This is a genomic window from Amycolatopsis jejuensis, assembly GCF_000717335.1.
Lineage (GTDB): Bacteria > Actinomycetota > Actinomycetes > Mycobacteriales > Pseudonocardiaceae > Amycolatopsis > Amycolatopsis jejuensis.
Genome location: NZ_JNYZ01000029.1, coordinates 1 through 113,950 on the forward strand (window position 1 = coordinate 1; position 113,950 = coordinate 113,950).

The window sequence follows — 113,950 nt, forward strand, 5'->3', positions numbered from 1 at the left end:
CGAGACCACCGGATGCCCGTATCCGCATCCGCCGGTGATGCCCCAAGACGGCACCCCGTTCCAGCCCTCGCCGGAGTTCGCGAAGTGGCGGACAGAGGCGCCCGCGACGCGGCTCGCCGCTGAGAACGGCACCATCGGCTGGTTCATCACCGGGTACGAACTGGCGCGGCAAGTACTGCAGGACACCCGGTTCAGCATGGCCGACCGGCGGACTCCGCTGGGCCCGTCGCCGTACGAGATGGGCAGGCCGATCGACGAGGAGAAGGGCCGGGCCCTGGTCGAGGGGAACGTGCTCGGGCTCGACCCGCCGCAGCACACGAAGGTCCGCCGGGCTGCGGTCGGCCGGTTTTCGGTGCGTGCGGTCCGCGGGCAGCGGCAGGCGATCGGCGAATACATCGAAGGGCGGCTCGGGGACCTCCTCGCTGCCGGGCCGACCGCCGACCTGTTCGAGGATTTCGCCCTTCCCGTCTCGGTTTTCGCGCATTGCCGGGTGCTGGGCATCCCGGACCCGAAGGTTGCCGAGTTCACCGCCATCTTCGCCACCGAGGACCTGAAATTCGGGGACATGGTGCACTTCGCGGCCGAGGTGCTCGAGCTCAAGAAGGACGACCTCGGCGACGACACGGTGAGTGACCTCCTGCGTTCGGAGCTCACCGGGTCCGAGCGGCTGGGCATCGCCACGGTGCTGATGGGTTCGGGGCGGGACGCGGTCGCGTACATGATCGGGACGATCATGGTGTCGCTGCTGTCCGACCCCGCCCAGCTGGACCTCCTGCGACGCGAACCCGAGCGGATTCCCACAGTGGCCGCCAACCGCGACGCCACCCGCTTCCCCGACCCCGACACCTTCGACGTCACCCGCGAAGCAACCGGACACCTCGCCTTCGGCAACGGCATCCACGCCTGCATCGGGCAGCAGCTCGCCCGCGTCGTCATCGGCGAAGCCATCACCCAGCTGCTCCAGCGCGTGCCGAAGCTGCGGCTGGTCGAGGCGCAGCAACAGGAGCCCATGGCCTTTGCCGGGGACCTGCCGACCTACGCGCCCGGAACCGTCCGGGTCGCCTGGGACGGGGACTGAGCGCCACCGGCGGGACAGCGCCGTGACTCGCCGGAGCTGGTAAAATTCCGGCCATCACGGAAGGAAGCGGATGTCGGTCGCCTACGAGCATCTCGAGCCGCTGTACCCGCTCGGCTGGCGGCATTTCCGGCTCACGCTGCCCTGGATGCCGCTGCGCCGGCACCGGCATCCGGAGTTCGAGCTCACCTGCGTCCTGCACGGGGCGGGCACCCGGTTCGTCGGCGATTCGGTCGAGCCGTACGACGCCGGCGACCTCGTGCTGATCGGCCCGCATCTCGCCCACGCACACGCCTCGCCGCCCGATGCCGGGCCGATCGAAATCGTCGTCGTGCAGTTCACCCGGGACATTTTCGGCGACGCGTTCTTCGACCTCCCGGCCTTCGCCGGGGTCGCCGCGCTGCTGGACGCCTCGGCCGCGGGGCTCAGCTTCCCCGAGGTGCCCGCCGCCCTGCTGACGCTCGACGACCTCGGCTCCGCGGAGAAGTCCGTCGCACTCCTGGACGTGCTCCTCGCGCTGAGCCGCCAGCCGTACGTCCGGCTCGGCAGCGGCCAGCCCCCGTCCGGCACCGGTGCCGAAGACCGGATCGAGACGATCGTCGCGTACGTCCACGAGCATTACCGTGCGCAGATCAGCCTGCAGGACATCGCCGATGCCGTGCACATGAACGCGAGCGCCACGAGCCGCCTCTTCTCCCGGTCGACCGGCTTCACCCTCACCCGGTTCATCGCGCTGGTGCGGCTGAACGCCGCGTGCCACCTGCTGAGCGACACGGACCTGCCGGTCGCGGCGATCGCCACGGAATGCGGGTTCGCGAACCTGCCGAACTTCAACCGCCGGTTCCGGGAGATGAAGCAGACCACGCCCACGGCGTACCGCGCGCTGCGTGGCGAAGGCGCGACGACCCGGGAATACCTGCCCAACCGGAAGCTCGCGGACCTCTTCCTGGGCGAGTGACGACGGCACTTGCCGCCGGGCAAGCCGAGCAGATCCTGGTGCCGGGCACCCCGCGCCGCCGGATCCTTCCTCCTTGACAACGTGACGTTGAATGCATCTACTATCTGTTTAGAACAGGTAGGAGGTCCTGGTGGCAGGCAGCAACATCAGCCGCGGCGAAGCACGGGAGAGGGCGGCTCTCCTTGCGGTCTCGGATTACGAGGTCCACTTCGACCTGACCGGAGCCGCCTCCGGGGCGGCCACCTTCCGATCGGCGTCGGTCATCCGTTTCACGAGCCGGAAGCCGGGCGCGGGCACGCACGTCGATCTCACCGCGGACCGGCTCGTGCGCGCCACGCTCAACGGCGAGCCACTCGATCCGGCCGAGCTGTACGACGGGCATCGGCTGCGGCTGCCGTCCCTGGCGGCCGAAAACGAACTGGAAGTGGTCGCCGACTGCGGGTACATGCGCACCGGCGAGGGCCTGCACCGCTTCGTCGACCCGGAGGACCAGGAACCGTATCTCTACACCCAGTTCGAGGCGTTCGACGCGAACCGCGCGTTCGCCTGTTTCGACCAGCCGGACCTCAAGGCGCGCTTCACCTTCGCCGTGACCGGGCCCGACCACTGGCAGGTCGTCTCCAACACCCCGGCCGTGGTGCGCCCCGAAGCGGACGCCACGGCTAGGTGGCAGTTCGAGCAGACCGTGGTGATGCCGACGTACATCACCGCGCTCGTGGCCGGCCCCTACCACCACGTCCACGACGAGCACGACGGAATCCCGCTCGGGCTCTACTGCCGCCCGTCTCTCGCGGACCACCTCGATGCCGACGAGCTCTTCGAGATCACGAAGCAGGGTTTCGATTTCCTGCACGAAAGTCTCGGGTACCGCTACCCGTTCGGCAAATACGACCAGCTCGTGGTTCCCGAAATGTACGGCGGAATGGAAAACGCGGGGTGCGTGACCCTCGGCGAAATCGTGCTCTACCGCTCGAAGGTTCCGGAGTCCACGCGACAGCGCCGGGCGCACGTCATCCTGCACGAGCTCACCCACATGTGGTTCGGCGACCTCGTCACGATGCAGTGGTGGGACGACGTCTGGCTCAACGAGTCGTTCGCGACCTGCTATTCGGCCGTCGCACTCGCCGAAAACACCCGGTTCCGCTCGGCCTGGACCGCCTTCGTCACCGGGACCAAGACGAACGCCGCCCGCCAGGACCAGCTGCCCTCCACCCACCCCGTCACCGCGGACATGCCGGACACCGATTCGATCGGGGTCAACCTCGACGCGATCACGTACGACAAGGGTGCCGCCGTGCTCAAGCAGCTTGCCGCGTGGGTCGGCCGGGAGGCTTTCGACGCGGGGCTGCGGACGTATTTCCGCAAGCACGAATACGCCAACACCACCTTGCCGGATTTGCTCGATGCACTGGAAGAATCGTCGGGGCGCAGCCTCACCTCGTGGTCGGCGGAATGGCTCGAAACCCCCGGAATCAACACCCTCCGGCCGGTTTTCGAAATCGGCGGGCACGGCGAGTTCGCGCGTTTCGCGATCGCCCAGGAGGCGAGTGCGGACCAGCCGCGGCTGCGGTCGCACCGGGTGGCGGTCGGCCTCTACGACCTCCGCGACGGGGTCCTGGTCCGGCGCGACCGGATCGAGCTCGACGTGGCCGGCGCACGGACCGAGGTGCCCGCACTGACCGGGGTCACCGCGCCGGACGTCGTGCTCGTGAACGACGACGACCTCACCTACGCCAAGCTGCGCTTCGACCCGGGCTCGCTCGCCATGGTCACCGAGCACCTCGGCGCGTTCCCGGACTCGCTGCCCCGTGCGCTCTGCTGGGGTGCGCTCTGGGACATGACCCGCGACGGCGAGCTGACGGCTCGCGACTACCTGCAGCTGGTGCTGCGGTGGATCGGCACCGAGACCGAGGTCAGCATCGTCGAGCCGGTGCTCGCCCAGGCGTTCACCGCCGTGCACAGCTACCTCGCGCCGGACTGGCAGCCGACCGGCCTGGCACTGTACGCCGACGCGATGCATGCCCGGCTGCGGGAACTCGAACCGGGCAGTGACCTTCAGCTGGTGTTCGCGCGGGCGTTCATCCGCAGTGCGCACAGCGAGGACCACGTCGCGCTGGTGCGTGCTCTGCTGTCCGGTGCGGAGGAGATCGACGGGCTGGCGATCGAAACGGAACTTCGCTGGATGCTGCTCGAACGGCTGGCGACCCTCGGCGCCGCGACCGAGGACGAGATAGCGCAGGAGTACGCGGAGCGCGACGCGACGGCGGCCGGGGAGTCCCAGGCGGATCTGTGCCGGGCGGCGCGTCCCACCGAAGCGGCGAAAGCCGAAGCGTGGCATCGGGTGATGGATGACGCCGAGGTGCCGCGGGCCACCGTCGTCTCGCTCGTGCAGGGGTTCCAGCGGCCTGGTCAGCTCGCGGTCACCGAGCCGTACGTCACGCGGTATTTCGACGAGCTCGGCACGATCTGGGCCGAGCGCAGCGAAAGTGTGGCGAGCTCGATCGTGCGGATGCTGTACCCGAGTTTCGCGGTGGACCAGCGGACCGTCGACCAGACCGCCGCGTACCTGGAAAAGGAGCAGCCACCGGCACCGCTCGCCCGGCTGCTCCGGGAAGCTCAGGCGGAAATCGAACGTGCCTTGAACGCCCGGGCGGTGGACGCCGCTGCTGCAGGCTGAATCCCTGCCCGCCAACCCGTGGTGAACGACGTCAACGACGAGAGTGTCGCACCAACCGGGCGGCTTGCCGGAGTGACTGGCGGAGCGTGATCCCGAGTGCCACACAGGCCAGCAGGGTGAGCGCGGGCGGCAGGTAGGTCAGCAGGAACGGGAACACCGCGTAGTGCGTGAGGTAGATGGCGAGCGACGCGTCGGCGATCAGCCCGGCCGGGCGGACCAGCGCGCGGGGGACCGGCAGCCGAACCGTGGCGAGCAGAAGGAACAGGCCCGCGATGACGATCGTTTCCCGGCCGGGGTCGGCGAAAAAGCCCGGGACGAGGGTGAGAATCGCCGCGGCCACGAGGAGTTTGCGAGCCGGGGTCGTGGCGCGGTACACGAGCCAGCCGAGCGCGAAGAACCAGGCGCTGCCGGGCAGGCTGAACCACCCCGGCCACGCCATCGCGGCGATGAGGGCGACGGCGAGCATCGCGGCCGCGGTGGAAAACCCGTGGCGGCGTTCGAACCGGCGGACGGCCGGGATCGCGAAGACGGCGGCGAGGATCAGCAACAGCAGCACGAGAACTTCGACGTACCAGTAGCCGGTGGCCGGTGCCGTGTGGACCAGGTTGTTGACCAGCAGGATGTTCGCCGTTCCGACGGTGTCGCTGACCGTGGCGCGCCAGGTGATCCAGGCCATTGCGGGCAGTGCGATGGCGGCGGCGCTGCGCAGGAGCCGTCCGCTGGGGCCGTTCGCCGGGGCGAGGGTGAAGCGGGCGAAGGCCCACCCGGACACGGCCAGCAGCAGGTGCGCGCCGCCGAGGAGGTGGTACGCGCCGAGATGGGTGCCCACCACGAGAAGGATGGCGACGGCCCGGAGGGCGATTCCGGTGTCGAGATGGGCGAGGCGGGTGGCCGGGGTACGCCGGGATTCCAGTTCCTGCACGGTCATCGTGGGCCACGAGGGCGGCAGATGACCGAGGACGGCCTCCAGTTCGATGGACATCCGCACGTAGCTGAGCGAGTCGCCGCCGAGGCCGGTGAAGGTGTCGTCGCCGGTGATGTCGTGCTGGGGCAGGACTTTCCGGAACGCGCTCCGGACCGAGGTGGCCGGCCGGGGGTCGGTGGCCGAGCCGTGGAGGGCTGGGTAGTCGATCTTTCCGTTGGGGTGGCGGGGGATCCGGTCGATCAGGTGCGGCCGGATACTCGGCGAGGGCAGACCGGTTTTCGCGCGGACGATCTCGTGTGCTTGCTCCGCATCGGCGGTGACGAACACGTTGAGCACCTCGTCGTCACCGGTGCAGGCGGCTGTGAAACCGTGATGGGACAACAGGTGTTCGATCTCGTCGAGGTCGATCCGGTGCCCGAACGGCTTGCCGAACCGGCTTTTCCGGCCGACGATTTCGTAGAGCCCGGCGGGAGTGCGGCGGGCCAGGTCACCGGTGGCGAGGGCGTCGATCGTCCGGCCGCGCGCGAGATCGTGCGGGTGCCGGGCGTAGCCCAGCATGGTGTTCGGGCCGCGGTAGACGAGTTCGCCCGTGCCGGAGGCGTCCGGGCCGGCGATGGTGAAGCTGCCGCCGTCGATGGGGGTGCCGATCGCGCCGGGGTGTGTTTCGGCCAGTTCCGGTGGCAGGTAAGCCATTCGCGCGGTTGCTTCGGTCTGGCCGTACATCACGAAGAACTGCCAGCCGCCGCGCCGGGCCATCCGCGCGTACCGGCGGACGGTTTCCGGGGCGAGCCGTCCGCCTGCTTGGGTGACGTAGCGGAGATGCGGTGCGGTGTGTTCGTCGAAGCCGATTTGGTCCAGCAGCGCAAAGGTGTGCGGGACGCCGTGGAGGCTCGTGGCGCGATGCTCGCGGAGGGTGGTCCAGAATCCGGGGTCGACCACGGATCGCTCGGTGAGGACGACGGCTGCCCCGGCGGCGAGGTTGCTGGCGAGGACGGAAAGCCCGTAGCAGTAGTGCAGGGGCAGGGACAGGGCCGCGCGGTCGCCCGGCCGGATGCCGAGGTACCGGGCGATGGCCTCCGCGTTGGCCTGCACCCCCGTGGCGCCGAGCCGGACCAGCTTGGGCGACCCGGTGGAGCCCGACGTGGACAGCAGCAGCGCGAGTTCGGGATGCAGCGTATGCCGCGTGCCCCGGCGCCGGACGTCGATGTCGCCGTTGCGGAGGATGACGTCCGGATCGTAGTGCGCGGTAAGGGATTCGGCGGCGGTCAGCAGGACCGGATGCCCGCCGCGCAGGGCGGCGAGGTAGCCGATCACGGTCGCGAGGTCGTTGCGGGCTTCGAGCTGCACCAGGCGACGGGTGGTGCCGAGCTTCGCGGCGAGCTCGCTGACGTGGTGGTCGAGTTCGAGGTAGCTGACCGTCGTGCCGTCGGCGATGATCGCGGGACGGTTGCCGGGCAAGGCAAGTTCCTGCGCGAACCGGACGCGAGTGTCCGCAGTGGACAGTCTGACGCGGAGAGGTGCCTTGGCAGGCAACGGGATCAGGGCGTCCTGGGTCATCGTCTCTCGTCCTCGCTCGCGACGGCCGGGCGGCAATGCGCGGCCGGAGCGAAGCATAGGCTAACCAAACCGAAAGGTGAAGTTGCCTGCGCCACAAGGAAAGTTAGCGGACGGTAAAGCCGAAATACATTCAGGCCGCGGCCGGATTTTCCGTGGGAAAGCAACGCACTGTGCGCCGGGAAGGATCATCGGTTCGGCGTAACGGGCGTCACGCTGCTTGCTGCCCGGATTGCCCTTATGGTGTCCTGACCAAGCTAAGGCTAACTTTCGGAGGCGGGTCCCCATGCGGTTCACCAGGCGTGCGGCGCTGGCGGTTGCCGGTGCCGTCGTGGTGCTCACGGCGAGCGCGTGCGGCGCCGGCTCCGGCGAGGCCGCCGGCGGGCTGACGCTGTACAACGCGCAGCACGAGGACCTGGTGAAGGCGCTGGTGGCGGGGTTCACCCAGGAGACCGGCATCAAGGTCGACCTCCGCTCCGGCAAGGACTTCGAGCTCGCGAACCAGCTGGTGCAGGAGGACGCGGCGAGCCCGGCGGACGTCTTCGTCACGGAGAACTCGCCCGCGATGAGCCTGGTCGACGGCAAGGGCCTGTTCGCCAAGGTCGACGACAAGACGCTCAGCCAGGTCCCGGCCGGGTTCGTCCCGTCGAGCAAGAACTGGACCGGATTCGCCGCGCGGTCGACAGTGCTGGCGTACAACGCGAAGAAGCTCCCCGCCGCCGACGTGCCCGCGTCGCTGATGGACCTCGCGCAGCCGCGCTGGCAGGGCAAGATCGGGGTGGCCGCCGCGGGTGCGGACTTCCAGGCGATCGTCAGCGCTGTCCTGGAGGTCAAGGGCGAGGACGCGACCCGGCAGTGGCTGGCCGGGCTCAAGGCGAACGCGAAGGTGTACCCGGGCAACATTGCGGTGCTGAAGGCGGTGAACTCCGGCGAGCTCGAGGCCGGGGTGATCTACCACTACTACTGGTACAAGGATCGTGCGGAGGCGGGGGCGAACAGTGCCGCCACCGAGCTGAAGTTCTTCGGTGGCAAGGATCCCGGCGGTTTCCTCAGCATTTCCGGCGCGGGCGTGCTCAAGAATGCGAAGCACGCCGCCGACGCACAGCGGTTCGTCGCGTACCTGACCGGTCCGGCGGGGCAGAAGATTCTCGCCGACAGCAAGGCTCTCGAGTACCCGATCGCGCATGGCGCCCAGCCGAACCCCAAGCTCAAGCCGCTGGCCGAGCTGGACCCGCCCGCGGTCGACCCGGCGAAACTGAACGGTCCGAAGGTCGTCGAGATGATGCAGCAGGCGGGCCTGATCTGAGTGACCGAGGCCCGCGCAAGGATTCCCTTGTGGACGGTCGGGGCCGCGGCGGCGGTCGCGGCGGTCGCCGTGGTCCCGCTCGGCTTCGTTTTATGGTCCACAGTGGACGCCGGATGGGGTGAGGTACGCCGCCTGGTGCTGCGGGCGCGGACCGCGGAGCTGCTGTGGAACACCGTCCGCCTCACCGGGGGAGCGGTGGTACTGAGCGGAATTCTCGGGACCGGCGCGGCCTGGCTGGTCGAACGGTCGACGGTACCCGGCCGTCGCTGGTGGACAGTGCTGATGGCCGCACCGCTGGCGGTTCCGGCGTTCGTGAACAGCTACGGCTGGGTGTCGCTGGTCCCGGCGGCGAGCGGGTACACCGGTGCGCTGCTCATCGTTACCCTGTCCTATTTCCCGTTCGTGTACCTGCCGGTCGCCGCTGCCCTGCGCGGGCTCGACCCGGCGCTGGAGGAAACCGCGCGCAGCCTCGGCGACAGTCCATTCCGGACGTTCCGGCGGGTGGTCCTGCCGCAGCTCCGACCGGCGCTCGCGGGCGGCTGCCTGCTGGTCGCCCTGCACCTGCTGGCCGAGTTCGGCGCCCTGCAGCTGCTCCGGTTCCCGACGTTCACCACGGCGATTTACGACCAGTACCAGTCATCCTTCAGCGGTCCGGCGGCGAACATGCTGGCCGCCGTGCTCGTCCTGTGCTGCCTGCTGCTCCTGCTCGGTGAGCTGCGGGCGCGGGGGAAGGCGCGGTACTCGCGGGTCGGCGCCGGGGTCGCGCGACCGCCGTCGCGGGTGCGGCTCGGCGCGTGGACGGGGCCGGTGCTGGCGGCCCTCGGCGTGCTGTCGGTGCTGGCCCTCGGGGTTCCGCTGGGCAGTCTCGCGTACTGGCTGGTGGCCGGGACCTCGTCGGACGTTTCGGTGAGCCTGCTGCTGGAAACCACCGGAACGTCACTGGGTCTCGGGGCGCTCGCGGCGTTCTGCGCGGTGGTCGCGGCGATTCCCGTGTCGTGGCTGGCCGAGCGTTACCGGAGCCGGACATCGACGGTGCTGGAACGGAGTACGTACTTCGGCAACGCGCTGCCCGGCATCGTTGTGGCGCTCGCTTTGGTCACGGTGGGAATCCGGGTCGTGCCGATCTGGTACCAGACCATCGTGCTGCTGGTCGCCGCGTACGTGATCCTCTACCTGCCGAGGGCGGTCGTGAACGTGCGGACCGCGTTCGCGCAGGCGCCACCGATTCTCGAGGACGTCGCGCACAGCCAGGGGCTCGGCCGGGTACCGACGCTGCTGCGGGTCACGCTGCCCCTCGCGGCACCCGGGCTCGGCGCGGCCGCGGCGCTGGTGTTCATCGCGGTGGTCACCGAGCTGACCGCGACCCTGCTGCTGTCCCCGATCGGAACCCGCACTCTGGCAACGCAATTCTGGACCGACAGCGACAGCGCCGCTTATGCCGCGGCCGCCCCGTACGCGGCGGTGATGGTGCTGCTGTCCGCTCCCGCCACGTATCTGCTGACCCGCGACACCCGGAGGAGTTCTGCGCTATGACCTCGCTGACCGTGTCCGGGCTGACGAAAGCCTTCGGGACCACCCGCGTGCTCGACGGCATCGACCTGCACGTTCCCGCGCACGGCCTCACCGCGGTGCTGGGACCTTCGGGATGCGGGAAGACGACGCTGCTGCGGATCGTCGCCGGGTTCGCCGACCCGGACAGCGGCACCATCGCCTTCGGCCCGGACACCGTGGCGGGCCCCGGACGACCGGTCCCGCCGCAGCGGCGGCGCGTCGGGTTCGTGCCGCAGGAGGGCGCGCTGTTCCCGCATCTGACCGTCGCCGCCAACGTCACGTTCGGCTTGCCGCGAGCCGCCCGGGCCGACCGGCTGCCGGAACTGCTCGAACTCGTCGACCTCGATCTCGGGGTGGCTCAGCGCTATCCGCACCAGTTGTCCGGCGGGCAGCAACAGCGGGTCGCCTTGGCCCGCGCGCTCGCGCCGTCGCCCGCGGTGGTGCTGCTTGACGAACCGTTCTCGTCTCTTGACGCGGGCCTGCGCGAGGGAACCGGCCGCGCGGTCGCCGCGGCCCTGCGAGCGACCGGCGCGACTGCCGTGCTGGTCACCCACGACCAGTCCGAAGCCCTCTCACTCGCGGACCAGGTCGCCGTGATGCGGGCCGGGCAGCTCGTGCAGCTCGACACGCCGTCCGCGGTTTACCGGACCCCTCGCGACCCGGGGGTGGCCAGCTTCGTCGGGGACGCGGTCCTCCTGCCCGCGGAAGTCCACAATGGACTGGCCACGTGCGCGCTCGGCGCGGTGGCGGTGCGGGATGCGCCGCCGGGGAAGGTACAGGTGCTGGTGCGGCCCGAGCAGATCCGGCTGGCGGACGCTTCTTCGCCGGACGGGGTCGCGGTCGAGGTCGAAGACCTCAGCTACTACGGGCACGACGCTTCGGTCCGGCTGCTGGTCGCGCCCGACGGGCCGCGGGTGACCGCCCGGGTGACCGGGGATGTGCTGCCGGAGCCGGGGACGCGGCGGAAGGCAGTCGTGTCGGGGGTCTGCCGTACGTTCCCGGTGGGCTGAGCTGTCGATTCCGGGGGTCGTCGTTCGTCTTACTGCGACCGGCCCGGCCGGGACGAGGAGGATGCGATGAAGTACGTGATGCTGGTCTACCAAGGCGGTGCGCAGGAGCGGCAGGCCGCGCTGTCCGAGGAAGAGCAGAAGCAGGTGTACGCCGACTACCAGGGCATCAACGAGATGCCTGGCGTCACGTCGGTGCCGCCGATGGGGCTGCCGGAGAACGCGACCACGGTGCGCGTCGAGGGCGGGCGGACGCTGACCACGGACGGCCCGTTCGCCGGGATGAAGGAGGCCGTGGGCAGCCTGTTCATCCTGGAGGCCGACGACCTGGACGCGGCGATCGAGGTGGCGGCGCGGGTCCCGGCGGCGCGTTATGGTGGCGCCGTCGAAATCCGGCCGTCGGAGGTGTATTGGTAGTCCCGCTCGACCAGGTCTTCCGTGAGGAATGGGGCCGGGTACTGGCCACCCTGATCGGCTTCCTCGGTGATTTCGACCTCGCCGAGGAAGCCGCGCAGGAGGCGTTCGCGCTGGCCGCCGACCGGTGGCCGCGCGACGGCGTACCCGGCAACCCGCGCGCCTGGCTGATCACCACCGCCCGCAACCGCGCGACGGACCGCCTCCGCCGCGACCGGGTGCTGGCCGCGAAAATCGGGCTGCTCACCCCGCCCCCGGAGGTGCCGGTGCCGACGTTCCCCGACGAGCGCCTGGAGCTGATCTTCACCTGCTGCCATCCGGCGCTCGCGCTCGACGCCCAGGTCGCGCTCACCCTGCGCACCCTCGGCGGGTTGACCACCGACGAGATCGCCCGCGCTTTCCTGGTGCCCCGGCGCACGATGGCGCAGCGGCTGGTCCGTGCGAAACGCAAGATCAAAGCCGCGGGAATCCCGTTCCGCGTGCCGCCGGACCACCTGCTGCGCGAACGCCTGGACGCCGTGCTGGCCGTGGTGTACCTGATCTTCAACGAGGGTTACGGCGGCCGCGACGAGCTGTCCGGCGAGGCCCGGTGGCTGGGTCGCGCACTCGCCGAACTGCTGCCGGACGACCCGGAGGTACACGGCCTGCTCGCGATGATGCTCCTGCACGACTCCCGCCGCGAAGCCCGCTTTTCCGACGGCGAACTCGTCCTGCTCGCCGACCAGGACCGGTCGCTGTGGAACACCGAGCAGATCGCCGCGGGCCGCGCCGAGCTGGACCGCGCATTGGCCCTGCACGGCCGCGGACCGTATGTCCTGCAGGCCGCCATCGCGTCGCTGCACGCCGAGGTCCCGTGCGACTGGGCCGAGCTCGCGGTGTTGTACGGCCGCCTCGGCGAGCTGACCGGGTCACCTGTGGTGGAACTGAACCGCGCCATCGCGGTGGCCGAGGCCTCCGGCGCCGAAGCCGGCCTGCGCCTCGTGGACGGCCTGGCACTGGACGACTTCCGCTACTTCCACTCGACCCGAGGTGAGCTTTTGCGCCGTCTCGGCCGTACTGGGGAGGCGCGGGCCGCGTATCTGCGTGCGCGAGAGTTGACCGACGATGGCGCGGAACGACGCTTCGTCGAACGTCGCTTGACGGAGCTGGCGTAACCCGCGGTTCAGCCGCGCTCGAGCAGCCCGGGCCGAAGACCTCGTACCCGATCCGGTCGGCGGGCAGTCCCTTGCGGAGCAGTCCGCCGCGGACGCCGTGCGGGAATGGCAGCGGCCCGCAGCGAGTCGTTTGGCGACGCGCCACCGTCGGCAGAGATCGGCCGGGTCGAGGCAGGTGACGCCCAGCGATCGGGTACTGCTCGGCCCGGATCCCGAGAGAAACGTGCTTGTGCGCAATCCGCCCGGCGATCTGCTCGAACGACCCCGCGCCGCCGCCGAGGAGATGCCCGACAACGGCCGACGCCAGCGCGAGCTGCTGCCTGCCGTCGGCCTGATCGCCCTGGTTGAAGAGATCGACCAGGTCCGGATGCGCGGCGAACATCGAGGAGTAAAACACCCGGTGATGTCGGCGGCGTGCGCACGGCAGGCAAGGTGGTCCGGACCAACCACGGCGGATGCCGGGGGTAGCAAGGAGTTCCCCTTCGTGGTGAGGAGGCGGACGCGCCGGTGTGCCGGTGAGTGTCCACAGTGGAGTGTGCGGCACCACGGATGGTAGCCGAGTGCCTCCGCCCGGTGCACCCGCCCGGGTGCCGGATCCCGGCGTTCATCCGAGCTTCGCCCGGTGTTCGGCTGCACGGCGGGGGCACTTCGGGGTCCCGCGCCGATAATTTCCCGCGTGACGAACCTCAACCGCAGACGATTCCTGCAGCTGGCGGGTGGCACGGCGGCGACCTCGCTGATGTCGGCCAGTATTGCGCGGGCGGCCGAGATCTCGCCTGCCCGGCGGACCGGCACGATCGACGACATCGAGCACGTCGTGGTGCTGATGCAGGAGAATCGCTCGTTCGACCACTACTTCGGCACGCTTCGCGGCGTGCGGGGCTACGGCGACCCGCGGCCGGTCACCTTGCCCGGCGGCAAGCCGGTCTGGTACCAGTCCGACGGCAAGCGCGACATCCTGCCGTTCCGGCCCGACGCGGACAATCTGGGCCTCAAGTTCATCCAGGACCTCCCGCACGGCTGGAACGACACGCATGCCGCGTGGAACGGCGGCAACTACGACAAATGGGTGCCCGCCAAAGGCAGCACCACGATGGCGTACCTGACCCGCGACGACATCCCGTTCCACTACGCGCTCGCCGACGCCTTCACCGTGTGCGACGCCTACCACTGCTCGTTCATGGGCTCGACCGACCCGAACCGCTACTACCTGTGGACCGGCTACACCGGCAACGACGGCCAGGGCGGCGGCCCGGTGCTCGGCAACGACGAGCTCGGCTACTCGTGGACGACGTATCCCGAGCGGCTCGAAAAGGCCGGCGTCTCGTGGAAGATCTACCAGGACATCGGTGACGGCCTCAACGCCGAGGGCAGCTGGGGCTGGATCGAGGACGCCTACCGCGGCAATTACGGCGACAACTCGCTGCTGTACTTCAACCAGTACCGCACCGCGAAGCCCGGCAACCCGCTGTACGAAAAGGCGGTCACCGGCACCAATGCCAAGCAGGGGCAGGGCTTCTTCGACCTCCTCGCCGCCGACGTCAAGACCGGCAAGCTGCCGCAGGTGTCCTGGGTCGTCGCGCCCGAGGCGTTCACCGAGCACCCGAACTGGCCGGTCAACTACGGCGCCTGGTACCTCTCGCAGGTCCTCGACGCGCTCACCGCCGACCCGGCTGTGTGGAGCAAGACCGCGCTGTTCATCACCTACGACGAGAACGACGGCTTCTTCGACCACGTCGTGCCGCCGTACCCGGTCGCCGGTCAGTCCACTGTGGACACCACGGGCGAGATCCACGTGGGGTCCGCCTCGCATCCGGCCGGGGTCTACGGGCTCGGGCAGCGCGTGCCGATGCTGGTCGTCTCGCCGTGGAGCAGGGGTGGCTGGGTGTGCTCGGAAACCTTCGACCACACCTCGATCGTCCGGTTCCTGGAGAAGCGGTTCCGGGTCCAGGAGCCGAACATCTCACCGTGGCGCCGCGCCGTGTGCGGTGACCTCACGTCGGCGTTCGACTTCCGCCGCACCGACCGTGGTGTCCCGGAGCTGCCGGACACCGCCTGTTACGTTCCGCCGGACAACAAGCGGCACCCCGATTACGTCCCCGCCGTCCCCGCGAAACAGGCGTTGCCGCCGCAGGAACGCGGCCTGCGTCCCGCGCGGGCGCTGGCCTACGACCTCGGCGCGGACGCCGTCGTGACCGGGTCCGCGCTGCAGGTCACGTTCGCCAGCCGCGGCGGCATCGGGGCCGGATTCCACGTGACCACACCGGGTGCCACCCCGCAGACGTTCACGGTTTCGGCCGGGCGGACCCTGACCGGTTCGCTGCCCGCGCCGCCCACCGGGTACGACTACACCGTGCACGGCCCGAACGGCTTCTACCGCCACTTCGCGGGCGCAGCCGCCGGGGTCGAGGTGACCGCGCACCACGACCGCGCCGGGAACGTCCGGGTCGAGCTGCTCAACCGGACCACCCGGCCGGTCCGCCTGACCCTGGAGAACGCCTACGACAACGGCCGCCGCTCGACCCGGTTCCTCTGGCCGGGAGCCCGCCAGACGGCCACGTTCGGCAGCTGGTCCAGCCACAACTGGTACGACGTCACCATCACGTCCGACCACGACCCGAAGTTCGTCCGCCGCCTGGCCGGACACGTCGAAACAGGCCGCCCGAGCACGAGCGACCCGGCGACGATCACTGCCTGAGCCCCGCACCGGAATAGCCCGCCGGCGGAAAACCGCCGGCGGGCTTTCGCGTCACGTCGACCCGGCGCGGCCGAGCAGCGAGAAACACTCCTCCACCACCTGGCTCACGGTGGCCACCACCGGATCGTTCGCCGCCGCCGCGGAGTACGCCAGCAGCACCGACCTCGCCGGTTCGCCCGGGAGCCGTTCCACGCTGACCCGGTCGTCCCCGGTCAGGTCGCCGATCGCCAGTGACGGCAGGAAACTGTGTGCCAGCCCGGCGAGCACCATGGCCTTGTGCAGCATCAGATCGTGGGACTCGAACTGCACGTCCGGTTCGAAGCCTGCCGTGCGGCAGGTCGCCGCGGCCCAGCGGCGGGCCGCGGTGCCGTCCGGTTCCAGTGCCCACCGGGCGTCCGGGTCGAGTTCTGCCCGGGATCCCGCGGGGGCGGCGAGGTACAGCGGGTCCTGCAGTACCACGCGGGCGATCACCGAGCGAGGCTTCGGCAGGGGAGAACCGGGATATTCCTCCAGTACGGCGATGTCGACGGCGTGCCGGGAGAGGTTGTCCAGTGCCACCCGCGGCTCCAGGTGCACCACATCGAGCCGGATGCCGCCGAAGTCCCGCGCCAGTTTCCCGTGGACGGCGGGCAGCACCGCGAGCGCGGCCGACTGGAAGGTGGCCAGCCGGACCCGGCCGACCGGAGTGGCGCCGAGGTGCCGGACCTCACGCTCGGCCGCGTCGAGCGAGTCGAGGATCTTCCGGGCGCGGGCGGCCAGCACCGTGCCCGCGGGGGTGAGCCGGACGCTCCGTCCGGACGTCACGAACAACGTGCTCCCCACGTCGCGTTCGAGCTGCGCCAGCTGCTGGGAGATCGACGCCGGCGAGTAGCTCATCGCGTGCGCGGCGGCGGCCATGGTTCCGTGCGCGTCGAGCTGGCACAGCATGCGCAGCCGGCGGACATCCAGCGTCACCGCGTGTCCTTCCCCCGGCCGCCGCGTCGATTCCCGGCCCTGGACCTCTTGCGGTTCACCAACTCCGGCACCGAAGCCAACCTGATGGCCCTCGCCGCGGCCACCGCGCACACCGGTCGCTCCACCATTCTGGTGTTCCAGGGTGGCTACCACGGCGGGGTGCTGTCCTTCGGCCAAGGCAACGCGCCGCTGAATGTGCCGCACCGGTTCGTGATCGGCGCGTACAACGACATCGACGGCACCAAGGCCGTCATCGCCGAGCATGCCACCGACCTGGCGGCGGTGCTGGTGGAACCGATGCTCGGCAGCGGTGGCACGATCCCCGGCGAGCCGGCGTTCCTGCAGATGCTGCGCGACGAGACCACCCGCGCCGGGGCGCTGTTGATTTTCGACGAAGTGATGACGTCCCGGCTCGCCCCGGGTGGGCTGCAGCGGGAACTCGGGATCACCCCGGATCTCTGCACACTGGGCAAATACCTCGGCGGCGGCATGTCGTTCGGTGCTTTCGGCGGCCGTGGAGAAGTCATGGCCGGGTTCGACCCGGCGGGTGAGGGGCCGCGCTGGGCGCACGCCGGGACCTTCAACAACAACACCCTCACCATGGCCGCCGGTCTCGCCGGACTGGAGCAGGTACTCACCGACTCGGCGTTGACCGACCTCAACGCCCGCGGCGACCGGCTCCGCGGACGGCTGCAGGCGGTGTTCGCCGAGGCCGGCGTCCCGGTCACGGTGACCGGACGCGGATCGCTCTTCACCTTCCACCCGGTACCCGGCCCGGTCCGTTCGCCTGCCGATCTGACCGCAGCCGACCCGGCCGCCAGGGAGCTGCTTTTCTTCCACCTCCTCGAACGCGGCTACTGGATGGCCCGGCGTGCGATGGTCGCGCTGAGTCTCGCGATCAGTGACGGCCACGGCGCCGGATTGGTCACCGCGGTCCGGGAATTCGCCGACACATACGGTCCCGCCCTGCGGGCCGGCACCAGGTAAGGGAGCACGGAAAATGGGACTGCGCACAGTCCGGGGCGACATCAGCGGCCACGAGGCCGGGCACATCCAGCCACACGAGCACGTGCTGTCCCACATCGGCGGCACGACCCGCCAGCAAGGCACCGCGCTGGCGTCGGAGGAGCCGATCACCCTCGAGAACTACAACGAGGTACGCCGTCACCACAGCGCCTTCGACATGCGGGTGGACGACATCGAGGACGCCGTCCGGGAACTGGAAAGCTACCGCGCGGCAGGCGGGTCGACGATCGTGGACGCCACGAGTATCGGGCTCGGCCGCAACCCGGCCGGCCTGGCCGAGGTCGCCGAGCGCACCGGTCTGCACGTGATCATGGGCAGCGGGTGGTACCACCGCGATTATCACCCCGCCGGCCTGCGCGACCGCTCCCGCGACGACCTCGCCGCCCAGATCTCCCTCGAAGTCACCCAAGGCGTCGGCGACACGGGAATCCGCGCCGGGCTGATCGGTGAGATCGGCCTGAACTGGCCGGTGGACCCGGTGGAGGACACCGTGCTGCGTGCCGCCGTCGACGCCCACCACGAAACCGGCGCCGCCCTGATGATCCACCCCGGCCGGGCCGAGCAAGCCCCCGCCGACGCGATGGCACGGGTGCGGCAGGAAACGTCGTCGACCAAGATCGTGATGAGCCACATCGACCGCACACTGTTCACGCTCGACGCGATGCTCGAACTCGCCGACACCGGCTGTTACCTCGAATTCGACCTGTTCGGCCAGGAATCGAGCTACTACCCGTACGCCGACATCGACCTGCCCAACGACGCCACGCGCCTCGGCCACATCCGCGCGCTGTGCGAACGCGGGCATCGGGACCGGATCCTGCTCTCGCAGGACATCTGCTTCCGTTCCCACCTGCAGCGCTACGGCGGCGAGGGCTACGCGCACCTGCTCCGCAACGTCGTCCCCCTGATGCTGCGCCGGGGCTTCGACCAGGACGACGTCACCGCACTGACCGCCGACAACCCGCGCCGGATGCTGGAGATCGCCCCATGACTGACCGCACATCCGCAGGCCGCCCGCTCGCCGGCGCCGCGATCGGCACCCTCATCGAGTTCTACGACTTCGCGATCTACGCCTTGGCGGTGCCGGTGATCGCCTCGGCGTTCTTCCCCAAGGGTGATTCGGGCGCCGCGTTGCTGGCCACGCTGGCGACCTACGGCGTCGCATTCGTGGTCCGGCCCCTTGGCGGGATCGTGTTCGGCCGCCTCGGCGACCGCATCGGACGGCGCCGCGTGCTGGCGCTCGTGCTCACCCTCATCGGCGTGAGTACCGCCGCGATCGGGGTACTGCCGACGTATGGCCAGGCCGGCCTGCTCGCGCCGCTGCTGCTCGTCCTTCTCCGGCTGCTGCAAGGACTTTCCGCCGGGGGAGAGGTCACCAGCGCGACGTCGTTCGCCCTCGAACACGCACCTCGCGGCCGTCGTGCCTCCTGGATCACGATCGTGATCGCCATGTCCGCGGTGTCGTCGATCATCGGCCTGCTGGTGGTTCTGGGCGTGGCCGCGGCGACGACGAACGCGCAGTTCGAGGGGTGGGGCTGGCGGGTTCCGTTCCTGCTGGCGCTTCCGCTGAGCCTGGTGGGTTTGTACCTCCGGATGCGCACCGAGGAAAGCCCGGAATTCACCGAGGCGGCACGCACGGACAACCTCAGCCGCACGCCGTTGCGCGACGCCGTGCGCCAGAACCCCGCCGCCATCTGGTACGCGTTCGCGCTTTCGGCCACGAGCGCGCTCGCGTTCTATTACCTGGCAGGCTATTTCCCCACGTTCCTCCAAGTAACGGCCGGGCTGAGCCGGGTGCAGGCACTCACCGCGAACGGCGTTGCGCTGGTGGTGTTCATCGTCGCGATCTGTTTGGCCGGGATCGCCGGTGATCGCTTCGGCCGCCGCCGCATGATCCGGATCGGCGCGGCTCTGCTCGCGGTGTCCGCCGTCCCGGCGTTCCTGCTCGCCGCGTCCGGCTCGATCGGCGGCGCCATCGCCGGACAGGTCCTGGTGGCCCTCTCACTGGGCACCTTCGGCGGCGGCAGCTACACGGCACTGCTCGAAGTGTTCCCGACCCGCCTCCGGGTCAGTGGCGCCTCGCTGGGCTACAACATCGGGTACGCCCTCCTCGGCGGAACCGCCCCGCTCCTCGCCGCGGCTCTCATCCGGGCGACCGGTCTGGTCACCGCGCCCGGTATCTACCTGGCGATCATCGCGGTGCTCGGCCTGGCCGGGGTGTGGCGGATTCCGGAGACCCGGGAACCTCGGGACGCGCAGGTCACCGCGGTGGAACCGGCCCGGCGTGCAGGGTGAGCAGGTCAGATCCGCCGCAGCAAGGCAGCCAGTGCCTGCCCACCCCCGATGCACATGGTCACCACTCCCAGGTCTCCGTCCCGGCGGAGGAGTTCCTTCACCACCCGCAGAGTCAGGATCGCGCCGGTTGCGCCGACCGGATGGCCCAGTGCGATCGCGCCGCCGTACGGGTTCGTGCGGTCCTCCGGCAGGCGGGCGTCCCGGATGACTGCGGCGGCTTGGGCGGCAAACGCTTCGTTCACCTCGAACACGTCGATGTCCGCCGGGACGGTTCCCGTTCGGCGGAACAGGGACTCGAGGGCCGGGACCGGGGCGTAGCCCATCAGGCTCGGGTCCATCGCCGCGGTGGTCACCGCTTCGATGGCGACCAGCTGACCGCTGAAGCCGCGTTCGCGGGCGACGGGTTCGCGGGCCAGTACCAGCGCGGCCGCACCATCGTTGATGCCCGACGAGTTTCCTGCGGTCACCGTGCCGGACGGGGTGAAGGCGGGGCGCAGGCCGGCCAGTGCGGCGAGGGTCACGCCGGGGCGGGGATGTTCGTCGACGCTCACGCCGATCGGGACCGGCGTGATTTCCTCCTCGAACGCAGCCTGTGCGGAATCCGTACCGGCCCGCCGTTGCGATTCGACGGCGAACTCGTCCTGCACCCGCCGCGAAATCCCGTACTTCGCCGCGACATTCTCCGCCGTCACTCCCATGTGGACGTTGTCGAACGGATCGGTGAGCATCAGCATCGTGCCGTCGGCCAGAGTCCGGTCGCCGAGTGTGCGTCCGTGGCGTGAGCCGAAGTCGTAGAACGGCATGCGGGACATGGATTCGTTCCCACCGGCGAGTGCGAAGTCCAATCCACTCCAGCGCATCTGCATGGCTGCGGACCACACGGCCTGGAGACCGCTGCCGCACAACCGGTTCACCGTGTATGCCGCGACACTGTCGGGGAGACCGGCGGCGAGCGCGACCCGGCGCGCGTTGAAGGCGTCCTTGCCCACCTGGCCGATACAGCCCATCACCACCTCGCCGATCTCCGCGGGCGCGACCCCGGCCCGGGCCAGCGCGGCCCGGGCGGCCGTCGCCCCGAGCTCGTGTGCCGGGATGTCCTTCAGGGAGCCGCCGAACCGGCCGACGGGAGTGCGGGCGCCGTCGAGCACCACGATCCGGTCCGCCATCAGAAGATCGCCAGCGGGTTGACCGGCGAGCCGACCGCGCCGGTGATCGGCAGCGGCGGTGCCACGAACAGGAACTCGTACCGGCCTTCGCTGCGGCAGGTTTCGGCGAGTGCTTCGAGATCGAAAATCTCCCCAAGATGGATTCCGGCGTTGACCAGCAGGATCAGATGCAGCGGCTGGAACACGTTCTCGGTGTCGTTCGGCTGGACCTCGGCACCCCACGTGTCGGCGCAGACCGCGGCGATCTCGTTGCCGAAGATCCAATGGGCACTGTCCACGCCGAGCCCGGGCGCGTCCCCGGCCTCGTAGGTGCCCCAGCTGCCCTCGGCGCGGACCTGCGCGAGCTGCCCGGTCCGGACGAGGACCACGTCGCCGCTGCGGATTTCCACGTTCTGCGCGCTCGCCGCACCGGCCAGGTCGGCGCTGGAGATCGCCTGGCCGGGCGACATCCAGCCGACCCCGAAGTACCGCGGCATGTCGAGCAGTACCCCGCGGCCCGCGATCCCGTCGGCCACCTTCTCGATGCCGTTGCGCGCAGCGCCCTTGCTCGTGACGTACTCGACGCCGTGCCCGCCGTACATCCGTCCGTTGTGGAAGATGTGCGCCAGCGCGTCCCACTGGGTGCCGCACTGCAGCGGCATCGTCACGGTGTCGTCGGTGAACCGCAGCTCGGAAAGGTGATCCTGCGCGCCGATCGCGATATCGCCGCCGTCCTGGAGCATCGTGTGCACCGGGTTGTGCCGTCCGCCGAACCGGCCCGACTGCGGCCCGTTCTCGTCGAACGGCAGCGCGCACGACACGATCCTGCCCGTCCGCACCAGGCCCGCCGCCCGGACGAGCGCCTCCGGCGTGATGAAGTTCAACGCGCCGTGCTCGTCGTCCAGCCCCCAGTTTCCCCACCGGCGGTAGCGCCGGCACAGGTCGTCGACGTATTCGCGACCCGGTTTGCCTGTCGTGGTCATGCTTTCCCCTCGGTTGCGGTGAATTCGGCGCGCCGGGCGACGAACTCGTCGATGGCCCCGGCGTTCTGCAGCGCGCTGCGGCTGACGGCGGTTTCCGGCGACGCACCCAGCAGAATCCGCTTCACCGGAACCTCGCATTTCTTCCCGTTCAAGGTGCGCGGTACCTCGGCGATGCGCACGAACCGGTCCGGCACGTGCCGCGGCGACAGCTCCCGCCGAAGTGCGGCGCGCACCTGGGCCACCGTCGTTTCCTCGTCCGCATCCGGGGCCAGCACGAGGAAACACAGCAGCGGCGCGTCGTCATTCCCGGACGAGATGTCGACGACCAGTGAATCCTCGACCTCCGCCGAACTCTCGATCACCGAGTAGAACTCCGCGGTGCCCATCCTGACCCCGCCCCGGTTCAGCGTCGAATCGCTGCGCCCGTACACGACGTACGAACCGCGCGGCGTTTTGCGGACCCAGTCCCCGTGCCGCCACACTCCGGGGAAGTCCTCGAAATACGCCGCGCGCAGGCGAGTTCCGTCCTCGTCGTTCCAGAACCCGACGGGCATCGACGGCATCGGCGTGGTGACCACGAGTTCCCCCAGCTCGTCGAGCACCGCCCGCCCGGCCGGATCGAACGCCTCGACCGCGACGCCCAGCGCGGCACAGGAAATCTCCCCGGACCACACCGGGACGTTCGGCGCGGACATGATGAACGGGGTGCACACGTCGGTCCCGCCCGAGTTCGAATAGATCTGCACCTGCGGGCCCACGTGCTCGGCAACCCAGGCGAACCCGTCGGGGGAGAGCGGCGACCCGGTGGACCCGAGCATCCGCATCGCGCCCAGATCGTGCTTGCGGCCGGGGGAGCGCCCGGCGCGCAGGGCCGCGTGCAGGAACGACGCCGACACCCCGAAGAACCCGATGCGGTACTCCTCGGCCATCGCCCACAGCCGGTCGTCGTCCGGGAAGGACGGGCTGCCGTCGTAGCACACGATCGTCGCGCCGGCCAGCAGCGCGCCGAGGACGTAGTTCCACATCATCCAGCCGGTGGTGGTGAACCAGAAGAACCGGTCGCCAGGGCGCAGGTCGCTCATCACCGCAAGGACCTTGAGGTGCTCGACCACGATTCCGCCGTGCCCGTGCACAATTCCCTTGGGCAGCCCCGTGGTTCCGGACGAATACAGCACCCACAGCGGATGATCGAACGGCACCGCGGCGAACTCGAGCGGGGCAGTGCGCGCGGTCAGCTGCGCCCACGACATCGTGCCGGGCACGCGGGCACCGGGGTCGAGATAGGGCACGAGCACGGTCGCCCGAAGTGACGGGAGCGCGGTCCGCAACCGCTCCACCCGCTCGCTCAGCGAGTAGGCCCGGCCGTTGTACTGGTACCCGTCGACGGCGATGAGCACCGTGGGCGCCAGCTGTTCGAACCGGTCTTCCACTGCCCGTGCACCGAAATCGGGGGAACAGCACGCCCAGATCGCGCCCAGGCTCGCGGCGGCCAGGAACGCCACGACGGTCTCGACGCAGTTCGGCGCGAGCGCCACCACCCGATCGCCCCGCCCGACGCCGAGGTCGACCAGCCCGGCCCGCGCCGCGGCGACCCGTTCCCGCAGCTGACCGTAGGTGACCTGCTCCCGCAGGCCGTCCTCGCGTTCGAACAGGATCGCCAGGTCGTGCTCGCCCCGGCCGGTCAGCGCTTGTCCGGCGTAGTTGAGCGTGGACCCCGGAAACCAGCGGGTCTGCGTGATGTCGTCGAGGTTTTCGACCACTGCGCGTGGCGGGCGGTGGAAGCGGACGTCGCCGAACCGGGCGATCGCGTCCCAGAACTGCGCCGGTTCCGCCACCGACCACGTATGCAGGCCCGCGTAGTCGAGCTCGCCGAAATCCACGCCGTATTCCCGCCGGAGGAAGCGCAGGAAGTCCGCGAACCTGGTTTCCGAGACGCCGTCCGGCCGCCACAGCGGCACCGGATCGTTCATTTTCTTCCCCCTAGGAGATTTCGGCGGTGTAGCGCTGCGATTCCGCCCGCGCCGCAGCCTGGAACTCGTGCCCGGTCGCGCACGCGGCACAGATTGCTTCGTGCCGGTGGGTCGGATCACGGTCCATTTCGACGGCCACATACGATTTCCGGCACTTGTGACATTCGACGTGCACATTCCACTCGTCGGCCACTTCCTGCGCCGGGTCGAACGGCCGCGCCATCGTGAACCACCCGGCTTTCGCGAAGGCCAGCGCAGCGCCGTACCCCGCCGTCGCCACCGCGTAGGTGATGATCAGCGCGTAGGTGAGGGAGAACGCCGACCCGGTCGCCAGCAGTACGACACCTGCGATGGACCCGGCCGCCCATCCGGCGAGTCCACCCGGGTTGACTCGCGGCACCCGACCCGGACGCGTCTCGAACTCCCGGTCCGTCCTCGTCTTCCGTGAAGCGAGGTGCACGATTGCCACCGCGACCCACGCGATCGCCAGCACTCCTTGGTAGGAAAGCAACTGCGTGACGAACCCGAAGATGTCGGCCGACATGATGCCGAAAAGAATTACGCCCACCGCCACTGTCCACACGGAACGGGAGAGCGTCAGCTTCACCGTGCGAGAGAAGAAGATCTGCAGATTCAGCGACGAGAGATACATGTTCGCCGTCTGGATTTTCGCTTGCGTGGCGAAGATGTAGACCACCCCCCAGAGCCCCATCATCTGCACGATGCCGGTGACCACGCCGACCTCGGTGACCCCCTGCACCGGCACGGCTTTCGACAGGTAGATGCCGATGCCGCCGATCACGGGGATCGCCAGCAGGTAGTACACCCAGCCGAACGTGACGTGCCCGTTGTACTTCACATTGCGGACCTTCCCCATCCGCGCGAAGTCGACGGTGTAGATCACGTTCACCATGCCGGTGAGGTACAGCGCGAACGCGTGCAGCCAGCCGGGTCCGCTGAAGGCCGACGGGTCCGGGGCGGCGGCGGTGAGCCAGTCGCTCTGGTAGCCGTACTGCACGATCGCCCAGATCAACGCCCCGAAGAGTCCGGCCAGGAACACCGGCAGCAGCCAGGCGTTGAGCTTCTCCAGCCACACCCGCACCCCGCCCAGCGTGATCAGCGTGCAGAACACCGCGACCACGCCGTACCAAAGGTGGATGCTGCCGCCGAAATGCGTGTGGAACGCCACCGACAGCACCGAGCCTTCGAAGATGGCGAGACACGACGCCGACACCACGACGATCAGCGCGGCAATCGGCGTGCCGATCAAGCCGAACAGGCTCCGCGAGAAGTTCGCGAGTGTGACACCGGTGCGCGAAGCCACCTTTTGCAGCGGGTAGGACACGGCGAAGTACACGATCACCGCGAGCGCCATTCCGATCAGCGCCTGCTGCGTGCCCACGATCGAGGCGGCGATCGCCGCGAGCACGACCCAGAACAGCGCGGCGAGCGTGGACGACCAGGCAATCGCCATCTTCGTCCGGCCCAGCCGCCAGATGGGCGGGACGACGTGCAGGGCGTAGTCGTCCACCGCGGCGTCGGCGAGCACGGCCGGATCGTCGTCGGGCCGGGTGACCAGCGGCGGGGCGACCCCGTGGCCGCTGGCCGATTCGATTTCCGAAGTCATGAGACAGTCCTTTCCCGGACGTCGTCCCCCGGGCGTGGTTCAGCAGGGGCCGCCGCCCCCGTGGAACGCACGGCGGCCCCTCGTGAAGATCGGCCTCAGAGCACCGCGAGCGCGTGGATCTCGTGGACGTAGCCCTCCTTGAAAAGCCCGGTCACGCCGACCGGTGTCCACGCCGGCTTGTGGTCGCCGAAGAACGCCAGCCCTTCCTTCTGCACGATCTCCCACGCCCGCGGATCCTTGTGGTACGAAGTGAGTTCGACGATGTTCTCCTTGGATCCGCCGAGCATTTCCAGCGATTCCACCAGCCGCGCGAAGGCGTAGCGGGCCTGCGCGGCCGTGTCGCCGGGAGTGGTGATGTTCCCGTCGCCATCGGAGGCGACCTCACCGGCCAGTCCCACGAAAGTGCTGCCTTCTTTTGTGGTGGCCCCGGAGATGTTGACGATCTTCCACCACAGGCTCGCGGGCGTCTTGCCGATCCGCTTGCCCGGCGACAGGTCGATGATCGTGCGCCACGCGGTCAGCGCGCCGAACTTGTGCAGGCCGGGCACCGCAATCGCGGTGATCGCCACGGTTTCGTCGCTCGCCAGGTTCTTGCCGTAGTCCTCCCACCACGCGTCCACCATCCCGGACATCCCGCGGGCGTCCTGGTGGAAGGTCGTGATCTCGACGACGTCATCGGCCGAACCGCCGGCCCATTCGGCGATTTCCTTCACGCGGTTCCAGCAAAACCGGGCCTGCGCCTCGTGATCGCCGGGGTTGATCACGTTCCCGTCGGCGTCGGTGGGCGTGATGCCGCCGACGAACAGGAGATCGCCCTTCCGGCAGCCTGCCGACGCAGGCAGGTCGCGGTACCACTTCAGCGTGTCCGGCGTGAACGTCTCCTTCGGACCGTCGCCGAGATGCGCGATCGCCCGGATCGACACCAGCGCTTCCGGATGCGGCAAGCCGGTGGACCCGACCGCGGTCCACGCCGGGTAGCCACCGGTCAGGAACTCGCGGGCGACGTCGAACACCGGGTCCATGCGCCGCAGATCGGTGTGGAAACTCTGGATTTCGACGATGTCGTCGAGCGTGCCGCCGGCCTGTTCGACCACGTCGCGCAGGGATTCGAAGCAGTTCCGCGCCTGGGCGGTGACGTCACCGGGGTCGCGGACCTCGCCCTCCTTGTCGACGCTGAGCTGGCCCGAAATGAACACCAGGTCGCCGACGCGGAAGGCGGACGAGGCAGGCAACGTGTCGTACCAGCGCTGGCTGTCCACGGTCACGGCCGCCCGCGCGGATTTGGTCGAGGTCATGGATTTTCCTTCCGTCACCCTGTTGTCCGCGAAAGTCTGCGTGGCCGGACCCGGCAGTGTCCATGTGTACGACCACAGCAACCGCGGCGATGTGATGTGGCCTGCCACGTCATTCCGCGTGGCTTTCCGGGGAATTGCGGGTTACCGTGACAGCCCAGGTCGAGGACCGGGAGGCATTGCCATGACCATGATCGTCCCGGTATTGCGCACCTGGATGCGCGCCGTATCCGAAATCTCACGGGCGGTGAATGTCGCCGAACCGCTCGAAGACATCCTGATGCGCGTCGCGGAACTGGCGCGGGACCTGATCGGCTTCGATTTCTGCGCGGTGATGCTGGCCGATCCGGCCGCCGACCGGCTCGACATCACCGGCTGGGCCGGGCTCAGCAAGGACTACCTCACGCGCCTGCGCAACGACAGTTCGCTCTGCATCCACCCGGACTCCGCCGACGCCGATTCGCCTGCGGCACAGGCATTCCGCGAGGCACACACGATCGCGATCCCCGACGTGCGGCGCGACACCGAGGTGTACGGGCGGCTCAGCCTTTCGTCCCTGCAGGGCTATCACAGCCTGGTCGCCACTCCGTTGAAGGGAGCCGGAAAACCGATCGGTGTCCTCGTCGGGTATTCGGCCGCGCCCCGGCGGTACGGCAATGCCGATCTCGAGCTCACCGAATTGCTGGCCGAACAGACGGTCACCGCAATTCACGCTGCGCAATTCCGGGCCCGCCGCGAATGGGCCGAGGAACAGCATCACCGGCTGATGCAGCTCGTACTCGACGAGGCGGGGCTCGCCGGTCTCGTCGATGCGCTGGCCGACGTGCTCACCGCCTCGGTCGCGGTGATCGACACCGAGGACCGTCTGCTGGCCGCAGCGGGGGAGAGGGCAGCCGGATGGCAAGCGCTGCCGAGGCTTCCGGCCGCGCCCGGCCTGGGGTACGCCACCCGGCACATCGAGGACGAGGGCCACGATGCCTGGGTCACGCCGGTCGTGATCTGCGGCGAGGTGGCCGCGAGCCTGTGGGTCCTCGGCGACCAGGCGGTACCGGACACCACCCGCCGCCGTCTGGTGGAGCAGTTCGCGCTCGTCGTCGGCATCGAAATGCTCACCGTGCGGCACGCGCTCGAAATCGAGGAACGGCTGTCCGGCGACCTGCTTTCCGATGTGCTGCGCGGGGAAAGCCTCACCCGGCCCCGCGTGCTCCGGCAACGCGGCACCGCACTCGGCTTCGATCTCGACCACGCCCGGAACGTGGTGTTGTTTGCCGGGGAAGGAATTCAGGACCACGTCGCCGCCATCGCCCGGTACACCCGGAATGCCGTGCGCGCCAAAGTCCTTGCGACTTCGTACGGCGACGACGTCGTGCTGCTCGTGCCCGAGGTGCGGGGTCTCCCTGGCGCGCTCGATCGGGTCCGGCAGCAGCTGCCCGGGCCGCTGGTCACCGTGATCAGCCCGCCCGTCGAGCGCCTCGGCGACATCCACTCCGCGTACCGAGCCGCGAGCGGCGCCGCCCGGCTGCGCACGGGCGGGCTCGTCGACCTGCGGGACCTGTCCGTCCTCGGGCTGCTGCTGATGGCCGACACGCCGTCGGTGTACCTGCAGCGGCTCGCCGGCCAGCTCATCGCTCCCATCGCGGAGCAGGACGAGCGGCGAGACGCGCAGCTGCTCGCCACCCTGCGCGCGTGGCTGCACTCCGGTTTCTCGGTCGCGCAGACGGCCACGGCTCTCACGGTCCACGTGAACACCGTCGGCCAGCGCCTGACCCGCATCGAAAAACTCACCGCGCAGGACCTGAAACTGGCCGATACCCGGCTTGACCTGCAGCTGGCGCTGCACGTGTGGGACATCCTGCACAGCTGACCGACGCCTTCCTCGTCGTAGCGGACTTTACTAGACGTCTATGTACGTATATGGTCCTTTTGCCATTCGACGAGGACTGGAGCCCGCCATGTCAGAAGCAGCAAGAGGTCCCGCCCTCACGTGTGTCGGCAGCTCGATGGTCGACCTGATCTCCTACCTGGAACGCATGCCCGCGCAGGGGGAGACCGTGTTCGGCCGGGATTTCGCGCAGGGGTTCGGGGGCAAGGGGGCGAACCAGGCCGTGATGGCCGCGCTGCTGGGCGGCCGGGTCGCGATGGTCAACACGGTGGCCACCGATTCGTTCGGGCGCGACACGATCGAGAACTTCCGCTCGTTCGGCATCGACGTCGGATTCATGCGGCAGGTCGAGGGCACGTACAGCGGGGTCGCGAATGTACTGGTCGATCCGGACGGCGGCAACCGGATCATCCTCGGCGCGGGCGCGAACGAGTTCATGACCGAGGACCAGGTCGACAGCGCGTTCGCCGGGCTTCCGGAGCCGGCCCTCGTGCTGAGCCAGCTGGAGATCCCGCAACCGGTGATCCTCCGCGGTTTCCGGCACGCCAAGGCTTCCGGCGCGATCACCGTGCTGAACCCCGGTCCGGCGGCCCCGGTCCGTCCGGAAATCCTCGAGCTGACCGACTGGCTGGTGCCCAACGAAACCGAGTTCGCCTTGCTGTTCGAAGCCGAATTCGGGCAGGCACCGGGGGACCTGGCCGCCGGCGCGGGCAAGTTCGCCGAACGGATCGGCAGCGGGCTCGTGATCACGCTCGGCGAGCAGGGTGCGGTACTCGTCGAGGACGGTGGCAGCCTGCGCTGGTTCGACGCGCCGAGCGTGCGGGCGATCGACACCACCGGAGCCGGGGACGCGTTCTGCGGCGCCTTCGCGTACTCGCTCGCCTCGGGGAGTGATGCCGCGGAAGCGATCGAGCTCGCGATCGCCGTCGCGTCGGATTCGGTGACCCGGCGGGGAACGCAGACGTCCTACGCGCGCGGTGCCGCGCTGGCCGCACTCGTGCGCCGATGAACGGCCGCAGCTGCGCCGGCGAGGTGCTGGGCACGTTCGCGATCGTGCTGCTGGGGACGTCTGGGGTGGCCGTGGCGGTCTTGTTCAAGCAGGTCACCGACCTGGTCACGATGGGCATCATCTGGGGCGGTGCGGTGGCGGTGGCGGTGTGGCTGTCGGCCACGTTTTCCGGCGCCCACCTCAACCCGGCGGTGACGCTCGCGTTCGCGGTCGCCGGCCGTCATCCGTGGAGCCAGGTACCGGCGTATTGGGCGTCGCAGCTCTTCGGCGCTTTTCTGGGGGCAGGGACGACCTTCCTGTGGTTCGGCGGCGAGATCCGGAAATGGATCGCGGCGAACCACATCACAGTCGATGCTCCCGGCGGCGAGCGCGCGGGCCTGATTTTCGCGCCGTACTCACCCCATCCGGCCATCATCGGGACCGATGCCGCGGCGTACCAAGCGGTTCCGATCTGGCGGGGTTTCCTCGTCGAGTTCATCGCGACGGCGATCCTGATCGTCTTCGTGGTCATCGCCACGCATCGGCGCAGTGCCAACGCACCCGCGGTGGGCGCGTTCCCGATCGCGATCGGCGTGCTGGTGCTGATGCTCACCGTGGCCACCGGATCGCTCACCATGACCAGCCTGAACCCGGCCCGCGATCTGGGGCCGAGGCTGTTGCTGCTGCTCGACGGCTACGGCGTGACGGCCTTCCCCGGGCCGCGGGGAGGGCTGTCGATGCTCGTGACAGTCGGCGCCCCGCTGGCCGCCGCGCTCGTCATCGGGGTGTTCCTGCGCCGCGGGCTGGACCGCGCGCTCGACCGGATCCCGGTATCCCTTTCGCCTCAGGAGAGTTAGGAGAACCCGAACCCCATGCACCTGACCACGACCGTCGAGGCCGGCCATGCCCGCCGCATGGCCCGGCTGTTCGCGGCGGACCGGAAAAGCCTGATCATCGGGTACGACCACGCGGTGTCCGCCGGTACCGCGGGCGGCGCGCTGGCCGCGTTGCCCGCGCTGGCGGAACTCAGCGGGAAAGGCGGGGCCGACGGGCTCCAGATGGGCCTGCACGCCGCCCGCCAGCTCGATCCGGACGGCGCCGGCCCGCAGCTCGGCCTGGTGCTGCGGATCGACCGGTCGGCCGTCGGGGACGACCCGCACCAGCTCGTCGGTCCCCCCGCGCGCTGGGCGTCGGCCGCGCAAGTGCTGCACGCTGACGGCGACGCGGCGGTCGTCTACTACATCCACGACACGCGGCGCATCGACGAGAACAACGCGTACGCCGTCATGATCGGGGAGACCGCGCAGGAATGCGGTGCGCTGGGACTGCCGCTGATGGTCGAGGTGATGGTGAAGACCGAGCGCGGCGCATCGCCGGTGGCCACGTCGCAGGCGATGGCCGACGCGGCGCGGATCGCCTTCGAGCTGGGCGCGGACCTGGTCAAGATCGACCGTACCCCGCATCCGGAGGCGATGCCGGACCTCGTCGCGGCGGTCCCGGTGCCGGTGCTGCTGCGGGGCGGCCCGCCACAGGACACCGTCACCGGCACCCTTGCCGACCTCGAACGGAGTCTCGGCGCGGGTGTGGCCGGAGCGGTCTACGGCCGCACCGTCTGGCACCATGGTGATCCGGAAGGAATGACCCGCACCTTGAGCGCGGTCGTTCACGGAACACCGGCCGGGGCGTTCCGGTGAGCAGGATCGGAGCAGTCGGTGAGTACCGGAGCGTCGCACGACCTCGCGTTCTCCCTCGTGCGTGACTCCGCCCTCCCGCTCCACGACCAGATCAGCGACGAGATCCGGCGGAAGGTCCGCGACGGCGAATGGCCGCAGCACTACAAGCTGCACGCCGAGGCCGATCTCGCGTTGTCGCTGAGCGTGAGCCGCGGGACGGTCCGCCGCGCGTTGCGCACGTTGATCGGCGAAGGGCTCCTGCAGCAGGTCCAGGGCCGCGGCACGTTCGTCACCGGGCAGCGGGCCGAGCCGGATTTCGTCGATCCGCTTCGTTCGATGGCCGAGGAGCTGAAGGCACAGGGCGTCGCGTACACCACCGAGGTGCTCGCCTTCGGCTCCACCGTGCCGCAGCAGTCGGTGGCCGGGCTGCTGGACCTGTCGCGCGGCGAGGAGGTCTGGCTGATCGAACGGGTGCGCCGGGGACCCGACGGGCGGCCGTTGATGTTCCTGCGCAACTGGGTGTCCAAGGCCGCGGTCCCCGGCCTCACTGCCGGGGACGTCGAAGGCACCAGCCTCTTCGACGTCCTCGAGCACCGGCACGGCGTCCGCATCACCCTTGGCCGCCGCACGCTCACCGCGGACCTGGCCGAGGGGCAGGTCGCGCAGATCCTCGACGTGCCGGCCGGTGCCCCGCTGCTGTGCATCGAGCAGATCACCTACACCGACGGCGATCGGCCGCTCGAACACTCCGACGTGTGGATCCCGTCGTCGCGGATTGCGATGACGTCGATAGTCCGAAGGCTCCGAGGGCGCTGACCGTACGAACATGACAGATCACAGACCTTCCCGGCGCGCCTGGACGTACCTGGCCCTTGCCGCGGTGACGCTCATCAACGTCATCTCCCACGCCGACGTCCAGAAGGAAGCGCACACCCGCCGGTTCGGGGACGCGCTCAGCTACTACCAGATGTCGGTGCAGACCGGGGCTCCGGTCGAGAATCCCTTTGCCCTGCGGATGCTCAGCCCGTGGCTCGTGCACCGCGCCCAGCTGCTCACCGGGTTGTCGTTCGACACCCTCTGGCTCGCCCTGACCGTGATCGCGACCTTCGCGGCGATCCTGGTGTTCTTCGAGTTCCTGTGGAACCACTTGCGGCTGCAGCTCTTCACAGCCGCGCTGATGGCCGTCGCGTTGTCGTGCACTTTCTGGTACGCGCCTTACGCTTTCTCCAACGCCGCCCTCGTCGACCCGCTCAACAACCTGGTCTACGTCGTCGCGCTGTGGCTGGCGTTCCGCGGCCGTCTCGTCGCGTTCACGATCGTCGTGGTCGTCGGCGCGCTCAACAAGGAGACGGCGCTGCTGCTCGCCCCGCTGTACCCGGTGCTCGCCTGGACCCGGCGGCGGTCCCTGCGAGACCGCCAGGTCCTCCTCGGCCTTGCCGCGACCGTCGTGGCCATCGGCGCGTACATCGGGTACCGCATGTGGGCCCAGCAGGTGATCGGTGCCAGCTACGGTTTCGGCGCCGGACAGGCCAACGGCGGTCTCCTGGAGAACTTCCGGTTCGCCCTCGCGGGCGGGAAGGACACCACACAGCTCAGCATTTTCGCCACGTTCCACTTCTTCTGGCTGATCTTCGCCTACGGCCTCTACCACCTGTGGCGCCGCCAGGGTCTGCGCAGCGAACTGCTCGTCGCGAGCGTCTGGCTTTTCGGCTGCTGCCTCGTCGGCCGGTTGCTGGCCACCGACACCGGCCGCGTGTTCGTGATGATGGCGCCGATCGTCCTGGCCGTCACCGCCGTCGTGCTCGACCAGCACCGCGGCGAGAAGGCCCGGCTCTGGATCGGGCTGCTCATCGCCGGGTACGTCGCGGTCAGCCTGCGCTGGGTACCGGTGCCCGCCGGCCTCGTCGTCGACCTGGTCGCCGGAATCGGGTTCGGCCTGCTGGTCCACACCGGACTCCTCCGGCCGCCGCGCCGCCCGCCGGCGGATTTCCCAGAGCCTGTCGGTGAACCTGGCTAGGTGGTCCTGGTCAGCACAGTGATCATGGAGAGGGTTGAAGGTGCGTTCGACCACCCAGCGCCTGGGCAGGACCACAAAAGTGCTCTGTCCGACGATTTCTTCACGATGTCGAGGGTGATCCGGAACGTGTTTTTGGCCCATGCGGCCAGAGGCGATGTGGCATTTGCGGCCGTCGATCTTCTTCCCGCCGTCATATCCCCGGTCAGCGCGGGCGAAGAACCCGTGCACTGTCTTCCACGGCGGGAAATCCACCGGCAGCGCCCGCCATGTGATGCCGTTGCCCACGACATACCGCAACGCGTCCACGATCGCGCGGTGGTGATGTTTCTCCGGACGGCCCCGGGCCGCGGTCTCGCAGGCCGCGGCAGCAGCGGTTCGAGCACTGCCCACTCGGCGTCGGTGGTGTCGGTCGGGTATCGAGGCGGACGGCAGCCCGCTCACGTGGCCTTATCGGCGGCAGAGCACAAAGATGACCGGGCCTCTGCGGGTTGTGATCGTGATGTGGTGTCAAGATCACCAGCAGACGCCCGACCCGTACCTCACGTCGCCACCCAAGACAAGTGCCGACCCCCCATTGCTCCGCCCTATCGAATTACGATAGATTCCCATCGCAACTCGATAGGAGGGTCATGGGAAAGCTGACAGTGCACGCGCTACGGGCCGTGCTGGTGCTGGTGCTCGGCGGCACCTTGTTCGTGCAGGTGCTGATGATCTGGATGGTGATCAGCGGAAACGACCCGGAGGACGGCTCGCTCCCGCTGACGCCGATGCGGCTGATCGCGGTCGCCGGCCTCGTCACGGTCCAGGTCGCCGGGGTCTGCGTGTGGCGGCTGGTCACGATGGTGCGTCGCGGAACGGTGTTCTCCCCGGCTGCCTTCCGGTACGTGGACGTGATCATCGGCGCCATCGTGGCGGCGGCGCTGGTGTGGTTCACGGTGACCGCCGTGAACGCGCCGGGCCAGCGCGACGACCCGGGTGTCACCCTGATCATGGCCGGTGTCGGCGTCGCCATCCTTGGGGTCGCGCTGATCGTGCTGGTGCTGCGGATGCTGCTGGCCCAAGCTGTCGCCCGCGACGTCGAAGCAACGCACCTGCGGGCCGAGCTGGACGAGGTGATCTGATGCCGATCGCCGTCGACATCGACGTGATGCTGGCCAAGCGGAAAATGTCCGTGGGCGAGCTGGCCGACCGGGTGGGGATCACGCCGGCCAACCTGGCGGTGCTGAAGAACGGCCGCGCGAAAGCGGTGCGGTTCGCGACGCTGGCGGCGCTGTGCGAAGTACTCGAATGCCAGCCGGGGGACCTGCTCCGCTGGGAGTCGGAGGGAACTCCAGCGGCAGCGGCGAACTGATCGCCCGCCCCCGCCGCGTTCCCCGGCAGGTCCGGATTTCTAGAGGACTTCGTTGTCGAACAACAGGATTTCGACATTTCCCGGCAGGGCGAAGTTCGGCAGATCCGCCAGTGCGGCCTGTCCTGCGGGGCCGTCCAGCGCGGCTTGTGCGGCGGTAAGGCTCTCGAAATGCAGGACTGCCACGAGATGGAGGTCCGACGGTCCGTCCGCGCCGGCGATTGCGCCGCGGCTGACCTCGTATTTCTGCAGCCCGGGGAATTGTTTCGCCAGCGGGACGTGGTGGGCGAAGTAATACCGGTCATAAGCCTCGGGATCGGGCGGGGTCTTATGGAGGGCGATGAGCTGCGCCACGAGTTTCTCCTCAGTCGGTGAAGATCGATTCCGGGACCAGCATGGTCACCTGGGCGTGCGGGACGTTCACGATCGAGCTGATCCGCAGGTCTCCGGCCACGCTTGCGGCCAGATAGGCCTGTTCGCGGGTCAAACCGTGGTCGAATGCCACAGCGTCGACCATGGCCGACACCGCATTGCGGGCCGCGAGCGCCGCGTCGAGCGGGTGGATGACTCCGTCCGGGGTCACGGAAATTCCGGTGGTCGCGTAATACCGTTCCAGCGGTTGCGTGATCGGGAAGGAAAATGTGGGGGAGGATTGGCCGCGTTCACGGGCGAGGCCCTTGTGCAGCACTATCCGCGCCGAGATTTCCGCCGCCATTTCGATCGCGGTACCACACGTTTCCCCGTCACCTTGGGCGAAATGGGCGTCCCCGGCAGACAACAGGGCTCCGGGGACGTCGACGGGGAAGTACGCCACCGCACCAGCACCCAGCTGCCGGATGTCCATGTTCCCGCCGACCTCGTGCGCGGCCGCGGTGCGCAGGCCTTCCCGGGCCACCACGGGGTCGTCCGGAATTGCGCCCGCGGCTCGCGGGCCCATCACCAGAGCCCCGTTTCCGGCGGCGATCCGCTCGCGTTCATGGATGTGCGCGAGCCGTTCCGGAGACGGGGCCACGCCGATGGTCCCGACGAATGGGGCCGCCGGGATCCGTACGTGCGGAACCTGTGCGCTGGTGGCAAATCCGCCGGAGAATTCCCAATGGGCCAGCAGCGGTCCCGGGAACAGGTCGGGCATCAGGCCGCGGCCCGGGAAAGTCGCGGTGAATCCGTGTGCCGACGCCGGTTTGACCCATTCGATATGTACGGCCACGACATCGCCGGGCTCGGCGTCGTTCACGTGGATGGGTCCGGTGAGGGGATGGACGCGGCCCAGTTCGAGGCCGCCGAGGTCGCTGATCGACGTTGACGGGGTGATCTGGGCATCGAGTGCGTCGTGGGTGGTCAGCCGCACCGTGTCGCCGGAATCGAGGACGAGCTGCGGGGGAATTGCCGGATGCCAGCGATTGTGCAGCCCGCTGCGGCGGTCGGGCGCCGGGGCCAGCAGATGTTCGGTCACGGCCGTTCCTTCCGTCAGGCGATCACGATCTCGACGTCGATGTTGTCTCGCACGGCATTGGAATACGGGCATACCAGGTGTGCCTCTTGCGCCAGCACCGTCGCCTCGTGGTGGGCTACCTCGGGCAGCGAAATCGAAAGCTTCACCGACAGGCCGAACGCGCCGCCTTCGGTGCGTCCCATGCTGACTTGCGCACCCACTGTCGATCCGGTGGTGTCCGCGCCAGCTGTTTTGGCGACGATCCGCAATGCGGAATGGAAACAGGCGGCGTACCCGGCAGCGAACAATTGCTCGGGGTTGGTGCCATTGCCGCTGCCGCCCATTTCCTTCGGCACAGCCAGCGCCACGTCCAGTTTGCCGTCGGAGCTGAGCCCGCGGCCGTTGCGGCCGTCGCCGGAAGCGAGTGCTTCGGCGGTGTACAGAATGTTCACAATGGACCCTCAAGGCGTGAGGACGATTTTGCCGAACACGCTGCCGGACTCCAGGCGAGTGTGTGCTGCGGCGGCTTCGTCGAGCTTCATGGTGTCGTGGATCAGCGGCCGGATGGTTCCCTGCGCCGCCTTGCCGAGCAACGTCTCGAAGACCGCGGCCCGGCCGTCGCCGGGGTGGCTGTTGAGGCTGAGCGTCGAAATCGTTAGTGACCGCTGGAATGCGGCGAGCAGGCTCATGCCGAACTCCGCCGGGGGTAGCCCACCGGCGATTCCGCACACGACGTAGCGGCCGTTTTCCCGGAGCATGCCGACGAAATCGGGGACACCGGCCCCGGCGACGATGTCGACCACCGCGTCGTATCCGAACGTACGGCCGTCGCGGGCGACGCCCTGCGCGTCGACGATGTGGGTGGCACCGAGTTCGGTCAGCCGGGTGTCGTCGTCGGCCGTGGTGGTCCCGGCGACGACGGTTGCGCCGCGGGCCGCGGCAAGCTGCACCGCCATCACGCCGATGCCGCCGCTCGCACCGCGGACCAGCACCTGGTCACCTGCGGACACCGCCGCTCTGTCCAAAGTGTACTCGGCGACGAGTGAACTGATGCCGATGCCGATCGCATCGACCGGGGTGACCGAGTCCGGTACCGCGGCAAGCGCCGAGACCTCCGTGACCACCTGCTCGGCGTACCCGCCGAGATGCTCGTCCATGGCGAACACCCGCCGCCCGACCCAGGCGCTGTCCTGGTCGGCGCTCACGGCGGTGACCGTGCCGACGACCTCGATGCCGGGTACGGCCCCGGGTGCTACTCCGGCAACTCCCTTACGGGTCAGCACATCGGCGAGACCGACGCCGATCGCCTCCACCGCGACGAGCGCCTGTCCGGGCGACGGCACCGGCGTGGGCCGTTTCACCGTCTTGAGGTTTTCCGGGCCTCCGAAGGCCGCGATTTCCACTGCTTTCACGTCAGGAGCTCATTTCGCTTCGGCGTTTTCGTCGATCAGTACTTCGGTGTAGCCGCCGGATTCGTCCGGCACGTACAACGTGGTGTCCGGGCGGCCGGGAAGGGTGAATTCGATGCCCTCGAAATCGCCGGACATCCGCACGTCGCGGTGCCGGTTGCGGGCGGGCTGGTAGAAACAGTCGCCCGCCTCGGCGCGCAGCAGGCCGGCCCCTTCGAACTCCAGCTCGATCCAGCCGCGGATGACGTAGGCGACCTGCACACCGAGGTGGTGGTAATGCCACGGGACGGTGCCGGTTTCCTCGCCGGTGCCGCGCAGCACGGTCATCCCCACCATGCCGCCGCTGGCCTCGTGGACGCCGACGTCCCGCAGTTCCACGTGGACGTCGCCGATGGACACCTGCCGGAAGCTGTCCGGCTGCAGGCTCAGCAGGACCCCCGGGGTCGCCAGCGTCATGAAGTCCTCGCGCGGCGGCAGCGGGGGTTCGGTCACCTGGACGGAATCGGTCGCGGACATGTCGGTACACCTTCCGGTAGAAGGGAGAAGCTGCGCCTTTCCAGCGCGGGCACTCTTCGAAGTTAACCCCGCATCTGACAGCTGTCAAGCCTTAACTTGACAGCTGTCAGAGTGCATTTTCCGGACATCCTGCTCCGCGGTCCGGAGGATTCCGGTAGGCTCGGCCGGGTGGAGACCACCGTTCAGTCGCTGTCCTACCCCGACGTGCTGCACCGGGGGCTGGAAGCGTTCGCCGAGCTGGGGTACGAGCAGACCTCGGTACGCGAGCTCGCCCGCCGGATCGGCGTCAGCCACAATTTCATCAACGACCGCCACGGTTCCAAAATCGCATTCTGGCGGGCCGTGGTGGACTACGCCTGTGCCGAATTGGACCCGCTGCAGCTCCCCGAAGACGAAAACTGCACGGACGACGAGAAACTGGCGCTGATCGTCCTGCGGTATTACGTGAACGTCGCGCGGAACCCGGCGGTGCACCGGCTGCTCGTCGACGAATTCTCCCGCGAATCCGAGCGGCTGAACTACCTCTACGAGAACTATCTGCTGCCGAACGCGGAACTGCTCGGCCCGATCATCGACCGGCTGGTCGCCGCGGGCCGGATGGCGCCGGTGCCGTTGTACCAGCTGGCGTTCGCGATCGTGGGCCCGTCGTCGGCGATGGTGCAGGGCCCGTTCGCGCGCCGCCTTGGCAGGCCGGAGCCGGTCACCACCGCGAATCTGGAGCAGTGGGCGGAAGGGCTGGCTCGCCTGGTGCTCGGCGGGGTGCTGCCGTCCTTTCAGGGGTGGGACACCCTGAACCGGCCGGGCGCGGCGGCGCCGGAATGACCACCGGTCACGCGTAGCCGCGTTTGAGCATCATTCCCGCGGCCTTGTCGAATTCCGCCTCGGTGGGAATCGCGAAGTCCAAGGCGTTGGCGTAGCGGGTGATGATGTTGAACACGGCCGCGACCGCTGCGGCGTCCTCGAGTTGTTGCCGGGTGGCCCCGGCGGCCATCGCGGCCGCGGCTTTTTCCGACGGCAATCCGGCCGGGTTCCGGGTCACCGTTTCCAGGAACGAGAGCGTGGCACGCAGCGGCGCCGAAATGGGGGCCGTGTGGTAGTCGGCGAGACAGGCGTCGGCCACCGCGGGGTCCATTCCGCGGACGGCAATGGCCCGGTGTGCTCCGATGCAGAACGGGCACGTATTCCAGTTCGCGACCATCGCCGCCATCAATTCCCGCTCGGACACGGACCATTCGCTCGGCCCGCGCATCACCTCGTGCGTCCACGCGCCGAGCGCCGGGCCGACGAAACCCTTGTGGTAGAAGGCAACCCGGGCGGCGTCCGGAAGGCGAGCCCCCAGTGCCGCCGAGATGACGCGGATCAGCGCCCTGGTGCGGAAGCTGTCGCCGCGCTCGACCTCAGGCAGACGCATCGCTCGCCTCCTCGATCGCGCGGAGAGCGGTGTCCCAGCGGGCCAAACCGGCCCCGACGCACGCGGACATGACGATCTCGAACGCCGCTTTCTCGCTACCCGTTTCCCGCCGGACGGCGTCTACCTCGGCATCGGTGACGCGGTAGGAAGCTTCCCCGATGTGCTGCGCGAGCGTGTCGTACGGTTCGCTCGCCGACGGCCCGCCTGCGGCGCGAGCCGCTACGGCGGTGCGGAGCGACGCATCGGTCACTCCGCCCTCGCCGGTCATCGCGGCACGCAGGTCGGCGGCGCGATTGTTGTTGATGCTCATCGGAATTCCGCGGTCAGGCTCGTGCCGTCGCGGCACGGAACCGTTCGAGGTACAGCGGCCAGCCGGAGCCGGTGCCCAGGCCGAGGAAGCCTTCCCAGCCGTCGCCGTGCCGGTCGAGGTGGCGGTGTTCGAGCACGACGCGGGTGCGCTCGGGGGCCTCGGCGGTGAACCGGATTTCGACCTCGCTGGTGCGCTCCGGGTCGGTCTCGATCTGCCACTGCGGGCTGATGTCCCAGCTGAGCAGGAGCCGGTGCGGCGGCTCGCAGGCGAGCACCCGCGCCCACGTGCACCGGCTCCCGTCGGTGCCGATGTCGTATGCGGTGCCACCGGCCCGCGGTTCGAGCACGGTGCGCTCGATCGGCACCGCGAGCAGGTTGTGCTCGCGCGGCTTGATCTCGTCGAACCGTTCGGTGAACACGCGGAACGCATGCTCGACCGGAACGTCGACGACGAGGTCGACCTGGACGGCGGTCTGGTCCTGGGAAGTGGTGCTCATCGAGACGGCGTCCCTTCTGCCGCGGCGGGCTGGTACGTCCGCTCGGCGACGTTCTTGAACCTGGTCAGAGTGGTGTTCCAGAAGGAGTCGAGCTCTCGGCGCAGCTCGTCGAGGCCGCCCGCCCGCATTTCGTACACGCGCAGCCGGCCCTGCTGCTGCACCTCGACGAGCCGGGCGTCCAGCAGCACCCGCAGATGCTGCGACACCGCAGGCCGGCTGACCGGCAGCTCCCGCGCGATTTCGGTGACCGAACACGGCCCCCCGGCCACGCGGGCGAACACGCGCCGCCGCGTGGGGTCGGCAAGCGCCTGCCAAGGATCGGCGGTCGTGGTCACCATGACGCGTAAGTTACTACTTACGCATCGCCCTGACAAGCGCTGACAAGCGCTGATCCGCAAGATCGTCCGCGAACAAGATCTCTTAACTTTGAGATACTTGACTTTAAGCAGTACCTGAGTGAGCATGACTCCCGTCACAGACGACAGCGGACGGAGTCGGTGCGAATGACCTCGGCAGAACTGCGGTACGCGACCGGGCCCGCCGGACCGATCGCCTACCGCGACGTCCGGCCACACTGCGCGGACACCATGGTTTTCGTCCATGGCCTCAACATGGCTTCCGGGGTCTGGGACGAGATGGCCGCCCGGCTGCCGGAGTTCCGCTGCGTTTCGTTCGACCTCCGCGGGCACGGCGCATCGGTACGCCGTGGCCCGTACGCCGTCGAGAACTACCTCGAAGACCTGTCCGCCGTTCTGGATGCGGCTGATGTTTCGGTCGCGCAACTGGTCGGTGTCTCCGTCGGCGGGCTGATCGGGTGCGCGTTCGCGGAGCGGCACCCGGACCGGGTCCGGTCGGTGGTCGCGTTGGGCAGCGGTTTCACCGCGCAGCACAACGATCTCGAAGCCGGGATGGCGCGGATGCGCGAGATCGGCGTGCGCGAGTACTTCCGGGTTTCGCTGCCCAGCGGCAGCCTGCCCGCGGACGCGCCGGACGCGCTCGGGGCCCGGCTCGTCGAGCTGGCGGTGACCGGCCGGGAGGATGTGGCGATGGTGGAGGAACTGATCCGTGAGGTCTTCGAGAAAGACCTGACGCACGTCCTGGCGGGGCCGGTCGGCCGTCCGGTGCTCGTGGTCAACGGCGAATTCGACCGTACCTGCCCGCCGGAGGGGGGCCGCGCGCTCGCCGCGGCGGCGGGCGGCCGCTGGCAAGCGGTGCCCGGCGCGGGGCACCTGCTGCCGCTGGAACAGCCGGAGCACTGCGCCCGGCTGGCGGCCGGTCTGTACCGGGAAACCCACGCGGGAACGAGGAGGGTCGCGCGATGAGTTCCGATTTCGTCGATGCACTGATCGGCCAATGGGAGACCGAGCTCCCGGAGGAGCACTTCGAGTCCTTCAGCGTGGTCTCGCGGATCGCGCGGTACCTGCGCCTGGTCAACCGGCAGACCAACGCCAACCTGGAGCGGTTCGGGTTCCAGGAAACACAGTTCAACCTGCTGTGCGCGCTGCGCCGGGCCGGTGCGCCGCATCAGCTCAGCCCGAAGGAGCTGGCCACGTCGATGCTCGTCACCTCCGGGGCCATCACGTACGTGATCGACCAGATGGAGTCGGCGGGGTGCGTCGAGCGCATCCCCGATCCGCGGGACCGCCGTGCCCTGCTCGTCCGGCTCACCGGCGAGGGCACGAAACGGGTCGAGGAAGCGATGCGGGCACACCTGCAGCTGTGCGACGAGCTGCTCGCACCGCTCGACGCGACCGGCCGCCGGGATCTCACCGATGCCTTGCGGGCCTTGCTGATCGGCATCGACGACACGGCACCGCCGTCGTTCAGCGCGGGGGAGGGGAAGTGACCGGGATTCGTCGCTGTATTGCTTACGGGGGCGAGATTCCTCTCGTGGACACCCTTGCCACGGTCGAAACCGCCGAGCGCGCCGGGCTGGACGGGGTCTGGTCGGCCGAGCACGTCGGCCTTCAGGACGCGATGGTGCCGAGTGTCGCGTATGCCTTGCGTACCAAGCGGATGGAGATCGGGCTGGTCGGGCTGAACGCCGACACCCGCAGCCCCGGCGTGCTCGCCATGGAACTGGCCACCCTTGCTGCGCTGGCACCGGGTCGTGTCCGGGTGCAGGTCGGGACCGGCAGCCTGCAGCGGGCGCGGTGGATCGGGGTCACCGGGGCACGGACCGTGCGCGGGGTGGAGGTGTTCGTCGCCGCGCTGCGGGACCTGCTGGCGGGCCGGGAGGTGACGGCGTCGAGCGAGGCGTTCACCCTCGACGGGCTCCGGCTCGCGACGCCGGTGCCGCCGCCGATTCCGATCGACGTGATGGCGATCCGGCCCAGAATGCTCGACCTCGCGGCGCGGGTGGGCGACGGGGTGTCGCTGTCGGCCGGGGCGAGCCGCGAATACCTGCGCACGACGATCCGGACGGTGCGGGAATCGTTGGTGCAGCACGGCCGGAGCGCGGAAGACTTCCGGATCTCGGCCGTCGTCCCGACGGTGGTCGCCGATGATCTCGCGACTGCCCGCCGTCAGCTCGCGATCTCGGGGCCGCTGCGGTTCCGTTTCCCCGAGCTGCAGGTGGGGGTCGACCTGCCCGACGCGACGCTGGTGAACGAGACGCTGGAGCGCGACGGCACGGACGCGGCCGCCGATCTCTTCGAGGACCGCACTACCGATCAGCTCGGCATCGCTGCCACACCGGACACGCTCGCGGTCCGGCTCAAGGAATACGAGGAGCTCGGGCTCGACGAAATCGTCGTGATGCTGAGCGGCGACCCGGCCGCGCATCCGCGTACCGCCGAGCTGCTCGCGCATTGAAAAACGAAAAGGAGACGGCATGTCCACTGCAGTACTGCCCACGAGCCAGCCGAACTTCAGCGGTCCGGCCGGCGACGTCGAAGCCGTCCGGGAGGCCCACCGCGACTGGTGGGCCGCGAACTTCACGCGCGAAATGGGGCGGCGCAAGCGGAGCTTCGCGCCGGACACCCTGATGTTCAACCTGAACGGCCACACCTACTACGGCCTCGACGAGATGGTTCAGGTGTGGAGCTACTACACCGACAACATCGACAACGGCGTCCCGGAGCTGTGGGACTACCGGATCTTCGTCTCCGGCGACCTCGCGTACCTGACATGTGAAGGCGTTTTCCTCTCCCGCGCCAAGACGGAGCAGGGCTGGGGGACGAGCAACGCCACGCTGAACGACCAGGCGTCGGACTTCACCCGGATCCGTTTCCGGGAGACCTCCGTGCTGCGCCGCGACGACGGCGAAGGCAATCCGGTGTGGAAGATCTGGCATTTCCACTGCTCCCCGGCCGCGCCCGCGGACGAGGAGCGGCCCGGCTTCGGCGACACGTGGACCTCCCGCGGCGGCGACCTGGACGGGGCCATCCCGCAGACTCCCGAACTTCCCGCTCCCGCCGAGTGACCGGCTGCCTCGCCCGACAAGGAGGACCAGGCTCATGTCGATCCTTCCCATCGCTCCGCGGCCCACCGTCGGCACTTCCGCGCCCCGGGCCGAAGACGTCCGCCTCCTCCTTGGCGAGGGGCAGTTCATCGGCAATGTGGCACTCGGGTACCGGCTGGAGATCGCCTTCCTCCGCGCGACCGAAGCCAGCGCCCGCATCACGCACCTCGACACGTCGGCGGCGGCCGCGGCCGAAGGTGTCACGGCTGTCCTCACTGCCGAGGATCTCGGTACGGCGAATGGTCCGGTTCCCGTGGTGTGGCAGCAACCCGGGTTACGCATTCCGCACTACCCGGCCTTGGCGAGCGGCGAAGTCCACTACGCCGGGCAGCCCGTCGCCGCCGTGGTCGCCCGGAGCCGGGCACTCGCGGAGGACGCGGTGGGACTGATCGACATCGACTACGAGCCGCGGCCACCCGTCGTGGACCCCGTCGCGGCCCTCGACCCCGGTGCTCCGGTGGTGCATGCGGAGCTCGGCAGCAACGAGGGGTACCAGGATGTCGCGCGCACCGGCGACATCGACGCGGCGTTCGCGGCCGCGGCAGTCGTGGTGGAGGAGACGCTGCGCATCCAGCGGCAGACCGCCCTGCCGATGGAATGCCGGTCGGTGGTGGCGCGGCCGGAGGCGGACGGGCGGCTCACCGTGTGGGCCACCGTGCAGCAGCCGCATTTGTTCCGGGACCACCTGGCCGAGGTGCTCGGCCTGCCGCCGGAGCGGCTGCACGTGATCGTGCCCGACCTCGGCGGCGCGTTCGGCGCGTACTACGAGGTGTACCCCGAGGACATCGTCGCCGCGTTCGCCGCCCGGCATCTCGGCGAGGCGGTCCGCTACCTCGAAGACCGGCAGGAATCGTTCCTCAGCACCGTGCACGCGCGGCAGCAAGTCCACCGGGCCGCACTGGCGTTGAGCTCCGACGGCCTGCTGCTGGGGTTCCGCGACCGGATCGTCGCCGACCTCGGTGCCTTCGCCGATTACTCGGGGGCCGGGACCGCGCTCGTGACGAAGACGTTCGCCACCGGCGCCTATCACCTCCCGGCCACCGAAATCGGGCTGCGGTGCGCGTACACCAACACGGTGCGGGTGGGTGCGTACCGGGGATTCGGCCAGCCCGAGGCGACGTTCGTGATCGAGCGGATGATGGACGTCGCCGCTGCCCGGCTCGGGATGGACCCGCTCGAGCTGCGGAAGCGGAACGCGGTCGGCCCGGACCGCATGCCGTACGCCATGCCCAGTGGCGCGGTGATCGACAGCGGCGACTTCCCGTCGTTGCTCGACACCGCCAAGGAAGCCATCAAGTACGACGCACCTCGTGCTTCGACAACCGGTCGGCGAGTGGGGGTGGGGTTCGCGCTGTATGTCGAGTACACCGGCTCCGGTCCCTCCGGCCAGCTGGGCGCGCGGGGGTACCGCAGCCCCGGGTGGGAAGGCGCGACGGCCGAGCTGCGGCGCGACGGTACCGTGCAGGTGTACAGCGGAGTTTCCCATCTTGGGCAAGGGATCCGCACCGGTTTGGCGCAGGTGATCGCCGACCGGCTCGCCGTCGATCCGTCCCGGGTGGTGGTGACGACCGGCGACACCGATCTCGTCCGATACGGCAACCGCGGCTCGATCGGGAGCCGGAGTGCGGTGGTCGCCGGGAATGCCGTTCACGAGGCGGCGAGTTCGCTGGCCCGCAAGATCACCGAGCTGGCCGGGCAGCTGCTGGAGGCGAGCCCGGACGACATCGTCCTGCACGACAGCCGGGTATCCGTGCGCGGAACGGCCGGGAGTGTCTCGTACGCCGAACTCGCCGACGAGGCTTACCTGCGGCACCGGACCACTGCCACCGGCCTGCCGGTCCTTGAGGCGACGTCGTTCTACCACCCGACCGGCAGCCCGACCGCGAGTGGCGTGCACGCGGCGCGGGTCGAGGTGGACGTGGAAACGGGCGAGGTGGAGATCGTGGAGGGCCAGGTGCTGGGCGGGACGGCGCAGGGGATCGGCGGCGCGCTGTTCGAGGAGGTCGTGTACGACGCGGACGGCCAGATCAAGACCGCGTCCATGATGGACTATCTCGTACCGACCGCGATGGAGATTCCGGACGTCACGATCATCCATCAGGAGACGCCGTCGCCGCTGAATCCGTTGGGGGTCAAGGGCGCGGGGGAGGCCGGGACTATCGCGCCGCCTGCCGCGCTGGCGAATGCGGTGTCGGATGCGTTGGGAGTGCAGGCCACTTCGCTGCCGTTGTCCCCTTCTGTGGTCTGGGGTCTGATCCGGGGGCGAGCGCGATGAAGCCCAGCCCGTTCGACTACCTGCGGGTCTCGGATCTTGGCCACGCGCTTGAGGCGCTCGCCGACCCGGACTGCAAAATCCTGGCAGGCGGGCAAAGTCTCGTCGCGATGCTCCGGTTGCGGCTTGCCGCGCCGACACTTCTCGTGGACATCAGCAGGCTGCCGGAGCTGCGGACGGTGTCGGCGGACGGCTTGACGATCGGCGCCTGCGTGACCCATCGGGAACTGGAGTCGGGCAAACTGGGCGCGCCCGCGCGGGCGGCGTTGCCGGTGCTGGCGCAGACCGCGCCACTCATCGGACACGCGCCGATCCGGACCCGCGGAACGTTCGGGGGCAGCATCGCGCACGCCGACCCGTCCGCGGAATGGTGCCTGCTGGCCCGTCTGCTCGACGCCCGGATCACCGCCCGGAGCCGGGTCGGGGAACGGGAACTGAGCGCGGGGGAGTTCTTCGAGGGATTCCTCACGACCGCATTGCGCAGCGACGAAATCCTTACCTCCGTGCGGTTCCCCAGCGTGCCGGACGTGGCCCTGGTCCGGGAAATGAGCAGGCGGCACGGCGATTTCGCGCTCGTCACCGTGGGCGTCGCGGTGTGGTCTCGGGGGACGCACATCGCGCTCGGCGGGGTCGGTGGCACCGTGGTCCGGGCGCAGGCTGCGGAACAGCGGCTCGCCGACGGCCCGCTCACCGAGGACGCCATTGCCGAGGCCGCGGAACTCGCCGTGGGTGCATGCACGCCTGCCGCCGACATCCACGGTCCGGCGGACTACCGACGGCACCTCGTACAGGTGCTGACCCGCCGCACCCTCACCGAGGCGGCCCACCGGCTGGAGGAACGCCGATGACCGACGACCACCTGATCCGGCTCACCGTGAACGGCAGCGAACACGTGCTCGCGGTCGAACCCCGGGCCTCCCTCGCCGACGTGCTCCGCGACGACCTCGGCCACACCGGGACGAACGTGACGTGCGAGCAGGGCATCTGCGGGGCGTGCACGGTCCTCGTCGACGGACAGGCGACACGGGCCTGTCTCGTGTTCGCCGTCCAGGCCGACGATTCGCACGTCGAGACGGTCGAATCACTCGGGACCGCGGATCGGCTTTCCGCGCTGCAGCAAGCATTCCGGGAGGAACGGGCTGTGCAGTGCGGGTTCTGCACCCCTGGCTTCCTCATGCTCGCGACCTGGCTGCTGCGGGAACAACCGGACGTCGACGACCAGGGGTTGCGCGAGGTCCTCGGGTCCAACATCTGCCGCTGCACCGGGTATCGCGGCATCCTGCGTGCGGTGGCGCGGGTCCGGGACTCCGGGGAGCCGGTGTCATGATCATCCGGCGGAGCTTCGACCTGGCCTGCCCGGCAGCCGACACCTACGCCGCGCTGGGCGACCTAGAACGGCTGGCGCGGTCTTTTCCGGAGGTCTCGGGTTTCGTGGTCTCCGCGCGGGTTTTGGCCGTCGACGAAGCCTCTCGTTCGGTTGTCGTCCGGCTCAGCGGGCAAGGCGCACACCAGGCGGGAGACGCCCACGTCGAGGCACGGGTTTCCGCCGCTCCTGACGGGTCCACTGTGGACTTGACGGCCGATCTGCGCCTGCGCGGAATGGTGGCGCAGATCCGTGTGGACGACCTTGCCGATCGCTTCGCCGCCTGCCTCGCACAGGCGATCGTCCGGCCCGTCGAAAAGGCGATTCCGGCCGCGGTGCCGGAATCGCCCCCTGCTTCCCGGTTTTCCTTGTCGATTATCCCCGGTGCATTCGCTGCGGGTGCACTGTCCGGCTACTGCTGGGCTCGCTTCGGCGCTCGCCGCCGCTGATACCTCTCGTCCGAAGGGATGGCTCCCCATGACTCGAACCGCGCAGGAAAAGATGGCCAGGAAAGCAACGCTGGCCAGCATGTTCGGCACCACCATCGAATGGTACGACTATTTCATCTACGGCCTTTCCGCCGGCCTGGTGTTCAAGAACGTGTTCTTCCCGCAGATCTCGGCGGCCGCCGGCACGCTGGCGGCGTTCGCGACCTTCGCCGCCGGATTCCTCGCCCGCCCGCTGGGCGGCATCGTCTTCGGGCACATCGGCGACCGGCTGGGCCGCAAGCCCGCGCTGATCGCGACGCTGCTGGTGATGGGGGTGTCCACCACGCTGATCGGGGTCCTGCCGACGTACTCCGCGATCGGGATCTGGGCGCCCATCCTGCTCGTGGTGATGCGGCTCGCGCAGGGCCTCGGCGCGGGTGGCGAATGGGGCGGGGCGGTGATCCTGACGGTCGAGCACGCACCCGCGGGCAAACGCGGGCTGTTCGGGAGCACCATCCAGTCGAGCATCGCGCTGGGCTCGCTGCTCGCGTCGGGGGTGATCGCCGCGGTCACCAGCCTGACGTCGGCGGCCGCGTTCGCCGCGTGGGGGTGGCGGATCCCGTTCCTGCTGAGCGCGGTGCTGGTGGCGCTCACCGCGATCATCCGGCTGAGCATCGACGAGCCCGCGCAGTTCGCGAAGCTCAAGCGGGACCGGGCCCGCGACCGGTTCCCGGTGCTCACCGCGATCCGGCGGCAGCCGAGGAACATCCTGGTCGTCGTGGTGGCGGCAGGGGCGAGCCAGCTCGTGTTCTACGTCGTCGCCGTGTTCGCGGTCTCGTATGCGGCGTCGCAGAAACTGATCGGCACGTCGACGATGCTCGGCTACCTGGCGATCGCCAACGCGGTCCAGATCGGCGCGATGATCGCCTTCGGCGCCCTGTCGGACCGGGTGGGCAGGCGGCGCGTGATCATGGTCAGCACGATTCTCATGGGGATCTTCGCGTTCCCGTTCTTCTGGGCACTGCAGTCCGGCGCCGGGTGGTGGATCCTGCTGGCGATGGTGGGGTACGTCGGTATCATCGAGTCCGCCGCGTTCGGCCCGCAAGCCGCGTTCATCCCGGAGCTGTTCGACACCCGGGTGCGGTACAGCGGCACTGCCATCGGGTACAACCTGGCCGCCCTGATCGGCGGGACCGCTCCGGCAGTGGCGACGTCGCTCATCGGCGCCGCGCAGAGCACGTGGCCGGTCGCGGTGTACATCATGGTGGTGTGTGCGCTGGGTGCGGTCGGGGTGCAGTTCGCTCGCACTGCCGGTCAGCTGGACGAGGCGCCGACCGTCGCGTCTCGCGAGGCCGTGAGCTGACGTGACCTATTCCCTCGTCGCCAAGGACCCGGAGAGTGGAGCCTTGGGTGTGGCCGTCCAGTCGCATTTCCTTGCCGTAGGGGCGAACGTACCGTGGGGCCGGGCCGGGGTGGGCGTCGTCGCCACCCAGGCGACGGTGGACCGGCGCTACGGCGCGCGGGGCCTCTCGCTGATGTCCGCCGGGTCGTCGGCCGCCGAAGCACTCCAGGCGTGCCTGGCCGCCGACGACGCGCCGGAGACTCGTCAGGTCGGCATGCTGGACGCGACCGGCCGGACAGCCGCGCACACCGGCACCCGCTGCTGGCAGTGGAACGCCCACGCAACCCGCGACGGGGCGGCGGCACAGGCGAACATGGTCACGGATGCCGCAATCCCGACGGCAATGCTGGCCGCGTTCACTGCTGCGCCCGGCGATTTCGGCTCCCGGTTGCTGGCCGCCCTGAACGCCGCGGAAGCACTGGGCGGTGATCTGCGCGGTCGCCAGTCCGCTGCCCTGCTGGTCGTCTCGGGTGCGCGCTCGGATGACGGAGTCTTGGTGGACCTGCGGGTCGACGACCATCCTGAGCCGCTGGTCGAGCTGCGGCGTGTTTATGGTGTACACCAAGCTTTCACGCAGATGCTGCCCGCCATGCGGGGGCGCTCCTGCCGGGGCCCGGTCCCGGCAGACCCGGCTGAAGTCGATGCAGCTGTCGCGGCTTTCGCCGCTGCGCAGAAGGAGTACGGACCGTCCAATGTGGAGCCGACGTTTTGGCAGGCGGTCGCGCTTCACCGGGGCGGCCGGGTTGCGGAGGCTTCGCGGTTGGTCGCCGAGTTGCGGGCCGAGCATCCGGGGTGGGGGACGTTGTTCGGTCACGTTACTGCTGTCCAGTCCTCTTGCTGATGGACGCGCCGACCGCGATGGCGGTCCTGGAGGGAGACCCTCAGATCGCATAGCGCCAGCCGACGAGGGAGTAGGCGCCGAACCACGCGCCGAAGGCGACGTATCCGGCGGTCGCGGCGATGGCTGTCGCGGGGCGGCGCGCGGCGAGGCCTGCGGCGACCGGGAGCAGGAGCGTGAAGCCGGGGAGCAGGAAGCGGGCTTTCGCGAACGGGATGCCTGCCGTGCCCGCCACCAGGACGACGACCCCGATCCCGTAGAGCGCGAGCGGCCAGCGGCGCGGATCGGCCCGCGCGCTGCGGGCCAGCAGGACCGCGGCCACGGCGGCGAGCACCAGGATGAACACGTTGAGCAGTTCCATCACCGAGGTCCCGCGGAGCAGCTGCTTGCCGACGAACTCCAGGGTCTCCGCGCCGAAGTCGAACCGGGTACGCCAGCCGCGCCATTCGAGGTCGAACCAGCCGGACGGGCTCCCGGTCTGCACGGCGACCCACAGCCAGTAGCCGACCAGCCCGACCGGGGCCGCGACAGCCGCCACCAGCGGCTGCGGACGGCGCGGACCCTTGAAGAACGCGACGAGCGCAGCGATCACGACCACGCCGACCAGCACGGACGCGGTCGGCCGGGTCAGCCCGGCGGCAATGCTGCACAGGGCGGCCAGCAGCCACCGCCGTTCGAGCACGCCGACCAGCGCCCACGCGGCCAGCGCGGTGAAGAGCGCCTCGGTGTAGACCATCGACAAGGTGATCGCCATGGGTGCCCCGGCCCAGAGCGCGACCAGCAGCACGCCGGTGCGGTGGCTGCCGGTCACGGTGCGGCCGATGCGGTAGATCGCCGCCGCCGCAAGGATTCCGGCGGCCACGCTCAGCAGCAGGCCCGCCGGAAGCGACCCGCCGACCCACGGGCTGAGCAGCCGCATGAGGGTCGGGTAGGCCGGGAAGAAGGCGAGCGGGGTGTGCGGGGCGAAATGGCCTTCGGCGTCGTACAGGCCGTGGGTGATGCCGTCGTAGCCGTGGTCGGCGATCGCGAGGTACCACAGCCCGTCCCACGCGGTGAGCCGGTCGGACAGCGGCTGCCCGCTGATCGCGCTGCACACGGCCAGCACGACGACCCCGAAGAGGCGGATGCCGAGGTAGACGGCGGCAGCCTGCAGGTAGGGCCTGCGTTCGGTGGCGACGGCGGGGTCTGTGCTCTGGGTGATCGTCATCGGTTCTTCCGGGCCTCAGCGCGAATGCGGGACGGAGCCGGTCGTGGTGCCGGTCGTGGTGCCTGGTGACCTGCCGGTGGTCCCCTTGGTCCCGGTGGTCCGGGGGGAGCCGGTGGTGGTGGGCGGGTGCGGGGTCTGCCAGGTCGGCGGGGGGCTCGTGGTCGCCACGGGGGTGGGCGGCGTGGCGGGGGGGACCGGCGCGGGGGCTCGCGTGCCTGGTGCGTGCCTCGTCGTCGTTCATGCGCTCGGTCCTCCTCCGGTGCTGGATGCGAACCCGGTGAGCGCGAGCGCCTGCTGCAGCGCCACGAGCCCCCGGGCCGTCTGGCTCTTGACCGTCCCCGCGGAACAGCCCATGGCCGCGGCGGTCTCCTGGACGCTGAGGTCGTTCCAAAACCGCAGTACGAGAACCGCCCGCTGCTTCGGCGGCACCTCGGCGAGCGCCGCCCGTACCGCCAGCCGCTGGACGTGGTCGGCTTCCGGCGCGGCAGGCGGGTCCGGCACCCCGGCGACGACCTCTTCCCGCTGCCGCCACTTGCGCCGGTTCTCGCTGAGGAAGGCGCGCATCAGCATCCGCCGCACGTAGCCGTCCAGCTCACCGCGGCGGACCAGCCGGGGCCACACCACGTACAGCTTGGTCAAGGTGACCTGGACGAGGTCTTCGGCACGATGCCAGTCGCCGCAGAGCACGTACGCGGTCGAGCGCAGCAGCCCCGCGCGGGCCTGCACGAACGCCGTGTACTCACCTTCCCAGCGGGCGCCCGCACGATCTTCTTCCACGTCCACCCTCGTCCTGGCCGGCAGGCCCGGTGAGGCCCTTACCGGGAGAACAGGTCCGAGCCGCCCGATCCGGTTGCATGGGTGCGGAAGAGATCTGCGCCACACCGGTGCGCCCGGGCGGGAACGGGACCCCTCCCGGCGCACCGGGCCTACCGTCCCGGCATGGTCTCCTGTGACATCTGCGGTCGCTCGACCCATTCCGGCGCGAAGCAGTACTCGGCGGCGCACGTGCGCTGGGCCGCCGACGCGGGGTTTCGCCCGGTCGAGGCGCTGGCGCGGTTCCGGCCGCTGGCCGGCGTCGTGGGGATCGAGGACGGTCACCTCGTGGAACGATGGCTGGAAGAGGTCCGCCGTGATCGGACCGACTGGCTGCTCTGCTGGTCGTGCTCGAACGCGCTCGCGCAGTACCTGCGTCCCACCGGCGGCCCGCCACTACCCGGGGAACCCGTGGTGCGGGGCCGGTTCTTGCGGTGGGTACGCAAGCGTTCGGGCGTCCGCGGGTCCACATAGGACTGCGCAGCGGACCCGGATGATTCCACCGCTGTCCGCGGCCGCGACTCGCGCGTACCCTGTCCTACGGGTTCCGACCCGACCGGGACCCGGTGGGATGCGGACATGTCCGGTGGGCGGGTTCCAGATCTGACGGTCGTCGAAAAGGCGGTGGCCGCGGCTCTTCGCGCGCCCACGGTGTATGGCGGCTCGCCGGGGCAGTGGCGGATCGGCCACAGCGCGCTGCACCTGTTCGCCGACACTGCCCGCTGGGAACCCGCCGTGGACCCCGACGGCCGCGCGCTGATGCTGAGCTGCGGTGCGGCGCTGCACCACTTTCGGGTGAGTTTTGCCGGTCTCGGCTGGAGCACCCGCGTGGTGCGGCTGCCGCGGCCGGCGGACGAGCCGGGCCACCTCGCGGTGGTCACGCCGCTGCCGGCCGAGCCGCCGCCGGAGGAGGCCGCCCTCGCCGGGGCGATCGACCGCCGCCGCGACCGGCCGCGGCACGGCGGACGCCCGGTACCCCGCGAGTACGTGGACGGCATGGTGCGGGCAGCGGCGCGGGAAGGTGCGGTGCTGCAACGGGAAGGCTTGGTCCGGCTCCGGCCGGGAGCGGGGACGGCGGCGCGGGGCGCCCGGCACCGGGTGGTGGCGCCGAGCCGGGTCATCAGCGGGCGGCGGCCACCCGCGGTCGAGGTGCGCAGCGCCCCGGCAGTGCTGGTGCTGAGCACGGCCGACGACACGCCGCTCGCCTGGCTGCGCGCCGGGGAGGCATGGAGCGCGGTGGTGCTGACGGCGGCGAAATACGGGCTGGCGGTCCGTACCGATCGCGTATTCGAGGCGAAATGGACGACGGCCGGGCGGATTCCGCAGGCCGCGCTGCACCCGGGCTGGCCGCTGCCGGTTGCCGAGCCGGTGCTTGCGGACGTCGCCGAGGTCCTCGAACCACTCGAGGTCCTCGAACCACTCGAGGTCCGCTACCAGGTGAGCGGAAGCTGGTACAGGCCGTAGATGTTGGCGTCGTCCTTGAACGGCAGGTCGTCGACCTCCGCCGCGAGGGCGAGCGTGGGAATCCGCCGGAACAGGGTGTCGAACACGATCTGCAGTTCCATCCGGGCCAGGTTCTGCCCGAGGCATTGGTGCGGCCCGAACCCGAACGCGACGTGATGGCGCGCGCTGCGGGTGATGTCGAGTTCGTCGGGATTGTCGAACGCCCGCGGGTCGCGGTTGGCCGCGTGACCCAGTGCCAGCACGCCTTCGCCCGCCTTGATGAGCTGTCCGCCGACCTCGATGTCCTCGATGCACAGCCGGGCCGTCGCCACGTCGAGGATGGTGAAGTACCGCAGCATTTCCTCGACGGCATCGAGAGTTTTGCCCGGGTCGGCCTTGATCGCCGCGAGCTGGTCCGGGTTGCGCAGGAGGGCGACCGTCGACAGCGAAATCATGTTCGCCGTCGTCTCGTGCCCGCCGGCCAGCAGCAGGAAACCCATGGCAGCCAACGACGCCCGCCGGTACGTGCCTTCCGCACGCAGCTTGCCGATCTGCCGCCCGAGCAGGTCGTCCGGCGGGTTCTTCTCCTTCTCCGCGACCAGGTCGGTCAGGTACCCGGTGAGGGCGCCCAGCGCCGCCCGCCTTTCTTCCGGCGACGCGGTGCGGCTGATCAGGTTCGTGGTGTTCTCCTGGAAGAAATCGTGGTCGGCGTAGGGAACGCCGAGCATCTCGCAGATCACCAGCGACGGCACCGGCAGTGACACCGTCTCCACCAGATCACCCGGTTTCGGCCCGGCCAGCAGCGCGTCGACCTGCGTGTCGACGATCTTCTGGATCCGCGGCCGCAGCGCCTCCAGCCGGCGCACGGTGAACTCGCCGAGCACGGCCTTGCGGGCCCTGCTGTGCTCGGGCGCGTCCATGGAAACCAGCGTGCGTTCGTCGTCCGGCCGCCGGAAGGCCGCCTCGCCCTCGACGATCTGCGGGAAGTCCGGATGCTGCCGGTCGGCGCTGAACCGCCGGTCGTTCAGCACCGTCCGCACGTCCTCATGGCGGCTGACCACCCAGGCGTACCCGTCGTCGGGCAGCCGGACCCGCGTGACCGGCTCCTGCTCGCGGATCTCCTCGTACGCGGGCGGCGGTGCGAACGGGCAGGTGCGTGCCATGGGGAACTCGTGTTTCCCGACGGTGGTCATGACTTTTCCTTTCCTGCGGATGACCGGGTGAAATACGGTTCGGCGGCTTCGAGCCGGGGAACCGGAACGCCGAGGCGGCGGGCTTCGGCGAGGGTGTCGCGGCAGACTTCCCGTGGCTCCACCGCATCGGGGTCGGAATGCGCCACGAAATTCGCCCGCACCGGCTCGAAATACGCGGTGAGCCCGGCGAGCACGGCAGCGGTCAGCCAAACCGGCCGGCGGAACAGCGGGAGCCGGTGGCGTCGGAGGTCGACGCCGCGTGCCTTCAGCAGTGGCACGAGTTCGCGGCCGGCGAGCAGCGCCCGATGAAGATCGCCGGGCGCCCCGGCCAGTTTCGACAACGACCCGAGCCGCACGGCCTGCGACATCAGACCCGCATCCGACACGAAGTGGATCCACAGCCAGCCCCGGAAATCCGGTTGTTCCCGCAGCCGGAACCCGGCCTCGCCGAACAGGTCACGCACGGCCTGCTCGCGGGCGGTCGGCGGCCGGCCGAGAGTCCCGAGGACGACCGAGGTCATCAGGGTCGCGCGGAGCACCCCGTCCTCGCCGAAACCGCCGCCCGCTTGGGGAAATCCCCACGCGACCCGGTCGACCGGCAGCGGCGCGATCGCGTCGAGCGGTTCTTCCCAGATGTTGCCGAACACCAGCACAGTGGCGTCCCCGAGCCGCGGCGCCAGCACCGCCGCCGCCTCCGCGAGCCGATAGTGCGGGACGCTCACCACGATCAGGTCGAAGTCCCCGTCGAGGTTTTCGCGGTACCGCACCGGCCACTGCTCCGTTACCCGCTTCCCGCGCAGCCGATGCCGCGTGTCGAGGAGATCGAGGCCGATCGTGTCGCCGTACGTCGCGGCGCGGCCCGGCCGGACGTAGAACTCGACCTCGTGGCCGGCCTGTTCCAGCGCCCACCCGTAGACGGTCGAGATGACCCCCCGGCCGAACATCAGGATCTTCATGAAGGACTCCGTACGGTACGATCCAAGTGGAGGTGATCTCCACTTACGAAAATATGGAGATGATCTCCATTTGTCAACCGGGAGGCGAACCCGCATGACCACCGGCAAACCGCTGCGTGCCGACGCCCAGCGCAACCGCGCCGCCCTCATCGCGAAGGCCCGCGAAGTCTTCGACGCCGGTGAGTTCTTCGACCTGCGCTTCGACGATTTCGCCGCACTGGCCGGGGTCGGCACCGGGACGCTGTACCGCCATTTCCCCACCCGCGAAGCCCTCGCGGAGGCCGTCTACCACGAAGAAATCCTGACTTTGCGCGACCACGCCCGTGAGTTGCAGGCCACCCTGCCCGCCGCGGAGGCGTTGTCGGCGTTCCTGCGCGCCATGGTCGAGCACATCCACACCCACCACGGCCTCGCCCGCACGCTGTCCACCCTCATGGCCGCCAGCACGAACGGCCTCACGGAAGGCAGCCAGGCGCTGGAAAATGCCGTCGCCGACCTCGTCGCGACCGCCGCCCGGGAGGGTGCTGTCCGCGCCGACATCGACCCCGGCGCGGTCATGATGGCGCTGCACGGCATCGGCGCCGCCCACGACCGCCCGAACTGGCGCACCGAGGCGGACCACCTGATCACCCTCGTCGTGGACGGGTTCCGCCCGGCAGGGGAAAAGCCGTAGTCAGCGTTCCAGCAGTGCCGCGGTAGCGCGAAGCTGGGCGGCAAGTGCTTGCGCACCAGGGGAAAGCGGGCGCAGAGCCGACATTGTCATGCCCACGGCCTGGCGCACCGACGTCGGTTCCGCCGGGAGTGCTTTGATCCCCGGGGAACGCTCGGCCACCAGCTCCGGGATCACGCCCACCGCGTCCGTCGTGAGCAGCAGCTCCTGCAAGGTCAGCGGCGACGTGCACTCCACGACATTGCGCGGCATGGTGACCTCCGCACCGACGAAGAGCTGCTCGAGCTCCGCCCGCAGCGTGGTCTCCTCACCGGGCAGGACCCAGGGGTAGTCCACCATCTCCGGCAGCGTGGTGTGCTTCCTCCGGTGCAGCGGATGTCCTTCCCTGGCCACGAATCTGACCGGCTCCGAGTACAGCCGGTCCTGCACGGTCCCCTCCGGCGCGGTGGCGGTGAGTCGGCCGAGGATGACGTCGAGGGTCCCGGTGAGCAGTGAACGCCGGAGGATGTCCTGGGTGCCCTCGACGACCTTCACCGTCAACGTGGGGTGCAGGGACTTGAGGGTGGCGATCGCGCGGGGGAGCAGGATCGCGGACCCGGCCAGGTGGGTACCGACCGCGACCGTCCCGAGTTCGGCCCGGCTCAGCAGCTCCAGGTCGCGCGTGGCGTGGCGTAGTTGGGCGAGCACCGCGCGGGCGTGGCTGATGAACGATTCGCCGTAAATGGTGGCGACCGTGCCGCGCGGCAATCGTTCGAACAACGGCACGCCGAGGATTTCTTCGACGTCGCGAATGGTGCGGGTGACCACCGGCTGGGTCACGTGCAGCACTCGCGCGGCGCCGACGATCGAGCTTTCGTCCGCGACCGCGGTGACGAAGACGAGGTGCCGCAGTTTGAGCCCGCTGCCGAGGAGGTCACTGGCCGAGTACTGCATGAGCGAAGCATAGCTGAACAAGCATGGGTGTCGCCCTGAAGAGCATTAGACGAGCATGTCTCTCCTGCCTAGGCTTGGTCACCATGAACTCCTCGCGAGCGGCCGCCGTCCTCAACGTGGTCGGCGGCGAGCGGCTTCCCGGCCGCGCCACGTTCGAGAAGGTCAACCCGGCCGACGGGTCCCTCGTCGCGCTCGTTCACGACGCCGGTCCGGACGTCGTCGACCTGGCGGTTTCCGCTGCGCGGACGGCGTTGGACGGGCCGTGGGGCGCGATGCCGGTCAACGAGCGCGCGCAGGTGCTGCGCCGGATCGCGGACAAGATCGACGAGCGGGCCGACGAGCTCGCTGCCGCCGAAACTGCCGACACGGGCAAGCCGGCCGCGCTTGTGCGGGACCTCGACGTCGCCCGGGCGGCACAGAACTTCCGGGCTTTCGCCGACGTCATCGCGAGTGCCGGGCAGGATTCGTTTCTCACCGACCTCGCCGGTGGCCGCAAGGCGCTCAACTACGCGGTCCGCAAGCCGCTGGGGGTCGTCGGCGTCATCGTGCCGTGGAATCTGCCGATCTTGTTGCTGACCTGGAAACTGGCGCCTGCCCTCGGGTGCGGCAATACGGTCGTCGTGAAGCCGTCCGAGGAAACGCCGTCGAGTGCGACGCTGCTGGCGGACATCCTGGCCGACGCCGGGGTGCCCGACGGGGTCTACAACGTGGTGCACGGGTTCGGCCCGGGCTCGGCGGGCGAGTACCTCACGACACACCCGGGGATCGACGGGATCACCTTCACCGGCGAGTCCTCCACCGGCTCGGCGATCATGCGGGCGGCGGCGGACCGGGTCCGGCCGGTTTCCTTCGAGCTGGGCGGCAAGAACGCCGCGATCGTGTTCGCGGACTGCGACCTGGAGAAGACGGTCGACGGGCTCACCCGGTCGATCTTCCTCAACACCGGGCAGGTGTGCCTGTGCACCGAGCGGGTGTACGTCGAACGGCCGATTTTCGACCAGGTCGTGACGCGGCTGGCCGACCGCGCGCGGCAGTTGCGGCTCGGGCATCCGGATGGTCCGGAAACCACCACCGGTCCGCTGATTTCCGAGCAGCACCGCAAGAAAGTGCTGTCGTATTTCGACCTTGCGGTGAGCGAAGGCGCCACGGTGGTCACGGGCGGCGGGGTGCCGACGGTCGATCCGGGGCTCGACGGAGGGTTCTGGATCGAGCCGACGCTGTGGACGGGCCTCGGCAACTCGGCCCGCGTCGTCCGCGAGGAGGTGTTCGGACCCGTCGCCGCGCTGATCCCGTTCGACACCGAGGAGGAAGCGATCCGGCTGGCCAACGACACCGAGTACGGGCTGGCCGCCTCGGTGTGGACGACCGACCTCGCGCGCGGGCATCGCATGGCGCAGCGGATGGACGTCGGGATGGCGTGGGTGAACACGTGGTACCTGCGGGATCTGCGGTCGCCCTTCGGTGGCGCCGGGCTTTCCGGAATCGGCCGGGAAGGCGGGCACCATTCGCTGCAGTTCTATTCCGAGCTGACCAATGTCTGTGTCCAGCTCTGACCGGGAGGGTTCCATGGCTCAAGCGAAAGTCGTCGAGGGAAAAGCCACCCCGCGCGGGGCTTTTCCGCATGTGAAAGTGGCGGGTAACCACGTTTATGTGTCGGGAACCAGCAGCCGGCGCCCGGACGATACGTTCGAGGGCGTCGAAGTGGCTCCCGACGGGACGGTCACCCTCGACATCCGGGCGCAAACCGACGCGGTGATCCGCAATATCGGCGACATCCTGCAGGCCGTCGGCGCCGGATTGGGTGACCTCGTCCAGGTCACCGCCTATTTGGTGAACATGCAGGATTTCGAGGCGTACAACGAGGTGTACGGCCGGTATTTCGACCGGAACGGGCCGACCCGGACCACCGTCGCCGTCCGGGAACTTCCGCATCCGCATCTGCTCATCGAAATCCAGGCTGTCGCCTGGCTGCCGGGCAAGGAGCCGAACTCATGACCGCCATCCCGCCGGTGTTCGACCTGGAGAGCTGGATCCGCGAGCACGAGGCCGATCTGCGGCCGCCGGTGAACAACAAGCAGATGTGGGAACCGCAGGGCGATTTCATCGTGCAGGTGGTGGGCGGGCCGAACCAGCGCACCGACTACCATTTCGACCCGTACGAGGAATGGTTCTACCAGTACCGCGGAAACATGCACGTGAACCTGATGACCGACGACGGCCCGGTGCGCGTGGACATCCGCGAAGGCGAAATGTGGATGCTGCCCCGCAATGTCTACCATTCGCCGCAGCGGCCGGAGCCGGGTTCGATCGGTCTGGTCATCGAGCGCATCCGCGAGGAAGGCGTGCTGGAGACGTTCACCTGGTTCTGCCTGGACTGCAACCATCTCGTGCACCAGGTGGAACTGCAGGTACGGGACATCGTCGCCGATCTGCCGCCGGTGTTCCGGCAGTTCTACGATTCGGCGGAAGCCCGCACCTGCGGCCATTGCGGCGCGCTGCATCCGGGCAAGGGCTGAGCGGTGGGTGCCATCGACGTCCACACGCACGCGGTGCCGCGGGGCTGGCCGGACCTGGGGGAGGGAAAGCCGTGGCTCCGGGTCGAAAGCGAGCGGGAAGCCGTGATCATGATCCGCTCGGCGCAGTTCCGGCGCATCGGCTCGGAATGCTGGGACCCGGAAATCCGGCTCCGCGACATGGCCGCCGACGGAATCGATCTCCAGGTCGTCTCGCCGACCCCGGTGTTCTTCAGCTACGACACCCCGGCGCGCGAAGGCGAGCGGATTTCCCGCATTTTCAACGATCTGGCGCTCGAAATGTGCACGGGGCCGCGGCTGGTGCCGTTCTGCCAGGTACCGCTGCAGGATCCGGATGCGGCGTGCCGGGAACTGGAACGAGCCGTCGCGTCCGGCCATCGGGGGGTGGAAATCGGCAACCACGTCGGTGACCGCGACCTCGACGACGCCGGCATCGTCACCTTCCTGCAGCACGCCGCGTCGCTGGACGTACCGGTTTTCGTGCACCCGTGGGACATGCCGGAATCGCCCCGCCTCGACCGGTGGATGGCCCGCTGGCTCACCGGTATGCCCGCGGAAACGCATTTGTCGATCATCGCGATGATTCTCGGCGGCGTCTTCGACCGGGTACCGCCTTCGCTGCGCATGTGCTTCGCGCACGGCGGGGGGTCGTTCGCGTTCTGGCTGGGGCGGTTCGAGAACGCGTGGCACCAGCGTTCGGACACTATCGCGAAATCGGCCCTCCCGCCGTCGCAGTACGTGGACCGGTTCAGCGTCGACTCGGTCGTCTTCAGCCCGGTCGCGCTGCGGGCTTTGGTGGACAGCCTGGGCGCGCAGCAGGTGATGGTGGGCTCCGATTACCCGTACCCGTTGGGCGAACGTCCCGCGGGCGCGGTGGTGCGGAGCGCGGACTTCCTGTCCCCGCAAGACGCCGACGCAATCCTGTCCGGCAACGCCCGCCGCTTCCTGGGGGCAGCGACGGTGGACCCGATGCTGGGCCGGAGCGAATCCCCGCCGGCGGTCTGATCCGTCAACGCGGCGCCATTCCCAAGCGCTGCATCAGAAACGCCAGCCAGTGCGTCGCCTGGGTGACGCCCTCGGACCTGCTCGTGGCCGTTCCATGCCCGACGCCGTCCCACACCCGCAGCAGCACCGGTTCCGCGGCCGCCGCTTGTGCCCGCGCGATGAACTTGCGGGTCTGCCCCGGCGGGCAGGCGACGTCGGCGCCGCCCGCGTGCACGTAGAGCGCCGGGTACGCCGGGCCGTCCTCGATGAGCTGGTACGGCGACATCCGGGCGAGCCGGGCCACCTCGGCCGGATCGCCGTACTCCGCGTCGATGGCGAACCGGCCGTACGGATGGCGGTGGCAGCCGATGACGTCGAGGATCGGGCATTGCGCCACGACCGCCGCCCAGAGGTCCGGGCGCTGGCTGAACGCGACCCCGGCCATGATGCCGCCGTTGCTCCACCCGGTCACCGCGAGTAGGTCAGGGGTGGTCACCCCGGTCCGGACGAGGTCTTCGGCGATCGCATACAGGTCGTCGAAGCTGTTCTGCTTGTTCTTGACGCGTCCGGCGTCGGCCCAGCCGGAGCCGAGGTCGCTGCCGCCGCGCTGATGGGACAGGACCAGCGCGCCACCGGCCGCGACGAAAGCCGCCAGCGGGCCGGGGAATTGCGCGGGCCAGGCGACCCGGCCGCCTCCGTAGGCGGTGATGAGCGCCGGGAGCACCCCGGACGCGCCCGCCGGCCGGACCAGGTGGTACGGCACGCTCGTGCCGTCCGCGGACGTCGCCCAGCGGAGCGAGGACGTCGCGCCGGGGAGCTCGACGCGGGGTGCGCGCAGCGTGTCGACCTCCCCGGAGCCGAGCCGGTAGCGATACAGGCCGGGGGAGGAAACCGGGGTGGAGAAAAGGAAAACGAAGTCGTCCGGGTGGCCGGTCGGGGTGAGGGCGGCGTTGGGGAGCACGTCGAGCGGCAGGGCGCCGCGGCCGGGCAGCGGGACTTCCTCCAGTTCCCGTCCGTCGCGGTCGAAGACCCAGGCGCGCGCCTCGGTGTCGGCGGATCCGGTGACCACCAGGCGGCCGCCGATCAGCCGGACGTGGCTGAGCACCCGTCCGGATTCCGGGACCAGCTCATGCCAGGTGGCCGGGTCCGCCGCACTCGGCGAGCCGAGCGGGATGGCGACGATCCGGCCCCGCGATGCGCCGTGGTCGGTGACCGCGACATACCGGTCGCCGTCGATCGAACCCGCGACCGACGCGTCGACGCCCTGGACGAACGGCCGCCACTTCCGCTCCGGCAGGTCGCACACGTACTGCGGAAGCGGCCACACCGCAGTCACCACCGCATGTTTGCCGTCCGCCGAGACCTGGACAGTAGCGCCGTGCGCGATGTCGACCGGCTCGGGCTCGGTGGCGGGCGCGCCGCCCACGGTGTGGAAGTACACCCGGAAGGCGAACGACTCCGCGGTCAGGTCACCGGCGGTGTAGAAGAATCCGGAGCTGTCCGGCAGCCAGTGCGGGGTGACCATCGGCCCCATGGTGCGCTGCGGGATGTCGTCGGGCAGGCGGTCGCCGGTTTCCGCGTCCAGCAACCAGACCTCGCCGAGTTCGGACCCGCCTTCGCATACCCCGAGCGCGGCGAGGCGCCCGTCCGGTGACGGCGCGAGCCACGAGATCTGCCGGGTCCCGTCGCCGTTGGGGTCGTAGAGCACGCGGCCGGGACCGTCCGGTGCGTCGGAGACCACGAGCACGGCGCGTTCCGGGTACTCCGGTCCGGGGCGTCGGTCGAGGCGGAACCAGCGGCCGCCCGCGAACTGCGGTACCGGGTCGACCGGCCAGTTGGGGGAGCCGGTGCCGTCCGCGACGAAGCGGCCGACCGACGCGTGGAGTGCCGCCAGGTGCGGCCATTCCGTGACGAAGGCGTCGGTGACGGAGTTCTGCTTTTGCTGCCACGCCGCGGTTTCGGCAGTGTCTTCCTCAAGCCACCGGTAGGGGTCGGGGAAGCTGATGCCCATGACGGTGTCTTCGGCGTCGACAGTTCTCGCCGCCGGGTAATCCGGGCGTGCACCGGTCATCGGTTCCGTCCTTCCACTGCCGCTCCACTGTGGACACCACTGTATTTCGCGGGAATGGCCGTCACCATGAACGTTTGGCGCACGATCCGCGCCAGGGGATGCGGCAAACGTCGAACGAGGTCAGGACACCGAGCGCATCCTGGGCGGCTCGGCGGCGTTTTCACTGCGGTAGCCGGCGGCGAGCGCGCGCATCTTCAGGCCGAGGTGCAGGGTCAGCCGGTCCTCGCCCCGGTTCAGCACGCATCCGGTGAGCTGCTCGATCCGCTTCAGCCGGTGGTACAGCGTGGCGCGGTGGATGGTGAGCTCCTGCGCGGTGCGGGCGACGTCGCCTGCGTTGTCGAGGAACTGCTCCAAAGTGGTGACGAGCGTGGGGCCGCCTTCGCGTTCCAGCGCGTCGAGTACGGGCGTGCGGGCAGCGGCGAGCAGGTCGTCGGCAGGCATGCGCAGCAGCAGTTCGTACGGGCCCAGCGCGCCCCAGCGGGCGAGTGGCCCGAGCGACGGCACCAGTCTGGCGGCGCGTCCGGCGAGGAAGGCTTGCCGGTAGGAATCGACGACCTGCTCGACCTGGTCCACGACGGCACCCGCGCCGAACACGAGCTGCCCGCCGTCGCCGGTGAGCCGGTCGAACCGCGCGGTGAGCCGGGCACACAGCGCGCCGAGTTCCGCGGGGGACAGGGGTTCGCGGCGGACGAGCAGCAGCCACGCACGGGCTTTGTTCGCCGCCATCAACGTGTACGCCGGTGGTTGGCAGGCGTCCCCGGCCGCCGCCTCCAGTGCCGCGTACTGCGGCGCCGTAGCAGCGTCGAGCCCGGGATGCTGTACGCCGAGCACCTGGAACCGCATCGCACCGGCCGGGTACAGCTGTTCGGCCCGCAGGTCGTCGACGGCCTGGGTGCGGATGGCGGGGTCGGCGGAAACCAGCTCCCAGAGGATCGCCTCGTGCCGTGCCTTCGTGCGCTCGTGCACGACGAGCCGGTGGTAGAGGACCACGCCCGCGCGGTCGGCGGCGTCGCTCGCCCGCTCCTGCTGCTGCTCGCTCAGCGGCCGGTCGGCGTCGATGAGCCACAGAAATCCCAGCAGCAGCCCGGAACAGCGTACCGGCAAGCACAACCGGGACCGGGCTTCCGCCACCGGCGCCAGCACGCGGCCGGGTGCCGTCCACCGCGCGATGCCCTGGGCGAGGATCTTCTCCCGGACGTCGGCGTCGAGTGTGCGGTTGAGCACCGACGCCACCCGGATCCCGTCCTCGTCCCCGAAATGCCGGCTGGCGGCCAGCAGCCGGATCGACGGGTCGTCGATCGCCACCGACCGCTGCAGCCGCTCGGCCAGGTCGTCGACGATGTCCTGCAGATCGTCGCCCATCGCGCTCACCTCCCGGCTCCACTGTGACCCGGCGACACCCGGATTGCGATCGACAGATGACGAGGTGAGCGCGTTTTTTGTACGACAGACGTCGCGTGCTGCGCACCACGCCCCGTTCGGCGACGGCTTTTGCGCGGCACGCGCAACCGCCCGCGGCGAATGCGCACCGCGCCCCGCTCTCCGGGGCAATCGTGGAGTCCGGGACGTGCCGGGAATGGGTTCCCTTCTGTTTCACTGTGATCCACGCAATAATGGGTGGAAACGGGGAAGAATGGGCCGGGAAAACAGCGATACCGATGTTCTCCTCGTGGGCGCGGGTCCGGTGGGGCTGTACGGTGCTTATTGCTCCGGATTCCGCGGGTTGCGGACAATGCTCGTCGACGGCGAAAAACAGGTCGGCGGGCAGATTTCGATGTTGTACCCGGAGAAATCCGTGCGCGATGTCGCCGGTGTTCCGGAGGCGTCCGGCCGGGAACTCGTCGCGCGGCTGCACGAACAGGCGATGACGTATTCCCCGACCGTCCTTTTGGGACAGCACGTCCGGCAGGTGGACACGGCCGATCCGGACCACCTGACCGTCGAGCTGTCCGGGAGCGGGCCGGTGCGGTGCCGCGCGGTCGTCCTCACCGCGGGCATCGGGTCCTTCACGCCCCGGCGGCTGCCTGCTGAGACCACGTGGTCCGGCGAGGGAATCCACTACACGGTGGCGGATCCGGGAGCGTTCCGCGGCCGCCGGGTGCTCGTCGCGGGCGGTGGGGACAGTGCGGTCGACTGGGCGCACGAGCTCGCCGGGATCGCCGGGTCGGTGACCTTGGTACACCGGCGCCGTACTTTCCGGGCGCACGCGGCGAATGTGGCGCAGCTGGCCGGTTCGGGAGTCGACGTGCGGACCGAATGCGAGGTGGCGGAGCTGCTCGGCGACGGCCGGGTCGAGGCGGTGCGGCTGACCGCGCCGTCGGGCGAGGAGATCGTGCCCGCCGACGACGTCGTGGTCGCGCTCGGGTTCCTCAGCGAGCTGGGGCCGCTGGCTTCGTGGGGGCTGGAGCTGCGGGGCCGCGCGGTCGCGGTGGACCAGCAGATGCGCACGTCCGTCCCGCGCATCTACGCGGCCGGGGACCTCGCCGACTACCCGGGCAAGGTGCGGCTGATCGCCGTCGGGTTCGGCGAGGTCGCGACCGCGGTCGGCAATGCGGCCTGCGCGGCCGGGATGGCGGAATCGCTTTTCCCCGGCCATTCGACAGACCTGCCCGCAATGGAAGGGAGGGTCCGTTCGTGACCTTCGTGATCGGTGAAGCCTGTATCGACGTACTGGACAAATCCTGTATGGACGTCTGCCCGGTGGATTGCATTTACACCGGGCTGCGGAAGAATTACATCAACCCGGCGGAATGCATCAATTGCTCCGCCTGTACCGACGTCTGCCCGGTGGATGCCATTTACGTGGACACCACCGTCGGCGACGACGAGGGGAAAGCAGCGTACATCGGCGATTCCCGGCAGTTCTTCGAAGGCATTCTCGACGGAATGACCGGCCCGGTCGGCAACCCGGGCGGGGCGGGCCTGCGCGGGGACATCGGAGCCGATACCGCGCTGGTGACGGCCCATCCGCCGCGCAACTGAACCGGAAACCACCCGAAGGGATCGAACGTGACCGCATCTGTCGCCAAAACCGGGACCGAGCTGCTCTCCGACGTCGTCGTCGGCGGGGTACGCGACCCGTTCCCGCTCTACAACGAACTGCGCGAGCTGGACGAGGGCGTCCACTGGTGCGCGGAGCTCGGCGGCTGGTTCGCCACCCGCGCCGCCGACGTCCGGCGGATGAACGAGGACCTCGTGACGTACTCGAACAATCACGGGGTGCAGAGCGGGGCCGTCGGCTTCAACCCGGACGACCCGGTCGAGGCCCGCTTCGGCGAGGTCGCGCCGAACTACCTGATCTTCCTCGACCCGCCGATCCACACGAAAGTGCGTTCGGTGTACCGCCATGCGTTCACACCGCAGTCGATCCGCTCGTGGCGCCCCGTCGTCGAGCGCATCGCCGACGAGGCGCTCGCGCCCTACTCCGCAGGCGACGAGATCGACCTGATGGCCGACCTGGCCCGGCGGATCCCGATCAAGGTGATCACGTCGATTCTCGGGGTCCCGCAGGCGGACTACGACGATTTCGTGCGCTGGACCGAAGCGCTCATGCTGTGCGCCGACCCCGGCGTGCAGGGCGAGCGGCGCTCGGCCGCGATCCACACCACCGTCGAGCTGCTGGACTACCTCGCCGACATCGCCGACCACCGCCGCCGCAACCCGGCCGACGACCTCTTCTCGACGATCGTGAACACCCCGGTCGACGACGAGGAGACCCTCGAGCCGAACATGGCACTGGCGCAGGTCTCGCTGCTGCTGGTCGCGGGGAACGACACGACCACCACGCTGATCGGCAACGGGATGACCGCGCTGATCGACCACCCGGACACGAAACGGCGGGTCGCGGCGGACCCGTCGCTGCTGCCGGGCGCGGTCGAGGAGATGCTGCGGTTCGACCCGCCGTTCCACGTGGACTTCCGCAAGTCGGCCGCCGACCACGTGCTCGGCGGCCGGGAGATCCCCGCCGAGACCCCGATGTTCCACCTGCTGGCCGCCGCGAACCGGGACCCGCGGGAGTTCGAGAACCCCGAGGTCTTCGACATCGACCGGGCCAACAAGCGGCACCTCGCCTTCAGCCACGGGATCCACTACTGCGTCGGCGCGCCGCTGGCGAGGCTGGAGGCCGCGGTGGCCTTCGAGCGGATTCTGGGCCGGTTCCCGGAGATCGACAACGGGTCGTCGCCCGCGCTGCGCACGATCACCCACGTCACCGCGCGCGGTTTCGAGACCCGGCCGGTCACCCTGAAGGCGGCCTAGCGTGGGTGCCCGGGCCAGCCGGTACTGGACGCCCGGTCCGCACGGCCTGCTGTCCTACCTGCGCTGGCCGGGGCCGGGGGAGCCGATCCTGTTCCTGCATCCGGTCAACACCGCCGCGCGGGTCTGGACCGGCATCGCCGAGCGGGTGGACCGGGCTTCGGTCGCCGTCGACTTCCGCGGCCACGGCCGGTCCGAACCCGGGTCGTCCTACCTGCCGCAGGATTACGCCCGGGACGCGCTCGCGGTACTCGACTACCTCGAAATCGATCGCGTGCACGTGGTCGGCGGCTCGCTCGGCGGCGCCATCGCGGTGGAACTCACCGCACTGGCACCGCGGCGGGTGGCGAGCATCGCGCTCTTCGGCGCCTCCCTGTGCATCGGCTTCCCGGCGGCGCAAACCGCGGTGATGGTGGAGTCGCTGCGGGACCTGGGCGTCGACGGGTTCTTCGCGAAGCACGGCGGCGAGATCCTCGGCCCGGATGCGGCTCCGGAGGCTGCCGAGGAACTGGTCCGGCTCGCGTCGGGGCGAAAGGTCGGCTGCGTGGCCGCGATCATCGCCGACGCATTCGAAGTCGCCGATTCGCGGCCGACCGCGCGTGCCCTCACGGCCATTCCGCCTGCCCTGGTCGCCGTCGGTTCCCACGACCCCACCTGCCCGCTGTCGATGGCCCGCGAGCTCGGCGCGGCGCTGGGTGTGGAGCCGGTCGTCATGGAGGGCATCGGGCACCTTCCGATGATCGAGGACCCGGGCGCCAGCGCCGCTCTGGTCGAAGCATTTTTCGCCCGCGTCGAAACCCCGTACCCGCCCGCTACCTCCCGGGACCGCTCATGACTCCTGCACCACCGGTCGGCCTGCTGATCGGCAGCCACATTCCGCCCGCCGAGATCGGCCCGCTGTCCACCTTGGCCGAGGAGGCCGGGTTCGGGGAGATCTGGCTGCCCGAGGACCTCTGGTACACAAGCGGGATCGTGTGTGCGGGCGCGGCGCTGGCGGCGACCCGGACCATCCCGGTCGGCCTTGGCATCCATTCCGCTGTCACCCGGCACGCGTCGATCCAGGCACTCGACTTCGCGACCCTCTCCCACGTGTACCCGGGCCGGTTCTGGCCGGGCATCGGGCTGGGCCTGCCGTCGTGGCTCGACCAGATGGGCCTGCGGCCGAAGTCCGGGATCCGGGCGGTCGGGGAGACCGTCCGGAACGTCCGGCGCCTGCTGGCGGGCGAGACGGTCAGCGACAAGGGCACCCACCTGCTCGACGACATCCGCCTCGCCTACCCGCTCGACACGGTGCCTCCGCTCTACATCGGCGCGGTGGGACCGCAGTCGATCCGGCAGACCGGCCGGATCGCGGACGGGCTGGTCGTCTCCGTCACGGCAGGCACGGCGTACACGTCGTGGGCCAGGCAGCTGCTCGACGAAGGCGCAGCCGAGGCTGGGCGGCCACGGCCGCGGATGGTCACCTTCGCGCTGTTCTGCGTCGACGACGACCCGGTCGCGGCCCGCGCTGCCCTGCGCCCCACCGTGGGGTTTTACCTCACCGCCATGCAGGGCACCGATCTCGTGCGCGTGTACGGCATCGAGGACGAGCTTGCGGCCATGACCGGGGACGTCGGCGAGAACCTGCCGGAGCAGTGGCTCGAAGACCTCACGGTCAGCGGAACTCCCGTGCAGTGCGCCGCGAAGATCGACGAGCTTCTCGCTGCCGGTTCCGATGCGGTGATCCTCTTCCCCGCCCCGGTCGAGCGCGGCCGTGCGCTGGCCGAACGCGCCGGTCAGGACGTGCTTCCCCGAGTCACGCGATGACGTACTCGATCGTTGCGCGGGACCCGGCGACCGGTGAGATTGGTGTCGCCGTCCAGTCGCATTACTTCGGCGTCGGAAGCTTGGTGCCGTGGGCGCGCGCAGGCGTCGGTGTCGTGGCGACGCAGTCGGTCGTCGAACCTCGCTACGGGTGGCAAGGGCTGCGTCTCCTCGAAAGCGGACGCCGCCCCGCCGAAGCCCTCGCGGAGCTGCGCAGCGCGGATTCCCGTGCGCCGCAACGGCAAGTGGCGATCATGGACGCGACCGGCCGCGCCGCCGGGTTCACCGGCTCAGCGTGCATCGGGCACGCGGGGGAGAGCGTTTCGCCGAACGCCCGGGCCCAGGCGAACCTGGTGTCGTCGCCCCGGATCTGGACCGCGATGACGGAGGCCTTCGAAGCGAGCACCGGAACGCTGGGCGAGCGCCTGCTCCACGCACTCGTCGCCGCCGAGGACCACGGCGGCGACCTCCGCGGACGGCAGGCGGCCGCGATCACCGTCGTCCGGGGTGCCGCGACCGGGGATTTCACCGCGGACCTGGTGACCGACATCCGGGTCGACGATTCGGCCGACCCGCTCGGCGCGCTGGCGGCGCTGCTGAAGCGGTCGACCGCACTGGACTGCCTGATCCGGATGCTGTCCGCCGAAGGCCTGCTGTCCGGGCCGTTCACCGCGTCGGCTGCCGAGCTCGACGACGCGCTCACCCGGCTCGATCGTGCCCAGGAGCTGTGCGGCGGTGACAACCGGGAGCCTGCCGTGTGGCGCGGTCTGCTGCTGGCCCGGGCCGGGCACGCGGAGCAGGCCCGGGCGGCGTTCGCGCTCGCCCGCGCGGCGAACCCGAAGACCGACGAGCTGGTCCGCCAGCTGGCCAGGGCCGGGATGTGGCCGCATCCCGCGGACGAGCTCGATGCCTTGCTGACCTGACCATCACAAGAGAGGTGACACTCATGTCCGAGCACGACGACCCCGACACCGCAGCCGTCCTGGAGCTGCACCGCAACTGGTGGGACGCCAACCACCAGCTGGTGATCCCGCTGATGCGGTCGGTGTTCCCGGCCAAGGACGCGTACCTGATGTTCAACGCCAACGGCCATCCCTACTTCGGGCTCGACGAGAAGACCGAGCTGTGGGAGTGGTACCAGAAGCAGATCGACGTCGTCGCCTTCCCGCAGATCGAGATCATGCGGCTCACCATCTCCGGGGACATGGCCTGGATCGCCTGCGAGGGCACGTTTCCGATGCGGCCGATCGGCGAGGCCGGTACCGGTTCGGAGACCTGGCAGATGCGCGACGTCACCGAGAACCGGCTGCGCGCCACGGAGATCTACCAGCGCGACGACGGCGAGGGGAACCCGGTGTGGAAGATGTGGCATTTCCACGCCTCCCCGCTGCCCGGCCCGGACGAGCAGCGGCCCGCGCTCGGCGGGACCCTGCGGGAGCGCGGCCTCGGGCACGGGCCGGGCATCGTGCCGCGGCGGGTGACGAGCGAGGGCGTCCGGGAGTAGCCCGGCCGGGTTCCGGTTGACGGGGCTTCGCCCGGTCACCGAGGCTGTATTCCGGCTCATCGGCAGGCGGTGGGACCGGGCGGGGCATCCCCGCGGGATTCGGGACGGGACTGCGCATGGACGCGACAGAAGCCACCTGGTTGCGGGAACTGTCGCCGTCCGAGGACGGCCGCCCGGTCCCCGTTCCGTACTGCAGCAGGGAACTGCTCACCCGGACCACGGCAGGCACCGGGCCGGGCGCGGTGGCGTGGGCGTTGCAGGTCGGGCACGGCGCGGCCGAGCGGATCTTCGAGGAGATCCCGCTCTTCGGGGCGTCGGACGAGCTGCGCGCCCTGCTGTACGCCGCGTGCGAGTCGGCGACGCTCACCGCGCTCGGGATGCTGTCCGGCCCGGACCACCAGCCCCCGCCGCTGACCGAGGAAGCCAAGTCCGCCATCGGCTACTACGCCGAGCACGACATCCCGCTCGACCAGATCCTGCGCGGGATCCGGTTCGGCCACGCGGAGATGTCGTCGGCGCTGCTGGCCGCCTGCGACTCACTGACGACCGGCGACGGGCGGACCGCGCTGCTGCGCGTGGTTTCCGCCCAGCTTTTCGACCACATGGACCGGTACGCGCGCGAAGGCGCCGACCACTACAAGGCCGCGCACGACGCGTGGGCCGAGAGCTCCGACGCGGTGACGCGCCGGATCGTCGAGGCGGTCCTCGCCGGAACGGACACGAACGCGGCCGCGCTGCCCTACGAGCTGGAGCAGACCCACCGCGCGGTGATCGTCACCCGCGCCGGGAACACCGCCGCGGGCCTGCAACAGGTGGCCTACGACGTGCTGCGGCGCGCCGGGGCGGCGTCCCCGCTGATCGTGCCGGTGACCAGCTCGAAGGTGTGGGCGTGGGGCGGGTTCCGCTCCCGCCCGGCCCCGGCCGGACCCCTCCGCGGCTACGCGCAGCCGGGCGTCCGGGTCTCCGTCGGCGCCGAACAGCACGGCATCGACGGGTTCCGGGAGTCGCATCGGCAGGCCTTGGGCGTGCACGGCCTGCAGCAGGCGAGCAGCCACCCGCTCGCCACCCTGCTCTTCGACGACGTCGAAATGGCGGTGCTGCTGGCCAGCGACCTGCCCGCCGCCCGCCGGTTCGTCGCCCGGATACTCGGCCCGCTGGCCGAGGCGAGCCGGCGCAACCTGGAGATCCTGTCCACCGTGAAGGCGTACCTCGACCTGTGCGGCAGCCCGAGCGCCGTCGCCGACCGGATGAACCTGGCCCGCAACACCGTGTCGGCGCGAATCCAGCGCGCGTCCCAGGTCCTGCGCCGGGAAATCGGCGTCGACTGCGCCGATCTGCATGGGGCGCTGGTTCTCGTGGACCTGCTTGGCGAGCGCGTTCTCACCGACGCGCCCGGATGAGCAATCCGGCCGGGAGCAGTACCTGCATCGTCACCGCCGCGACGGGCCGTGGTCGTGGTCGTGGAACACCTGGGCAGGAACACGAGCCCGGCCAGTCCGTACCCGGCCGCCAGCCGACCGGCGCGGCAGCGGCAAGGTCGACCAATTTCGCGAGCACTTCCCCGGCCGCCAGCTTGGCGCGGTAGTACCCGATCGGGATGCGATCGATGCCCACGATGGACACCCTGCATCACGCAGCCAGCCGGGCGACCTTGGCCCGCCCGAGCACCGGACACCGCGCCGAGGTGACCTGGCCGCCGTCGCTCCGGCACCGGCAACGCGAGCGACACCGAGTCGTGCTGCTGCGCGGTTTCCATCGGCCCGAGTGCGCCGTCGGTGGTGAGCACCGGCTCGGGCAGCCACGTGTTGCTCGCGCCGCCGCGGTCAGCCGGGTGAGGCACAGGTTGGTGGTCACTTTGGCCAGCCAGGCCGGTAACGCGGTGATCGCGCCTCGGTCGGCCTTGTCCAGCCGCAGGAACGCGTCCGGCACGACGTCCTCGGCCGCCGAACCGAGCAGGCGGGAGGTCATCCGGCGAGATCAACGCCCGGCGGCCACGGACAGCACCAGCCTGCTGTTCCTTCCGGCCGGAGCGTGTTACGTTCATACTAACCGGTCGGTATCAAATGGAGGTGCGGACATGGCCGAAACAGTCTTTTCCGAGCGCGAGGTCACCTTCGACCCGATCGCGGCGGCGCTCGCGGCGATGAGCGCGGGGCAGCCGGTGGTGGTGCTCGACGACGAAGACCGTGAGAACGAGGGCGACCTGGTCTTCGCGGCCGAGCTGGCCACGCCCGCGTTGCTGCATTTCACCGTCCGGCACACGTCGGGGTTCGTGTGCACCGCGCTGCCGGGCAGTGAGCTCGACCGGCTCGGCCTGCCGCCGATGACCCCGGTCAACCAGGACCCGCGCGGTACGGCGTACGCGGTCACGGTGGACGCCAAGGACGGCGTGACCACCGGTATTTCGGCGCGGGACCGCGCACGCACGATCCAGGCGCTGGCCGATCCGGCGACCGGCCCGGCAGACCTGACCCGGCCGGGGCACGTCGTTCCGCTGCGCGCCGTCGGCGGGGGAGTGCTGGAGCGTGCCGGGCACACCGAAGCGGCGGTGGACCTGGCGCGGCTCGCCGGGCTCCGGCCGGCGGGTGCGCTGTGCGAGCTGGTCGACGACGACGGCACGATGATGCGTGCGCCGGAGTGCCGCCGGTTCGCCGACGAGCGCGGGCTCGTGATGATCTCGATCGCGGACCTGGCCGCGTACCGCCGCCGCACGGAGGTCCAGGTCGAACGCGCCGCCGACACCCGGCTGCCGACCGCGTTCGGGACCTTCCGGGTGGTCGGCTACCGCTCGGGGCAGGACGAGCACGTCGCGCTGGTGTCCGGCGACCTCGGCGACGGCGAGGACGTACTGGTCCGGGTCCATTCGGAATGCCTCACCGGCGACGTCTTCGGCTCGCGGCGCTGCGATTGCGGGACCCAGCTGCAAGCGGCGCTGCAGACTGTCGCTCGGGTGGGCCGGGGAGTCGTGGTGTACGTCCGCGGGCACGACGGCCGGGGGATCGGCCTGCTCGACAAGCTGCGCGCGTACGAGTTGGAGGACGCCCGAGCTGACCCGCACCTGGGTCTCTCCGCTGACGCCCGCGACTACCGCGCCTGCGCGCACATCCTGGCCGACCTCGGAGTGCGGTCGGTGCGGCTGCTGACCAACAACCCGGCCAAGCTCGCCGCACTCGCGGGCTACGGCCTGTCCGTGCGTGACCGGGTCCCGCTCCAGATCCCCGCCACCACCGACAGCGTCGCGTACCTCCGCACCAAACGCGACCGGATGGGGCACGCCCTGCGCCTCGACGAGATGTGCGTTTAGCCCCGATCCGGGCTACGTACGGGGCGCAGGATACGTAGCGGATGGGTAGTCGCACGAAGGCGCGGCAGTCCGGTCTCGTGAGTGAATCCCTGGGTGACGCCGATCACCGGGAGGAGGAAGTCATGAGCGGACCGGAAGCCCTGGCAGGGCGAAGCGCCTGTCGACCTTAAGTACCAACTAGTCGGAATTATCAATCGGGAGTGAGCATGGAACTGGATCTGCTGTACGCGCTGACGAACCGCTCGGGGACCCAGGACTGGCACGACATCATGCAGGAGACGCGCCGGCACGCGGTGATGGCCGACGAGCTGGGGTACGACCGGATCTGGCTCGGCGAGCACCACTTCGACACCGACGGCAGCGACGCGAGCCCGAACCCCGTCCTGCTCGCCACCGACCTCGCCGCCCGGACCGAGCGGATCCGCCTCGGCATGGCCGCCGTTTCGCTCACGCTCTGGCATCCGCTGCGCCTCGCCGAGGACCTCGCGGTCCTCGACCACTTCAGCGAGGGCCGTCTCGACGTCGCGTTCGGCCGCGGCATCCTGCCGATCGAGGTGATGAACCTCAACCCGCAGGCGAGCCGCTGGAACGGCTCCGACACGAGCCGCGAGATCTTCGACGAGAACCTCGCGATCGTGCGCGGCATCTGGACCGAGGACCCGTTCCGCTGGCAGGGCAAGCGGTACACGTTCCCGGAGCCGGGCACGAAGTTCATCCACTCGCCGGGTGCGCCGATGCCGCAAGGCTGGGTCGGGGAAGACGACGAGCTGGTCGCGTTCGGCATGACGCCCAAGCCGTTCCAGAAGCCCACGCCGCCGCAGTTCGCCGTCACCGAGTCGATGACCGGGTTCGCGCACGCCGGGCGCAACGGGCTGCGGCCGATCACCTGGTACCCCACCGGCCGGGTGCTCAAGAACCTCTTCGAGACCTACCGCGCCCAGGCCGCCGCGGCGACCGGGCAGGCACCGGCGTTCGGCGAGGGCTGCGGCGTGCTGCGGCTGTGCTGCATCGCCGAGACCGACGAGGAAGCCCGCCGCATCGCCGAACCGGGGATCGTGGAGTTCTTCGAGTTCCTCTGCCGCGTGCGCGGCCTCGGCGTGTGGCTCGACGAGGGCGAGGACCCCGAAGACCCACGCTTCCGCGAGATGGACCCGTGGCAGCTGCTCATGGAGCGCGACCACCTGATGATCGGCTCGCCGGACAGCGTCCTCGAGCGGATGACCCGGATGACCAGGTCGCACGGCATCCGGAACTGGTTGCTGCAGATGGGTTTCCCGGGCATCCCGGCACCGGACGTCGATCGCTCCCTGCAGCTCTTCGCCCGCGAGGTGATGCCTGAACTCCGCAAGCTCGACAGCCCGCTCAGCGCCGCCAGCTGACCGCACCGACGAAAGGCGAAACCCGTGCCGCAGTACCTCAACCCCGACGACCTGCCCTACCCGCGTTACGGCATGACCCCTGGTGTCGCCACGCGCGATTTCGTCTTCGCCGGAGGAATGGCGCTCGACCTGGAAACCTTGCGCCGCAAGGACGAAGCCAAGACCATCCCGGACGAGACCAGGATCGCGCTCGACGAGGTCAAGGGTCTCCTCGAAGCCGCCGGCTGCAGCCTCCGTGACGTCGTGAAGACGACCTGCTACCTGGCCGACGACTCGTACCGCAAGGAGTTCTGGGAGGCCTACACCGAGGTGTTCGCCCCGGGCCCGTACCCGGCGCGCACCACGTTCGTGGCCGGCATCGCCGGGGACTGCCGGGTCGAGATCGACGCGATCGCCGCCCGCCCGCGCGCCGGGCAGGCCTGACATGCCCGATCGCCCGTTCGCCGACTGGCACACGCACGTCTACCTGCCGGAGCACACCGGTCCGGTGTGGACGGACCGCGGCGCCGAGCTCGTCGGGCGGCCTGCCTTCGGCCTCGCCGGTCTCGACGAGCACGCTCAGGCGATGGAGGCCGCCGGTGTCGACCGGTTCCTCGTGCTCGGCCTCCAGGTCGCCCGGATGGGGATGCACGTGCCGAACGACTACGTGGGCGAGTACTTCGAAGCGAACCGCGATCGGGCGATCGGTGTCGGCAGCGTCGATCCGACACAGCCGGGGGCGGCGGCGGAACTACGCCGCGCAGTCGAGACGCACGGACTGCAAGGCGTGAAGCTTTCCCCGCCGTACCAAGGGTTTCACCCACATTGCGCGGAAGCGTTCGAGGTGTACCGGACGGCGGCGGACCTCGGCATTTTCCTCATGTTCCACCAGGCCAGCGTGTTCGCGCCGGACGGCTGCAACGAGTTCGCGTACCCGATGCTGCTGGACAAGGTCGCGCGCGAGTTCCGCGGGACGAAGATCCTGCTCGCCCACTTCGGGAAACCGTGGCCGAACGAAGCGGTCGAGCTGATGATGAAGAACCCCAACGTGTACGCCGACGTGTCCACGCTCCCGGTCAAGACCTGGCAGCTGTACAACGGCCTGCGGCTCGCGATCGAAGGGCACGTGACCGACCGGCTCGTGTTCGGCTCGGATTTCCCGTCGTTCGACCCGCGCGAGGCAGCCGACCAGTTCCTCGCCATCGCGGACCTGGAAATGCCGCTCCCCATTCCCCGGGAAACCGTCGAGGACATTCTCTACCACCGGCCGTTCGACCTACTGCTCTGAAACGGAGGACATTTCGTGCCGACCTACCTGAATCCGCCGGAACTCGGCGACTACCGCCCGATGGGCCTGTCTTCCGGCACCGGCACCGAATCGCTGGTCTACGCCGCCGGGCTCGCCATGGACCCGGACACGATGCGCCGCCGCGCCGACGCCGTGACCATTGCCGACGAGGTCCGGATCTGCCTGGAGAACATCGGGCTGATCCTGCGGGACGCCGGGCTCGGCCGGTCCGACATCGTGAAGACCACCTGTTATCTGCGTGACGATGCATATCGAAGGGAATTCATCGAAGCTTATCGAGCCGCATTCGGCGAAGGCCCTTATCCGGCCCGCTGCACGTTCGTCCTCGGAATCGCGTCCGATCTGCGCGTGCAGATCGAGGCGGTCGCTGTCCGCCCGGAAGCAAGCTGAACCGGAGGAAATGCCATGTACGACAACCAAGTCTCGTTGAACGCGCAGGTGCCGACCGTTCTCTACATCGTCGGCCTGATCGCGATCATGCTTGCCGTCGGCGGCGTGTTCCTGTTCGACGCCGGCCTCAGCCGGGCGGGCAACGCCCTGCACACGATCGTCCAGAAACTCGTCGCGGCTTTCGTGGCGGCGGCGGGCATGTCCATTGCCGGGTTCGCGATCTGGGACACCCAGTTCAACCAGGCCTTCGGCGTGCCGAACCCGTTCGGCGAAGCGCTGAAGTCCTGGTGGCTCGGCGGTCCGGACATCAACACCCTGCCCCAGCACCTCGACCCGGCGACGGTCCCGGGCGCCGACTCCTTCCAGGCGTTCTTCGCCGTCTTCATCCTGTTCGCCGCGTTCTTCGCCGCACTGCTCGCGGGTGCGGTGATCGAGCGGGTCAAAACGGCCGGGCTGTCGGTGGTCACGCTGGTGTTCGGTGCGCTGGTGATCCCGTTCGCCGGTTACCTCGTCTACGGTTCGGTCGGCCCGCTGTCCAACTCCGGCACCCACGACTTCGGCGGCGCGTTCTTCTACCTGCTGCTCGGCTGCTGGGCCCTCGTGCTGGTGTGGCGGGCGAAGCCGCGGCCCGGCGTGTTCGGCGGCCGCGCGACCGAGCCGCCGGTGCCGCACAACCTGGTCCTCACCATCGGCGGCCTGTTCCTGTTCCTGGCCGGGCTGTGCGGGTACGCGCTGCTCAACGGGTACCTGGTCCCGGGTTCCGGTTATTTCGGGATCACGCTGAACGAAACCGGCATGGGCCTGATCGTCACCAACCTGATGATGGCGTTCACCTTCGCCGTGGTCGGCGGGCTGCTCGCGTGGAAGGTCGGCAAGAGCCCGTACTTCCTGCTGGTGTCGCCGGTCGCGGGCTGGATCGGGGTGTCCGCGCTGCTCGACGTCGCGAAGCCGTGGCAGGCCGGGCTCACCGCGTTCTTCGCGCCGCTGCTCGTCGTGGGCGGGTACAAGCTGATGAACCGCTGGAAGCTCGACGACGTCAAGGTCGTGCCGCTCACGCTCGGTCCCGGCATCTACAGCGTGCTGATGACCGCGGTGTTCACGTCCGGCGTGAAGCAGGGCGGCTACTTCGGCCTGACCGGGGACTACGCACCGCAGCACGCGTCGATCGGCATCGGGCACCAAGCCCTCGGGCTGCTCGTGTTCCTGGTGTTCGGCCTGGTCAGCGCGCTCGTCGTGGTGTTCGCCGTGGAGAAGACGATCGGCCTGCGCGACAAGCGGGTCGACCAGGGCATGGACAGCAGGCTCGACCACGCGGTGCTCGGCGAAACGGCCTATCCGGCACCGTCCGAAGCGGACCGGAAGGCCACCGCGCTCGCCTGATCCGGCTCAACAGAAAGGAAACCGTGCCATGGAGTTCGGCATCTTCATCCCGAGTGCCCGCAACGGGTACATCATGTCCGAGACCGCCCCGCAGTACTCGCCGACGTACGACCACATGCGCGAGATCATCACCACCGGCGAGGACAACGGCTTCTCGTTCGCGCTCTCGCTCTCGGCCCTGCGCGGCCACGGCGGGACGACCGGTTTCTGGGACGACGCACTGGAGTCGATGACCCAGATGGCCGCGCTCGCCCGGGACACCACCGCCATGAAGCTGGTCGGCTCGGTGAACATCCTCGCCATCCACCCGGCGATCGCAGCGCGGATGGCGATGACGATCGATTCGATCTCGGACGGCCGGTTCTCGCTCAACATCGTCCCCGGCGGCTGGCATCCGCGCGAGCTGGAGACCATGAAGGTCTGGCCGGGTTACGAGTACAACTCCTACCGCTGGCAGTACGCGGGCGAGTACTGCCAGGTCGTGCGCGAGCTGTGGGAGAACGGCGTCTCGAACTTCCATGGCGAGTACTTCCAGTACGAGGACCTGCGGATGGGCCCGAAACCGGGGCACCCGATGAACATCGTGTGCGCGGGCACGTCCGACGACGCGATCAAGTTCACCACCCGCTACGCCGACTACTCCTTCCGCCTGGCCTGGGGCGGGCAGGACGCGCTGCGCGAGGTCGTGAACCGCTTCAACTCGCAGATGGACGAAGCGGGCCGCACCATCCGCCCGTACGTCGCGCTCGGCGTCGTCATGGCCGACACCGACGAGGAGGCCGAGGCGAAGCTGCAGAACTACGTGGACCACGCCGACATGAAGGCCATCGAGTACATGATCGGCGGCGCGCTCACCGACTCCGCGGAGGGGGGCACGTCGGAGATCCTGGCCAGCATGGACCGCAAGGGTTCGGTGCAGATGTCGACGGACTTCATCACCGGGTCGCCGGAGAGCATCGCCCGGCAGCTCGACGAGTGGGCCGAGATCGACGTCGCGGGTTACATGCTGATCTTCCCCGACTACGTCGAGGACATCAAGCGGATGGGCCGTGAGGTGTTCCCGCTGATGAAGAACTTCACCGCGGCGCAACCCGCCTGATCCGCCACCCCGGGAAGGACGGAAAACCATGGCGACAACGACCGAAACGCTGCCTGATTCATTGCGGGCGAACGTCGAGAAGGCCCGCCGGATGCTCATCGGCGGGGACTGGACCGAGGCTGACTCGGGCCAGACGCTGCCGGTGTGCGATCCCTCGACCGGCCAGGTCGTGGTACCGGCTCCGGCGGGCGATGCGTCCGATGTGGACCGGGCGGTCGCGGCGGCCCGCACGGCGCTGACCGGACCGTGGCGGCTGATCACCCCGCAGGAACGCGGGAAACTGTTGTGGCGCTTGGCGGACCTGGTCGAAACGCATGCGGACGAGCTGGCCGCGCTCGAAGCGCTCGACGTCGGGATGCCGATCAACGAAGCCCGTTTCGTCGACGTTCCCTTCTCGGTGGACATCCTCCGGTACTACGCGGGCTGGCCGACGAAGATCACCGGCGACACCATCCCGGTCTCGTTCCCGGCGAACTTCGGCGGCCCGTACCACGCGTACACGCGGCGGGAGCCGGTCGGTGTGGTGGGTGCGATCGTGCCGTGGAACCTGCCGTTGATGATGGCGGTCAAGAAGCTCGCCCCGGCGCTCGCGACCGGCAACACCATCGTGGTCAAGCCTGCCGAGCAGACCCCGCTGTCGATCGCGCGGCTGGCCGAGCTGGTGCTCGAAGCCGGGATTCCCGAAGGCGTCTTCAACTACGTCAGCGGATACGGCGAAACGGCCGGAGCCGCGCTGGTCGAGCACCGCGGCGTCGACAAGATCACCTTCACCGGCTCGGTGGCCACCGGGAAGGCGATCGCCCGGGCCGCGACCGGCACGCTCAAGCGGGTTTCCCTGGAGCTGGGCGGGAAATCGCCGAACATCATCTTCGGCGACGCCGACCTGCCCGCCGCGATCGCGACCGCCGGACTGGCGATTTTCGCCTGCCAGGGCGAAAGCTGTATCGCCGGTTCGCGGCTGTACGCGCATCGCAGCGTGTACGACGACGTCGTGGCCGGGCTCGCCGACCGGGCGCGCTCGATCAAACTCGGCCCGGGCCTCGATCCGACCACCGAAATGGGGCCGATGATCTCGCCCGAGCATCGCGAGAAGGTACTGGGCTACCTGGGAATCGGGCGGTCCGAAGGTGCCGAGGTCGTGGCCGGGGGCGGACCCTGGGGCGAGCAGGGCTGGTTCGTGCAGCCGACGGTGCTCACGAACGTCGCCCGGGATTCCCGGATCGCGCGCGAGGAAATCTTCGGCCCGGTGCTGTCGGTGGTGCCGTTCGACTCCGACGAGGAGGTGCTGGACCTGGCCAACGACAGCGATTTCGGCCTGGGTGCCGGAGTGTGGACGCGTGATGTCGGGCGGGCGCACCAGGTCGCCGCGGCGCTGCAGTCCGGGCAGGTCTGGGTGAACTGCTACCAGGCGGTCGACGCCGCGCTGCCGTTCGGTGGGTACAAGCAGTCCGGCTGGGGCCGCGAGACCTGCAAGGAGAATCTCGACGAGTACCTGGAGCTCAAGACGGTCGTGGTCGGGCTCTGATGGCAACCTATGACTACGTGGTAGCCGGCGGCGGGACGGCGGGCTGTGTGCTCGCCGCCCGGCTGTCGGAGAATCCGGACGTCTCGGTGCTGCTGCTGGAAGCCGGTGGCGACGAGCGGCGGCCGGACGTCGAGGACCCTGGCGCGTGGCCGGTGTTGCTCGGCGGCGACGCGGACTGGGGCTGGGAAACCACGCCGCAAGCCGGCACCGGCAGGGCGATCCCGGCCCCGCGTGGCCGGGTGCTCGGCGGATGCGGGTCGATCAACGTGATGGCGCACCTGCGCGGCTACCGCGGTGACTTCGACCGCTGGGCCGCCGCGGGGGCGACCGGCTGGGATTACGCCGGGGTCCTGCCGTATTTCCGGCGTTCCGAGGACGTCCCCGGCGGCGATCCGGCGTACCGCGGGCGCGGCGGCCCACTGCGGCCGCGGCCGATCGCGAAACCGCATCCGCTCAGCGAGGCACACGTCGACGCCGCGCGGCGGGCCGGGCACCGGGTGGCCGCCGACCTCAACGACGGCGAACTGCTCGGCGCGGGCCTTCACGATCTGCTGATTCGGGACGGGCGAAGGGAAAGCGCGGCGACGGCGTACCTGCGTCCGGCGATGGACCGGCCCAACCTGACCGTCCGGCAGGGAGCGGAGGTGCACCTGCTGGCGGTGAAGGACGGCCGGTGCCTCGGCGTCGAGTACGTCGTGGCCGGTACCCAGGAATGGGCGGCGGCGGGGAGCGAGGTGCTGCTGTGTGCCGGTGCGGTGGCGTCGCCGCGGCTGCTGATGCTGTCCGGCATCGGACCCGCGGACGAATTGGCCGCGCTGGGTATCCGGGTCACCGCGGATCTCCCCGGTGTCGGCCGGAACCTGCAGGACCACGTGCTGCTGGCCGGGATCCGGGTGGAGGCCGAGCGGCCGCTCCCGCCGCCGGGCGGGAACTACGCCGAGGCGACCCTGTTCGCCAAGACCGATGCCGCGCAGGACGGGCCGGAACTGCAGATCGTGCAGGTCCAGGTCGACTACCACCTGCCGTGGCAGGCCCCGGCGGACAACAGTTTCACGTTCGGCGTCGGGCACATGCGCCCGCGTAGCCGGGGCACGATCCGGCTCGATCCGGCCGGCGCGCCGCTGATCGACCCGGGGTACCTCACCGAGGAATACGACCTGGACCAGCTGATCGCCGGGATCGAGGAGGTGGACCGGCTGGTCAGCACCGGCGCGTTCGCCGAATGGGGCGGCAAGTCGCAGACCGGCTTGCTGCTGCAGATGGACCGGGCCGAGCTGGAACGGACAGTGCACGACGCAGTCAGCAGTTTCTTCCACCTGTCCGGCACCTGCCGGATGGGTGCCGACGGAAATGCGGTGGTCGATCCGGCACTGCGCGTGCACGGGGTGGAACGGCTTCGGGTGGTGGACGCTTCGGTGATGCCGGAACCCGTGTCCAGCAACCCCAATGCGGCCACGGTGATGATCGCCGAGAAGGCCGCGGATCTGGTCCTCGGGCGGGCAGAACCGCGGTGATGACCGGCCCGTACCTGATGTCCGATCCTGCTCCGGTGATTCCGCGGCACGCCATCGCCCCGCGGCGGGTTCTGGGGCACACTACCGGGATGGTCCGGCCGCCGACAGGGGATGCAGACGCCGCCGACGAGCCAGGGGCGCTGCCGCTGGAGCTCACCCGGTTCATCGGGCGGCGGCGGGACCTCGCGCTCGCCCGGCATGCGCTGGAACGGTCCCGGCTCGTCACGCTCACCGGCACCGGCGGGGTCGGCAAGACCCGGCTGGCGTTCCAGCTCGCCCGCGAGGTCGCGCGGGCGTTCGCCGACGGCGTGCACGTCGTCGCCCTCGCCGACGTCCAGGACCCGGCGCTGCTCGGGCACACCGTGAACACGGCAGTCGGGATCCGCGAGACGTCGGCGCAGTGGCAGCTGGAGACCTTGGTCGAGCATTTGCGCGACCGGCAGGTGCTGCTGGTGCTGGACAACTGCGAGCACCTGGTGGCGGCCACCGCCACGCTCGCCGACGCGCTGCTTCGCGCATGCAGCAAACTCACCGTGCTGGCGACCAGCCGGGAGGCGCTGAACATCGCCGGCGAGGCGGTCGTGCCGGTGCCCCCGTTGTCGACGCCGGACCCGGATCAGGAGCTCACCGAGGCGACGGTCGCGCAGAGCGAAGCGGTGACGCTGTTCGCCGACCGGGCCGCTGCGGCGATCCCCGGATTCGAGGTGACCGCGGCAAACCGGCGGGCAGTCGTGGAACTGTGCCGTCTGCTCGACGGCATCCCGCTGGCGATCGAGCTGGCCGCGGTGCGGCTGCGGGTCTTGCCGCTGCCGGAGCTGCTCTCCCGGATGGGGAACCGGTACCGGCTGCTGACCCAGGGCAGCCGCACCGCCCCGGCGCGGCACCAGACGCTGCGCGCGTCGATCGACTGGACCTACGACCTGTGCACCCCGGCCGAACGGCTGCTCTGGAGCCGCCTCGCGGTTTTCTCCGGCGGGTTCGGCCTCGATGCCGCCGAAGCGGTCGCATCCGGCGGCGAGATCGAGCCCGCGGAGGTGCTGGACCTGGTCGCGGCGCTGGTCGACAAGTCCATTCTGACCAGGGTCGCGGATGCGCGCGAGCCGCGGTACCAGATGCTGGAGACGATCCGGCAGTACGGGACCGAGCGGCAGGCCGGTTCGGCGGAGCTGAGCCGCGCGCATCGGGAGTGGTTCGTGACGCTCGCCGAGCACGCGGACGCCGACTGGTCCGGCCCGCGGCAGGCGGAGTGGCTGGAGCGGCTCCGATGGGAGCACGCGAACCTCCGGGCCGCCCTGAACTCGTCGCTCGCCGACGACGCCCAGAGCGGATTGCGGCTGGCGTGGTCGATCGAAAACTATTGGCTGGCAAGGGGTTTCCTCAGTGAAGCCCGGCACTGGCTGAACCAGCTGCTCGCCGCCGCGCCCGAACCGACGGTGGACCGCGGCCGCGCGCTGCGGCTCGCCGCCTGGCTGGCCATCCTGCAGGGCGACCACCACGTGGTACCCCCGTTGCTGGAGGAGGCCGAGCGGATCGCGGACCCGCTGCTGGCCGTGTTCGTCGCGCAGACCTGGGGTCTGCTCGCGTTGTTCAGCGGTGACCTGGAATTCGCCATCGAGCGGCTGGAGGATTCCGTCGCCGCGTTCGCCGCGCGGGGACACCGCACCGGCGAGATCCACTCGATGTTCGAAGCCGGGCTGGCGCTGAGCCTGGCGGGGGAGAGCGAGCGGGCCTCGGCGTGGCACCTCCGGTGCCAGGAGGTCGCGACGCCGATCGGCGAGGCGTGGTGGCGGTCGTTTTCGTTGTGGGCCTTCGGGGTGGAGAAATGGCGGCAGGGCGACAACGTCGCGGCGGCCGAGCTGGAACGCGAGAGCCTGCGGCTGAAGCGCCCATTGGAGGACCAGCTGGGCCACTCGGTGTGCCTGGAAGCGATGTCGTGGATTGCGGCGTCCGACGGCGATGCCGAACGCGCCGCCCGGTTGCTCGGTGCGGCGGATGCGTTGCTGCGCAAGGTCGGACTGGCGCTGGAGGGCATTCCGCGGATGTGGGTGTACCACCTGAAGGGCGAAGGTGACGCTCGCCGCCGGGCGACCGAAGGCGGGTTCCGTACCGCGTACGCGTCCGGGGCGGCGATGCCGGTGGAGGCGGCGGTCGCGTACGCGCTGGGGGAGGCCGTGGCGGCGCCGGTGGCGGAACCGGCGCGGGAACCGTTGTCCCGCCGGGAACAAGAGGTGAGCGAGCTGGTGGCGAAGGGGATGACGAACCGGGAGATCGCCTCGGTACTGGTGATTTCGGTGCGGACCGCGGAGAAACACGTGGACAACATCCTGGCCAAGCTGGGACTGGCCAACCGGACGCAGCTCGCCGCGCACGTCGCCGGGCGGGCCTGAGCCGTATTCATACCGACCAGTCTGAATGATTGACGGACCGGCAGCTCGCTGCCTATGGTAGTACATACCAACTAGTCGGAACTTAGAGCGGAGCGGACATGCACACGGGACTGACGCTGGTCTTCCAGAACCTGGAGCGGCAACGGGCCGACGGGGACGTCTACGCGCACGAGCTGGGCTACGCGGCGAGGGCCGAGACGCTGGGGTTCGACTCCGTGTGGACGCCGGAGCACCATTTCACCGACTACCAGCTCACCCCGAACGTGCCGCAGTTCCTGTCCTGGGTGGCGGGGCAGACGAGCCGGGTGCGGCTCGGCACGATGGTGTCGGTGCTGCCGTGGCACGACCCGATCCGGGTCGCGGAGAGCTTCACCATGCTCGACCACCTCTCCGGCGGCCGGTCGCTGCTCGGCATCGGCCGCGGGCTCGGCCGGGCCGAGTTCGAGGGCTTCCAGGTCGAGATGGGCCGGTCGCGGCGGCTGTTCACCGAGTACACCGAGGCGATCACGAGCGCGCTGGAGACCGGGGTGCTCGAGTACCAGGGCGACGTCTACGCGCAGCCGCGGGTGGACATCCGGCCGGAACCGCACAGCTCGTTCCGCGGCCGCACGTTCGCCTCGGCCGTGTCGCCGGAGTCGATCGACCTGATGGCCCGGCTCGGCATCGGCCTGATGGTGATCGCGCAGAAGCCGTGGGACACGGTGAAAACCGAACTGGCCACGTATCGCAAGCGGTTCTTCGAGATCAACGGCCACGAGGCGCCGAAACCGGTGGTGTGCGTGTTCGTCGGCGTGGCGCCGACCGAGCGGGAGGCGGAGCAGCTGCGAGACGTGTACCTGCAGCGTTATGCACTTTCGACGGTCGAGCACTACGAGTTCGACAACGTCGGCTTCGCGCAGATCGAGGGGTACGAGTACTACGCGGGCCTCAGCCGCAACATCGCCCGTCACGGCATCGACAAGTTCAGCAGCTTCCTCGCCGACCTCCAGGTGTGGGGCACGCCGGACCAGGTCGTCGAGAAGCTGCTCGGATACGTCGAATTCCTCGACGCGGGCGCCGTGCTGCTGGTCCCGGCGTACGGCGGGATGCCCCCGGAGGTCGCCGACGCCAACTTCGACCTCCTCACGCGCGAGGTGCTGCCCGCGCTCAAGGCACACGACGTCGGCGGCGACATCGGCGTGCGCTATGCGGAAGAACCGGTCCGGGACGAGGCGCAGGCGGGTCTCGGCTCGCCACGGTGAACGGGAAAAGGTGAGGGAAATGATCGAACCGGAGCTGTTCAAGGCAGTGATGGCGGCCGCCCCGGGGCCCGCCGCGGTGGTGACGGCGATCGGGGCCGACGGGATGCCGTGCGGGCTCACCGTGTCCGCGGTGTGTTCCGTTTCGCTCGACCCGCCGCTGGCGCTGGCCTGTCTCGGCCGCGAGTCGAACACGCTGGCCGCAGTGCTGGCCGGACGCGCGTTCACGATCAACTACCTGGCCGGCGGCCGGGAAGAGCTGGCCCTGCATTTCGCGACCAAGTCGGACCGCAAGTTCGATCGCGCGAGCTGGACCGCGCCCGCGGGCGGGACCGGCGGGCCGATCCTCGGCGAGGACGCGGCTGCGTATGTGGTGTGCCGGCTCGAGGAAACCGTCGAAGCGGGGGACCACGTCATCCTGGTCGGAGCGGTGACCGAAGGCGGCGTCGTCGAGGAGCAGCACGCGCTCGCGTACGCCCGGCGCGCGTTCTTCACCGGACGGCATCCGGAGCGGGTCGGATGAGTGTCCTGCTACAGTCTGAACGGTCGGTATCCCTGACGTCGGACGAGGAGTACGCGATGGCCGCCGCCCAGCGAACGGGAAAGCGCGGCGCCGCGCAGAGCCGCACCCGTGCTCCCCGCGATCCGGACGCCACCCGCAAGGCCCTCGTCGACGCTTCGCTGAAGCTGTTCGAACAGGACGGGTTCCATGCGACCTCGGTGCAGAAGATCGTCGACGAGGCGAGGCTCACCAAGGGCGCGTTCTACTACCACTTCGAAACCAAAGAAGACGTCCTGCACGAGATCCACGACCAGTTCATCGATTTCCAGCTCAAGCGGCTGAACGCGGTGCTCGCCGAGGGCGGCGAGCCGGACGAGGTGCTGCGCCGGATCATGACCGACGTGCTGATCGAGCCGATCAGCATCTACCGGGCCGAGATTTCCGTCTTCATGCAGGAGCGGCGGTTCCTGTCGGGCAAGACGTTCGCGTCCATCGGGCGCAAACGCGACGAGTTCGAGCAGCTCGTCACGGAGGTGGTCCGGAAGGGGATCGAGGCGGGCACGTTCAAAGCGGTCGCGCCGGCGCGGGTGCTGGCGTTCGCGGTGATCGGCGTGGCCGCGTGGGCGCACACCTGGCTCGACCCGCGCGGGGCGATGACGCCGCGGCAGATCGGCGACGCCTTCGGCGAGATCGTGGTCGACGGCCTGCGCGCGGGATCGCTGCCGGGAAAAGCCTGAGCGGCCTGCTCCCCGGGTACGCCGGGCACCTTGAAATACCAACTAGTCGGATTGCAGTATTCCGCAGATGAGGTCGAGAAATGAACGCACAGATCGAAGAGCACCCGCGGCACCTGATCGGCGGCGAGTGGCGCGCCGGATCGGGGACGGCGGCCCAGGACGTGTTCGACCCGGCCACCGGCGCACGGATCGCCGAGGTCGGGTTCGCGTCCGGGCCGGACGTCGACGACGCGGTTTCGGCTGCGGAACAGGCTTTCGGGCCCTGGTCGGCGCTTTCGCTCAACCGGCGGGTGCAGTACGTCCAGCGGATGAAGGCGCTGGTGCAACGGGACGCCGAGGAGCTGGCCCACACGGTCAGTCTCGACCAGGGCAAGACGCTGGACGAGGCGCGCGGCGAGGTCGGCAGGCTGGTCGAGGCGATCGACTGCGCGGCCGCGGCGCCGATGTTCTTCCAGTCGTCGAGTGCCACCATCGCAACGGGCCTCGACGCCCGGCACGTGCGGATCCCGGTCGGCGTGTGCGCGGCCGTCACGCCGTCGAACTTCCCGGTGATGAACCCGGCGCAGTTCACCGCGTGGTCGCTGGTGTGCGGTAACACGTTGGTGCTCAAGGTGTCCGAACAGGACCCGCTGGCGTCGACGCATCTCGTGCGGATCCTGCAGGAGGCCGGACTCCCCGCCGGGGTCCTGAATCTCGTGCACGGCAACGCGGACACGGTACTGCGGCTCGTGACGCACCCGGCGGTCGCGGCGGTTTCGTGTATCACGTCCACGCCGGTCGCCCGGGCGATTTACGTTGCCGCGGCGGCGGAAGGCAAGCGGGTGCAGGCGAACGGCGGCGCGAAAAACCCGATCGTCGTGGCGGACGACGCCGATCTGGAAGCTGCCGCAGCGGGCATCGTCGCGTCCGCGTACGGCATGGCCGGGCAGCGGTGTCTCGCGGGCACCCGGATCATTGCCCAGGACGGCGTGTACGCCGAGCTGCTGGACCGGGTCGTCGACCTGGCGTCCGGGCTGGTCGTCGGCAGCGGACGCGACGAGAAGACGACCATGGGCCCGGTGGTGAGCGCGGGGAGCAAGCAGCGGGTCGAGGAGTTCGTGACGTCGGCGGTCGACGGCGGCGCCCGCGCGGTGCTGGACGGCCGCGGCGTGCTTCCGGCCAGCGACGGGTATTTCGTCGGCCCGACGGTGCTGGTCGACATCGAGCCCGGCTCGGCGGCCGACTGCACCGAGGTGTTCGGCCCGGTCGTGAACGTGCACCGCGCCGGTTCGCTCGACGACGCGATCCGGATGGCCAACGACACCGAGTTCGGCAACGCGGCCACGATCTACACCCGCTCCGGGTCCACCGCGCGGGCCTTCGAGGAGGGCTCGACCGCGGGCAACGTGGGGATCAACGCCTTCCCGGCGCCGCCGATGAACATGACCATGGGCGGGCTCGGCACGTCGTTCTTCGGCGACACGCACATCTGCGGCGACGGCCCGCTGCACTTCTACACCGATCACAAGCTGGTGGTGTCCCGGTGGTGACCGGCGAGTTGCGGGCCGAGGTCCGTGCTTTTCTCGCCGAATACGGCGGTGCGCCACAGGTCGACTCCTGGCTCACCGGCTGGGACGAGGAATTCACCCGCGCGCTGGCCGCCAAGGGCTGGGTCGGGATGACCGTCCCGCCCGAATACGGCGGGCCCGGCCGCAGCCACCTGGAGCGGTTCGTGGTGACCGAAGAGCTTTTGGCCGCAGGTGCACCGGTGGCGGCGCATTGGATTGCCGACCGGCAGATCGTCCCGTCCCTGCTCAAATACGGTACTGAGGAACAGAAACAGCGCTATCTCCCGGCAATCGCGCGCGGCGAATGTTTCTTCGGGATCGGGATGAGCGAGCCGGACTCCGGGTCGGACCTGGCGAGCGTGCGGACGAAAGGAACTCGCGCGGACGCCGGGTGGCGGATCACCGGCACGAAGGTGTGGACGTCCGGCGCCCATCGCGCCGACGCGTTCATCTGCCTCGCCCGCACCAGCCCGCTGGACCCGGACCACCGGCACGCCGGGCTCAGCCAGTTCATCGTTGACCTGCGCTCGCCGGGCGTGGAAATCCGCCCGATCGTGTCGATGAACGGCGCACATCACTTCAACGAAGTAATCCTGGACGACGTGCTCGCCCCGGTCTTCGGCACGATCGGCGAGGGCTGAGCCCAGGTCACGTCGGAACTGGCCTACGAACGCAGTGGTCCGGAGCGGTTCCTCTCCACCTTCCCGCTCCTCGCCGAAGTCGCCGAACAAACGCGGCTCGGCGCCGTCCCACGGCAGGCGGACCTCGGCCGGTACGTCGCCCGGCTCGCCGGACTCCACGGGATGTCGCTGGCCGTCGCCGGCGCGCTGGAACGAGGCGAACCGGCCGGTACCGCGGCCGCATTGGGGAAACTCCTCGGCACCACGACCGAGGGCGACATCGCCGATTTCGCCGACCTGCTCACCGAACCGTCGTCGCCGCCGGAGCTCCGGCGGCTCGTGGCGGACGCCGTGGTCCAGCGGCCCGGGTTCACGCTGCGCGGCGGTACCAACGAGGTCCTGCGCGGGGTCGTCGCGCGGGGATTGGGGATGCGCTGATGTCCACAGTGGACCCATCGGTGACCGAGCTGATGACCTCGGTGTTCGCCGACTACCGCGCTGCGGTGCCCGACCCGGTGCCCGGCGACCCGGAGCTGTGGCGCACGCTCGGCGAGCTGGGTCTGGTCCGGCTGACCGGAAGCGAACAGCACGGCGGCAGCGGCGCAGGCTGGCCGGAAGCCGCCGAACTGCTGCGCGCCGCGGCCACGCACGGGGTACGGGTGCCACTCGCCGAACACGATCTCCTGGCCTGCTGGCTGCTCGAAGAAGCAGGCCTGACTCCGGACAATGCGCGGCGCACGATCTGCCTGCTCGGCGACGACGGAACCGCCGCCGGAGTGCCGTGGGTTGTGCAGTCCGAGCGCGTCGCCTTGGTGTTTCGCCGCGGCGGTACCTGGCAGGTCACGGATGCCGCGGTGCCCGACCTGGACGTCGAACCGGGAACGAACCTGGTGGGCGAACCGCGCGACCGGGTGTCGGCGGATACCGGGCGATTCCCCGGCGTGGCGGTGCCGGACGCCCTGATCTCCCGCCTGCTCCTGCGGGGCGCCCTGGTCCGCGGGGTGCAGGTTTCCGCCGTGCTGGACCGGATCGTCGAGTTGTGCGTGACCCATGCAAGTGACCGCACGCAGTTCGGCCGCCCGCTGTCGAAATTCCAAGCGGTGCAACATCTGGTCGTCGATGCCGCCGCCGAAGCTGCGTCGGCCCGCTCGGCCACCGAGGCGGCACTCGCCGATGGTACCGAGTTCCGCATTGCCGTGGCCCGCTCCTGCGCCGGGCACGCAGCGTCCATCGTGGTGCGAAACGCCCACCAGGTACACGGTGCAATCGGCACGACCCGCGAGCACCGGCTGCACGAGTCCACCACCGCCGCACTGGCGTGGCGCTCGGAATTCGGTTCCGTCCGGCAGTGGGACGAGCTGCTCACGGACCGCGCAACCCAGTCCGGCCGCCGCGGTCTGTGGCCCCTTGTGTGCTCCTGACCTCAGGCGGCAACCGACGTCCGCCCAGGGAGAAATGCCGTCAATGCCAACCCGGCCGCCAACAGCCCGGCCGCCCCCAGGAGCGCCCATCCCGTCGCCGCAGCGGATCCGTGGGGGAGGAGTCCGAAGTAGACGGTCCCGAACAACGCGATTCCCGTAGCCGTACCCAGCTGTACCGTCGTGTTCATCACCCCCGATCCCGATCCCGCCAGTTCCGGCGGAACCTGCGCCAGATAAGCCCCGAACAACGACCCCAGTGCAGCACCCATCCCCAGCCCGAACGCGATCGCGGGAACGAGCAGCGCCAAGGCGTTCAACCCGGTACCAAGCACCAACGCCAAAACCGCAATCGCGACCAGGCTGGCCAGCAGAATCCCGAGCGCAACTGCCGTGAGCACACGCCTAAGACGAGCGCCGAGCCGGAAAGCGAGCATGTTCCCGGCAACAACACCGATCGTCGCCGGCAGAAAGGTGAGCGCGGCTTGTAGCGGCGAGTACCCGAGAGCCTGCTGAAGATGCAGCGTGAGTACGAAGAACACCGCAATCGACGCGTTCACGATGAACAACACCGCCTGCGTGGCGAGTAGCCGCTTCGAGCGCAGCAGTTCCGGGGCGATCAAAGGCTCCCGCGAGGAAGAGCGCTGGGCAGCGAGGAAGAGCCCGAACAGCGGCGCACTCGCCACCATCACCGCGATCGTCCACCCCGGCCACCCCAGTTCGCGGCCCTGTACGAGCGGGAAGAACAGGGCCACCAGGGCAACGGTGAGCAGCAGGAGTCCTCGTACGTCGAAGCGATGGTGGGCGACCCGGTGGTCGCGGGGCATCGTGAGCAGGGCGCCGGCCACGGCGAGCACGCCGATGGGCACGTTCACCAGAAACACTGCGCGCCAGCCGGTTCCGAACACGTCGGCCTCGGTGAGCAGCCCGCCGAGGAGCGGCCCGGCCAGTCCGCCGAGCGGAAACGCGACGGCGTACAAGCCCATCGCCTTCGCCTGTTCGGCACCTTGGAACCGCGTGTGGATGAAGGAAAGCACCTGCGGGACCATGAGCCCGGAGCCGATTCCCTGCACCACCCGCGCCGCGATCAGCACCTCCGGGTTCCCCGCCAGCCCGGCACCCAGCGACGCGAGGGTGAACACCGTCATCCCGGCGAGGAACAGCCGGACGTAGCCGAACCGGTCACCGAGCCGCGCCCCGGTGATCAGCGTCAGCGCGAACCCGAGCGCGTAGCCCGCGGAAATCCACTGCAGCCCGGCATCCGCGGCACCGAGGTCCCGCTGGATGGTGGGGAGCGCGACGGTGACGATCTGGTTGTCGATCATGTCCACCAGCACCGCGAGGATCGCGACGCCCAGTGCCCACCAGCGGCGGTCGCCGGTCCGTGGTCGTCCGAGGGCAGTTTCACTCATACATCTGACTTTATCAAACAGATGGATGATAGAGCTAGGTGTACAGCTGACTGAGTTGCCGGAGGGTATGATCACGGCATGCCACCACGGAGCCCACGCCGCTCGCCCAAGGCGGGTGAGCGGCAGCGCGACCCCGAGCGCACGCAGGCGCTGATCCTCGACGCCGCCACCGCGGAATTCGCCGCACACGGCTACGCGGGCGCGCGGGTCAGCACCATCGCCAAGCGGGCCGGGGTGAACCAGCAGCTGATCTCGTACTACTTCGACGGCAAGGAAGGCCTCGCGAAGGCGATTTCCGACCGCTGGCGCAAGCGCGAGGACGAGCTGGTACCCGCGGACACGCCGCTTCCCGAGCAGGTCCGCCGCTACGCACTGGAGTCCCTGTCCAACCCCGCCGGCGTCCGGCTGCTGGCCTGGAGCGGCCTGGAGTACGACGGCCCGGACGGCGACCCCGACCAGGACGCCCGCGCCGAACGGCTCCGCGGCAACATCGACGGCCTCCGCGCCCTCCAGCAGGAAGGCCGGCTGCCGGAGGGAGTCGATCCGGCGGTTTTGGCCGTGATGCTGATGGGTGCGGCAATGGCCCCGGTCGTCCTGCCACACGTGGTGAAAGGCCTCTGCGGCGCCGACGCCACGTCGGAAGACTTCCTGCGCCCGTACGCCGACCAGCTGGCGGTGCTGGTCGAAGCACTCATCGAACCCGGTAAGTAGGTCTATTCGGATTTCAGCTCGAGAATCGCGGTACCGTCCGCAATATCCTTGACGGTCACGAGTTGTTTGATATACATCCCAACGATATCCGCAGGCTCTTTCGAACAGGACGTGACTTCCAGGCCGCTGGCATTGTTCCCGTAGAAAGCAGCCGTACAGCCGGTCTTGACGGTCGTGCTGAGACTGGGCCCGGCAGGGAGCGCCATGCTGACCTGAACGCCGTCAGCGCTCACCTTCTGCACGGTGAGCGGCCCGCCCTCGATCGGTGAATCGGACAACTTGATCGTGACCGGTTTCGACACCGTGATCTCGCAGTCACCGCCCATGCAGGCGTCGTAGTTCGTCCCGTCCGGTGCTTTCGGCCGCACTGAACTCGAGGATGTCGCTGCGCTGGTCGGGACAGCCTGCGATGGGATGGCGGTACCTCTGCCATCCACCTGCACGCTGCCACAGGCCGCCAATGCCCCTGCAGTCACGAGCGCCCCAGCAGCGGCCAGTCGGCGGATTGTCACGGTCGTCATCCCGGGATGATGGCATCACCGGCCAGGGACCGGTCCCGCGCGATCAGGCCTCAGCCGACGACTCGGGTGGGAGTTGCCGTCGGTGCAAGCTGGGCAGCCGATGACCCAGCGGCCTAGCGCTTGTCATACGCCATGCGGGCCGCGTCGATGTGCGGCAGGTGCGTGATGCTCCACTCGAGCAGCGGCGCAGTCGCCTCGCGGAGGGTATGGCCCATCGTGGTCAGCTCGTAGCTGACGTGTGGTGGCATGACGTTGCGGACTGTGCGCGTCAGGATCCCGTCGCGCTCGAGGTCGCGCAGTGTCACGGTGAGCATGCGCTGGCTGATGCCGTCGATGGCCCGCTTGAGCTCGGTGAAGCGGCGCGGCCCGTCCTTGAGCATGCGCACGATCAGCAGCGCCCATTTGTCCCCGACGATGCCGAGGACTTCGCGGGCCTGGCACGGGTCCTGCATGGTTACCTCCTGAGAACCGGGGCACCGGAAAGTGCCGTATTGCCCGGGGCGGGTCGCGGGGATGACGATGTTCCCGGTTACCAAAAGGTACCGAGGAACGAGGAGGAACCGACCGACCATGGCCACCTTTCTGCTGGTACACGGCGCCTGGCACAGCGGGCGGAGCTGGGACCGGGTGGTCCCGCTGCTGGAGTCGGCCGGGCACCGGGTGCTCGCGCCGTCGCTGACCGGCTACGGCGACAAGGCACACCTGCTGAGCCCCGGCGTCGGGCTCGGCACCCACCTCGACGACGTCGCCGGCCTGATCGAAGGCGAGCGTCTCGACGACGTCGTGCTCGTCGGGCACAGCTATGCCGGGATGGTCATCTCGGGAGTCGCCCACCGGGTCCCGAAGCGGATCGCGCATCTGGTGTTCCTCGACGCGATGGTCCCCGAAGACGGCGAAACCGCGGTCGATGTCCAGCCGATCACCAAACAGCTCGTCGACGCCGCCGTCGACGGCTGGCGGGTTCCGCCGATGCCCGAGCAGCCGCCGCCGCTCGGCTTGTTCGGGGTCACCGATCCCGGCGACGTCGCCTGGTTGCGCTCGATGCTGTCGGACCAGCCGGTGCGATGCCTTCAGGAGCCGGTCCGGCTGGGAAACCCGGCAGCGCGCACGATCCCGCGTACCCACATCCACTGCGCCGGGGGCCGGCCGGCGGGCATCACCCGGCGTCCCGTCCCGGCTGGCGAGCGGGTACGGGAACTGCCGACCGGCCACGACTGCATGATCACCATGCCCGCCGAACTCGCCGGGCTCCTGCTCGAGGCGGCCTAGTTTCCTGCCTTGAGAGAACCGTTCCCCTTGGCTGCGACCGGAGAACGGCAAGGTGGAGCCCTTCCCGGCCCGGAAGAATTCATTCGGTACAATGGGTGCGCATATCGCGGTCCCCATTGCCGGGGCGTTGTCTGGGTGGCTAGTCGGTTGCTGCAGTGGTGGGGGATGACGAAGTGAAGTGGAGTTCGCGAGCCGTGCCGGTCCGACGGCGGACGGCGGGCGCCTGTGGGCCGGCACGAGCACGATCGCAGGGAATGTGGGCGGCTGTGCGCGACATCGGGACGCGGCTGTCCCCGTGAGGAACCGTCCGGTTCCCCGGGCCTGACCTCCACGTCGGCGCACCTCCACCTACGGAGATTTCATGAACTTTGTCCTTGCCGTGTCCGGCCTGATCGTTCTCTGCCTGCTGGTGGGCGTGTTCTGGGCGAAAATCACCACGAATGGCTACCTGCGGGCCGGCGTGTTGATCGTCGTGCTGGGGCTGTCGCTGGTGCATCAGCTGATGTTCGGGACGGTTGCCGAGGACGCTTACATCAGTTTCCGATATTCGGAAAACCTCGCCGCGGGAAACGGGCTGGTATTCAATCCCGGAGAGCACGTCGAGGGCTACTCCAACTTCCTGTGGGTCATTCTGGTGGCCTTGCCCAAGGCCTGGTTCGGGGCCGACATCGTCACTACCGCGGCCGTTCTCGGCATCCTCTGCACCCTCGGCAGCGTGCTGGTGTCGTACTACCTGGCGAACAAGCTCGCCTCCCGGACCGGCCGGGAGTCCCCGGCGCTCGGCATCGTCGCCGCGGTGTTCACCGCGACCGCCAGCGGGCTCGCCGCCTACGGCCCCTCCGGTCTCGAGACGCCGCTCTTCCTGCTCCTGGTGCTGTCGGCGTTCCTCGCCCTGGCGCACCGGCACTGCGTCGTGGCCGGGCTGCTGAGCGGGCTGGCGGTCATGACCCGGCCGGACGGTCTCGTGGTGGCGGGGCTGGTGGGCGTGTGGCTGATCGCGGGAGCCGTCCGGGCCCGCACCTGGCGGGCGCTGGTCGGCTACGCGGTCGGAGTGCTGGTCTTGGTCGTTCCGTGGACGGTCTGGCGCGTCAGCTACTACGGGCATCTCCTCCCGAACGCGGTCGCCGCCAAATCCGGGGCGCCGTTGCGCTGGCAGCTGCACATGGGCTGGCACTATCTGGTCGACTTCGGCATTGCCCACCAGGGCTACCTATGGCTGGGCCTGGCAGCGGTGGTCTTGCTGATCGCTCACCGGAGGACCACATCCCGTGCGGACGCACCGGCGGTGGGTATCGGGTGGCTGATGCTGGCCGTCGCGGCTTGCTACGCGGTATTCGTCGGGGTGACCGGCGGGGACTGGATGCCGGCGTGGCGCATGCTCGCTCCGGTACCTCCGCTCATCGCGATCGCCGCCGTCGCCATCTTCGGCCTGTCCCGCCGATCTCCCGAGGCTGCCGCGGAGCCGCTTGCCCTGGTGAAGACGAGGTACCTGGCGGCCGGGGCGATCGCGCTGTGCACGGTGCCGCTGGTGGTGTCGCAATACTCGCCGAAAATGGTTCCGGCAATGCGCAGCTGGGCGCCGAAAATCGCGGAAAACGCCGAAATCGGCGACTGGGTCAAGCACACGCTTCCCCCGGGCACGACCATCGCCACCTTCGCCAACGGTGCCTTGTCGTATGAGGCGGGGATCGGCATCACCGTCATCGACGTCCTCGGCCTGACCGACGAGCACATCGCCCGGAACGGAATCCGCGATGTGAAGACGGTCGGGCTCGTCGGGCACATCGCGAGTGATTACCAGTACGTCACCAAGGTCAGAAAACCCGCCATCGCCCTCGACACCGGTGCCGCCTACCTCGCCCGGCAGGACTGCAGCACGCCCGACGCCTACGCCGACGACTACGACACCGCGACGTTCCGAAGAACCGGAACCGACGGCTGGGTCTCGGTTTATGTCCGCCGCGACCTGAAAAAGGACATCATCGCCCGGCTGAGCACCGACCCGCGTTACACGCTCACCGCGTGCGCGACAGACTCGACCCACGAGACCAACTGAGCACGGCACAGAGCCCGGACTGCCCGTGCGAGATCGGGGTGCCCATGCGCGCGGCTGGCACCGCCGACTCCCGCAGACCCCGGCCCGACCTGCTGGACCGCGCCGGAAACGTGGTCACTCCACCGCTTTCGGCGGCAGCCGTGCTGGTCAACGCCGGCTGCCCAGTGGTCATCGTGCCGATGCGGCCTGCTCCGGTTGCGCCGACGCAGTTTCCTGACCCCGGTGTGCAGCCAAGAGGAGGCCACTGATGCCCGCAACACTGAAGCTGACGCACAAAGCGATCGGAGTGGAGGTGCGCCGCGGCACGTATGAGGTCGACGGTGAGCTTGCCGGGTCCGTCGACATGAACGACACGATCGAGATGACTCTGGTGCCTGGCCGGCATACGGTGCGGCTCCGCAATGGCCGGAACTCGAGCCGGACGGAAACCTTCGACGCCGCCGACGGCGAGACGATCGCCTTTCGATGCACCGGTAAGAGGTTCCTGCCGCTCTTTCTCGCCTCGTTCGCGTTTCCCCGCCTGGCGATCAAACTCGTCCGAGAGTAGTGCGGCAGGGGTTTCCTGGGCCGATCGTCGCGCCGCTATGGCGTTGCCGGGGTCAGGCGTGCGGGGAAGCTCAGGCTCATGAGGAATGCAATGAGGCCGACTGCGCTGAGGACAAGGAACGCCGTCGCGAAGCCGATCCAGGCGGGCAGGGCTGTGCCGGGCAGGGTGAAGCTTGCGATGAGTCCGGCGCTGATCTGTGAGCCGAGTGCGCCGCCGACGGCTCGGGAGACGAGGGTGAGTGCGCTCGTGCTGGCGACGCGTTCGGCGGGGACGATCGCGGTGACGACGTTCATGGTCTGGGTCATGCCGATGCCGATGGTCAGCCCGATGGTCGCTGACGCCACTGCGATGGTCCAGGGAGCGTGTGGGGCGGCGAGCAGGATCAGTGCCCCGGTGAGCATGGCGGCGTTGGAGAAGGCGAGGACCCAGCGGGGTCCGATGAGGCGTTCCAGGCGTGCGGTGAGTGGTGCGGAGACGAGGCCCATGACGCCGAAGGGCAGGAGGTAGAGGCCGGTGAGGGTGGCGGTGCCGCCGAGTCCGTAGCCGGTGATCGAGGGGAGGGCGACGAGCATGGGGATGGCGATGAGTAGCGCGGTCGTCCCGAATCCGGCGACGAAGGCGACGGTGCACACCAGCAGCACGGGTTTGCGTCGCAGCAGGCTCAGTGCCACGAGGGGTTCGGGGGTGCGGATTTCGATGGTCGTGAACACGGCGAGTACGAGGATGCCGCTGCCAAGCAGGCCCAGCACGAGCGGTGCGGTCCAGCCGTGTCCGGCGGCCATGGTGATGCCGAGCAGCACGAGCGCGAGACCGGCCGCGAAGAGCACGGCGCCGCGCCAGTCGACCGGCCCGCGTCGTGCTGGCGGTGTCGAGGGGACGTAGCGCCAGGCGGCGGCGATGGCGACCAGCATGATCGCGAACGCGATCCAGTACAGCCAGGTGTAGGACAGCGATCTCAGGATCACGCCGATGAGCAGGAGTCCGGCGACGGTGCCGACCCCGCCTGCGGCGATCAGGAATCCGTTGCCCCGGCGGGCTTTTTCTGGTGGTTGGGTGTCGTTGAGGATTCCGACGGCCAGTGCGAGGTATCCGCCGCCTGCTCCTTGGAGGATCTGTCCGACGGTCAGCAGTATGACGTTCGGGGCGAGTGCGGGCAGGAGGGTGCCCAGTGCTGCGATGCTCATCGCGGCGAGTAGCAGGGGGCGTTTGTTGCGGATGTCGCCGAGGCGTCCGGTCAGTGGGGTCAGGATGGCGCTGGCGAGCATGACGCCGGTCAGGATCCACGCGATCGTCGGGGTGGAGGCGTGGACGGCCTGCTGGATCGCGGGTAGTGCGGGTGGCAGCCCGTTTTCCAGCATCATGAATCCGAAGAACATGGTGACGAGGGCGAACAGCGTGCCGTTCGCCGAGCCGCGGCGCCGGGCCGGGAGGTGGGTGGGCAGGGAAACCGGCGGGTTCATGGGGACCTCCTGGTTGTCACGCACGACCGGGACACGAGAGAAGAGCCCGGCCACAGGCAATACTTGATCACCTAAGCCTTGCAGGAATTGGCGCCGCTAAACCACTGGCGGAGACCGGCGGTCATCACCGGGAAGGATCATGCCCTCGATGACTGCGCTGATGGTCGTTTTGCCGCCACGAGAACCCCGGTGCAGAGGGACACCGGCCGAGTCACGGTGCAGCCGGATCCGCCGCGAGGTGGACGCCGAAACGACGGTTCTGGTACGTCATCGGGGCGTGCGCACCGGTCTCCGCGGCGGTGACCGTGCCGAGTGCGATCAGGTGATCACCCCCGTCGACGAGGCCGGTCAGCCGGCAGGCCAGCCAGCCCGCGGTGGCCGCCAGCCGGGGCAGTCCGTCCGATGGGTGCCAGGACACGCCGTCGAACTTCCCGGCACCCTTGCGGGCGAACGTGGTGGCGAGGCAGGACTGGGCATCCGCCAGTACGTTCACGCCGAACTGCCCGGTCTCCTGCACCCGGGCGAGCAGCTGCGATCTCCGGTCGAGCGAGACGAGCACCATCGGTGGCGACAGGGACAGCGACGTGAAGGCACTCACGGTCGTCCCGTGCGGGCCGGTGTGGTCCATTGTGGTCACGACGGTGACCGAAGTCGGTACCGTCGCCATGACTTCGGTGAATGCGGCGCGCACTCGATCGGATGTGGTCATGACATCTCCCTCGGGAATCGTGGAAACGCCGGGCTCAGAGCACGAGCATCGGGCGTTCGTCCCGGCCCAGCAGGGCTTTGCCGAGGATCTCGTAGCCGATTTGCGACGTCATGGCTGCGTGCCGGGACGCGATCCCGATGTCCCGCCAGATCCGCTGCAGCCGGTTCGATTCGGCGAAGGTGCCTGATCCGTGCGCGTTGACCAAGGTCTCGACGGCGCCGCGCAGCAGATCGGACGCCCAGCCGCATTCGGCCCGGATGAGGGCGCGCCGCTCGTAGGGCAGCTTTTCGCCCCGGGCGGCCGCGGTGTCGATCTCGTCGGCCGCCCGGAAGACGTGCAGATGCGCGGAATCGATCCGCAGCGCCGCATCCCCGAGCTGGATCTGGAAGCCGGCCGATTCTGCCTGCAACCGGGAGGTGTAGGTGATCCGCCGCTTCGGTGCGGCTTCCCGCACCAGTTTCAGCGCGGACCTGGCGAGGCCGAGCTGGGCACTGATGATGACCAGAGTCTGCACCGGGCCGAGGGAAGACTGGTACAGCGTCTCCTCGGTGTGTTCCGTGGCGACCTCGCCCTCGATGCAAGGCAACGCGCGCTGGACGCGGTGGTCGGGGATGAAAGCGTTGTCGAGGACCAGGGTGCTGGAGCCGGTGCCGCGCAACCCGGTCACGTGCCAGGTGTCTTCGACGGTCCCGTCGGAGATGGGCACCAAGCCCACCGCGAGGTCGATCTGCTCGCCCTGGCTGTCCACCATCGGGAAGCCGACGTAGGCCCACTGGGTGTGGTAGATCCCCGACACGTATGCCCATTTGCCGCTGATCCGCCATCCGCCGTCGACCCGGACGACGTCTTTGACCGGCGCCATCGTGCCGCACAACAGCGCGTCCGGGTCGGTTTCCCAGATCTCGCGCTGGGCGCGGTCGCCGAACGTTCCCGCCATGGTGCAGCCGCCGTTGATGTTCTGCGCCACCCAGCCGGTGGCACCGCATGCCTCGGAGAGCGTCGCGGCGACCTCGATCTGGGTCCGGATCGTGGCTTCCTGACCGCCGAAGCGGCGCGGAATTCCCAGCGACAGCAAGCCGGCCTGGCGAAGCGCGGCGATGTTCTCCTCCGGGATGCGCCGGTCGGCCTCGGCCCGTCCGGCGTTGGCGGCGAGCAGCGGCTGGAGCTCGGCTGCGCGGTGGACCAGCTCGGCCGGGCTCACCTGGCGGCTCACCGGAGCGGATTCGATAGTGGGCATGTGCAGCCTCTCTCGTCTGTGGCGTTCTGCTGACGATCGTCAGGTATGAACCCGATCCGCGTCAAGCTTGATACCCCTCTTAACTGATATGTAATCTATTGGCATGACATTCGCTGAGGCAACCGGCGCACTGGCAGCCGGGGTGGCCCGGATCAAGGCCGCTGATCCGGGGTTCGACGTACGCGATTTCGAGCGGTCCGCGGGCTTGACGATGCTTGCCGTGGGCCGGGCATGGCAGGACGGGGACCGGGAAGGGGCAAAGCCGTTGATGACCCCCGGCCTGCATCGGGAGTGGAGTGCCAAGATCCGGCTGCTCGCCGATTCGGGCCAGCGCAGCATCATGTCCGGTTCGCGGATCGACTCCGCCGAGCTGGTCAAGGCCGGTTCGGGGGCCGGGTTCGACGAGCTGACCGTCCGGATCGGCTTCACGTGCGTGCACTACGAGGTCGACGCTCGCACGGAGCGCCTCCTGTCGGGCAGCCGGGACCCGGTGTCGCTGACGGAGTACTGGACGTTCCGGCGCCGGACCGGCGCGGCAACCACCCCGGCCCGCCGGATCCCGGCCGATGCGCCGGGCGACGACGAGCTGCGGGCGGCCGTGAATGCAGGCTGGGCGCTCGCCCGGATGGAGCGCGAGGCCGACTACCGTGGCTGACCCGGCCGGGGCGCCGCAGCACGCTCTCCCGCGTGGCGCCTAGGATCGCGGTCGTGCAGCCACAGGACCTCTGCTTCACCATCTTCGGCACCTACCTGCGCGAACGGGGCCGCCTTGCCTGGGCAGGCGGACTGGTGCTGCTGCTCGGTGAGCTGGGAGTCACGACGGACAGTGCCCGGCAAGCGCTGAACCGGCTCGCGGCGCGGGGCCTCATCGAGCGCACGAAACGCGGCCGCGAGGTGTACTACGGCCAGACGCCGCAGACCCACGAGCTGATGGACGTCGGCGACCGGCGGATCTTCCGCTTCGGCGAGGCGGTCGGCGAGGTCGGCACCTGGACCGTGCTGTGGCATGCGCTGCCCGAGGGCATGCACACCGAACGCTCTGCGCTCGGCCGGTGGCTGCGGCTGATGGGCTTCGGGCTGGTGCAGCATGCCACCTGGATCACGCCGCACGACCGGGCGGAGGAGGTCGTCCAGGTGCTCGAGAACCTTGGTGTCGCCGAGCATGCTTCGGTGCTCGTCGGTCGCCCGTTGCCTGCGCTCAATGTGGACGTGCTGCTGCGGGAAGCCTGGGATCTCGACGACGTGCAGCAGCGATATGAGGCGTTCGTCGAGGAATTCGCGCCTTACCGGGCGAAGGCCGCGCAGCGCAGTCTCGACGACCGCTCGGCGTTCGCCGTGTGCACGCGGGTCAGGCATGAGTTCCGCGGGTTTCCTTACCTCGATCCCGAGCTGCCGGACCGGTTCCTGCCCCGCCCCGCCGCTCGTTCCGCGGCGATCGCCACGTTCCACGAGGTGTACGAGGGCCTGCTGGCTCCGGCCACCCGGTATTTCCACGCGGTAGCGGGCGAAAGCCGCACGTCCGCCGGCTGAATCAGGTCCATCGCACGGGTCTTGCCGACGGCCCGCCCTGCCGTGCTGACCGCCGAACAGTTGACACATCAGTTGAGAGATAAGTAGTCTATTTGCATGTCCTCGCGACCCTCCGGCGTCCGCCCGGACGGGTTCCCGGTGGACGCCGGACCGGGGTGGCACCCCCTGAGTCGTCGCGGCCTTGCCCGAGATTTCCCGCGCAGCCAGCACAATGCTTCGAAAGGGTCGATGTATGAGCTACACGATTGCCGTTGACGTAGGCGGGACCTTCACGGACGTCGTCGCGACCGACGGGGCGGACGGGGTGTTCACCGGAAAGGTCTCCTCCCGCCCGCACGACGAGGCCACCGCGGTGCTCGAAGCCGTCGGAGCCGTGGCCGCGCACTACGGCAGGGAAAGCACCGAAGTACTGGCGGACACGGAGTTCTTCATCCTCGGCACCACGGTCGTCACCAACGCGATGCTGGAGTACCGCGGGGTGCCCACCGGGCTGATCACCACCAAAGGGTTCCGGGACATCCTCGAACTGCGCCGCGGCTACAAGGAAAGCCTCTTCGACCTGCAGCTGCCCGCCCCGCATCCGATCGTCCGGCGGCGCTTCATCAAGGGCGTCACGGAACGGATCGACGACACCGGTGCGGTCGTTTTCCCGCTGGACGAGGACGAGGTACGGGCCGCGGTACGGGAGCTGAAAGCCGCCGGGATCTCGTCGATCGCGGTGTGCCTGCTGTTCTCCTTCGTCAACGACGCGCACGAACGGCGGATCGCGGAAATCGTCCGCGAGGAGCATCCGGAGTGCTTTGTGACGCTGTCCTGCGACGTGCTCCCGCAGATCCGGGAGTTCGAACGGGTCAGCACCACGGTCGTCAACGCCTACACGAGCCCCTTGCTCGGTACGTATCTCGAACGCCTCGACGAAGGCTTGCGCTCGGCCGGTTTCGCCGGGGAACTCGTTGTCGTGCAATCGAACGGCGGCGTGATGGACGTCGGCTACTCGGCCGGGCACGGCGTGGACGCGGTGCTGTCCGGGCCCGCCGGGGGAGTGGTCGCGGCGGTCGCGCTCGGCGAGCGTTCGGGCTACCGCAATCTCATCACCGCGGACATGGGCGGCACGAGTTACGACGTCTGCCTGATCCACGACGGCAAACCGGAAGTGGGCGTCGACAACTGGATCAGCCGGTATCGCGTGGCCGTGCCGCTCGTGGACATCCACACCATCGGCTCGGGCGGCGGCTCGATCGCGTGGGTCGACGACGCGGGCGCGTTGCGGGTCGGCCCGGAAAGTGCCGGAGCGGCACCGGGTCCGGCGTGTTACGGCCGCGGTGGCACCCGGCCCACGGTCACCGATGCCAACCTGCTGCTGGGATTCATGGACCCGGAACGGTTCCTGGGCGGCACGATGGCGCTCGACCGCGCGGCCGCCGAAGCTGCCTTCGCGGAACACGTCGCGAAACCGCTGGGAATCTCGGTCACCGAAGCGGCGGTCGGTGTTTTCCGGATCGCCAACAGCGATCTGGCCAACGCCTTGCGTTATGTCTCGGTGAAACGCGGCCGCGATCCGCGCAACTATGCGCTGATGGCCTTCGGCGGCGCGGGTGCGGTGCACGCCGGGGTGCAGGCGGTCGATCTGGGCATCAAAACCGTGCTGGTGCCGCGGAATGCGTCGGTGCTCAGTGCGTTCGGCGGAATGGTCGCCGATTTCAAGGTTTCCCGGGTCCGGTCCTATGTGCGCAGCGTGGAGGCAGCCGATCCGGAGGAGCTGTCGGACGTGTTCTCGCGGGTGCAGGCCGACGCCGAAACCATGCTGCCGCCTGCCGAGACCGTACGGCTGGAGCGGTTCGCCGACATGCGGTACGAAGGCCAGGTGCACGAGGTGATCGTGCCGCTGCACACCCGCACCCGGCGGATTTCCGCGGTGGCGCTTTCCCGTGCGGTGCAGGACTTCCACGATCTGCACGAACAGCTGTACGCGCACAAGCGGCCCGATGAGCCGGTGCAGATCGTTTCGATCCGGCTGGAGCTCACCGGAATGCGCGGGATGGACTCGGTGGTCGTCCCGCGGAAGCTGGGCGACGAGGACGCCGCCGGGGCGCGGGAAGGCAGCCGCCCGGTGTATTTCGAACCGCTCGGCGGGTTCGTGGACACGCCCGTCTACGACGGCGCCGCGGTGGTGCCCGGCAACGTGGTGACCGGTCCGGCGGTGATCCACGAGCCGGGTACGACGATCGTGGTCGGGCCCGGTCAGGAAGCGATGCTCGACCAGTACGAGACCTACGTGATCGAGGTCGTGGGCTGATGGGCGTCCCTTCGATCGAGCTGGAGATCCTGCGCACCACCTTGGCCGCGTGCCCGGAGGAACTGGGCGCGGTGCTGGCGAACACCGCCCCGACCGCGCAGATCAGCCAGGATCGCGAGTACGCGGTCGCGATCGCCGACCCGGCAGGCGCGGTCGTGGCCACCGACAATCCGCTGCAGCTCGCCTCGATGGCCCGGACGATTTCCCGGGTCGCCGGATACTTCGAGTTCGACGTCGGCGACGGCGACGTCGTCCTCACCAACGATCCGTACGCGGGCGGCACGCAGCTGACCGACATCACGCTCGTGACGCCGCTGATGGCCGACGACCGGCTCGTCGCGTTCGTCGCGGTGCGGGTGCGGGTGGGCGACGTCGGCGGGCAGGTCGGCGGGAACCTGAACCCGGACGCGACGGAGCTGCTGGCCGAGGGACACCCGTATCCGCCGGTCAAAATCCGGCGCGGCGGCAAACCGGTGCGCGACATGCGTTACGCGTTCCTGCTGAACGGCCGCCGGATGACGGAAACCCGGCGGACCCTGGACGCCGCGACGGCCACGCTGGAGCTCGGGCTGCGCCGCCTGCGCGAGCTGATCGGCCGCCACGGCGCCGAAACCGTCCGTGCCGCTCTCGGCTACGCGCTCGACTACAGCGAACAGCTGACGAGCAAAGCGATCCAGGGCTGGACCCGCGGCACCTACGAGGGCACCCGAGTGCTGGACCTCGGCGAGCCGGTCACCGTCCGGCTCACCGCGACGGTCGCCGACGGCCACGTCGTCCTGGACTTCAGCGGTTCCGGCGACCAGCTTCCGTTGTTCGTCAACAGCTCCGCCGGAACCACCGCATCCCGGGCCGTCGGCGCGGTGTTCGCGCTGCTGACCGGCGAGATCCCGGCCACCAGCGGAGTCTTGCGGGCGGTACGGGTGCTGACCCGCCCGGGCAGCGTCGTCCATCCGATCGCACCGGCACCGGTCGGCTGGGGCGGCGCGCATTGCGGGAACGAGGTCACCGAGGTCGTCGCGGCGACGCTGCGCCAGGCCGGTGCGGGTCCGGCTCCGGCGCTCACGGTGCCGCAGCCGCTGGTGCTGAGCCGCCCGGCGGCGGACCGGAGTGACCAGCTGGACCTGGGGCGGTGGGGAATCGGGGGCGCGGGCGCCGTTGCCGGGCGCGACGGGTGGGGGCCGCCACAGCTCGCCACCCGCGGGCAGCTGCATTCCGTCGAGCATTGGGAAAGCGAGCACGACATGCGGATCGAGCGAATGGAGTTCGTGGTGGACAGTGCCGGGGCCGGGCGGTGGCGCGGGGCGTCCGCGGTCGAGGCCGCGCTGCAGCTCGCACCTGATCGGCGGTACACGCTGTGGACCGGGACGATCGGTGATTCCGTTGCGGGACAACAGGGTGGCGGTGCGGGCGAGCCAGGAGCGATCGCGTTTCACACCATCGAAGGCTGGCAGCCGGCGCCGCTGACCGCGACCGAGACGGCGATCGACGCCGACCGGGTGCTGCTCCGGCTGGCCGGGGGCGGTGGCTTCGGCGATCCGGCCGAACGCGACCGCGAGGCGGTGATCGACGACCTGGCCGACGGGCTGATCTCGGAGCAGGCCGCGCACGAGGTCTACGGCCTCACCGCGGCGGACCTGGGTGGCCGCGATGACTGACCCGATCACGGCGGAGATCATCCGCAGCTACCTCGACACGACGGCCGAGCACCTGTACGAAACGATCTGCCGCACGTCACCGAACCCGCTGGTGAACGAGGCCAAGGACTGCGGCGGCGGGATCTACGGCTACGACGGCACTTCCGCGCGGATGGTCGCGCGCTCCGGCATCATCGCGCACTCGTTCGCGCTGTCCACGTCCTGCCAGGCCGCGCTCGACTTCTTCCGCGGTGACCTGCATCCGGGCGACGTGATCCTGGTGGGCGACCCCTACCACGGCGGCAGCCACTGCGGCTGCTGGTCGGTCGTCGTGCCGATCTTCGTCGACGGACGGCCGCGGCTGCTCGCGGCGGCCCGGCTGCACGTGCTGGACCAGGGCTCGCCCACGCCGAACGTCAACTTCGCCTGCCGCGACGTGTGGGGCGAGGGACTGCGCCTGGCGCCGCTGAAGCTGTACGAGAAGGGCGAGCGCCGGCGCGAGGTGTGGGACTGGATCACCGCGAACAACCGGGTCCCGTTCGTCGTCGAGGGGGACGTCGAGGCGATGATCGGCGCCTGCCGGGTCGGTGAGCGGATGGTCCGCGAGCTCGTCGGGCGGTACGGACTCGGCACGGTCGAGGGCTCACTGGAGTGGATTCTCGGCCATTCGGCGCGGAAGTTCCGCAAGCAGATCGCCGAGTGGCCGGACGGGCTCTACCGGTCTGCTTTCCGGGTGGACAGCGACCACGCCGGCAACGACGACCGGCAGATCAAGGTCGCGATCTCCGTCGACGGCGACCGGATGACCGTCGATTTCGACGGCAGCGACGCGCAGACCGACGGACTGATCAACAGTGCGAAACCGAACACGATCGCCTACGTCGGGGTCGTGCTTTCGGCGCTCTGCCCGGACATCCCGGTGAACGCGGGGTTCTTCGAGCCGCTGACGATCCGGCTGCCGGAGGGCACGATCGTCAATCCGTCGCCCCCGGCGGCGACCGTGACCGGCACCGTCGTCGCCGGTTGCCAGATCGGCCAGGCGCTGATGAAGGCGTGCGAGCAGTTCGCCCCGGAGCGCGCGGCCAACGTGTCGGTGGACATCACCGGCCCGATCGTCTACGGCACCGACGCGCGCGAGCACCGCTTCCAGACGCATTCGGCACGGAACCCGCGGTTTTTCATGTTCATCGACATGTCCATGGTGTCCATGTCGAACAGTGCGGCGTTCGGGCACGACGGCTGGGGCATGTGGGCGACGCCGTTCAGCGTGGCGCGCCCGATCAACGTCGAGATCACCGAAGTCCAGCAACCGACGCTGTACCTGCAGTCCGAATTCGGCACGGACACACCGGCGCCGGGCCGCTGGCGGGGGACACCCGCGCTGACGATGCGCCGCATCGACCGTGGTGCCGAGGACATGAAGGCGGCGTTTTTCGTGCAGTCGGTGGTGCATCCGCTCAGCGGCTGGGTCGGCGGCTACGAGGGCGCCGGGAACTACCTCGTCATCAACGAGGGCGAGCCGGACGAGCTGATCTGCGCGGAGCATCCGATCTCACACGTCAGCTACGACCCGGCGAAGCCGATTTTCTCGCAATGCGGCGGTGGCGGTGGCTGGGGAGACCCGCTCGACCGCGACCCCGCCGCGGTCCGCGACGACGTGCTGGACGAGTACGTGTCGGTGGAAGGCGCCCGGTACGACTACGGGGTGGTACTCGACGCGGCGACGTACGAGATCGATCAGGTGGCGACCGAACAGCTGCGCGCCACCCGGAGAGCAGGGCCACGCAAGCGGCGCGGCCTCGGCCGGGAACGGACCATCGAACGCACCGGCATCGCCCATCGCCTCGAGGCGGCGTCGTGACCGCGCCGGTGGACCTGCTGGTACGGGCCGGTGCGGTGGCGACGATGAACCCGGAGCGGGAGATCCTGCGGGACGGCGCGGTCGCGGTGGCGCGCGGGCGGATCGTGGCGGTCGGGAAGGCGCGTGAGCTGTCGGCCGAGTTCGTGCCCGCCCGGGTGATCGACCGGCCGGACGGGCTGCTCACCCCAGGCCTGATCGACGGGCACAATCACCCGCACGACTACCTGCTGCGCGGGGTCCTCGACGACGTCGGCGACGTGCGGGAACGGGCGGTGAAATACGTCGGCCCGTTCGACTACGGCATCACGCCGGAGGAAGCGTACGTTTCCGCCCGCGCGAATTTCGCGGAGATGCTCCTGAACGGCACGACGTGTTTCTGCGACGCGGCGAGCCCGGACACTGACGCGATCGCCCAAGCTGCCGTCGACATCGGAATCCGCGGGATCGTCGCCCGGCAGAGCAGTGACGTCGCCGGTCCGTTCCAGGCGAAAACGTTCGGTGCCGACGAGATCGTCGACCGAGCAGTGTCCACAGTGGAACGCTGGAACGGGGCGGCGGACGGGCGGATCCGGGCGCGGCTCGCGCTGGATTTCCCGTTGAGTGTCACCGACGACCTGTGCACCGCGGTGGTCGGACAGGCCGAGGCGCTCGGCGTCGGGATCGTCGGCCATTTCCACGGCTTGCCCGGCGACCCCCGTGCCGACGGCCGCAATCCGCAGGTGCAACGGTACGAATCGCTCGGGGTGCTGTCCCGGCAGCCGGTGTTCGCGCACATCGGCTGGCTGCCGGAGGAGGACGTCGCCGTGTTCGCCCGCAACGGGGTCGGGGCCGTGCATTGCCCCACCCCGGCCATGTTCGGCGGGGTGGGCACGATCGCCCACGGATGCATCCCGGAGCTCGTCGACGCCGGGGTAGCGGTGGGGCTGGGTGCCGACGCGGCGTGCATCAGCCGGTTCCTCGACCTCGTCCGCGTGATGTACCTGGCGGCGTGCGCCCACCGCGACGCCCGGGAGGACCCGCTGGTGATCGGGGCACACAAGGCGTTCGAAATGGCGACGATCGACGGTGCGCGGGCGTTGTCGTGGCAGGACGAGATCGGTTCGCTGGAACCGGGTAAGCGGGCGGACCTGGTCTTGTTCGACACGACCGGGCCGGAATGGCAGCCGAACGGCCTGGCGAGCCCCATCGCGAACCTCGTCTACAGCGCAAGCGGGCGGTCGGTGCACACCGTGGTGGTGGACGGCCGGGTCGTCGTCGATGCGGGAAACCTCACCACGGCCGATCCCGCGGCACTGGTCGCCGAAACCAACCGGACCACCGACGAGGTGTTCGCCCGCCTCGGGTTCGCCGTCCGTCCAAAGTGGCCGGTGCGGTGATGCGCATCCGGATCATCTACCCGGTGGTCGAAGGGGCACTCGGGCCCGATGCGGTACCGGCGCTGCCGTCCTTTATGGACGCTGTGGACGCCGAGCCCGCATGGCTGACCGGCGGCCCGTCGTCGATCGAGACCCGCGGCGACGAAGCACGCGTCCTGCCTGCGGTGCTCGACGCCGTCGAGAAGGCCACTGTGGAAGGGGTCGACGGCATCGTCCTGAACTGCTTCATGGATCCGGCGCTCGGGGCAGCGCGGGAGTCGACGCAGCTGCCGGTCGCCGCGCCCGCCCAGTCGGCGATGACCCTCGCGACCACGCTCGGCGACCGGTTCTCCGTGATCCTGCCTGCCGCGAGCGGGGCACCGATCGTCACCGAGCTCGCGCACGCGTACGTGGGGCGGGAGCGGCTGGCGTCGGTGCGTGGGGTGGAGATGCCGGTGGCGGAACTACGCGAGCACGACCGGCTCGTGACTGCCCTGTGCGAACAAGCGGAACGGGCCATTGCCGAGGACGGAGCACAGGTCCTGATCCTCGGCTGCACGGGGATGTGCGGGGTGACCACAGCGTTCCGCGCGGCGCTGGCCCACCACGACGTCCCGGTGATCGACCCGACGGTGGCCGCCGTTTCCGCGGTGGTGTCGCAGCTGATGCTCGGGGTCCATCACAGCGGGCGGGCGTATGCGCTGCCCGCGTGGCGCAGGGAGGCGCGATGAACACGTGGCGGATCGACGAGGACGCGCTGGAGTCGATCGTGATCGGGGCCGGGATTCTCGGCACCGGCGGCGGGGGCAATCCGTATGTCGGCAAACTGACCGCTCGCAAGCTGTTGCGGGCAGGTCGTCCGGTGGAGGTCGTGGCGCTCGACGACGTCCCGGACGACTGGAACCTGTGCGTGGCCGGTGGGATGGGCGCGCCGACGGTGTCGGTCGAAAAGCTGCCGCGCGGCACCGAGACGACCGACGCCGTCCTCGCACTCGAAACCCATACCGGACAACGGATCGATGCGATCCTGCCCGCGGAAATCGGCGGGGGCAACTCGATCGAGCCGATGGTGGTCGCGGCGAACCTCGGGGTGCCGGTGGTGGACGCCGACGGCATGGGCCGGGCGTTTCCGGTCATGCCGATGATCACGTACCTCATCTACGGTATTTCGCCGTTTCCGTGTGCGCTCGCGGACGAGAAGGGCAACCGGGTCGTCTTTTCGCACGGCGTCGACAGCCATTGGCTGGAACGGCTGGCGCGCACCAGCACCGTGCAGATGGGCGGATTCGCGGGGTGCGCGGTGGCGTGGATGTCCGGCGCGGACGCGAAGCGGACGGCAATCGACGGCACGCTTTCCTGGGCGCGCCGCCTGGGTGACCGCGTCCGGCGTGCTCGCGTGGCGCGGGAAGACGTGCTCGACGGGATCGTCGAGGTCGCGGGCGGACGTCCGCTGTTTCACGGCAAGGTGGTCGACGTCGAACGGGACAGCGCCGGCGGATTCGCGCGGGGCCAGGTCGTGCTCGACGGGTTCGGCGGCGACACCGGTGCACAGATGACGATTTCGTTCCGGAACGAGTTCCTGGTGGCCTGGCGCGACGGTGAGATCGTGGCGACCGTGCCGGACCTGATCTGCATGGTCAACCGCGAGGACGGCGAGCCGATCACCGTCGAACGGCTTCGGTACGGCTTTCGCGTTGCGGTGCTGGGTGTTCCGTGTTCGGACCTGCTGCGCACGCCGGAGGCACTGGCGGTCGTCGGCCCGCCGGCGTTCGGGTACGACCTGCCCTTCGAACCGCTGGAGGCACGCTGATGAGGATCGGCATCGATGTGGGCGGCACGAACACCGACGCCGTGCTGATGGACGGCACGGCCGTGCTCGCGAAGACCAAGACGGCCACCACCGCGGATACGATGTCCGGCATCGTCACGGCGGTCGAGGCCGTGCTGGCGTCGTCCGGCGCGGACCGGGCGGCGCTGGGCGCGGTGATGATCGGCACCACGCATTTCACGAACGCGGTGGTCGAACGGCGGCGGCTCGCCCCGACCGCGGTGCTGCGGCTCGGGTTGCCTGCGGCGCAAGCGGTCGACCCGTTCGACGACTGGCCGGACGACCTGCGCACTGCGGTCGGCGGGCAGTGGCGGCTCGCGCACGGCGGGTCCGAGTTCGACGGGCGGGAGCTGTCGGCGCTCGACCCGGCGGAGATCGCGAAGCTGGTGCGGGAACTGACCGGCGCGGGCGTGGAGTCCCTGGCCGTCACCGCGGTGTTCTCCCCGATTGCCCCGGCCGCCGAGCAGCGGGTCGCCGAGCTCATCGCCGCGCAGGCCCCGCAGCTCACGGTGAGTCTGTCGCACGAGATCGGCCGGCTCGGGTTGCTGGAACGGGAGAACGCGACCGCGGTCAATGCCGCGCTACGGCCGCTCGCCGCGGCGACCGTGTCGTCGTTCCGGCGCAGCCTGGCCGAGCTGGGGATCGACGCGCCGCTGTATCTGACGCAGAACGACGGCACGCTGATGACAGCGGAGGCGGCCGAGCGCTACCCGGTGCTCACGTTCGCGTCCGGGCCGACGAACAGCATGCGCGGCGCGGCTTTCCTGTCCGGGCTGTCCGACGCGCTGGTGCTCGACATCGGCGGGACCACGTCCGACATCGGCGCGCTCGTGCACGGGTTCCCGCGCGAGTCGGCGGTGTCCGCGACCTTCGGCGACGTCCGCACGAACTTCCGGATGCCCGACCTGCTTTCCTTCGGCCTCGGCGGCGGAACCGTCGTGCGCGGAGACCGGCCGGACCTCGGGCCGGACAGCGTCGGCTACGCGATCACCGAACGCGCGCTGGTGTTCGGCGGGGACACCCTCACCGCGACCGATCTCGCCGTCGCCGGTGGCGGGGCCAGGGTGGGAGATGCGGCGCTGGTGTCCGATGTGGACAGTGCGCTGGTCCGCCGCGGGGTACAGGCGATGCAGGCCATGATCGAGGACGGGCTCGACCGGATGAAGCTCAGCAGGCACCCGGAACCGGTGATCGTGGTCGGTGGCGGGAGCGTGCTCGCCGGTACCGGGTTCGCCGGTGCCTCGCGGGTCGTGCGGCCCGAGCACTACGAGGTGGCGAACGCGGTCGGGGCCGCGATCGCCCAGGTCGGCGGCGAGGTGGACCGGATCGAGCCGATGACCGAGGGCCGCTCGCAGATCCTGGCCCGCGCCCGCGCGGCGGCGGTCGAGCGGGCGGTGCAGGCCGGTGCGCTGCCGGACACCGTGCGCCTGGTCGAAATCGAGGAGGTCCCGGTGCCGTATCTGGAGGAACGGATGGTCCGGGTGCGGGCGAAGGCAGTGGGCGATCTGGCCGCGGCATTCGGCGGGGTTCCCGATGCAGCGCGTTGAGGCGGAGATCCTGATCCCGGGCCGCGGCGAACCGGTGTCCGACGGCGTCGTGGTGTTCGACGGGGCTTCGATCAGCTACGCCGGGGCCGCGTCGGACGCACCGGAAACACCGGGCGCCGACGTCACTCGCGCGCGGGTGGTGATGCCGGGGCTGTGGGATTGCCACACCCACGTCACCGGCCTGCCCGGCGCGAGCAGTGCGGATTTCGCGTTCACGAACCTCGCGGCGCGGGGCGCGCGAGCGGTACCCGACCTGCGGGCGGCCCTCGACGCGGGAGTCACCTCGGTACGGGAACTCGGGGGATTGGGGGTGGCACTGGCGAATGCGGTCGACGATGGCCCGGCGATCTATGCGGCGGGCGCGTTGCTGGGCGCGACCGGCGGACATGCTGATCTGCACGACGTGCCCTCGGCCTGGAATCACGAGCTGGCTCTTTCCGTCGGCGAGCGGCGCCAGTGCGACGGCCCGGCCGACTGTGCGCGAGCGGCTCGGGAACAGTTGCGCCGCAACGCCAAGGTACTCAAGGTGTGCGCGTCGGGCGGCGTCTTCTCGGAGGTCGACCACCCGCTGCACCAGCAGCTGACCGGCGCGGAACTGGCAGCGATCGTCGAGGTCGCCGGGATGGCCGGCCGTGCCGTGGCAGCCCATTGCCACGGCAAACCGGGCATCATGGCCGCGCTCGAGGCAGGCGTGCACACCATCGAACACGGCACTTTCCTGGACGAGGAATCGTGCGCCGCAATGCTCGAAACCGGGGCCATCCTGGTCCCCACCTGCACGGCCTTCGCATCATTCGGCGAAGCGTGGGTCCCGGATTTCGCACGGCGCAAGGGCGCGGAGATCGCCGCCCGGCACGCGGAAGCCGTTGCCATGGCACACGCCCGCGGCGTCCCGATCGCAGCGGGGACGGACATCGCCATGTCCGCCACGGCAAGCACGAGGCTGCGCTGGGGCGCCCACGGCGGCGAGCTGGGCCTGCTGGTCGAGTCGGGACTGTCCACTGTGGAGGCAATCGAGGCGGCCACCGCCACTGCACCGCGGACACTGGGCCCGCAGGCGCCGCGCAGTGGTTGCCTCGCCGCCGGTTACGACGCGGACGTGATCACTGTGGCCGCGGACCCGCTTGCCGACATCGCAGTCCTTGCCGACCCGGCGCAGGTGATCGACGTCTGGCGCGGGGGAGTCCGCCGGAAGGGACCGGAAGGGAGCTGACTTCAGGTGTGCTTCCCGGACCCTGTCTTCGGGGCGGGGTCGACGGGCTCGTACAACAGTTGCGGATGCATCACACACAAATTGAGATCGATGTAGCCGCTCACGCTGTCGAAGTCGTCGGCAGGTTTGTCGTTCGGTTCCGGCACGGTGGTCCGGTCGCGACGGCAGTCTCATCCGGAGATCGTGTCGGTGGAGGCCTTTGCGCAGGCGCA

The 113,950-nt window shown here is 69.6% G+C and carries 107 protein-coding genes and 2 pseudogenes; 77 read left to right on the forward strand and 32 right to left on the reverse strand.

Annotation, left to right across the window (positions count from 1 at the left end; all coding sequences use genetic code 11):
- From OO71_RS33780 to pepN, 3 genes are all read left to right on the forward strand, one after another.
- Positions 1-1,078, forward strand: a 1,078-nt coding sequence (locus OO71_RS33780) for a cytochrome P450 (protein ID WP_033294057.1), incomplete at its 5' end; no start/stop codon positions are given.
- A gap of 70 nt (positions 1,079-1,148) precedes the next feature.
- A complete protein-coding gene (locus tag OO71_RS33785; protein ID WP_033294058.1) occupies positions 1,149-2,033 on the forward strand; it encodes an AraC family transcriptional regulator in 885 nt (294 codons plus the stop codon).
- 130 nt (positions 2,034-2,163) lie between these two features.
- Complete coding sequence (pepN, locus tag OO71_RS33790) at positions 2,164-4,710, forward strand: aminopeptidase N (RefSeq protein ID WP_033294059.1); 2,547 nt, start codon at positions 2,164-2,166, stop codon at positions 4,708-4,710.
- Between the two features lie 31 nt (positions 4,711-4,741).
- On the opposite strand, the gene OO71_RS33795 is transcribed toward pepN, so the two are convergent.
- Positions 4,742-7,192 (reverse strand): AMP-binding protein, encoded by a 2,451-nt coding sequence (locus tag OO71_RS33795; protein WP_084145465.1) that lies wholly within the window; start codon positions 7,190-7,192, stop codon positions 4,742-4,744.
- Positions 7,193-7,475: 283 nt separating this feature from the next.
- Here OO71_RS33795 and OO71_RS33800 point away from each other — a divergent pair, with 283 nt between their 5' ends.
- From OO71_RS33800 to OO71_RS33825, 6 genes are all read left to right on the forward strand, one after another.
- Positions 7,476-8,495 carry an iron ABC transporter substrate-binding protein gene (locus OO71_RS33800; RefSeq protein WP_084145466.1) on the forward strand — a complete coding sequence of 340 codons (1,020 nt, stop codon included), beginning with the start codon at positions 7,476-7,478 and terminating at the stop codon, positions 8,493-8,495.
- Entirely contained in the window at positions 8,496-10,028 is a 1,533-nt protein-coding gene (locus OO71_RS33805) for an ABC transporter permease (protein WP_051792560.1), read from the forward strand. It abuts the gene before it with no gap.
- Positions 10,025-11,056 carry an ABC transporter ATP-binding protein gene (locus tag OO71_RS33810; protein WP_033294061.1) on the forward strand — a complete coding sequence of 344 codons (1,032 nt, stop codon included), beginning with the start codon at positions 10,025-10,027 and terminating at the stop codon, positions 11,054-11,056. The genes OO71_RS33805 and OO71_RS33810 overlap by 4 nt, the downstream gene beginning before the upstream one ends.
- Positions 11,057-11,122: 66 nt before the next feature.
- Positions 11,123-11,470, forward strand: a complete 348-nt coding sequence (locus OO71_RS33815; protein ID WP_033294062.1) for a YciI family protein — start codon at positions 11,123-11,125, stop codon at positions 11,468-11,470.
- Complete coding sequence (locus OO71_RS33820) at positions 11,464-12,621, forward strand: RNA polymerase sigma factor (RefSeq protein WP_033294063.1); 1,158 nt, start codon at positions 11,464-11,466, stop codon at positions 12,619-12,621. The genes OO71_RS33815 and OO71_RS33820 overlap by 7 nt, the downstream gene beginning before the upstream one ends.
- Positions 12,622-13,297: 676 nt before the next feature.
- Entirely contained in the window at positions 13,298-15,319 is a 2,022-nt protein-coding gene (locus OO71_RS33825; protein WP_033294064.1) for a phosphocholine-specific phospholipase C, read from the forward strand.
- A 51-nt stretch (positions 15,320-15,370) separates the two neighbouring features.
- Here OO71_RS33825 and OO71_RS33830 read toward each other — a convergent pair whose 3' ends face one another.
- Entirely contained in the window at positions 15,371-16,273 is a 903-nt protein-coding gene (locus tag OO71_RS33830; RefSeq protein ID WP_211260736.1) for a LysR family transcriptional regulator, read from the reverse strand.
- 3 nt (positions 16,274-16,276) lie between these two features.
- On the opposite strand from OO71_RS33830, the gene OO71_RS33835 reads away from it, so the two are divergent.
- The 3 genes from OO71_RS33835 to OO71_RS33845 are packed head-to-tail and all read left to right on the forward strand — an operon-like array spanning position 16,277 to position 19,594.
- Entirely contained in the window at positions 16,277-17,260 is a 984-nt protein-coding gene (locus tag OO71_RS33835; protein ID WP_051792561.1) for an aminotransferase class III-fold pyridoxal phosphate-dependent enzyme, read from the forward strand.
- Between the two features lie 13 nt (positions 17,261-17,273).
- Entirely contained in the window at positions 17,274-18,290 is a 1,017-nt protein-coding gene (locus OO71_RS33840) for a phosphotriesterase family protein (protein WP_033294065.1), read from the forward strand.
- Positions 18,287-19,594 (forward strand): MFS transporter, encoded by a 1,308-nt coding sequence (locus tag OO71_RS33845; protein ID WP_051792562.1) that lies wholly within the window; start codon positions 18,287-18,289, stop codon positions 19,592-19,594. Before OO71_RS33840 ends, OO71_RS33845 begins: the two co-directional genes overlap by 4 nt.
- Before the next feature lie 5 nt (positions 19,595-19,599).
- On the opposite strand, the gene OO71_RS33850 is transcribed toward OO71_RS33845, so the two are convergent.
- From OO71_RS33850 to OO71_RS47830, 5 genes are all read right to left on the reverse strand, one after another.
- The gene (locus tag OO71_RS33850) at positions 19,600-20,760 is read right to left on the reverse strand and encodes a thiolase family protein (RefSeq protein ID WP_033294066.1); all 1,161 of its coding nucleotides are present in this window, start codon (positions 20,758-20,760) and stop codon (positions 19,600-19,602) included.
- Positions 20,760-21,722, reverse strand: coding sequence for a cyclase family protein (locus OO71_RS33855; protein WP_033294067.1), 963 nt, complete (start codon positions 21,720-21,722; stop codon positions 20,760-20,762). The genes OO71_RS33850 and OO71_RS33855 overlap by 1 nt, the downstream gene beginning before the upstream one ends.
- Positions 21,719-23,692, reverse strand: coding sequence for an acetoacetate--CoA ligase (locus OO71_RS33860; RefSeq protein ID WP_033294068.1), 1,974 nt, complete (start codon positions 23,690-23,692; stop codon positions 21,719-21,721). The genes OO71_RS33855 and OO71_RS33860 overlap by 4 nt, the downstream gene beginning before the upstream one ends.
- Positions 23,693-23,702: 10 nt before the next feature.
- The gene (locus OO71_RS33865; RefSeq protein ID WP_033294069.1) at positions 23,703-25,319 is read right to left on the reverse strand and encodes a purine-cytosine permease family protein; all 1,617 of its coding nucleotides are present in this window, start codon (positions 25,317-25,319) and stop codon (positions 23,703-23,705) included.
- A 95-nt stretch (positions 25,320-25,414) separates the two neighbouring features.
- Positions 25,415-26,614 (reverse strand): Rid family hydrolase, encoded by a 1,200-nt coding sequence (locus tag OO71_RS47830; protein ID WP_051792563.1) that lies wholly within the window; start codon positions 26,612-26,614, stop codon positions 25,415-25,417.
- A 181-nt stretch (positions 26,615-26,795) separates the two neighbouring features.
- On the opposite strand from OO71_RS47830, the gene OO71_RS50520 reads away from it, so the two are divergent.
- The 6 genes from OO71_RS50520 to OO71_RS33900 all read left to right on the forward strand — a co-directional run bounded on the left by OO71_RS50520 (position 26,796) and on the right by OO71_RS33900 (position 33,171).
- Positions 26,796-28,475 carry a helix-turn-helix domain-containing protein gene (locus OO71_RS50520; RefSeq protein ID WP_033294070.1) on the forward strand — a complete coding sequence of 560 codons (1,680 nt, stop codon included), beginning with the start codon at positions 26,796-26,798 and terminating at the stop codon, positions 28,473-28,475.
- An 88-nt stretch (positions 28,476-28,563) separates the two neighbouring features.
- A complete protein-coding gene (locus OO71_RS33880; protein ID WP_051792564.1) occupies positions 28,564-29,502 on the forward strand; it encodes a ribokinase in 939 nt (312 codons plus the stop codon).
- Positions 29,499-30,338 carry an MIP/aquaporin family protein gene (locus OO71_RS33885; protein ID WP_033294072.1) on the forward strand — a complete coding sequence of 280 codons (840 nt, stop codon included), beginning with the start codon at positions 29,499-29,501 and terminating at the stop codon, positions 30,336-30,338. The genes OO71_RS33880 and OO71_RS33885 overlap by 4 nt, the downstream gene beginning before the upstream one ends.
- A gap of 15 nt (positions 30,339-30,353) precedes the next feature.
- Positions 30,354-31,175, forward strand: coding sequence for a class I fructose-bisphosphate aldolase (locus OO71_RS47835; protein WP_051792565.1), 822 nt, complete (start codon positions 30,354-30,356; stop codon positions 31,173-31,175).
- Positions 31,176-31,193: 18 nt separating this feature from the next.
- Positions 31,194-31,970: a GntR family transcriptional regulator gene (locus tag OO71_RS33895; protein ID WP_051792566.1), complete on the forward strand. Its 777-nt coding sequence runs from the start codon at positions 31,194-31,196 to the stop codon at positions 31,968-31,970.
- A 10-nt stretch (positions 31,971-31,980) separates the two neighbouring features.
- On the forward strand, positions 31,981-33,171 hold the full coding sequence (locus tag OO71_RS33900) for a hypothetical protein (protein WP_033294073.1): 1,191 nt from the start codon (positions 31,981-31,983) through the stop codon (positions 33,169-33,171).
- A 135-nt stretch (positions 33,172-33,306) separates the two neighbouring features.
- Here the strand turns inward: OO71_RS33900 and OO71_RS49500 are convergent.
- Positions 33,307-33,554 (reverse strand): annotated as a pseudogene (locus tag OO71_RS49500) (transposase); the annotation flags it as partial.
- Between the two features lie 246 nt (positions 33,555-33,800).
- On the opposite strand from OO71_RS49500, the gene OO71_RS33905 reads away from it, so the two are divergent.
- Positions 33,801-34,292: a DUF2975 domain-containing protein gene (locus OO71_RS33905; RefSeq protein WP_033294074.1), complete on the forward strand. Its 492-nt coding sequence runs from the start codon at positions 33,801-33,803 to the stop codon at positions 34,290-34,292.
- Positions 34,292-34,522, forward strand: coding sequence for a helix-turn-helix domain-containing protein (locus OO71_RS33910; protein ID WP_033294075.1), 231 nt, complete (start codon positions 34,292-34,294; stop codon positions 34,520-34,522). The genes OO71_RS33905 and OO71_RS33910 overlap by 1 nt, the downstream gene beginning before the upstream one ends.
- Positions 34,523-34,561: 39 nt before the next feature.
- Here OO71_RS33910 and OO71_RS33915 read toward each other — a convergent pair whose 3' ends face one another.
- From OO71_RS33915 to OO71_RS47840, 5 genes are read right to left on the reverse strand one after another with little or no spacing between them, the layout of a single operon-like run.
- Entirely contained in the window at positions 34,562-34,873 is a 312-nt protein-coding gene (locus OO71_RS33915) for an EthD family reductase (RefSeq protein WP_033294076.1), read from the reverse strand.
- Between the two features lie 10 nt (positions 34,874-34,883).
- Positions 34,884-35,972 carry an acetamidase/formamidase family protein gene (locus OO71_RS33920; RefSeq protein WP_033294077.1) on the reverse strand — a complete coding sequence of 363 codons (1,089 nt, stop codon included), beginning with the start codon at positions 35,970-35,972 and terminating at the stop codon, positions 34,884-34,886.
- A gap of 14 nt (positions 35,973-35,986) precedes the next feature.
- Positions 35,987-36,406, reverse strand: a complete 420-nt coding sequence (locus OO71_RS33925; protein WP_211260757.1) for an organic hydroperoxide resistance protein — start codon at positions 36,404-36,406, stop codon at positions 35,987-35,989.
- A gap of 6 nt (positions 36,407-36,412) precedes the next feature.
- Positions 36,413-37,363: a quinone oxidoreductase family protein gene (locus OO71_RS33930; protein ID WP_033294079.1), complete on the reverse strand. Its 951-nt coding sequence runs from the start codon at positions 37,361-37,363 to the stop codon at positions 36,413-36,415.
- 9 nt (positions 37,364-37,372) lie between these two features.
- Complete coding sequence (locus OO71_RS47840; RefSeq protein WP_051792567.1) at positions 37,373-37,876, reverse strand: cupin domain-containing protein; 504 nt, start codon at positions 37,874-37,876, stop codon at positions 37,373-37,375.
- A 168-nt stretch (positions 37,877-38,044) separates the two neighbouring features.
- On the opposite strand from OO71_RS47840, the gene OO71_RS33940 reads away from it, so the two are divergent.
- Positions 38,045-38,698 (forward strand): TetR/AcrR family transcriptional regulator, encoded by a 654-nt coding sequence (locus OO71_RS33940; RefSeq protein ID WP_211260738.1) that lies wholly within the window; start codon positions 38,045-38,047, stop codon positions 38,696-38,698.
- Positions 38,699-38,705: 7 nt separating this feature from the next.
- On the opposite strand, the gene OO71_RS33945 is transcribed toward OO71_RS33940, so the two are convergent.
- From OO71_RS33945 to OO71_RS33960, 4 genes are read right to left on the reverse strand one after another with little or no spacing between them, the layout of a single operon-like run.
- On the reverse strand, positions 38,706-39,287 hold the full coding sequence (locus OO71_RS33945; RefSeq protein ID WP_033294080.1) for a carboxymuconolactone decarboxylase family protein: 582 nt from the start codon (positions 39,285-39,287) through the stop codon (positions 38,706-38,708).
- Positions 39,274-39,597, reverse strand: a complete 324-nt coding sequence (locus OO71_RS33950; RefSeq protein ID WP_033294081.1) for a hypothetical protein — start codon at positions 39,595-39,597, stop codon at positions 39,274-39,276. Before OO71_RS33950 ends, OO71_RS33945 begins: the two co-directional genes overlap by 14 nt.
- Before the next feature lie 13 nt (positions 39,598-39,610).
- Positions 39,611-40,093, reverse strand: a complete 483-nt coding sequence (locus tag OO71_RS33955) for an SRPBCC family protein (RefSeq protein WP_033294082.1) — start codon at positions 40,091-40,093, stop codon at positions 39,611-39,613.
- Positions 40,090-40,431, reverse strand: coding sequence for an ArsR/SmtB family transcription factor (locus OO71_RS33960; RefSeq protein WP_033294083.1), 342 nt, complete (start codon positions 40,429-40,431; stop codon positions 40,090-40,092). The genes OO71_RS33955 and OO71_RS33960 overlap by 4 nt, the downstream gene beginning before the upstream one ends.
- Before the next feature lie 165 nt (positions 40,432-40,596).
- On the opposite strand from OO71_RS33960, the gene OO71_RS33965 reads away from it, so the two are divergent.
- Genes OO71_RS33965 through OO71_RS34010 form a run of 10 tightly spaced genes read left to right on the forward strand, consistent with a single transcriptional unit; the run spans position 40,597 to position 49,862 of the window.
- Positions 40,597-41,415, forward strand: a complete 819-nt coding sequence (locus OO71_RS33965; protein WP_051792568.1) for an alpha/beta fold hydrolase — start codon at positions 40,597-40,599, stop codon at positions 41,413-41,415.
- Positions 41,412-41,939 carry a MarR family winged helix-turn-helix transcriptional regulator gene (locus tag OO71_RS33970; RefSeq protein ID WP_033294084.1) on the forward strand — a complete coding sequence of 176 codons (528 nt, stop codon included), beginning with the start codon at positions 41,412-41,414 and terminating at the stop codon, positions 41,937-41,939. The genes OO71_RS33965 and OO71_RS33970 overlap by 4 nt, the downstream gene beginning before the upstream one ends.
- The gene (locus OO71_RS47845) at positions 41,936-42,907 is read left to right on the forward strand and encodes an LLM class flavin-dependent oxidoreductase (RefSeq protein ID WP_162186152.1); all 972 of its coding nucleotides are present in this window, start codon (positions 41,936-41,938) and stop codon (positions 42,905-42,907) included. The genes OO71_RS33970 and OO71_RS47845 overlap by 4 nt, the downstream gene beginning before the upstream one ends.
- Positions 42,908-42,926: 19 nt before the next feature.
- Positions 42,927-43,517 (forward strand): YybH family protein, encoded by a 591-nt coding sequence (locus OO71_RS47850; protein WP_051792570.1) that lies wholly within the window; start codon positions 42,927-42,929, stop codon positions 43,515-43,517.
- A gap of 34 nt (positions 43,518-43,551) precedes the next feature.
- Positions 43,552-45,831 carry a xanthine dehydrogenase family protein molybdopterin-binding subunit gene (locus tag OO71_RS33985; RefSeq protein ID WP_033294085.1) on the forward strand — a complete coding sequence of 760 codons (2,280 nt, stop codon included), beginning with the start codon at positions 43,552-43,554 and terminating at the stop codon, positions 45,829-45,831.
- Positions 45,828-46,676 carry an FAD binding domain-containing protein gene (locus tag OO71_RS33990; RefSeq protein ID WP_033294086.1) on the forward strand — a complete coding sequence of 283 codons (849 nt, stop codon included), beginning with the start codon at positions 45,828-45,830 and terminating at the stop codon, positions 46,674-46,676. The genes OO71_RS33985 and OO71_RS33990 overlap by 4 nt, the downstream gene beginning before the upstream one ends.
- Positions 46,673-47,155 (forward strand): (2Fe-2S)-binding protein, encoded by a 483-nt coding sequence (locus OO71_RS33995; RefSeq protein ID WP_033294087.1) that lies wholly within the window; start codon positions 46,673-46,675, stop codon positions 47,153-47,155. Before OO71_RS33990 ends, OO71_RS33995 begins: the two co-directional genes overlap by 4 nt.
- Entirely contained in the window at positions 47,152-47,640 is a 489-nt protein-coding gene (locus OO71_RS47855; RefSeq protein ID WP_051792571.1) for an SRPBCC family protein, read from the forward strand. Before OO71_RS33995 ends, OO71_RS47855 begins: the two co-directional genes overlap by 4 nt.
- Positions 47,641-47,668: 28 nt before the next feature.
- Positions 47,669-48,982 carry an MFS transporter gene (locus OO71_RS34005; RefSeq protein ID WP_033294088.1) on the forward strand — a complete coding sequence of 438 codons (1,314 nt, stop codon included), beginning with the start codon at positions 47,669-47,671 and terminating at the stop codon, positions 48,980-48,982.
- Between the two features lies 1 nt (position 48,983).
- Positions 48,984-49,862 carry a DUF1028 domain-containing protein gene (locus tag OO71_RS34010; RefSeq protein WP_051792572.1) on the forward strand — a complete coding sequence of 293 codons (879 nt, stop codon included), beginning with the start codon at positions 48,984-48,986 and terminating at the stop codon, positions 49,860-49,862.
- A gap of 40 nt (positions 49,863-49,902) precedes the next feature.
- On the opposite strand, the gene OO71_RS34015 is transcribed toward OO71_RS34010, so the two are convergent.
- Both OO71_RS34015 and OO71_RS34020 read right to left on the reverse strand, forming a co-directional pair.
- Positions 49,903-51,066, reverse strand: a complete 1,164-nt coding sequence (locus tag OO71_RS34015; RefSeq protein WP_033294089.1) for a glycosyltransferase family 39 protein — start codon at positions 51,064-51,066, stop codon at positions 49,903-49,905.
- Positions 51,067-51,303: 237 nt separating this feature from the next.
- Positions 51,304-51,843, reverse strand: a complete 540-nt coding sequence (locus OO71_RS34020) for a SigE family RNA polymerase sigma factor (RefSeq protein WP_033294175.1) — start codon at positions 51,841-51,843, stop codon at positions 51,304-51,306.
- 162 nt (positions 51,844-52,005) lie between these two features.
- On the opposite strand from OO71_RS34020, the gene OO71_RS34025 reads away from it, so the two are divergent.
- Entirely contained in the window at positions 52,006-52,353 is a 348-nt protein-coding gene (locus tag OO71_RS34025; RefSeq protein ID WP_033294090.1) for a hypothetical protein, read from the forward strand.
- A gap of 105 nt (positions 52,354-52,458) precedes the next feature.
- Complete coding sequence (locus OO71_RS34030) at positions 52,459-53,343, forward strand: nitroreductase family protein (protein ID WP_033294091.1); 885 nt, start codon at positions 52,459-52,461, stop codon at positions 53,341-53,343.
- Here OO71_RS34030 and OO71_RS34035 read toward each other — a convergent pair.
- Together OO71_RS34035 and OO71_RS34040 are read right to left on the reverse strand one after the other, a co-directional pair.
- Positions 53,310-54,515 (reverse strand): cytochrome P450, encoded by a 1,206-nt coding sequence (locus OO71_RS34035; protein ID WP_033294092.1) that lies wholly within the window; start codon positions 54,513-54,515, stop codon positions 53,310-53,312. The genes OO71_RS34030 and OO71_RS34035 overlap by 34 nt on opposite strands.
- Entirely contained in the window at positions 54,512-55,471 is a 960-nt protein-coding gene (locus OO71_RS34040; protein WP_033294093.1) for a ketopantoate reductase family protein, read from the reverse strand. The genes OO71_RS34035 and OO71_RS34040 overlap by 4 nt, the downstream gene beginning before the upstream one ends.
- Before the next feature lie 94 nt (positions 55,472-55,565).
- On the opposite strand from OO71_RS34040, the gene OO71_RS34045 reads away from it, so the two are divergent.
- Complete coding sequence (locus tag OO71_RS34045) at positions 55,566-56,144, forward strand: TetR/AcrR family transcriptional regulator (RefSeq protein ID WP_033294094.1); 579 nt, start codon at positions 55,566-55,568, stop codon at positions 56,142-56,144.
- Here OO71_RS34045 and OO71_RS34050 read toward each other — a convergent pair whose 3' ends face one another.
- A complete protein-coding gene (locus OO71_RS34050; protein WP_033294095.1) occupies positions 56,145-57,074 on the reverse strand; it encodes a LysR substrate-binding domain-containing protein in 930 nt (309 codons plus the stop codon).
- Positions 57,075-57,157: 83 nt separating this feature from the next.
- Here OO71_RS34050 and OO71_RS34055 point away from each other — a divergent pair, with 83 nt between their 5' ends.
- From OO71_RS34055 to OO71_RS34070, 4 genes are read left to right on the forward strand one after another with little or no spacing between them, the layout of a single operon-like run.
- Positions 57,158-58,627: a 2-hydroxymuconic semialdehyde dehydrogenase gene (locus tag OO71_RS34055; RefSeq protein WP_033294096.1), complete on the forward strand. Its 1,470-nt coding sequence runs from the start codon at positions 57,158-57,160 to the stop codon at positions 58,625-58,627.
- A gap of 13 nt (positions 58,628-58,640) precedes the next feature.
- On the forward strand, positions 58,641-59,069 hold the full coding sequence (locus tag OO71_RS34060; RefSeq protein WP_033294097.1) for a RidA family protein: 429 nt from the start codon (positions 58,641-58,643) through the stop codon (positions 59,067-59,069).
- Positions 59,066-59,590: a 3-hydroxyanthranilate 3,4-dioxygenase gene (locus OO71_RS34065; RefSeq protein ID WP_033294098.1), complete on the forward strand. Its 525-nt coding sequence runs from the start codon at positions 59,066-59,068 to the stop codon at positions 59,588-59,590. Before OO71_RS34060 ends, OO71_RS34065 begins: the two co-directional genes overlap by 4 nt.
- Positions 59,591-59,593: 3 nt before the next feature.
- Positions 59,594-60,613: an amidohydrolase family protein gene (locus OO71_RS34070; protein ID WP_051792574.1), complete on the forward strand. Its 1,020-nt coding sequence runs from the start codon at positions 59,594-59,596 to the stop codon at positions 60,611-60,613.
- 4 nt (positions 60,614-60,617) lie between these two features.
- Here the strand turns inward: OO71_RS34070 and OO71_RS34075 are convergent, their stop codons facing one another.
- Together OO71_RS34075 and OO71_RS34080 are read right to left on the reverse strand one after the other, a co-directional pair.
- Complete coding sequence (locus OO71_RS34075; protein ID WP_033294099.1) at positions 60,618-62,663, reverse strand: prolyl oligopeptidase family serine peptidase; 2,046 nt, start codon at positions 62,661-62,663, stop codon at positions 60,618-60,620.
- A 120-nt stretch (positions 62,664-62,783) separates the two neighbouring features.
- A complete protein-coding gene (locus OO71_RS34080) occupies positions 62,784-64,025 on the reverse strand; it encodes a helix-turn-helix domain-containing protein (protein WP_033294100.1) in 1,242 nt (413 codons plus the stop codon).
- A 271-nt stretch (positions 64,026-64,296) separates the two neighbouring features.
- Here OO71_RS34080 and OO71_RS34085 point away from each other — a divergent pair, with 271 nt between their 5' ends.
- From OO71_RS34085 to OO71_RS34120, 8 genes are all read left to right on the forward strand, one after another.
- A complete protein-coding gene (locus OO71_RS34085) occupies positions 64,297-65,301 on the forward strand; it encodes an NAD(P)/FAD-dependent oxidoreductase (protein ID WP_033294101.1) in 1,005 nt (334 codons plus the stop codon).
- Positions 65,298-65,645 carry a ferredoxin family protein gene (locus OO71_RS34090; RefSeq protein WP_033294102.1) on the forward strand — a complete coding sequence of 116 codons (348 nt, stop codon included), beginning with the start codon at positions 65,298-65,300 and terminating at the stop codon, positions 65,643-65,645. Before OO71_RS34085 ends, OO71_RS34090 begins: the two co-directional genes overlap by 4 nt.
- Before the next feature lie 27 nt (positions 65,646-65,672).
- Positions 65,673-66,920, forward strand: a complete 1,248-nt coding sequence (locus OO71_RS34095; protein WP_033294103.1) for a cytochrome P450 — start codon at positions 65,673-65,675, stop codon at positions 66,918-66,920.
- Between the two features lies 1 nt (position 66,921).
- The gene (locus tag OO71_RS34100; RefSeq protein WP_051792575.1) at positions 66,922-67,752 is read left to right on the forward strand and encodes an alpha/beta fold hydrolase; all 831 of its coding nucleotides are present in this window, start codon (positions 66,922-66,924) and stop codon (positions 67,750-67,752) included.
- Entirely contained in the window at positions 67,749-68,723 is a 975-nt protein-coding gene (locus OO71_RS34105; RefSeq protein ID WP_033294104.1) for an LLM class flavin-dependent oxidoreductase, read from the forward strand. Before OO71_RS34100 ends, OO71_RS34105 begins: the two co-directional genes overlap by 4 nt.
- Positions 68,720-69,643, forward strand: a complete 924-nt coding sequence (locus OO71_RS34110) for a DUF1028 domain-containing protein (RefSeq protein ID WP_033294105.1) — start codon at positions 68,720-68,722, stop codon at positions 69,641-69,643. Before OO71_RS34105 ends, OO71_RS34110 begins: the two co-directional genes overlap by 4 nt.
- 23 nt (positions 69,644-69,666) lie before the next feature.
- Complete coding sequence (locus OO71_RS34115; protein WP_033294106.1) at positions 69,667-70,224, forward strand: YybH family protein; 558 nt, start codon at positions 69,667-69,669, stop codon at positions 70,222-70,224.
- Between the two features lie 116 nt (positions 70,225-70,340).
- Positions 70,341-71,624 carry a PucR family transcriptional regulator gene (locus OO71_RS34120; protein ID WP_033294107.1) on the forward strand — a complete coding sequence of 428 codons (1,284 nt, stop codon included), beginning with the start codon at positions 70,341-70,343 and terminating at the stop codon, positions 71,622-71,624.
- Here OO71_RS34120 and OO71_RS34125 read toward each other — a convergent pair.
- Positions 71,605-71,838, reverse strand: a complete 234-nt coding sequence (locus OO71_RS34125) for a hypothetical protein (protein ID WP_162186150.1) — start codon at positions 71,836-71,838, stop codon at positions 71,605-71,607. The genes OO71_RS34120 and OO71_RS34125 overlap by 20 nt on opposite strands.
- A gap of 94 nt (positions 71,839-71,932) precedes the next feature.
- A pseudogene (locus OO71_RS51785) lies at positions 71,933-72,192 on the reverse strand (RNA polymerase subunit sigma-24); the annotation flags it as partial.
- A gap of 109 nt (positions 72,193-72,301) precedes the next feature.
- Here OO71_RS51785 and OO71_RS34135 point away from each other — a divergent pair.
- The 17 genes from OO71_RS34135 (at position 72,302) to OO71_RS34210 (ending at position 90,555) form a co-directional block, all read left to right on the forward strand.
- The gene (locus OO71_RS34135) at positions 72,302-73,528 is read left to right on the forward strand and encodes a bifunctional 3,4-dihydroxy-2-butanone-4-phosphate synthase/GTP cyclohydrolase II (RefSeq protein WP_033294110.1); all 1,227 of its coding nucleotides are present in this window, start codon (positions 72,302-72,304) and stop codon (positions 73,526-73,528) included.
- 206 nt (positions 73,529-73,734) lie between these two features.
- Positions 73,735-74,907 (forward strand): LLM class flavin-dependent oxidoreductase, encoded by a 1,173-nt coding sequence (locus OO71_RS34140; protein WP_033294111.1) that lies wholly within the window; start codon positions 73,735-73,737, stop codon positions 74,905-74,907.
- A gap of 24 nt (positions 74,908-74,931) precedes the next feature.
- Positions 74,932-75,330: a RidA family protein gene (locus tag OO71_RS34145; protein WP_033294112.1), complete on the forward strand. Its 399-nt coding sequence runs from the start codon at positions 74,932-74,934 to the stop codon at positions 75,328-75,330.
- A 1-nt stretch (position 75,331) separates the two neighbouring features.
- Positions 75,332-76,174 carry an amidohydrolase family protein gene (locus OO71_RS34150; protein WP_033294113.1) on the forward strand — a complete coding sequence of 281 codons (843 nt, stop codon included), beginning with the start codon at positions 75,332-75,334 and terminating at the stop codon, positions 76,172-76,174.
- 15 nt (positions 76,175-76,189) lie between these two features.
- On the forward strand, positions 76,190-76,585 hold the full coding sequence (locus OO71_RS34155; protein ID WP_033294114.1) for a RidA family protein: 396 nt from the start codon (positions 76,190-76,192) through the stop codon (positions 76,583-76,585).
- Positions 76,586-76,600: 15 nt separating this feature from the next.
- Complete coding sequence (locus OO71_RS34160) at positions 76,601-77,965, forward strand: ammonium transporter (protein ID WP_033294115.1); 1,365 nt, start codon at positions 76,601-76,603, stop codon at positions 77,963-77,965.
- A 28-nt stretch (positions 77,966-77,993) separates the two neighbouring features.
- Positions 77,994-79,064 carry an LLM class flavin-dependent oxidoreductase gene (locus tag OO71_RS34165; RefSeq protein ID WP_033294116.1) on the forward strand — a complete coding sequence of 357 codons (1,071 nt, stop codon included), beginning with the start codon at positions 77,994-77,996 and terminating at the stop codon, positions 79,062-79,064.
- A gap of 28 nt (positions 79,065-79,092) precedes the next feature.
- The gene (locus OO71_RS34170; protein WP_033294117.1) at positions 79,093-80,589 is read left to right on the forward strand and encodes an aldehyde dehydrogenase family protein; all 1,497 of its coding nucleotides are present in this window, start codon (positions 79,093-79,095) and stop codon (positions 80,587-80,589) included.
- Positions 80,589-82,103, forward strand: coding sequence for a GMC family oxidoreductase (locus tag OO71_RS34175; protein WP_033294118.1), 1,515 nt, complete (start codon positions 80,589-80,591; stop codon positions 82,101-82,103). Before OO71_RS34170 ends, OO71_RS34175 begins: the two co-directional genes overlap by 1 nt.
- Positions 82,103-84,490, forward strand: coding sequence for an ATP-binding protein (locus OO71_RS34180; RefSeq protein WP_051792576.1), 2,388 nt, complete (start codon positions 82,103-82,105; stop codon positions 84,488-84,490). Before OO71_RS34175 ends, OO71_RS34180 begins: the two co-directional genes overlap by 1 nt.
- A 98-nt stretch (positions 84,491-84,588) precedes the next feature.
- Positions 84,589-85,731 carry an LLM class flavin-dependent oxidoreductase gene (locus OO71_RS34185; RefSeq protein ID WP_051792577.1) on the forward strand — a complete coding sequence of 381 codons (1,143 nt, stop codon included), beginning with the start codon at positions 84,589-84,591 and terminating at the stop codon, positions 85,729-85,731.
- 19 nt (positions 85,732-85,750) lie between these two features.
- Entirely contained in the window at positions 85,751-86,251 is a 501-nt protein-coding gene (locus OO71_RS34190) for a flavin reductase family protein (protein ID WP_033294119.1), read from the forward strand.
- Entirely contained in the window at positions 86,248-86,967 is a 720-nt protein-coding gene (locus OO71_RS34195) for a TetR-type transcription factor C-terminal domain-containing protein (protein WP_211260743.1), read from the forward strand. The genes OO71_RS34190 and OO71_RS34195 overlap by 4 nt, the downstream gene beginning before the upstream one ends.
- 80 nt (positions 86,968-87,047) lie before the next feature.
- Positions 87,048-88,496: an aldehyde dehydrogenase family protein gene (locus OO71_RS34200; RefSeq protein WP_033294120.1), complete on the forward strand. Its 1,449-nt coding sequence runs from the start codon at positions 87,048-87,050 to the stop codon at positions 88,494-88,496.
- Positions 88,493-89,155 carry an acyl-CoA dehydrogenase family protein gene (locus OO71_RS52570; RefSeq protein ID WP_245633871.1) on the forward strand — a complete coding sequence of 221 codons (663 nt, stop codon included), beginning with the start codon at positions 88,493-88,495 and terminating at the stop codon, positions 89,153-89,155. The genes OO71_RS34200 and OO71_RS52570 overlap by 4 nt, the downstream gene beginning before the upstream one ends.
- Before the next feature lie 18 nt (positions 89,156-89,173).
- The gene (locus OO71_RS53005; RefSeq protein WP_281178500.1) at positions 89,174-89,572 is read left to right on the forward strand and encodes an acyl-CoA dehydrogenase family protein; all 399 of its coding nucleotides are present in this window, start codon (positions 89,174-89,176) and stop codon (positions 89,570-89,572) included.
- Entirely contained in the window at positions 89,572-90,555 is a 984-nt protein-coding gene (locus tag OO71_RS34210; protein WP_033294121.1) for an acyl-CoA dehydrogenase family protein, read from the forward strand. Before OO71_RS53005 ends, OO71_RS34210 begins: the two co-directional genes overlap by 1 nt.
- Positions 90,556-90,557: 2 nt before the next feature.
- Here the strand turns inward: OO71_RS34210 and OO71_RS34215 are convergent, their stop codons facing one another.
- Positions 90,558-91,964: an MFS transporter gene (locus OO71_RS34215; RefSeq protein ID WP_051792578.1), complete on the reverse strand. Its 1,407-nt coding sequence runs from the start codon at positions 91,962-91,964 to the stop codon at positions 90,558-90,560.
- A gap of 78 nt (positions 91,965-92,042) precedes the next feature.
- Here OO71_RS34215 and OO71_RS34220 point away from each other — a divergent pair, with 78 nt between their 5' ends.
- A complete protein-coding gene (locus tag OO71_RS34220; protein ID WP_033294122.1) occupies positions 92,043-92,675 on the forward strand; it encodes a TetR/AcrR family transcriptional regulator in 633 nt (210 codons plus the stop codon).
- 2 nt (positions 92,676-92,677) lie between these two features.
- On the opposite strand, the gene OO71_RS34225 is transcribed toward OO71_RS34220, so the two are convergent.
- On the reverse strand, positions 92,678-93,196 hold the full coding sequence (locus OO71_RS34225) for a hypothetical protein (protein WP_156096692.1): 519 nt from the start codon (positions 93,194-93,196) through the stop codon (positions 92,678-92,680).
- Between the two features lie 113 nt (positions 93,197-93,309).
- Positions 93,310-93,648 carry a winged helix-turn-helix transcriptional regulator gene (locus OO71_RS34230; protein ID WP_033294124.1) on the reverse strand — a complete coding sequence of 113 codons (339 nt, stop codon included), beginning with the start codon at positions 93,646-93,648 and terminating at the stop codon, positions 93,310-93,312.
- A 118-nt stretch (positions 93,649-93,766) separates the two neighbouring features.
- Between OO71_RS34230 and OO71_RS34235 the strand changes: the two genes are divergently transcribed.
- From OO71_RS34235 to OO71_RS34245, 3 genes are all read left to right on the forward strand, one after another.
- Complete coding sequence (locus tag OO71_RS34235; RefSeq protein WP_033294125.1) at positions 93,767-94,465, forward strand: alpha/beta hydrolase; 699 nt, start codon at positions 93,767-93,769, stop codon at positions 94,463-94,465.
- 361 nt (positions 94,466-94,826) lie between these two features.
- The gene (locus OO71_RS34240; protein WP_033294126.1) at positions 94,827-96,521 is read left to right on the forward strand and encodes an ArnT family glycosyltransferase; all 1,695 of its coding nucleotides are present in this window, start codon (positions 94,827-94,829) and stop codon (positions 96,519-96,521) included.
- 247 nt (positions 96,522-96,768) lie between these two features.
- Complete coding sequence (locus OO71_RS34245; RefSeq protein ID WP_033294127.1) at positions 96,769-97,068, forward strand: hypothetical protein; 300 nt, start codon at positions 96,769-96,771, stop codon at positions 97,066-97,068.
- A gap of 35 nt (positions 97,069-97,103) precedes the next feature.
- Here the strand turns inward: OO71_RS34245 and OO71_RS34250 are convergent, their stop codons facing one another.
- From OO71_RS34250 to OO71_RS34260, 3 genes are all read right to left on the reverse strand, one after another.
- Positions 97,104-98,528 (reverse strand): MFS transporter, encoded by a 1,425-nt coding sequence (locus tag OO71_RS34250; RefSeq protein ID WP_051792579.1) that lies wholly within the window; start codon positions 98,526-98,528, stop codon positions 97,104-97,106.
- 211 nt (positions 98,529-98,739) lie between these two features.
- Positions 98,740-99,237: a flavin reductase family protein gene (locus OO71_RS34255; RefSeq protein WP_033294128.1), complete on the reverse strand. Its 498-nt coding sequence runs from the start codon at positions 99,235-99,237 to the stop codon at positions 98,740-98,742.
- 34 nt (positions 99,238-99,271) lie between these two features.
- Positions 99,272-100,474 (reverse strand): acyl-CoA dehydrogenase family protein, encoded by a 1,203-nt coding sequence (locus tag OO71_RS34260; RefSeq protein ID WP_051792580.1) that lies wholly within the window; start codon positions 100,472-100,474, stop codon positions 99,272-99,274.
- 103 nt (positions 100,475-100,577) lie between these two features.
- On the opposite strand from OO71_RS34260, the gene OO71_RS34265 reads away from it, so the two are divergent.
- The 10 genes from OO71_RS34265 (at position 100,578) to OO71_RS34310 (ending at position 113,738) form a co-directional block, all read left to right on the forward strand.
- Positions 100,578-101,129 carry a Tim44 domain-containing protein gene (locus OO71_RS34265; protein ID WP_033294129.1) on the forward strand — a complete coding sequence of 184 codons (552 nt, stop codon included), beginning with the start codon at positions 100,578-100,580 and terminating at the stop codon, positions 101,127-101,129.
- Between the two features lie 53 nt (positions 101,130-101,182).
- Positions 101,183-102,004 carry a PaaX family transcriptional regulator gene (locus OO71_RS34270; RefSeq protein WP_051792581.1) on the forward strand — a complete coding sequence of 274 codons (822 nt, stop codon included), beginning with the start codon at positions 101,183-101,185 and terminating at the stop codon, positions 102,002-102,004.
- A gap of 232 nt (positions 102,005-102,236) precedes the next feature.
- The gene (locus OO71_RS34275; RefSeq protein WP_084145472.1) at positions 102,237-104,300 is read left to right on the forward strand and encodes a hydantoinase/oxoprolinase family protein; all 2,064 of its coding nucleotides are present in this window, start codon (positions 102,237-102,239) and stop codon (positions 104,298-104,300) included.
- The gene (locus OO71_RS34280; RefSeq protein WP_033294132.1) at positions 104,300-105,955 is read left to right on the forward strand and encodes a hydantoinase B/oxoprolinase family protein; all 1,656 of its coding nucleotides are present in this window, start codon (positions 104,300-104,302) and stop codon (positions 105,953-105,955) included. Before OO71_RS34275 ends, OO71_RS34280 begins: the two co-directional genes overlap by 1 nt.
- Positions 105,948-107,795 (forward strand): hydantoinase B/oxoprolinase family protein, encoded by a 1,848-nt coding sequence (locus tag OO71_RS34285; protein ID WP_156096693.1) that lies wholly within the window; start codon positions 105,948-105,950, stop codon positions 107,793-107,795. The genes OO71_RS34280 and OO71_RS34285 overlap by 8 nt, the downstream gene beginning before the upstream one ends.
- Entirely contained in the window at positions 107,792-109,171 is a 1,380-nt protein-coding gene (locus OO71_RS34290; RefSeq protein WP_051792582.1) for an amidohydrolase family protein, read from the forward strand. Before OO71_RS34285 ends, OO71_RS34290 begins: the two co-directional genes overlap by 4 nt.
- Positions 109,171-109,881: an aspartate/glutamate racemase family protein gene (locus OO71_RS34295; RefSeq protein WP_063740156.1), complete on the forward strand. Its 711-nt coding sequence runs from the start codon at positions 109,171-109,173 to the stop codon at positions 109,879-109,881. The genes OO71_RS34290 and OO71_RS34295 overlap by 1 nt, the downstream gene beginning before the upstream one ends.
- Positions 109,878-110,960 carry an S-methyl thiohydantoin desulfurase family protein gene (locus OO71_RS34300; protein ID WP_033294134.1) on the forward strand — a complete coding sequence of 361 codons (1,083 nt, stop codon included), beginning with the start codon at positions 109,878-109,880 and terminating at the stop codon, positions 110,958-110,960. The genes OO71_RS34295 and OO71_RS34300 overlap by 4 nt, the downstream gene beginning before the upstream one ends.
- Positions 110,960-112,525, forward strand: coding sequence for a hydantoinase/oxoprolinase N-terminal domain-containing protein (locus tag OO71_RS34305; protein ID WP_051792584.1), 1,566 nt, complete (start codon positions 110,960-110,962; stop codon positions 112,523-112,525). Before OO71_RS34300 ends, OO71_RS34305 begins: the two co-directional genes overlap by 1 nt.
- Positions 112,512-113,738, forward strand: a complete 1,227-nt coding sequence (locus OO71_RS34310) for an amidohydrolase family protein (protein ID WP_211260746.1) — start codon at positions 112,512-112,514, stop codon at positions 113,736-113,738. The genes OO71_RS34305 and OO71_RS34310 overlap by 14 nt, the downstream gene beginning before the upstream one ends.
- Positions 113,739-113,950 lie beyond the last annotated feature (212 nt).

Coding starts and splice junctions, on each gene's coding strand:
- OO71_RS33785 (WP_033294058.1), top strand. CDS start 1,149: ATGTCGGTCGCCTACGAGCATCTCGAGCCGCTGTACCCGCTCGGCTGG.
- OO71_RS33795 (WP_084145465.1), bottom strand. CDS start 7,192: ATGACCCAGGACGCCCTGATCCCGTTGCCTGCCAAGGCACCTCTCCGC.
- OO71_RS33800 (WP_084145466.1), top strand. CDS start 7,476: ATGCGGTTCACCAGGCGTGCGGCGCTGGCGGTTGCCGGTGCCGTCGTG.
- OO71_RS33810 (WP_033294061.1), top strand. CDS start 10,025: ATGACCTCGCTGACCGTGTCCGGGCTGACGAAAGCCTTCGGGACCACC.
- OO71_RS33815 (WP_033294062.1), top strand. CDS start 11,123: ATGAAGTACGTGATGCTGGTCTACCAAGGCGGTGCGCAGGAGCGGCAG.
- OO71_RS33840 (WP_033294065.1), top strand. CDS start 17,274: ATGGGACTGCGCACAGTCCGGGGCGACATCAGCGGCCACGAGGCCGGG.
- OO71_RS33845 (WP_051792562.1), top strand. CDS start 18,287: ATGACTGACCGCACATCCGCAGGCCGCCCGCTCGCCGGCGCCGCGATC.
- OO71_RS33850 (WP_033294066.1), bottom strand. CDS start 20,760: ATGGCGGACCGGATCGTGGTGCTCGACGGCGCCCGCACTCCCGTCGGC.
- OO71_RS33855 (WP_033294067.1), bottom strand. CDS start 21,722: ATGACCACGACAGGCAAACCGGGTCGCGAATACGTCGACGACCTGTGC.
- OO71_RS33860 (WP_033294068.1), bottom strand. CDS start 23,692: ATGAACGATCCGGTGCCGCTGTGGCGGCCGGACGGCGTCTCGGAAACC.
- OO71_RS33865 (WP_033294069.1), bottom strand. CDS start 25,319: ATGACTTCGGAAATCGAATCGGCCAGCGGCCACGGGGTCGCCCCGCCG.
- OO71_RS47830 (WP_051792563.1), bottom strand. CDS start 26,614: ATGACCTCGACCAAATCCGCGCGGGCGGCCGTGACCGTGGACAGCCAG.
- OO71_RS50520 (WP_033294070.1), top strand. CDS start 26,796: ATGACCATGATCGTCCCGGTATTGCGCACCTGGATGCGCGCCGTATCC.
- OO71_RS33880 (WP_051792564.1), top strand. CDS start 28,564: ATGTCAGAAGCAGCAAGAGGTCCCGCCCTCACGTGTGTCGGCAGCTCG.
- OO71_RS33885 (WP_033294072.1), top strand. CDS start 29,499: ATGAACGGCCGCAGCTGCGCCGGCGAGGTGCTGGGCACGTTCGCGATC.
- OO71_RS47835 (WP_051792565.1), top strand. CDS start 30,354: ATGCACCTGACCACGACCGTCGAGGCCGGCCATGCCCGCCGCATGGCC.
- OO71_RS33900 (WP_033294073.1), top strand. CDS start 31,981: ATGACAGATCACAGACCTTCCCGGCGCGCCTGGACGTACCTGGCCCTT.
- OO71_RS33905 (WP_033294074.1), top strand. CDS start 33,801: ATGGGAAAGCTGACAGTGCACGCGCTACGGGCCGTGCTGGTGCTGGTG.
- OO71_RS33910 (WP_033294075.1), top strand. CDS start 34,292: ATGCCGATCGCCGTCGACATCGACGTGATGCTGGCCAAGCGGAAAATG.
- OO71_RS47840 (WP_051792567.1), bottom strand. CDS start 37,876: ATGTCCGCGACCGATTCCGTCCAGGTGACCGAACCCCCGCTGCCGCCG.
- OO71_RS33945 (WP_033294080.1), bottom strand. CDS start 39,287: ATGCGTCTGCCTGAGGTCGAGCGCGGCGACAGCTTCCGCACCAGGGCG.
- OO71_RS33950 (WP_033294081.1), bottom strand. CDS start 39,597: ATGAGCATCAACAACAATCGCGCCGCCGACCTGCGTGCCGCGATGACC.
- OO71_RS33955 (WP_033294082.1), bottom strand. CDS start 40,093: ATGAGCACCACTTCCCAGGACCAGACCGCCGTCCAGGTCGACCTCGTC.
- OO71_RS33960 (WP_033294083.1), bottom strand. CDS start 40,431: ATGGTGACCACGACCGCCGATCCTTGGCAGGCGCTTGCCGACCCCACG.
- OO71_RS33965 (WP_051792568.1), top strand. CDS start 40,597: ATGACCTCGGCAGAACTGCGGTACGCGACCGGGCCCGCCGGACCGATC.
- OO71_RS33970 (WP_033294084.1), top strand. CDS start 41,412: ATGAGTTCCGATTTCGTCGATGCACTGATCGGCCAATGGGAGACCGAG.
- OO71_RS47850 (WP_051792570.1), top strand. CDS start 42,927: ATGTCCACTGCAGTACTGCCCACGAGCCAGCCGAACTTCAGCGGTCCG.
- OO71_RS33985 (WP_033294085.1), top strand. CDS start 43,552: ATGTCGATCCTTCCCATCGCTCCGCGGCCCACCGTCGGCACTTCCGCG.
- OO71_RS33990 (WP_033294086.1), top strand. CDS start 45,828: ATGAAGCCCAGCCCGTTCGACTACCTGCGGGTCTCGGATCTTGGCCAC.
- OO71_RS33995 (WP_033294087.1), top strand. CDS start 46,673: ATGACCGACGACCACCTGATCCGGCTCACCGTGAACGGCAGCGAACAC.
- OO71_RS47855 (WP_051792571.1), top strand. CDS start 47,152: ATGATCATCCGGCGGAGCTTCGACCTGGCCTGCCCGGCAGCCGACACC.
- OO71_RS34005 (WP_033294088.1), top strand. CDS start 47,669: ATGACTCGAACCGCGCAGGAAAAGATGGCCAGGAAAGCAACGCTGGCC.
- OO71_RS34015 (WP_033294089.1), bottom strand. CDS start 51,066: ATGACGATCACCCAGAGCACAGACCCCGCCGTCGCCACCGAACGCAGG.
- OO71_RS34025 (WP_033294090.1), top strand. CDS start 52,006: ATGGTCTCCTGTGACATCTGCGGTCGCTCGACCCATTCCGGCGCGAAG.
- OO71_RS34030 (WP_033294091.1), top strand. CDS start 52,459: ATGTCCGGTGGGCGGGTTCCAGATCTGACGGTCGTCGAAAAGGCGGTG.
- OO71_RS34035 (WP_033294092.1), bottom strand. CDS start 54,515: ATGACCACCGTCGGGAAACACGAGTTCCCCATGGCACGCACCTGCCCG.
- OO71_RS34040 (WP_033294093.1), bottom strand. CDS start 55,471: ATGAAGATCCTGATGTTCGGCCGGGGGGTCATCTCGACCGTCTACGGG.
- OO71_RS34045 (WP_033294094.1), top strand. CDS start 55,566: ATGACCACCGGCAAACCGCTGCGTGCCGACGCCCAGCGCAACCGCGCC.
- OO71_RS34050 (WP_033294095.1), bottom strand. CDS start 57,074: ATGCAGTACTCGGCCAGTGACCTCCTCGGCAGCGGGCTCAAACTGCGG.
- OO71_RS34055 (WP_033294096.1), top strand. CDS start 57,158: ATGAACTCCTCGCGAGCGGCCGCCGTCCTCAACGTGGTCGGCGGCGAG.
- OO71_RS34060 (WP_033294097.1), top strand. CDS start 58,641: ATGGCTCAAGCGAAAGTCGTCGAGGGAAAAGCCACCCCGCGCGGGGCT.
- OO71_RS34065 (WP_033294098.1), top strand. CDS start 59,066: ATGACCGCCATCCCGCCGGTGTTCGACCTGGAGAGCTGGATCCGCGAG.
- OO71_RS34075 (WP_033294099.1), bottom strand. CDS start 62,663: ATGACCGGTGCACGCCCGGATTACCCGGCGGCGAGAACTGTCGACGCC.
- OO71_RS34080 (WP_033294100.1), bottom strand. CDS start 64,025: ATGGGCGACGATCTGCAGGACATCGTCGACGACCTGGCCGAGCGGCTG.
- OO71_RS34085 (WP_033294101.1), top strand. CDS start 64,297: ATGGGCCGGGAAAACAGCGATACCGATGTTCTCCTCGTGGGCGCGGGT.
- OO71_RS34105 (WP_033294104.1), top strand. CDS start 67,749: ATGACTCCTGCACCACCGGTCGGCCTGCTGATCGGCAGCCACATTCCG.
- OO71_RS34110 (WP_033294105.1), top strand. CDS start 68,720: ATGACGTACTCGATCGTTGCGCGGGACCCGGCGACCGGTGAGATTGGT.
- OO71_RS34115 (WP_033294106.1), top strand. CDS start 69,667: ATGTCCGAGCACGACGACCCCGACACCGCAGCCGTCCTGGAGCTGCAC.
- OO71_RS34120 (WP_033294107.1), top strand. CDS start 70,341: ATGGACGCGACAGAAGCCACCTGGTTGCGGGAACTGTCGCCGTCCGAG.
- OO71_RS34135 (WP_033294110.1), top strand. CDS start 72,302: ATGGCCGAAACAGTCTTTTCCGAGCGCGAGGTCACCTTCGACCCGATC.
- OO71_RS34140 (WP_033294111.1), top strand. CDS start 73,735: ATGGAACTGGATCTGCTGTACGCGCTGACGAACCGCTCGGGGACCCAG.
- OO71_RS34150 (WP_033294113.1), top strand. CDS start 75,332: ATGCCCGATCGCCCGTTCGCCGACTGGCACACGCACGTCTACCTGCCG.
- OO71_RS34160 (WP_033294115.1), top strand. CDS start 76,601: ATGTACGACAACCAAGTCTCGTTGAACGCGCAGGTGCCGACCGTTCTC.
- OO71_RS34165 (WP_033294116.1), top strand. CDS start 77,994: ATGGAGTTCGGCATCTTCATCCCGAGTGCCCGCAACGGGTACATCATG.
- OO71_RS34170 (WP_033294117.1), top strand. CDS start 79,093: ATGGCGACAACGACCGAAACGCTGCCTGATTCATTGCGGGCGAACGTC.
- OO71_RS34175 (WP_033294118.1), top strand. CDS start 80,589: ATGGCAACCTATGACTACGTGGTAGCCGGCGGCGGGACGGCGGGCTGT.
- OO71_RS34180 (WP_051792576.1), top strand. CDS start 82,103: ATGACCGGCCCGTACCTGATGTCCGATCCTGCTCCGGTGATTCCGCGG.
- OO71_RS34185 (WP_051792577.1), top strand. CDS start 84,589: ATGCACACGGGACTGACGCTGGTCTTCCAGAACCTGGAGCGGCAACGG.
- OO71_RS34190 (WP_033294119.1), top strand. CDS start 85,751: ATGATCGAACCGGAGCTGTTCAAGGCAGTGATGGCGGCCGCCCCGGGG.
- OO71_RS34195 (WP_211260743.1), top strand. CDS start 86,248: ATGAGTGTCCTGCTACAGTCTGAACGGTCGGTATCCCTGACGTCGGAC.
- OO71_RS34200 (WP_033294120.1), top strand. CDS start 87,048: ATGAACGCACAGATCGAAGAGCACCCGCGGCACCTGATCGGCGGCGAG.
- OO71_RS34210 (WP_033294121.1), top strand. CDS start 89,572: ATGTCCACAGTGGACCCATCGGTGACCGAGCTGATGACCTCGGTGTTC.
- OO71_RS34215 (WP_051792578.1), bottom strand. CDS start 91,964: ATGAGTGAAACTGCCCTCGGACGACCACGGACCGGCGACCGCCGCTGG.
- OO71_RS34220 (WP_033294122.1), top strand. CDS start 92,043: ATGCCACCACGGAGCCCACGCCGCTCGCCCAAGGCGGGTGAGCGGCAG.
- OO71_RS34225 (WP_156096692.1), bottom strand. CDS start 93,196: ATGACGACCGTGACAATCCGCCGACTGGCCGCTGCTGGGGCGCTCGTG.
- OO71_RS34230 (WP_033294124.1), bottom strand. CDS start 93,648: ATGCAGGACCCGTGCCAGGCCCGCGAAGTCCTCGGCATCGTCGGGGAC.
- OO71_RS34235 (WP_033294125.1), top strand. CDS start 93,767: ATGGCCACCTTTCTGCTGGTACACGGCGCCTGGCACAGCGGGCGGAGC.
- OO71_RS34240 (WP_033294126.1), top strand. CDS start 94,827: ATGAACTTTGTCCTTGCCGTGTCCGGCCTGATCGTTCTCTGCCTGCTG.
- OO71_RS34245 (WP_033294127.1), top strand. CDS start 96,769: ATGCCCGCAACACTGAAGCTGACGCACAAAGCGATCGGAGTGGAGGTG.
- OO71_RS34250 (WP_051792579.1), bottom strand. CDS start 98,528: ATGAACCCGCCGGTTTCCCTGCCCACCCACCTCCCGGCCCGGCGCCGC.
- OO71_RS34255 (WP_033294128.1), bottom strand. CDS start 99,237: ATGACCACATCCGATCGAGTGCGCGCCGCATTCACCGAAGTCATGGCG.
- OO71_RS34260 (WP_051792580.1), bottom strand. CDS start 100,474: ATGCCCACTATCGAATCCGCTCCGGTGAGCCGCCAGGTGAGCCCGGCC.
- OO71_RS34265 (WP_033294129.1), top strand. CDS start 100,578: ATGACATTCGCTGAGGCAACCGGCGCACTGGCAGCCGGGGTGGCCCGG.
- OO71_RS34275 (WP_084145472.1), top strand. CDS start 102,237: ATGAGCTACACGATTGCCGTTGACGTAGGCGGGACCTTCACGGACGTC.
- OO71_RS34280 (WP_033294132.1), top strand. CDS start 104,300: ATGGGCGTCCCTTCGATCGAGCTGGAGATCCTGCGCACCACCTTGGCC.
- OO71_RS34285 (WP_156096693.1), top strand. CDS start 105,948: ATGACTGACCCGATCACGGCGGAGATCATCCGCAGCTACCTCGACACG.
- OO71_RS34295 (WP_063740156.1), top strand. CDS start 109,171: ATGCGCATCCGGATCATCTACCCGGTGGTCGAAGGGGCACTCGGGCCC.
- OO71_RS34300 (WP_033294134.1), top strand. CDS start 109,878: ATGAACACGTGGCGGATCGACGAGGACGCGCTGGAGTCGATCGTGATC.
- OO71_RS34305 (WP_051792584.1), top strand. CDS start 110,960: ATGAGGATCGGCATCGATGTGGGCGGCACGAACACCGACGCCGTGCTG.
- OO71_RS34310 (WP_211260746.1), top strand. CDS start 112,512: ATGCAGCGCGTTGAGGCGGAGATCCTGATCCCGGGCCGCGGCGAACCG.